Origin of the sequence: Sphingomonas cannabina (assembly GCF_021391395.1) — a bacterium.
GTDB lineage: Bacteria > Pseudomonadota > Alphaproteobacteria > Sphingomonadales > Sphingomonadaceae > Sphingomonas > Sphingomonas cannabina.
This window is the reverse complement of sequence record NZ_CP090059.1, coordinates 915001-1024699: the sequence shown is the minus strand read 5'-3', so window position 1 is coordinate 1024699 and position 109699 is coordinate 915001. Positions and strand designations below refer to the sequence as shown.

Here is a 109699-nt window from a genome sequence, read left to right as displayed (position 1 = left end):
ACCCGGGGGTCGACGCATTGCTGGTGATCCATTGCCCGACGGCGGTAGCGACCGGGACAGAGATCGCCGCGGCGCTGGCCACCGCGGTCAAGACCAGTAATCCCGCGCGCAAGCCGGTCATCGCCTGCTGGATGGGCAGCGCCAACGCCGACGCGTCGCGCGCGATCTTCGATGACGCCGGCATCCCGCTGTTCGACAACCTCGACGATGCGGTGCGCGGGTTCGGTTATCTGCGGCGCGCGCATCTCGGACAGGAGGCGCTGCTTAGGGCGCCGGCGCGCGTCAGCATCGCCGCGGCCGACAAGGCCTGCGCCACCGCCGCGATCGCCTCCGCCCGCCCGGAGGGGCGGACCATCCTCAACGCGACTGAGGCCAAGGTGCTGCTCGCCGCCTATGGCGTGCCGATCAATGCCATCCGCTTCGCCCAGACCCCCGATGCGGTGGCGGCCGCGGCGGCCGACCTCGCGCCGCCCTACGCCGTCAAGCTCGTGTCGCCGCAATTGCCCCACAAGTCGGACGTCGGCGGCGTCCGGCTCGACCTCGCCACCGGCGAGGACGCCGTCCAAGCAGCGCGGGAGATGGCGGCGCGGATCCGGCACAGCCACCCCGAGGCCTCGATCAGCGGCTTCGAGGTCGAGACGATGGTGCCGATCGGCGACGGCCAGGAGCTGCTGGCCGGGTTCGCCAATGATCCGACGTTCGGCCCCGTGCTTGCGTTCGGCGCCGGCGGCAAGGCGGTCGAGGTCGTCGCGGACCGCGCGCTCGGCCTGCCGCCGCTCGACGACCGGCTTGCGGAGGATATGATCGATGCGACCCGGATCGGCAGGCTGCTCAAGGGCTATCGCGACGTCCCGCCAGCCGACCGCGCGGCAATCGTCCGCGTGCTCAACGCGCTGTCGGCGATCGCGGTCGATTTCCCCGAGATCGCCGAGCTTGAGATCAACCCGCTGGTCGCCACGGCCGAGGGGGTGATCGCGCTCGACGCGCGTGGACGGCTGTTCGGCGATGATCGCCGGTCGCAGCTGGCGATCCGACCAGTGCCGGTTGAATGGACCGCGGACCTCACCACCAGCAGCGGTCTCGCGCTGCACGTGCGCCCCGTTGTTCCCGAGGACGAAGCGCTGCTTGCCGATCTCTTCGCGCATGTGAGCCGTGAGGACCTGCGGTTCCGCTTCCTCAGCGGGCGGGAGAGCGTCGGCCGCGACCAGCTCGTGCCGATGTGCCAGGTCGACTATGCCCGCACGATCAATTTCCTCGCCTTTGCCGGCAACCTCATCGTTGCCAGCGCCATGCTGGCGACCGATCCCGATCACCGCCGCGCCGAGCTCGCGCTTGCCGTGCGCGAAGACTGCAAGGGCAAGGGTGTGAGCTGGACGCTCGTCGAGCACGTCATGCGCTATGCCGCCGCCGAAGGCATCGAGACCGTCGAATCGCTCGAGAGCCGCGACAACCGCGCAGCCCTGGCGCTCGAGCGCGAAATGGGGTTCGAGACGGTTCCGACGGCCGATGATGCAAGCGAGGTCCTGGTCCGGCGGCGCGTGACCATGCACTGACCGACCCGCCTCAGATCCGGGTTTCCCCCATACCGGCAGCAAAGGCGATGCGAAGCGCCTCCGACAGGCTGCGTGCCTTGAGCTTGGTCATGATGTTGGCGCGATGCACTTCCACCGTCCTTGGCGAGATGCCGAGGTCATAGGCGATCGTCTTGTTGGGATAGCCCTGGGCGAGCCCCTCGAGCACCTCGCGCTCGCGCTCGCTGAGGGCCCCCAGCACCACCTCGGCCTCCGCCGCCCGGGCCATCACGTCCTTCTCGGAGGCGATCTGCGCGAGCGCACGCGTGATCGCGTCCTGCAAGGCGTCGGTGTCGAACGGCTTCTCGAGGAAATCGATCGCGCCGGCGCGCATCGCGGTCACCGCGTTCGCCACGTCGCCATGGCCGGTCAGCACGATGACGGGCATGGTGACACCCCGCTCGTTGAGTTGGCGCTGGACCTCAAGGCCGTCCATCTCCGGCATGCGGATGTCGAGCAGGATGCAACCCACCTCGACATGCCGGACCTCCTTGAGGAACGCGACGCCCGACGGCCAGGTGCGCACCGCATAGCCCGATGTCTTGAGGAAGAAGCTCGCCCCGCGGCGCACGCTCTCCTCGTCGTCGATGACGTGAACCAATGGCTTGTCGCTCATACCGGCGCCTCCATATCTGCGCGAACCAAGGTGAAATGAAATTGCGAGCCGCCGTCCGGGCCCGGCTCCATCCAGATGCGCCCGCCATGCGCCTCGACGATCGTCCGACAGATCGACAGGCCGAGCCCCATGCCGCTGCTTTTGGTACTGTTGAAGGCACGGAACAGGTTCTCGGCGATCTCGGGCGAAACCCCGGGCCCGGTGTCAGCCACCGTGACGCGGACAAACCCCGCCTCGTCGGGCGCGCTCGAGATGGTGAGCACGCGTTCGGGCGCGTCCGCCATCGCCTCGATGGCGTTGCGCATGAGGTTGATCAGCACTTGCTGCGTCTGGATGCGGTCGACGAGCACGCTGTCCACGCGCGGGTCGAGCTCGATATGCGCCTCGACACCTTTCTCGCGCGCACCGATCAGCGCGAGCTTGGCGGCGTCGTCGACCATCGCGGACAGCGAGCCGATCTCCTTCTCGATCTCGCCGCGCCCGACGAACTCGCGCAGACGGCGCACGATGCCGCCGGCGCGCAGTGCCTCCTCATAAGCGTCGTCAAGGCCCTCTTCGATCATCGCGCGATCGTCGGGATCGTCCTCACGCAGCAGGTTACGCACGCCGCGCACGAAGGTCACGACGGCGGTGATCGGCTGGTTGAGCTCGTGCGCGAGCGTCGAGGCCATGGTGCCCATCGCGCTCACCCGCGCGGCATGAACGAGCTCGGAGCGCAGCTGCTCGATGCGGGTCTCCGCCCGCTGCTTCTCGGTCAGGTCGCGGATGAAGCCGGTGAAGACTCGGGTGCCCTCGGTGACCGCCTCGCCGACCGAAAGCTCCATCGGGAAGGTCGAGCCGTCGCGCCGCTCGCCGATCACGGTCCGTCCCAGGCCGATGATCCGCCGCTCGCCGGTCGCGAGATAGCGCTGGATATAGCCGTCGTGCCGCTCGCGGTCCGGAGAGGGCATGAGGCAACTGACGTTCCGGCCGGCGACCTCGGCTTCGGCATAGCCGAACAGCTTCTCCGCGGCGGTGCTGAACGACAGGATCCTGCCCGTTTCGTTGATCACGATCATCGCATCGGGGACGGTCGCCAGGATGGAGCGGAACTGCGAGGCGCTTGCCTGGTTGCGGCGCTCGGCGGCGCGCTCCTCGGTGACGTCGCGAATGACCTTGCCGAAGCCGCGCAGCGCACCGGTGTCGTCGTAGAGCGCGGTGACCGTGACGTGCGCCAGGAACTCCGAGCCGTTCTTGCGCACCCGCCAGTCGTCTTCCTCGAACCGACCCTCGGCGCGGGCGCGATCGAGATCCCGTTGCGGCTTGCCGGCTGCCACCGCCGGCTCGGGATAGAAGATCGCGCAATGCCGCCCGAGCACTTCCTCCTCGGTCCACCCCTTGAGGCGCTCCGCCGCCTTGTTCCAGATCGTCACCCGCCCCTCAGGATCGAGCATGTAGATGCCATAGCTCGTCGCGCCGTCGATCAGGAGGTTGAGCGTATCGGCGAGGTCGTTCGCACGCGCCGCACGGCGCGCGGCAGTCTGCTCGCTCGATCGCCAGCGGCGGCGCAGAGCGGCGATATAGGCGGCGACACCGACGATCACCGCCCCCGCGAGCAGGAAAGCGGCAAGCTCGAAGGGGGCGATCGGCCCGTCCGCCCAGCCGAGCAGATGGACGAGCGCAACCGACAGCGCGGCAGCGATCAAGGCCGGCCACGGCCCGGCCAGGACTCCCGTCACCAGCACCGCAACCGTGAAGAACAGATAATGACCACGATCGTCGAGCCATTCGTGCGCCGCCCACCGCACCAGCGCCGCGACGGCAACCGAAGCGACCGCGGTACCGTAGGCAGACACGGCATCGCGTGCGAACGAGGTGCGGGCGTCGGTCAAGGGCCCCTCCCCGATCCGGCGCGCCCGCCGTGCGCGACCAGGCACGGCCGAGGCCCCCGCATCGGTCGTCGGATCATAGCATGGCGATGCAGCCTCAGGAACAGAGCAAACCCTAGCCTGCACATCGGTCGAAGTGGGCCCGCTCATGCGTCGGTTTGAGGCTCCGCGAGCGCATCGATCAGCGCATCGTCGCGGAACGGCTTCGCCAGCACCGCGGCGAAGCCGGCGGCCTTCGCCTGCAATTGCAACGCATGTGAATAGAAGGCGGTGATCAGCACGGCGACGCCGCGCCAGCCCGACGCCCTGAGCGCCCGCAACACGGCGATGCCGTCGGTGCTCGGCAGGGCGTAGTCGATCACGACATGGCTTGCGCCCGACAGGGCGGCATCCGCCAGCGCGGGCGCCGCTTCGGAGAAGGAGTAAACCTCATAGCCCTGGCCGCGCAGGAGCAGCTGCAAGGCACGGCGCACGGCGGCGTCATCCTCGATCAGCACGAGGTGACGGACTGGCGCATTCTCGGGAGTCATTCGGCCACGCCTTTTACAAGCCCGCCCGCGGAAGGCGGACAGGTCGGGGAAGGCCTATGCGATCGCCGGCCGCGCGGGCGATCCGTAATCTTCCGTATCACCCCGCGGGCAACATGAGCGAGACCGAACGCCATCGGCAGTACCCTCCCCGCCGTCGCCGACGGCGCCCACCTGTGACGGTGGCGCCACGCCGACGATCGGCTCTTCCTCGCGCCGGCACATCGTCGTGCCGGCGCGCTCGCACTCTTCCGCCTCAGTGCGCGATGAACAGCGGCACCGGACATTCCTTCAGCATGCGCTTGGTGACGCCGCCGAACGCAGCCTCGATGAAGCGACGATGCCCGAACCCGCCCATTACGAGATATGCCGCGCCGACCGCTTCGATCGTGTCGAGCAATACGGTGCTCGGGATGTCCTCGCGCGCGCTCTCGCGCCGGACGATCGGCTTGATGCCGTGCCGGGAGAGATACTCGGCCGCTTCGCTGGCAGGCAGCTTGATCGAGCCGTCGTCGACCTCGAGGATCGTCACCGTCCCCGCATGCTGCAACAGCGGCACCGCCGCGCGCAACGCCGCCTCCGCCTGCTCCGAACCGTCCCAGGCGACGAGCGCGTGGCCGAAGGCGTCGAATCCCTTCGCGTTCTCCGGGACCGCGACGATCGGCTTGCCGGTCTTGACCAGCAGGTCGCCGACGAGCTCGCGCATGTCCGGATAGGGAATGCTGTCGAGTTCGCGGTTGAGGACCACGAGGTCGGCGAGCGCGGTGCTGTCGCATACGCACGGCGTGAGGAAACCCTTCTCGTCGATCCAGTCATAGGGCACGCCCTCGACCCGGAGCCGGGCTTCCATGCGCGTGCGATTGACGCCCTCACGCTGCTCCTCGTCGGCCATCAGCAATGCGGTGCCGCCGCAATCGGCATAGTCGCCGACGAAGACCGGCGCGATCGCGATATCGATGCAGGTCAGGTGCCCGTCGAGCGCGCGGGTGAGATCCACCGCCGCCTGGAACCGCGCTTCCTGGCCGGCGTCGTCATGCATCAGGACAAGGACATTCTTCATGGTCGCCTCCTGCGAATTGCACGGGCGAGGCTATGGGCGGCGCGCAATGCGGCCCATGCGGAATGTTACGGATCGGCCACCGATGAAATCTGGTTCCCCGCACCCTAGATCGCATGGGCGCTCGCGAGAAAGGATTGCGTGATGGCCCAACCGATGAGGATCGACCTCGTTTCCGACGTCTCCTGTCCCTGGTGCATCATCGGCCTACGCGGGCTCGAGGAGGCGCTGGAGCGGACCGCCGGCCTCGTCGACGCCGAGATCACCTTCCAGCCATTCGAGCTTAATCCCGGCATGGCGCCGAACGGCGAGAACATCGTCGAGCATGTCGCCCGCAAATATGGTGCGACACGCGAGCAATCGGCCGCCAATCGCGAAACGATCCGGCAACGCGCTGCGGCGGTCGGGTTCCGCATGAACACCTCGGAGGACAGCCGCATCTACAACACCTTCGACGCGCACCGCCTGCTCCACTGGGCCGCATTCGAAGGGTACCAGGCCGCGCTCAAGCACGCGCTGCTCGAAGCCTATTTCACCGAGGGGCAGGACCCGTCCGATGTCGACGTGCTCGTCTCGGCCGCCGAGAAGGCTGGCCTCGACGGCGATGCGGCACGCGAGGTGCTGAGCTCAGGCCGCTATGCCGACGAGGTCCGGCATGCCGAGCAGCTCTGGCAGGCGCGCGGTGTCCGTGCCGTGCCGGCGGTGGTCATCGACGGGAAATATCTCATCTCGGGCGGCCAGCCTCCCGAGGCGTTCGAACAGGCACTGCGCCAGATCGCGGCTGAAGGCACGTAAGGCTCCTGACTGGAAACCGCGGACCTTTCGTTCTGCCCAAATGTTAGCAACCGGCCTGGCGGCTGCGGCCGGTGTCTAAGATGGAGCCCGCCACGATGGCGAAGGACAGCGCGAGCGCGCTGCCGATCCAGAGCGCGGCGGACTGGGCGCTCGCTGCGGCCGCCGCGCCGCAGACCGCGCCGGCGACGAACCCGCCCCAGAGGAGCAGGTAAGGCAGCCATGCCCACCTGTCGCCGCCCGAAACCGCGCTGGCGAGGCCCTGACCGAGCTTGACGATGCTGCCGGTCATGTAGGTCAGGCCGATGCGGACCTGCCCGTCCTGCTCGAAGATCGCGTTCTCGGCCCCCATCGCGAACGCCGTCAGCGCCAGTGCGGCGTGGAGATATCCGGCCCATGATGACACGGCCGCGCCGGCGATCAGCGCCGCGATCATGAGGAGCACGGCCGCCGCTCGCCGCTCCCCCGCCGCCCGCCCGTAAAGCGACCCCGCCGTCACGCCGAGAAGGAAGGCGAGGATCAGCCCTCCCGCCGCCAGCGCATCCGGCAGCGCCTCCGCGACGCCGACCGCCAGCCGCGTCGAGTTGCCGCTCATGAACGAGACGAAGAAGCCTTTCGACAGGATGAAGCCGCAGGCGTCGACATAGCCGGCGAGGCTGGCCAATCCTGCCGCAAACAGCCTCACCCGCCGGTCGTAACGATCCATCCTGCCATCCTATGAGTGGCTCGGGGATGTCCTGCAACATGGCGGCGCCGGCCGGCTTATCATCGTCGAGTCGCCCGCCTTCACGAGAGACGGGCGAGCGTCACCATCCGGACGAGCTCGGACAGCGTCTTGGCATGCATCTTCATCATCACATTGGCGCGGTAGACCTCGACCGTGCGCGCGCTGATGCCGAGATCGAAGGCGATCGCCTTGTTTGCCTCGCCCGCCACCAAGCCGTCCATCACCTCACGCTCGCGTGGGGACAGGCTGGCGATCCGTTCCAGCACCGCCTGGTGCTCCGCCTGCGCCTGGTCGTCGCCGGCCTGCCGAGCCAGCGCGTTGCGGATCGCCGCCAGCATCACCGCGTCATCGAACGGCTTCTCGATGAAATCGGCGACGCCGGCCTTCATCGCCTGGATCGCCAGCGGCACATCGGCATGACCGGTGATGACGATCACCGGAACGGCGGCGCCCCGGCGCCTGAGCTCCTCGACCAGCTCGACCCCGCTCCGGCCAGGCATGCGCACGTCGGTCACGACGCAGGCGCCGGCCAGCGGCGGCGACGCCGCCAGGAAGGCATCGGCGGACACGAACGAACGGACCCGGATCCTGGCGCAATCGAGCAGGAATTCCAGCGAGTGGCGCGCGCTATCATCGTCGTCGATCACATAGACGATCGCCTCACCCGCCATCGTACAGCTCCTCCTCGCCGACGCGCGGCAGCGTGAAACCGAACAATGCCCCGCCGCCCGCACGCGCGTTTGCCCAGATCCGCCCGCCATGCGCCTCGATGATCGTGCGCGAGATCGACAGACCGATGCCCATACCCGCGCGCTTGGTGGTGACGAAAGGCTGGAACAGCTGCTCGGCCACCTCTGGATCGATTCCCGGTCCGCTGTCGGCAACGGTCACCTGCGCCATCTCGTCGTCGACGAGTTCGGTGGTGATCGTCAGCTCGCGGCGCACTGACACCGATTCGGTCATCGCGTCGACGGCATTGCGCACGAGGTTCAGCACGACCTGCTGGACCTGAACCTTGTCGGCGAGCACCAGATCGATCTCAGGACTGAAGTCATATTGCACGCGGATACCATGTTCCTTGGCGCCGATCAGCGCCAGCGCGCTCGCCTCCTCGACCATCTTCGGCAGGCTTTCGACCGCACGCTCCGCCTCGCCGCGGCCGACGAAGTCGCGCAGGCGCCGGATGATGTCGCCGGCACGCAGCGCTTCGCAAGCCGCCCGCTCCACCGCGTCGGCCACCCGCTCCTGCGGCACCTCGGCGCGCTCGAGCAGCATGCGGGTGCCCTTGAGATAGTTGGCGATCGCCGAGAGCGGCTGGTTGAGTTCGTGCGCAAGCGCCGAGGCCATCTCGCCGAGCGCCGTCAGGCGCGACACATGGACAAGCTCGTTCTGTAGCTCCTGCAGTCGCGCTTCCGCCTGCTGGCGCTCGGTAAGGTCGCGGATGAAGCCGGTGAAGTACCGCTGCCCGTCGGCCCGCATCTCGCCTACGGCGAGCTCGATCGGGAAGGTCGAGCGGTCCCTGCGCTCCCCGACGACGACCCGGCCCTTGCCGATGATCCGTTTCTCGCCGGTCCGGTAGTAGCGCTCGAGATAACCATCATGCGCCGAGCGATAGGGATCGGGCATCAACATGCTGACATTGCGGTCGAGGACCTCGTTCGCCTGCCAGCCGAACATTCTCTCGGCGGCCGGGCTGAAGTCGCGGATCAAGCCCTGCTCGTCGATCACCACGATCGCATCCGGCACGGTATCGAGGATCGAGCGCAGGTGCGCTTCGCGGCGTGCGAGGCCGGCGGTGACGCGCTCGGCGCGGGCGCGGGCGCGCTGGAACCATTCGCCGCCGAGCGCGATCGCGCATCCGATCACCACGAAGGCCGCGGCCGCGATCAGGCTTCCCGCCTCGATCGGGCCGATCAAGCGGTCGCACCACAGACCGACCACCGCGCCGGCGATGCTCGCAGCAACGCCCATGCGCAAGCCGGACAGAGCGCTCGCCGCCACCACAGCCGGAACGAAGAAGATATAGGTCGCCCGCGGCCCGAGCTGCTCCGCGAAGCTGATCCGGACGCCGGCGCCGAGCGCGATCGCCGCGGCGGCGAGCGCCAGCGTCACGACCAGCGGCGGCGACGGCCAGACTGCCAACCGAAGGGGAAATCGGCGCGGGACCACATCCTCCCTATGCATCTGAACGTCATCCTCCCCACCTCCGGTAAGGCCCTTAGGGGCCGCACGGTAGGGTCAATATCCGAATGTCCGCATTGGCCTCGGGATCATAGAGGCCGGACACCGGCAAACGAGTGCCACGGAGACCAACCATGATCCCACCGTTCATCGATCTCGGCATCCATCACCAGCCCAAGGGCCTGTCGGACCGGATCGCCTTCGCCTTCACCAAGGTGCTGCGCTGGACCGCCGACACCTTCTTCGCCGAGCGTTACGGCCATCGCGCCGTCGTTCTGGAAACGGTTGCCGCCGTTCCGGGGATGGTCGGCGCGACGATCAACCACCTCGCCTGCCTGCGCCGCATGTGCGACGACAGGGGCTGGATCAAGACGCTCATGGACGAAGCCGAAAATGAGCGCATGCACCTGATGACCTTCATCGAGATCTCCAAGCCCACCTTCTTCGAGCGGGCCGTGATCATCGGCGTGCAGTGGGTATTCTATCTATTCTTCTTCGGCCTCTATCTCGTCAGTTCGAAGACAGCGCACCGGGTGGTCGGCTATTTCGAGGAGGAGGCGGTGATCAGCTACACCCATTATCTCGCCGAGATCGACGAAGGGCGCAGCGAGAACCTGCCGGCGCCCGAGATCGCCAAGCGCTACTGGAGCCTGCCCGAGGACGCGACGCTGCGCGACGTGGTGCTCGTGGTCCGCGCCGACGAAGCGCACCACCGCGACGTCAATCACGGTTTCGCCAACGAGCTTGCCGGGCTGCCGGTCGGCGCCGTCGCCGCCTCCCCGCCGCATGCGACGCTCGAGCCCAATTGGAAGCGGGCCGCCTGAACCGGGCGGTGGCGAGGACAGGACATGACGGCGGAGAATTCGATCCTGCTGTTCATCAGCGACGCCTCGGTCCTGGCCTCGCTCCAGTTCGCCCTCTCGCTCGAAGGGTTTCAGGTGGCGGACGGACTGGCGGCAGCCAATCCGTCCGCCACCTGCCTGGTGATCGACCAGGCCTGCCGCGGCGGCGGGCTGGATCTGCTCGCATCGCTTCGCGCCGGCGGCTGCAATGCACCGGCCCTGCTGCTCGCCACCAATCCGGGGGCCGCCCTGCGGCGGCGGGCCGGCGCCCTTGGCGCCACCATCATCGAGAAGCCCCTGCTCGGCGACGAGCTGACGCGCGCGCTGCGCCGCATCCTGCAAACCGAGGCTGCCTGAGATGCCCGCATCCATCACCGAAGACGATATCCATCGGCTTGTTCCGGCATTCTACGACCGCATCCGCAAGGATGCGATGCTCGGACCGATCTTCAACGGCGCGATCGAGGATTGGCCGCACCACATCGATAAGCTGCAGGCGTTCTGGTCCTCGGTCATGCTCACCAGCGGCCGCTACAAGGGCCAGCCGATGACCGCCCACGTCCGACACGAGCAGCATATGACGTCCGAGAATTTCGCGCGTTGGCTGGGACTCTGGCGCCAGACTGCCGCCGAACTGCTGACAGCCGAGGCCGCCGCCGCATTCCAGGACAAAGCCGATCGCATCGCCGAAAGCCTTCAGCTCGGCATGCAATTCTACCGCGACCGGCGTGCTGCATGCCGCGCAGCGGATCGCGCCTAGACCGCGGCGCCTGCCAAATGTCCGACCGCCGCGGTGATCGCCATCGCGAGCGCCCCCCAGAACGTCACCCGCAGCACCGAGCGAAGCGGCGGCGCGTCGCCGGCCTTGGCGCCGAGCGCGCCCAGCACCGCCAGGCAGACGAGCGATGCGCCGACCACCACCGGGATCACCAGCGCATGCGGCGCGAGCGCGACGGCGAGCAGCGGCGCGGCTGCGCCCGCGCTGAAGGTCGTTGCCGAGGTGAAGGCGGCCTGGAGCGGGCGGGCGGTCGATATGTCGGAAATGCCGAGCTCGTCCTGCGCATGCGCGGCGAGTGCATCCTTGGCCATCAGCTGGTCGGCGACCTGGTGCGCCAGCGCACGGTCCAGGCCGCGCGCCACATAGATCGCCGCAAGCTCCTCATGTTCGAACTCGGGCTGCTCGGCCAACTCGCGCCGCTCCTTGGCGAGATTGGCGCGCTCGTTGTCCGCTTGAGAGCTGACCGAGACATATTCGCCGGCGGCCATCGACATCGCCCCGGCGACCAGCGCCGCGACGCCGGCCAGCAGCACGCCGCCCTTGTCGGCGTCCGATGCCGCGACACCGACGATCAGGCTGCCCGTCGAGACGATCCCGTCGTTGGCGCCGAGCACGGCGGCGCGCAGCCAGCCGACCCGCGCGATCGTATGCCGTTCGACATGGGCCTTGAGCCTGGTCATCGATGCCCTCCTGCCCGCGGATTCGTCCCGCGGCTTTAGGTAATATCACCAACTGACGCGACCGCGTCGCCCGCTAGGCTACCCCGCAAATCCTCAGCGTCCCCGCGGAAAAGGCATGGATGGCCATGTATCGCAGCATTCTCGTTCCGGTCGACCTTGACCAGCCGAACTCCTGGGCCAAGGCGCTGTCCACTGCCGTAGCGCTATGCCGCTGCTTCGGCGCCAGCCTCACCCTCGCGGCCGTCGTCCCCGACACGCAGTTGACCCTCGATGCGCAATGGTCGGCGATCGCCTGCCGCGAGATCATCGCCACCGCCGAAGCGCGGCTCGCCGCCCTCGCGGCCTCGGTGACCGGCGCCGGGGAGGTCGCGCATCGCGTCGAGGCCGGCGCCGTCGCCGGCACGATCGTGGCGATCGCCGAGCGCGCCGGCACCGACCTGATCGTGCTGGCTTCGCATCGCCCGGCGATGACGGACGTCCTCCTCGGCAGCACCGCCGCGCGCGTGGTCCGCCATGCCCGCTGCTCGGTCATGGTGGTCCGCGCATGAGCGCCGCAGCCGTCCTCGATCGGGCGCGGCCTACCGCGGCACCGCCCGCAGGCTCCACCGCCCTGTGCCTCGGCCTCAGTCGCGCCGAGGCCGAGCACCGGCTCGCCTGCGAGGGACCGAACGAGCTCCCGCGCCAGGGCCGGCGCACGGTCCTGTCGATCCTGCTCGGCGTGCTGCGCGAGCCGATGCTGTTCCTGCTCGTCGCCGGCGGCCTCGTCTATCTGGCGTTGGGCGACCATCAGGAGGCCGTGATGCTGATCGCGTTCGCTGGCTTCTCGGTGGCCGTGACGGTCGTCCAGGAGGCCCGCAGCGAACGCGCGCTGGAGGCGCTGCGCGATCTCGCCAGCCCGCGCGCGCTCGTCGTCCGCGACGGCGAGCGGCAGCGCATTCCCGGCCGCGAGGTGGTGCGCGGCGATCTCGTCGTGCTCGCCGAGGGCGACCGCATTCCGGCCGACGGCTGGATCATCGAGAGCGACGGGCTCGCCGCCGACGAATCACTGCTGACTGGCGAATCCCTGGCCGTGGCCAAGGGCGAGGTAGCCACCCTCTCGGGCAAGCGTCCGCCGCGTCCAGGCGGCGATGGCCTCGCCTATGCCTTCTCGAGCACGCTCATCGTGCGCGGCAGCGGCCTATGCCTCGTCAACGCGACCGGCCCCCGGACCGAGGTCGGGCGCATCGGCCAGTCGCTATCGGCGATCGAGACCGGCGCGCCACGCCTCCATCGCGAGATCCACCTGCTGGTGCTCGCTTTCGGCGTCGGCGCGGTCGCGGTCTGCACGCTCACCGTGCTGCTGTTCGGGCTGCTACGCGGCGGATGGCTCGACGCCGCACTCGCCGGCATCGCGCTCGCCATGTCGATGCTGCCGGAGGAGTTCCCGGTCGTGCTCGCCGTATTCATGGCGATGGGCGCGATGCGCATGTCGCGCGTGCGCGTGCTCGCCCGCCGCGCCGCCGCGATCGAGACGTTGGGCTCGGCGACCGTGCTGTGCACCGACAAGACCGGCACGCTCACCGAGAATCGCATGCGCGTGGCCGAGCTCGCCTTGCCCGACGGCCGCACCTTCGCGTCGGACGGGGCAGCGGCAGCGCCGCCCCGCGACTTCTGGACCATCGCCGAGCTCGGCGTGCTCGCGAGCGAACCCGAGCCGTTCGACCCGATGGAAGCCGCGTTCCACGCACTCGACCGCGCCCATCGCGACGCCGACCTGCCGCGCCGTCGCGGTGACAGCTGGACCCGCCGGCACCACTATCCGCTCGATCCGGCGCTGCTCGCGGTCTCGCACGTCTGGAGCACCGGCAGCGCCGACGATGTGATCGCCGCCAAGGGCGCGCCCGAGGCCGTCGCCGAGCTTTGCCGCCTCGGCGGAAGCGAACGGGCCCGGATGCACGAAGCGGCCGGCGCAATGGCGACCAGGGGACTGCGCGTGCTGGCGGTGGCCGAGGCGCGCTGGCGCGGGGCGGAGCTGCCGCCGTCGCAGCGCGGCTTCGACTTCGCCTATCGCGGCCTCGTCGGACTTCACGATCCGCTGCGCGCCTCCGTTCCCGATGCGGTCCGCCAGTGCCGCAACGCCGGCATCCGCGTGGTGATGATCACCGGCGACTATCCCGATACCGCGCGCGCCATCGCGGACCAGGCGGGCATTGGCGCGGGCGAGGTGGTGACCGGCGCGGCGGTCGCGGCGATGGACGACGCCGAGCTTGCCCGCCGCATCGGCGGTATCGGCATCTTCGCACGCGTCATGCCCGAGCAGAAGCTGCGCATCGTCGAGGCGCTGAAGGCGGCCGGCGAGGTCGTCGGCATGACCGGCGACGGCGTCAACGACGCGCCCTCACTCAAGGCCGCCGACATCGGCATTGCCATGGGCGGGCGCGGCACCGACGTCGCACGCGAAGCCGCCTCGATCGTGCTGCTCGACGACGACTTCGGCTCGATCGCGACCGCTGTTCGCGTCGGCCGGCGCATCTACGACAATCTGCGCAAGGCGATGGGGTTCATCGTCGCGGTCCATATCCCGATCGCGGGGCTGGCATTGCTGCCGTTGCTCGCCGGTTTCCCGATCCTGCTCGCGCCCGTCCATATCGCCGTGCTCGAGATGATCATCGACCCGGTCTGCTCGCTCGCATTCGAGGCCGAGACCGAGGAGACCGACGTCATGCGCCGGCCGCCGCGGCCGCCGTCCGCCCGGTTGCTGTCGCTCGACCTTCTCGGCTGGTCGCTCGTCCAGGGCCTGGTGGCACTCACGGCGGTGGTCGGCCTGCTGCTCTGGGACCATGGCCATGGGGTTGACGAGGAGACGCTGCGCGCCGCCACCTTCATCGCACTGGTTGCCGCCGTCCTTGCGCTCGTGCTGGTCAACCGGTCCTTCTCGGCGTCGCTCGTGACCGCCCTCCGTCGGCCCAGCCTCGCCCTGGTGGTGGTCGCCGCGCTGGTCGTCTCGGTGCTGGCGCTCGCGCAGCTCGTGCCGGGCGTCGGCCAGCTGTTCGGCTTTGCGCCGCTCACGATGCGCGAAGCGCTCGTCGCTGTCGGAGTAGGTGTCGCCGTTCTGGTCCTGCTTGAGCTTATGAAGCTGGTCCGCGGCGCGCCGAGCCCGCGCGGTGCCGGCACGACCGCCGCATGAGCACACCGGTGGAGACCTCCCCGGCGCTCCTGGCCACGCCGGCGTGGGACGTCCTGCTGCCGCTCGGCTATGCGCTGGCGATCGGCCTGCTGATCGGCCTCGAGCGCGGCTGGAGCGACCGCGACGACCCGAGCGGCACCCGCGTCGCCGGAATCCGAACCTTCGCGGTGCTGGGTGTGCTGGGCGGCATCGCCGCCTTGCTGCCGGCGGCAGCGATGGCCGTGCTGATCGGCGCATGCGGCGCCGTCCTTGCCATCGGCTATGTCCGCCAGAGCGGCGTCGAGACCGGCCGAAGCGCGACCAGCGCGCTCGCCGGGCTGAGCGTGCTCGGGCTCGGCGCCTTGGCCGTAAGCGGCCGCCCGGTCGAGGCGCTCGCCTGCGCGGCCGCGCTGATGCTGCTGCTGTCGATGCGGCAGAACCTGCATCACCTGCTCAAGGATATGAGCGGCGAAGAGCTGCGCGCCGCCGCCCGCTTCGCCATCCTCGCGCTCGTCCTGCTGCCGCTGGCGCCGGACCGGCCCCTCGGTCCCTACGGCGCCTGGAACCCTCATCAGCTGCTGCTGGTCATCGTGCTGGTCTGCGGCCTGTCGTTCGTCGGCTATGTCGTGGCGCGCCGCGCCGAGGCGACTCGCGGCATGCTCCTGACCGCCGCGTGCGGCGCGATCGTGTCCTCGACCGCGGTGACCGCGACCTTCGCGCGCCGCCTGACCGGCGCCAACGGCGCCGACCGGGCGCTCAATGCCGGCATCGCGCTCGCCTCCGCGATCAGCATCGCCCGCGTGCTGCTGCTGGTCGCTCTCCTCGCGCCGCATGCCCTCGGGCGGTTGGCGATCGTCTTCGTGCCGCCCTTCCTGCTGCTCCTTGCCGCGACGGCGTGGCGGACGCGGGGGGCGTCCGACGACCAGCCGACGGCGGTTGCGCTCGACAACCCGCTCGAGCTCGCCGGCGCGATCGGCCTAGCCCTGCTCGTCGCGCTCACCGCGCTCGCGAGCCGCTGGGCGCTCGACCATTATGGTCATATGGGCAGCGCCGTCGTGCTCGGGCTGACCGGCCTCGCCGATGTCGATGCCGCGGTGATCGTCTTCGCGGGCCTGCCGATCGGACCCGCCTCCGCAAATCTCGCCAGCGCGCTGGCGCTGCCGGTCGCGCTCAACATGGCGGTGAAGGCGGGGATCACGCTTGCGTTCGCGCGCGGCCGCGGCGGCGCCGCAGCGGCGGCGCCCCTGGCCCTGGCCACGGGACTGATCGGGCTGGCGTTCGTGCTCGCCTAGCGCCGCGTATCCGGGATTCTCCGAAGCGAGCCCGACGCGGCGGGAGCCTATGCTCCCCGTCTTGCCTGAGGAGAGACATCATGGCCGATACAATGCGCGCGACGATCTTCATCGAGCCCGGCAGGATCGTGCTGGGCGAGAAGCTCATCCCCGAGGTCGGGCCGCTCGATGCGCTGGTCCGCATCACCACCACCACGATCTGCGGCACCGACATCCATATCCTCAAGGGCGAGTATCCGGTCGCCTCGGGGCTCACCATCGGCCATGAGCCGGTCGGCGTGATCGAGAAGCTCGGCTCGGCGGTGCGCGGCTACCACGAAGGCCAGCGCGTCATCGCCGGCGCGATCACGCCGTCGGGCTGGTCGAACGCCTCGCTGTGCGGCTGCGGCTCGCAGGATGGCCAGGACGGACCGCACGGGTTCAAGGCCATGGGCGGCTGGCGCTTCGGCAATACTATCGACGGCGCCCAGGCCGACTATCTGCTCGTGCCAGACGCGATGGCGAACCTGGCACCGATCCCCGACGGCCTCAGCGACGAGCAGGTGCTGATGTGCCCCGACATCATGTCGACGGGGTTCGGCGGCGCCGAGGCCGGCCGCATCCGCATCGGCGACACCGTCGCGGTGTTCGCGCAGGGACCGATCGGCCTGTGCGCCACCGCAGGCGCACGGCTGATGGGCGCCGCCGAGATCATCGCCGTCGAATCGGTGCCGGCGCGCGCTGCCATCTCGCGGCGGCTGGGCGCCGATCATGTGGTGGACTTCACCAAGGAGGATCCGGTGGGCGCCATCCATCGGATCACCAAGGGCCGCGGCGTCGACGTCGCGATCGAGGCGCTCGGCCGTCAGCAGACCTTCGAATGGGCGCTGCGCGCGCTCCGCCCGGGCGGCACGCTGTCGTCGCTCGGCGTCTATTCTGAGGATCTACGCATCCCGCTCGACGCCTTCGCCGCCGGGCTTGGCGACCACCGGATCGTCACCACGCTCTGCCCTGGCGGCAAGGAACGGATGCGCCGGCTGATGGCGATGGTCGAGAGCGGCCGGGTCGATACCGCGGCGCTGGTGACACATCGCTTCGGACTCGACGAGATCGAAACCGCCTACGACCTGTTCGGCCACCAGCGCGACGGCGTGCTGAAGGTCGCGATCACGCCGTGATGCAAAGTCGCGCCGCAGTCCGATGATCCGCTGCCGATGCGCCGACTCATCCCAGGCCGATCGCGGCCCACAGCTTGAACAGGATGCTGGCGATCAGCGCGACGGCTACCCCATCGGAATGGGATTCAGACCGGCTTCGCGTGACGTGTCGCGCATCACGCACTCGGCTTCGACGTCGAACCTCTCCTCCCCATCGGACGATCGGGAAAGACACGAAGGATTTCGGATCGGCAAGCCTCCCGACCGCCAAAGTCCGCCTCACCACACGGTATGCTTCACGCGGAGCGTCGACGTTCGAGCGTGATGCCGATCCGGTGCATCGTCACGCCCGCCGCTACCCGGCCAAGGCCTCGCCGACGGGCTCGCAGGAGCTCACCTCGAAGCACTGCGCCTCCCCACGGCGATCGGTGATGGTGACGAAATCCCCCGGCCGCAGCGGATGGGTCTCGAGGTGGAACAAGGTCTCGTCGTCGCCGTCGCCAGGCGCATAGGAGAACACCCATCGGCCATCCCTGCGGCCGAGATGACCAGCCTGCTCGGGCGCGTCTGGTCGCGACCGCAGCACCGTTGCCCGGCGGGGATCGGCGCGCGCGGCCGCGGGATCGATGAGCCCGCGCTCGTCGAGCGGAAGGCGGAGTAGATAGCAATGCTCGTGCGAACCGTCCGGATGCGCATCGGATCGCGCGAGATCGAGCCGGATCATGTACCAGGCCATGGATACACCTCTCAGTGGGAGAGCAGGACGGGTACGTAGGAGGCGTCGATCACGTCGCGCGTGACGCCGCCCAGCACCGCTTCGCGCATCCGCGAATGGGCGAAGCCGCCGATCGCGAGCAGATCGGCGCTCACCTGAGCCGTGAACGCCTGGAGGGTGGCAGCCTCGGAGCGGTCCGGTTCGTGCAGATCGTGGAGTTCCGGCGCGAGTCCGTGACGGATCAGATGACGGACCACCTCGGTGCCGGCGCGCTCGCCGTCTTGTTGCGACGTCGCGCCGATCGTGACGACATCGACCAGCGCGCCAGGCGAGACCATCGCCGCAAGGTCGTGCAGTGCTCGCGTGGCTTCTGCCGAGGGCTTCCAGCCAAGCACCGCATGACGGACCTGCATCAGCCTTCGCTCCGGCGGCAGGATCAGGATCGGCGTGCCGGTTGAGAGGATCAACGTTTCGAGTACCCGCCGGCGGAGCCAGTGCAGCTCCCAGGTGGCGGCGGTGCCGATCATGATCAGGTCGGCGATCTCCCCCATGTGGCGGACATCGCCGGCGAGCCAGGCGACGTCGTCGCGAAGGCTGAAGACGGAGACCGGGCATGTGGCGCGCGCGGCAAGTCTCTCGACTGCGGCGACATCGGCTTTCGCGTCTCGCTCCAGCACGGGATCAGGGACGTAGAGACCTCCCAGGGGAACCAGCGCCGGACTGATCACCGGCCCGGGCGTCAGCACGGCGATCTCCAGATGCGCACCATGCTGCTCCGCGAACGCGATCGCGGCATTGACGACCGGAGCGGCCTTTTCCGGATCTTCGACGACGGCGAGGATATCCTTGATCATGAGCTCTTCCCTTCGCGCCTGTTGGAGCATTCGCCCGCAAGCCGCGCAGTTCGGAATTTCCCTTAGGCCGGCGCAAGGGCATGGGGTCGGGTCAGACGAACAAGGCGTGTTCGCCCGTCCGTTCGATCGCTTCGGGGACCGGGAGATCGCAGTGATCGCGATCCACCGAGCATATCGCGCATGGCGGCCACCAGGCGTTCAGCGCAGCGTTCCACCATGCCGTGAACAGGATCATCGGAATATAGCCGGGCTGCAGCGCGAGCAGCGGCTCCAGCGGGCGGCGGGACAGTTCGGCAGGGGATTCGGTCATGGCATCGCTCCTCGGGGATTTTGCCCAAGGCTAGGCCGTGACGATAATGCGCTGCATCAGGAGAATCCCGGAGGGCCCTGCTGCGGGAGCTTCCCGATGACCCGCGACCGAGCGTTCCTCCCGGATTTCGACGCACTCCTCCACCTACGGAGCATCTCGACGTCGGCGCATCGCGCCGCGCCAGAACAGCCCGTCAGCGCGTCGACTGCGGACGAGGTCTGATCAAGCGGCTTCGCCGAGCCGCTCCGGCGCGATGGCGACCATGCTGTTGGCGCAAGCCTGGATGAGGTCACGCCGGTGGCTGACCAGCACCAATCCTTGGCCGGTCCGGTCAAGCCGTCGTGTCAAACGATCGGCGATGGAGGCTTCGGTTGCGACGTCCAGCCCCTCGGTCGGCTCATCGAGCAGCAGCCAGGGCGCGTCCACGAGATAGGCGCGTGCCAGCGCGAGCCTCCGGCGCTCACCGCCGGAGAGCCGGCTGCCGTTGTCTCCGATCCAGGTATCCAGCCCGTGCAGCAACGCCGCGATTCGGCCGTCGAGCGCAGCATCGTGAAGCGCCTGCCAGAGCCGCTCGTCGGTCGCATCGGGATCGGCCAGCAGCAGATTGTCGCGAACGGTTCCGGCAAGCAGCATCGCGTCCTGCGGCAACCAGGCGAAGGCACTGCGCAGCGTCTCGAGCGGAAGATAGGCGATGTCGATGCCATTCAGCTTCGCCCGCCCCGGAGGAGCGACACGGAGCCCCAGGAGCTGCTCGACCAGACTGGTCTTTCCGCTGCCGGAATTTCCGACGAGGGCGATCCGCTCGCCCGAAACCAACCGTGAGGACGCCGGGCGGAGGAATTGCAGCGAAGCTTCGCCGTCGAGGGCGAGGCGGACATCCTGTTGCTGGCATCCTTCGACCAATATCGCGGCCAGGCGATCTTCGGCCTGACGCACCGATCCGCGTTCCGCGAAACGGCGCAGCAGCGGCGCGGCGCCGTCGATCGCCATCGCCGCGGCCAGCGCGGCGAGTGCCGCCACCGGCGCGCCGGAGGGTGCGGCAAGCGACAGCGCCGTGCCGGCGGCAGTCGCGATCGCGCTCGCCTGCAGCAAGGTGAACCAGCCGGAGGCGCGCGCCTTGGCGACCTGCGCGTCCGCGAGCCTCCGGCTCGCTTCGGAGACGGTCGCGCTCGCCCAGCCTTCCAGGGTATAGCAGCGCAATTCCGGTGCGGCCTCCGCCAGCTCGCCGAGCAGGTGCTTCAGCTGGCCGTTGGCGTGCTGGACCTCGCGCCCCGGCGCCTCGATCCGCCGCGCCAGCCGGGCGCCGAGCATCAGCGTCGCGACAAGGCATAGCAAGGTGCCGAGTGCCGCGGCCCATCCGCCCATCAGGACGAGACCAATCCCCGTTATCGCCGCCGCGGTGGCTCCCGATACGGCCGAGCGGCGGACCATGTCCTGCTCCACCGCCGCGACGTCGTTGACAAGGCGCGCGCTCGCGTCGCCGGCCGAATAGGTGAGGGCATGGGCAACCGGTGCGGCGGTGATAGCGCGGAACAGGACCGGCCTGATCCTCGCGAGCGCGCGGAGCGATGCCGCATGGCCGGCCAGCGCCTCGCCATAGCGCGCGCCGGTGCGGACGATCGCGAGCAGGCGGATCGCGGCGCTCGGCAGCATGTAGTTGAATGCCTGTGCCGCGGCGAGCCCGGCAGCGCCCGCCAGCGCAGCGGCGGTGATGAACCAGCCGGAGAGCCCCAGCAGCACGACCGACGCTCCGCACACCAGCGCGGCAAGCGCGGCGGCATGCCGGAGATTCCTGCGTTCGCGCCACCGTTCGCGGGCAAGCAGTCGATCGAGCGGGCTCGTCATCACCTACTCTCCAAATCGATGATCCTGTCCGCGATCGCGGCCAGCCGGCGGCTGTGCGTCGCGAGGATAGTGGTGCGGCTCCTCGCCGCGGCGGCGATGACCGCGATCAATTCCTCCTCGCCGACAAGATCGAGATGGGCTGTCGGTTCGTCCAGAAGCAGGATCGGCGCGCGCTTGAGCAGGGCGCGCGCCAGACCGATCCGGCGCCGTTCGCCGCCGGAAAGTCCGCCGCCGCGGGCGTCGAGCACCGCATCGAGGCCGCCGGCGCGACGCGTCAGCATCCCGTCCAGCCCCGCGGCCGCTGCGGCATCGGCGATGTCGCCGGCGCTCGATCCCTGCGCCCCCAGCGCGATGTTGCGGGCGATCGTGCCCGGGAGGATGAGCGGCGACTGACCGGCCCAGGCGGTGCACGACGCCAAGCTGGCGCCGGGCGGGAGCGGCTCGCCGTTCACCAGGATCATCCCCTCGGTGAGCGGTGCAAGCCCGAGCAACAGGTGGAGCAGGCTGCTCTTCCCACTGCCTGACGGGCCGACCAGCGCGATCGCCTCGCCGGCACCGATCGCCAGGGAGAATCCGCGGATCGCCGCCTGACACTCCCCATCGTGGCGGATCGTCACGTCGCTGAAGGCAATCGATGGCGGGCCGTCGACGAGGATCGGCATTTCGGCACTTGGGGGCCCGGCGATCTCGACCTGCGCCAGACGCTCGGCCGCCGTCTCGGCTGCCTGGCGATCATGGTAGGTGGCGGCGAGCCGACGCATCGGCGCGTAGAACTCGGGCGCCAGCGCGAGGACGAAGAAGGCCTCGCCAAGCCCGAGCCGCTCGGGAACCGGAAAGGGCAGCAGGCCCAGTAGGTTGAACCCGGCATAGACCGCAACCAGCGCCACCGACAGCGCGGCAAAGAACTCCAGCGCGCCGGTCGACAGGAAGGCGATGCGAAGGACCCGCAACGTGCGCGTCGCGACTTCGCTCGCGGCGGCGCCCAGCCGCCGGCTCTCCGCCTCCTCTGCCCGAAAGGCGAGCACCAGCGGCAATGCCCGGATGCGATCGCCGAGCAGCCCCGACAGCCGCGACAGCGCATCGAACTGCCGGCGCGATTCATCGGCGGCCGCGCCGCCAGCCAGCGTGAGGGCTAGAATGAAGGGCAGCAGCGTGGACATCAGGATCGCCGCGGCAACGGGACTGACGAACGCGGTGGCGATCACGACGATCGCCGGCCCCAGAGCGGCGGCGTGGCGGGCAGGAAGGAAACGCGCGACATAGCCGTCGATCGCTTCCACCTCGTCGACGGCGGCATGAACCAGCTCGCCCGTGCTGCGATGGCCTCCAGGCGGCAGATGAAGGATCGCATCCACCATCCGCGAGCGCAGCCGCAGCTTGAGATCACGCGCATCGTCCGCGCCGGCATCGGCCGCGAGCATCGCGCAGGCCCCCCTGCCGACGCCGGCAACGATGGCGAGAAGCACGCCGGGCCAGGCTGAGCCTCCCTCAGCCAGAGCCGGGACCGCCATCGCCAGTCCGGCAGCGAAGCCGACCGCCGCGTAGACGTCCAGCACCAGCAGGATCGTCGAGCGGCCGGCCAATGTCCGGCCGGTGAGCTCCCGCAACCTGTGCCGGCGGACGCGCGCGCTGTTCGGCTCAAGTGCGATCGTCTGCATGAGCGATGCGTAGGTGGCGCGGGCCCGACGCTGAATACGGGGTTTCCCCAATACAGGACCTCGTCCGAGTTGCGTCTAAGGGCGCCGCCGCGGCGAGCTCGCGGCACAGGGAGGCTTGAACCGATGGACGTGCTGGACCCGAGCGTCGTCGATCTGTCGCGACTGCAGTTCGCGCTGACGGCGCTCTATCATTTCCTCTTCGTGCCGCTGACGCTGGGGCTCAGCTTCATGCTCGTCATCATGGAGGCGATCTATGTGATGACCGACCGGCCGATCTGGCGGCAGATCACGCGCTTCTGGGGCAAGATTTTCGGCATCAACTTCGTGCTGGGCGTCGCGACCGGCCTCACCATGGAGTTCCAGTTCGGCACCAACTGGTCCTATTTCTCGCATTATGTCGGCGACATCTTCGGCGCGCCGCTCGCGATCGAGGGCCTGATGGCCTTCTTCCTCGAGGCGACCTTCGTCGGCCTCATGTTCTTCGGCTGGGACCGGCTGTCGAAGGTCGCGCACCTCGCCGTCACCTTCCTGGTCGCGCTCGGCACCAACCTGTCGGCGCTGTGGATCCTGATCGCCAACGGCTGGATGCAGAACCCGGTCGGCGCCGCCTTCAATCCCGAGACGATGCGGATGGAGGTGACCGACTTCGGCGCGGTGATCTTCAATCCGGTCGCGCAGGCCAAGTTCGTCCACACCGTCAGCGCGGGCTACGTCACCGCCGCGGTCGTCGTGCTCGGCATCTCCTCGTTCTACCTGCTGCGCGGGCAATGGACCGCCTTTGCCCGCCGCTCCTTCGTCGTCGCCGCCGCGTTCGGGCTTGCCGCATCGCTGTCGGTCGTCGTGCTTGGCGACGAGAGCGGCTATGCGCTGACCGACAACCAGAAGATGAAGCTCGCCGCGATCGAGGCGGCTTGGCGCACCGAGCCAGCGCCAGCCGGGCTGACGCTGATCGGCATACCGGATTCGGTCGCGCAGACCACCCGTTATTCGGTGCAAATCCCGTGGGTGCTCGGCCTGATCGCCACGCGCAGCATCGACGGCGAGGTCACCGGCATGTCCGAGCTGGTGCTCCGCGCGCAGGAGCGCATCGCCTCCGGCGTTACCGCCTATCGTGCGGTCGAGCGGCTCAAGGTTGCGCCGCAGGATGTGGCCGCGCGGGCCGACTTCGAAGCGCACAAGCGCGACCTCGGCTATGCGCTGCTGCTCAAGCGCTACGTCGCCGATCCCGCCGCCGCCACGCCGGCGCTGATCGAGAAGGCGGCCTGGGACACCGTTCCCAGCGTGCCGCTGATGTTCTGGAGCTTCCGCACGATGGCGCTGATCGGGTTCCTGATGATCGCACTGTTCACGACCGCGTTCCTGCTTGCGAGCCTCAGGCGCCATCTCGAGGCGCGCTGGTTCCATCGGCTGGCGCTCTTCGCGATCCCGCTGCCCTGGGTCGCGATCGAGCTTGGCTGGATCGTCGCCGAGATGGGGCGCCAGCCCTGGGCGATCGAAGGCGTGCTGCCGACCTTCCTCGCCACCTCCACCCTCACGCCGGCCGCGCTGTGGACGACGATCGTCGGCTTCACGCTGCTCTACGGCACGCTGGCGGTGATCGAGGTACGGCTGATCCTCGCGACCATCCGCCATGGCCCCGTCGAGGACGAGCCGGATACGTTCCGCGCGCCCGCCGCCGTGCCGGTCGCCGCCGAATAGAAGGGAATCGGACGATGGAATTCCTCGACTACGAAGTCCTGCGCATCATCTGGTGGGCGCTGCTCGGCGTGCTGCTGATCGGCTTCGCGCTGACCGACGGCTACGACATGGGCATCGCCGCGCTGCTGCCCTTCGTCGCGCGCACCGACGCCGAGCGGCGCATGGTGATCAACTCGATCGCTCCGCACTGGGAGGGCCATCAGGTCTGGTTCATCCTCGGCGGGGGTGCGATCTTCGCCGCCTGGCCGTTCGTCTATGCGGTGAGCTTCTCCGGCTTCTACCTGGCGATGTTCCTGGTGCTGGCCGCGCTGATCCTGCGCCCGGTCGGGTTCAAGTACCGGTCGAAGAAGCCCGATCCCAAATGGCGCGCGCGCTGGGACTGGGCGCTGTTCGTCGGCGGCCTCGTCCCAGCGCTGGTGTTCGGCGTCGCGGTCGGCAACGTCCTCAAGGGCGTGCCCTTCCGCATCGATAGCGACCTGCGCGCCTGGTACGGGGGTTCGCTGCTCGACCTGTTCACGCCATTCCCACTCGTCTGCGGCCTGCTTTCGGTCGCGATGCTCGTGCTGCACGGGAGCGCCTGGCTCGCGATCAAGGTCGAGGAGGGGCCGGTCCATTATCGCGCCCGCGCTTTCGGCCTGGCGGCCGGGGTTGCGGTGATCCTGCTGTTTGCGCTCGGCTGGCAGCTGGTCGCGGGCATGGGCTACCGCACGGCGAACGCGGTCGACCCGAGCGGCTTCTCCAATCCGCTCCGCACGCTGACCCAGCCGGCCGCAGGGGCGTGGTTCGCCAACTACACGGCGCATCCCTGGACGATCGCCGCGCCGGTGCTCGGTTTCGGCGGCGCGGCGCTGGCGCTGTTCGGCATCCTCAGGCGATCGGAGGCCGCTGCGTTCGCCGGCTCCTCTGCGGCCGCGGCGGGCATCATCGCGACCGTCGGCCTGGCGATGTTCCCCTACATCCTGCCGTCGAGCATCGATCCACGCTCTAGCCTCACCGTCTGGAACGCCTCGTCGAGTGAGTCGACGCTGTTCCTGATGCTGATCGTAACGGCGATCTTCCTGCCGATCGTGCTCGCCTACACCGCCTGGGCATTCCGGGTGATGTGGGGGCGTGTCACTACCGAGCAGGTCGCCGCTTCCCCCGATTTCTACTGAGGAGTCGAACCATGTGGTATTTCAGCTGGGTCCTGGGCCTCGGCCTCGCGGTCGGCTTCGGCATCCTCAACGGCCTGTGGCACGAGTTCCACCTGCCGGTCGACGACGACGAGCAGCTCACCGTCGCCGCCGACGCATGACAGTTCGCCGATAGGTGTTCGGGCTCGCCTAATCGGCCACGCCGGCGGCAACCGACCTGGCTGACAGCGCAATGATCGAGGCGCGTCGCATCGACATCGCGGCGCTGGCGACGCCCCGCTTAGCCTTGCTCGAAGTCCGCGATCTGCTCGCCACTGGTGCAAAGGCGGATTGAAGGTCGCGCTCATGCCGTGATGCAGGTCGTACCGCGGCCGGGCGCGCCGCGCCGTCTCATCCCAGGCCGGTCGCGGCCCACAGCTTGAACAGGATGCCGAGAACGATGGCAGCCATCAGCACTATGGCGAGCAGCGCCATCAGGACGGGATCCAGACCGGCGTCGTGTGACTTGTCGCGCATCGTGCACCTCCGGTTCCTGCTCTGAACCGCTTCTCTCGGGCGGACGATCAGGAAAGATACGAAGGGCACGGCGCGCGATTCTTCGCCGCCAACGCCGCCGGCGCCGCATGATGGACAAGGCGATGGCCATGCGGTCATCGCTTCGCGATGGCGTTGCGGTTGCCTGACCCTGGTCGCGCGGTGGGCGGCGCTCCCTGCTAGGCCCGCTCCGGCGGGCCGCAACGCGGGGCGTGCGCCCCGCGTCCTCCTCTTCGTTCCGGCCCTATGGGTGCGGCCCGCCTCATGTGAGTGGGCCTCTTCGGTCGCGTCTCGCCGCCCACCCCGCTCCCAGGGGTCAGGTGCGCGAGATGGTGGAATCACGCGCGCACCTGACCCGCAGCGGTCGCCCTCGGGGAGCCCGGGCGGGAGGAGGTGAGACATGCGCGCCAAACCCGATCGTCGCAGCAGGCGCAAGCCGCCCCGTCGCGTGCGGGCATCCGGTACGGCCCGCCAGCCGGAGTCCCGCGCCAGCCTCTACTCGGAGGTCACCCGCCGCATCATCGCCGAGCTTGAGGCGGGGCGCCGACCCTGGGTGCAGCCTTGGGGTCGCACTCCCGGCGCCGGGCCGGCGGTCGGCCTGCCGCGTAACGCGCTCACCGGCCGCCCCTACTCGGGGATCAATATCCTGATCCTGTGGCGCGCGGTCATCGAGCGCGGCTTCCCCAGCCAGGGCTGGCTCACCTTCCGGCAAGCCTGCGAGGCCGGCGGCACGGTCCGCAAGGGCGAGCGCGGCACCACCGTCGTCTATGCCGACCGGTTCGTGCCGCAGGCGGAGCGGGCGCGCGTCGGCGGGCGAACGAGGGCGACGCGGCGCTGCCGTCATCGCAAGGGAGCGACGGCGACCATGCCAGGACCATCCCCTTCCTCAAGCGCTTCACCCTGTTCAACGTCGCGCAGTGCGAGGGGCTGCGCCCCGGCCTCGCCGCCGATCCGGCGCCGCTCCCCGAGCGGGAGATCATGCCGGTCGCCGAGGCGGTGATCGCGGCGAGCGAGGTCGATGTCCGCATCGGCGGCGACCGCGCCTTCTATGTGCCGGCCCACGATTATGTGCAGGTCCCGCCGCCGCGCGCCTTCTTCGAACCCGTCGACTACTATCGCACCTGCCTTCACGAGCTGACCCATAATCCGGATCGCGGCATTATGGGTCTTATGCCGATATCGGCATAAGACCCACGCGACCGGCCACCCCACCCGGTTCGGCCGCAACCAGACCGGCGCGTTCGGCAGCAAGGACTATGCGCGCGAGGAGCTGGTCGCCGAGATGGGCGCGGCCTTCCTCTGCGCGAGTCTCGGCGTCGTGCCGACCGTCCGCCACGCCGACTATCTCGCCGGCTGGCTCGACGTGCTGGGCGGCGACAATCGCGCGATCTTCCGCGCCGCCGCGCAAGCGAGCAAGACCGCCGACTGGCTGCTGGCCCGTCACCGCGCCTTGCTCGCGGCGTGGAACGGATGCGCCGGGGCGGCAACATGACCCCTATCGCTTTTCATCGAGCTTCCGCCGCCGAGGATCGGCGGCGGAAAAAAGCGAGCGGCCGTTCGCCGCTCATCGAACCGGTCCCGCCTCCAGGGGCTGCTGACGGAGGCGGGACCGGTGCCCCCTTCGAAGGAGCAAGTCCCATGAAACTCGAATTCATCCCGCTCGACAAGCCTTTCGTCGACAAGGCGAACATGCGCCACGCCAAGCGTCCGCCCGACGTGTCGGACCTCTCGACCGTGCGCCAGCGCGGCATCCGCCGACGACGGCCGGTTCGGCATCGTCGCCGGATGCCGCCGCTTCCACGCCGCGACGCTGGTCGCCGAGGAACGCAAGGCCGCCGGCGAGGCGGACCCCGACGTCACCCTGCCGTGCGGCATCCTCGACGAAGGCGATGATGCCGCCGCGATCGAGGCCTCGCTAATCGAGAATCTCGCCCGCCTCGACCCCGACGAGGACACTCAATGGGAGACCTTCACCCGGCGGGTGAAGGAAGGCCGCAGCGTCGAGGAAATCGGGCTAACCTTCGGCCTGCCCGACCTCACCGTCCGCCGCCTGCTCGCGCTCGGCAACCTGCTCCCGCGCATCCGCGCGATGTACGCGCGAGGAAATCGACCGGGTGACCGTCCGTCACTTGACCCTCGCCAGCAAGCGCCAGCAGCGTGCCTGGCTCGCGCTCGCCGACGACCCCGACGCCTATGTCCCGACCGGCCATCAGCTCAAGGCATGGCTGTTCGGCGGCCAGTCGATCAGCACCGCCCGCGCGCTGTTCGACATTGCGGCGAGCGGCCTCGCCATCGTCGCCGACCTGTTCGACGAGGAGGCCTATTTCGCCGACAGCGAGGCATTCTGGACCCACCAGAATGCCGCCGTCGAGGCGCGGCGCGCCGACTATCTCGCGGCGGGATGGGCCGACGCGGTGATCGTCCCGCCCGACCAGCATTTCCACAGCTGGGAATAATATGAAAAGGCGCCCAAGCAGAAGGGCGGCCGCGTCTACATTGACGTGCGCGCGAGCGTCGAGGTAGTCTTCCACGAGGGCTATCTCTCGCGCAAGGAGGCGCGCCGCGCGCTCGGCGGCGGGCAAGGTGCCGCGCCCGAGACGGTCGCCAAGCCGCCGCGGCCCGAGGTCAGCGGCGCGATGCAGGCCTATATCGACCTGCACCGCCATGCCGCTATGCGGCCGGCGCTGCTCGCCCATCCCACGATCGCGCTCCGGCTGATGGTCGCGCACGCCATCGCCGGCTCGCCGCTGTGGAGCGTCCGGCCCGAGCCGCAGGCCGCGCACGGCGAGGAAACCCGCGAGAGCGTCGAGACCGCCCGCGCCAAAACCGTGTTCGACGAGCGCCGCCGCGCGGTGCTCGGCCTGCTCGGTTTCCCGCCCGAGGACCCGACCGTGGTCGGCGGTGAGCCCGCAGCCTACGAGGGCGACGTGCTCGCCGCGATTTTCCGGCGCCTCCTCGCCCTTCCTGACGCGGCGGTGCTCGACGTGCTCGCCGTCGTCGTCGTCGAAACCCTCGCTGCCGGATCGCCGGTCATCGAGGCCGCCGGGCTCCACATCGGCCTCGACATGGCCGACTGGTGGCAGACGGACGGTGCGTTCTTCGATCTCGTCCGCGACCGCGAGGTGATGACGCGGACCGTGGCGGACATCGCGGGCGAAAGCGTCGCCGCCGCCAATGCCGGCGAAAAGCTCAAGACCCTGAAGCGGATCGCGGTCGACCATCTCGACGGCACCGGCGGACGGCCCAAGGTCGGGCGCTGGGTGCCCCGCTGGATGGCGTCGAGGAGGCCGCGTGGCGGAAGAAGTGCGAACGCCGTCGCCGAGGAAATCCATGGGGCAGGGAGTTTGAGCCACGTCCGATATTTCCGGAATGGGACTATATCTGCACCGGTCAACTCGGCTTCGAATGGAGGGCGTCTACATCGCTGGCGGTGGTGCTCCCCGAAAGACCTTCCGCGATGCCAAGATCCAGCGTCTCCAGAATCTAGCCAGCGACATTGCAGTCGCATTGGCGGTCCTTGCTACGGCGAAGCGGGAAGCGCGCGCGTCGCGAGGAAGACGAGCGCAAGCATCGAGAGGAGCGACTGGAGCGTGAGCGGCCCTTGCGGCTCAAGCATATCGCGGACCGCCGCAAAGAAGCGCTCGATGTGGTGTTGAACGATCTTGCGAATATCGAAGGACTGAAACGATTGATGGACGGCCTGACTGTACCGGCAGGGACCGAGCGATCGTCGCGCGTATCGGAGTTTCTGGAATGGTCTCAGAAGGAGTTGGCCGCTCGTGAGGCTGCATTTTCGAGCGAGGGCCTAGAGCGCCGGTTTGCGAACGACCGCGTCTTCGGAGACGAGGATGACCATTCGTTCAAGTCGCCGTTCTGGTATAGAAGCCGAATGGAGCGAGTTCGATTTCGAAGCGCGACCGGCTCCGGCGTGACCATGACCGTATGTTTCGCCACGTGATCGATCGGAATGATGTGGAGGCGGTCATTCCATCTGACCAAGTCCCAAAAAGATATGTCTTGGCGGGGTTCGCCGGCACCCTGCCGTGCAGGGTGCCGGTCTATTCCGGCTGAAGCCGGCTTCACGGGCGCGGTGCCGGGGAAACCCGCTTCCAGAGATCATCGAAGGCGATCGCATCGAAGAAGGCATGTGCCTCGACGATCTTCCCGTCGTGCATGCGCAGGATCCAGGCATAGCTGTTGACGTAGGGCTTGCCGTCGCGTGCCGTGCCCCTCGCATCGAAATGCACGATCACCGTGTCGCCTTCGGCATAATAGCGGTGGACGCTGGGAATCAGCCGATCACGCATGCGCGCGTTGAAGGGCCGGATCACCTCGGCGAGGAACGCCTCCTTGCTGGGATAGGTCTTTGCCGCCAGCGCGTTGCCGGTGATCGTCCAGCGCGCGTCGTCGGCAAGCAGGTCGTACGGGCTTCCGGTGCCGTCGGCCCAGGCCTCCATGCCTCTGGCGACCAGCGCCCGGTTGCGCTCGGTCTCGCTCGCCTGCTGGGCGTTGGCATGGCCCGGGGCAAGGACCAGCGTGCAGGCGGCGATGGTTGCCGCGAAAGCGGCGGCGGCGGTCTTGATCATCTTTGCCATTGTCAGGGTTCCTTTCACGCATCGGCCGCGAGGGCTGCGACGGCAGCCTGAGCTACCTGATAATCCTGAGCGACCGCGCCGCCCGACACGCCAACGGCGCCGATCAGCCGATCTTCGCCATTGCGGACGGGGATGCCGCCGGCGAACACGATCAGCCCGCCGTTAGTCTGGTCGAAGCCCGGCGAGGTGCCCCCTGGCTTGACGAATTCGTAGAGCGCCTCGGTGTTGAAGCCGAACAGCGCTGCGGTGCGCGCCTTGTTCTGCGCGATGTCGGCAGAACCGAGGAAGGCACCGTCCATCCGAACGAAGGCCTTCATGTTGGCGCCGTCGTCATAGACGGCGATGTTCATGGGGACGCCGATCGCCCGTGCTTCGCGGACGGCTGCGGCGATGGCGGTATCCGCCTGTGCCTGGGTGATGCTCATGATCGTTTTCCTTCTTGGGTGAGGACCCGGCCGCGGTGTCAGGAAGGAGCCGCGGCCGGGCGGGAGCCGGATCAGATCCGGTTCTCCCAGGCCTGGAGCTGGTGCTGCTTCAGCATGTCCTCGATCGTCAGGGGGACGACGTTGCGGAACTTGCCCTCGTCGGCGGGGACGATCTCGATCATGCGATCGATCATCTCCTGCGCGTCCATCTTGCCCTCCGGCGTGGCGAAGAAGTCGTCGAAGCCCTTGCGGAGATCGGCGCGCTTGGTGAAGTTTTTGCTGTCGTCGAGCCAGCGGAAGGCGTTGTCGGCCATCGTCTCGTTGTAGCCGGTATAGTAGGCGCCGGGGTTGATGGTCTGGACCTTGACCCCGTAAGCCGCGAGCTCCTGCTGCAGCGCCTCGGCGATCGATTCCAGGGCGTGCTTGGTCGAGACGTAAGTGCCCCAGTTGGCCGGGGTGAACAGGCCGCCCATCGAGGAGGTGAACACCACCTTCTTGCCCTGGCTCTTGCCTTCGCGGACCCACTTCTGGACCACGCGCTGGGTGAGATCGAGCGGCAGGAAGACGTTGATCTCGTAGTTGCGGCGGACGAGGTCGAGCGGGATCTCCCACACCGGACCGCTCTCGCCCTGGCCGGCGTTGTTCCACAGCACGTCGAAATCCCAGCCGACCGCCTGCTGGATGTCATAGGGATCGGTGAGGTCGAGGCGCTCGACGCGGATGCGGTCGGAGAGGCCGAGGGCCTCCACTTCCTCGCGCAGCGGCGTCACCTGCGGCGAGACCTGCACGGTGGCGATAACGTTGTGGCCGTTGCGGGCCATGCCGATCGCGGCACCCTTGCCGAAGCCCGAGCCCGCGCCGGTGATGAGAATGGTCTTGCTCATGATCCGTACTCCCTCTTGATGTCGGCGCCCGATTGCGTCCGATGAGCAGGGAGTAGCCGGGGGCAGCGCGCCTCACCGTCCGCCGTTTGCGACGACTGTCGCGATATTGCGGCGGCGGATGTCCCCGGCGCGATTTCGCGTTATGCACGGCCTCCATGGAGGCAAGCGCGACACCGAGGGCGGATGATGCGGTCGAGCGGATCGCGCGCATCCTCGACCGCCCGCCCGAAGTGGCCGGAGAGCCGCTGCAGGGCGAGACGCTGCTGACCAACCGCTGGGGCCACGGGGCGCTGCACGATACCCTCGCGGGAATGTCGACCCATGTAGTGATGACTTATTATGGGCTCGACCAGGACATTGTCTGGCGCACCGACGGCCGGCGCTTCGCCTCGCGCACCCGCAGCGGCACGATCACGCTGATCCCCGAGGGACACGATGGGCGCTGGGACATCGCCGGCCCAATCGAGGTGAGCCACGTCTATCTGCCCGACGCGCGGCTGCAGGCGGCCGCCGACCAGCTCGCGGGCGGCAGGCGGGTCGAGCTGCTCGGCCGGGTGGGGTTCGAGGATCCCTCGGCGGCGCGGATCATGGAGCTGCTGAGCCGCGAAGCCGGGGCGGGAGATCCGTCGTCGCGGCTGTTCGTCGAGCAGGCGATCGACCTCCTGTGCATTCAGTTGATCCGTGGGCACAGCTCTTTCGCCGCGCTCGAGGTGACGGCGCCGCGCGGCGGGCTGGCCGACTGGCAGGTCAAGAAGGTGACCGGCTACATGCGCGAGCACATGGACGAGGAGATCGGACTGGAGGAACTGGCGGCGTTGGTGAACCTCAGCCGGTTCCATTTCTGCACCGCGTTCCGCAAGGCGACCGGCCACACGCCGCATATGTGGCTGGTGATGCAGCGCATCGGCGAGGCGCGGCGGCTGCTCGCGGTGCCAGAGCTGCCGGTGACCGAGATCGCGCTGGCAGTAGGGTACCAGACGCCCTCGGCCTTTACGGCCGCGTTCCGCAAGCTGGTTGGGATGACGCCCAGCGAGTTCCGGCGGCGGCTGTGAAGCGGCGCCGGCCGCCACAAGGGCGACCGGCGATAGATCCTGGAGTCTGCCGAGCTTAGGTTGAACCTGTGCCTGCCTCCCTCGTCACTGCGAGGAGAGCCAACCAAAGCCGCGACCGACTCTAGGCGGCGAAGTCGGTCGAGATTGAGACTTCGCGCCATTCGGCAAGGATCGCCGCGTCGGAAGCGTGCTTGGCCTCGATCGCCGCGACTGTGTCGCTGCCGAGCGGCAGGCGGACGGGCGGGTTGGGCACGTCGGCGAAATCGACCAGCACGCGGGCCAGCTTGTCGGGATCGCCGGGCTGGCCGTGATTGAGGCTGGAGGCCACGCGGCGCACCGCGCCGACGGTGCCGTCGTAATCGGCTATGCCGGTGGTGCTGACCGAAAGCGACGAGGCGTCGAGGAAATCGGTGCGGAAATAGCCCGGCTCGACAGCCGTGACGTGGATGCCCAGCGGCGCGAGCTCGGCGCGGAGCGCTTCCGAGAGGCCCTCGACCGCGAATTTGGTGGAGGCATAGACGCCGAAGCCGGGGCCGGCGCGATAGCCGCCGATCGACGAGATGTTGAGGATCCGGCCCGAACGCTGCGCGCGCATCTGCGGCAGGACCGCGCGAGTGACGTTGAGCAAGCCGAACACGTTGGTGCGGTAGACGCGCTCGACCTCCGCGACGCTCGCCTCCTCGACCGCACCGAGCAGGCCGAAGCCGGCGTTGTTGAGCAGCACGTCGATCTGCCCGAAGCGCTCGACTGCCGCCGCGGCCGCCGCCTGCGCCTGAGCTTCGTCGGTGACGTCAAGCGGCAGGGCCAGCAGGTTCGGATGCTCGCCAATGGCTTCGGCGACCGCCTCGGCGCGGCGGGCTGTGGCGGCGACGTTATCGCCCCGTTCGAGGGCGAGGCGGGCGATCCTCAGGCCGAAGCCGCGTGAGGCGCCAGTGATGAACCAGCTCTTCATTTTCCAAGTCTCCATACCCAGCAGAATCGCTGCGGCATGGGAGCTACACCCCCGCTACCCCGAACGCCGTTCGCGGATTTCGCACGCTGTCGCGATCTTGCGGTTGGATGGCTCCGCCTCGTTCATAGCCCCGAACGAAGATCTTACGCTCAGGAAGGAGTTTGGCTGCTGCCTCGATCTCCGGCGCGGCAACCTTCTGCGGATTGACCAGCACGGCGCCATTGGTGCCACGCGTTCCCGGCTGCTCCGCCGCGAATCCATTGACGATCGCCCGGCCGAGGTCGGGATAGGTGAACAGGTGCGTGCCAGGCAGTTCGGGAAAGGCGACGCCTATCGGAAGTTGCCGCACGATGAACGTGAGCGATCCGTTCGGCGGGAGGTCCACCGCGCCGACCAGCTCGCGCATCTTTGTCGCCAGGCGTACGCGCTCCGCCGCCGCGTGCACCCCCGGCGCGTCGATACTGTAAAAGGCTTCGAGCAGCGCCTTGCCTTCGACCTCGTCGGTCTCGTCGAAGATATGGAGATCGGCGTTCAGCGCATAAGCGTAGTTTGCTGCGATGACCTCCGAAAGGGGCTCGTGCGCCTCGCAAATCACCAAGTGGCCAGACTTCGAAAGCACTGCATCGCGCGGCGCCTCCTTGTCCGCGAACTCGACGAGCTGGCCAGAGTATAGCGCCGTGAGCAGTCCGAGACCGACGCGATCCCGCCCCCAAACGAGTCGGGGACGCTCCGCGCGCTTGGGGTCCAGTGACAGGGCCGCTACGTCATCGAACCCGACCACCTTAGCGTGGTTCTGCGGCAGCTTGTCTGTCAGCGCATCCCAAGCCTCCGCCGAAAGGCCAGCGAGAAGCGTCGTCTTCGTGCCCGCATGGGCGAGCGCTGCTACACGGCGAACGACCTCCGACGCGTGGTCGGGACGCGTGAGCCGCGGCCCGTCGAGCACCGGCAGATAGGTATTGCGGCGTGCCAGCGCGCTGCTGAGCGCGGCCGCCAGTTCCGGATCGTCCGAGACGATCGCGTTGGTCGAAAGGGCAGGACATTTCACCGGCATCTGTCCCGTATCGGCGCTTCCGCCAGCTCGTCCAGCGGTTCGGGAAGGCTCGCTTGCGGCCGCCGCGACGGCGCACCCGCAGGTTCTCCTCGCGGTAGATGCGCCGCAGCTTCTTGTGATTGGGTGTCATGCCCTCCCGGGCCGGAAGATAGCCGAGGCGACGATAGCCGAACCGGCGGCGCTCCGCCGCCAGCTCGCGCAACCGCGCCCGCAAAGGCGCATCATCGCCCCTGGTCGGCTGATACCGGATCACCCTGCGGCTCACGCCGACCAGACTGCACGCCTGACGCTCGCTCAGCCCATGATGTTCACGAGCATGGGCGACGGCTTCCCGCTTCGCGCCGGGCGTCACCATTTTTTTGACGCCAGATCGTTGGCTGCGCCGCCCTCCGGGTCAGCACGACGTTGTCGAGCATCGCCTCAGCCAACAGCTTCTTCAGCCGGGCGTTCTCCTCCTCGAGCGCTCGAAGTCGACGCGCCGCCGAGACCTCCAGCCCGCCGTACTTCGACTTCCACTTGTAGAAGGTCGCCGAGCTGATCCCGTGGCGCCGGCATACATCCGCCGTCGCCATCCCGGCCTCCTGCTCCTTCAATATCGCGATGATCTGCTCTTCGCTGAACCTGCTGCGCTTCATTCCGACCGACTCCCTCGAGGCGGACTCTACCCAAAATCGGTCACATTCCAGGGGCGCACGTCATCCTCAATGAGGCAATCACGCAAATGCGCGACAGGCTTCTCGGACCAGCCATGGGGTACCGGCGCTCAAGCCTGAATCGAGCATACACTCTCGCGAAAACCTGCATTCATAGAGACATGAACCGGCACGCTCTCGCATGTTCTGCTCACTGAAACAGGTCCGGATCATCACGGAACCGCCAGCGGAAATCAGCGGCTGACCTTGCCTTGCCAGGAGGAAACGCCGTTGACGAGCTCGTCAGCGCGTAGCGTGACGGGCGCATATAATTCCCGGCCGCGAACATCGATCACATTGAAGCGCAGGGTCGGCGTCTTCGCGGTCATGTCGAAGTCGATGACGCCGGCATTGTTGATCCCGAGCAAGGGCGAGCGGATCATCCGATCCGGAAGCATATCCGCGATGCGCCGCTCAATTCCGTCGGGAGAATCCGCGATGATCTGGGCAAGGGCGGAGCTCACCAGATCATAGAAGTCGTATCCGCCCCGCTCGGACCAGGGAGCGCAGGCCACATAGGGGAAATGCGTGTCCCCCGACAGGAGCACGACCCCGCCGATCGCATTGTCGCGAATGAAGTCGAAGAGGCGCGTGCGCTCGTGCTGATATGCCGACCAACTGTCGCCGCCCGGCCCCTTGAAGCGCGACCAGCCGCTGCCACAGGCGAGTATCTTGAAGGGTGCCCGGCTCGCCAGCAGTCGCTGCTGCAGCCAAGCGAACTGAGCTTTGCCGAGAAATTCCTTCCCGGGCGTGTCCGCATCGGCATCCGGCGCGCGATGATAGCGATCGTCCAGGAAGATGAAGTCGACTCCGCCATAGGAATAATCGAAGAACACGCCGGGCGTACCCGGCAGGCCGGCCTCCGGATTGGCCCAGAATTGCCTGAAGATCTCCAGCGACTGGCGCCGGATGGGATTGGTGCGGTCGAAATTGTCGAGCCCATAGTCGTGATCGTCCCAGATCGCGAGCTGCGGGACGTTGCGCCCGATCGGCTGGAAGGACGGGACGAAGCGCTGCCGCTGATATTCGGAGACGAGCGTCGCAGGGCTCAGGGAGTCGCCATAGATGTTGTCGCCCAGCCAGAAGAAGAGGTCCGGGCGATACTGGGCCACCGCCCGCCAGATCGGCTGCTCGGGATCGCTCTGGATGCGCGCGCACGAGCCGAACGCGACACGGAAACGCGCCGCCGCCGCGGGCGCGGTGCGGACGCGCTGCGGCGGCGTGTCGCGCAGATATTTGTCCTGCTTGCCGCCGGCGAGGACGCGATAATGATAGGTCGTGTCCGGTTGCAGGCCCTCGATGCGGATGACGAGCGTATAATTGTCTTCGGCACGTGCGCGCTGCGGCGCCGTGCGCCGCCAGCTGCCGGCGACGGGATCGGTGGTATATTCGACGACCGCGTCGAAATAGTCGCCGCTCAGCTGCATCCAGATCGGCACGCTGTCCGGCGTGACGGCCCCGACCATCGGCCCGAGCATCACGCGCGGCGTCCCATCCGGATTGGGATCGCCCCAGGCCGGCAAGGGAGGAACGATTCCGACCGCGGCGGCAGCGGTGGCGGTGGCGAGAAAGGTGCGACGCGATTCTTTCATGGCAGGCAGCCCGCATGAGCGTGGAAGCCGCTGGAGCGGCCCTTCGCGATTGGGGAATCATGCGCGCCGGCGCGGATCGGCCGGCGCGCGGCGTGGATCACCAGCTTTTCGAGACGCTGAAGCGGAATTCCCGTCCGAACCGCTCGTAGCTGGAAACGAAGAACCTGTCGTGATTGCGGTAGCTGACCGAAGCCTGATCATTGAGGTTCGCGCCCGTCAGCGAGAATTTGAGGCCATTGTTGAAGGTATAGCTGACCTGCGCATCCACGGATTCACGCGGCGCGCGATAATTGTCGTTGTCCGGATTGGCGCCGAACGAGCTGCTCGTCGCATCGCCCTGATAGGAATAGGCCACACGAGCGGAAAATCCGTCCCGTTCATAATAGGCCTGCAAGTTATAGATTCTGTCGGCCTGATTGAAGAAAGGAACGTGATTGTCCGGACGCCCCGGGACGTTGATCTCGATGTCGGAGCTGATGAAGGCGGCGTTGGCGTAGATGCCAAAGCCATCGAAAGGCGCCGGAAGGAAATTCAGATCCTTCTGCACGCTGATCTCGACCCCCTGGATGTGCCCCGGGTTCGAGTTGGCTACCGTTTCCTCATAATAATGATCATAGGCCACGCCCTCGAAGCTGTAATTTTCGAACTGGTTCTCTATGCTGTAGATCGCATTCGTCACACGCTTGTAGAAGGCACCGATGGACATCGATCCGGAACGATCGGGAAAATAATAATCGAGCGAAGCATCGAAATTGGTGCTTTTGTACGGCTTCAGGTTTGGATTTCCGATCTCCACCGAGGCATCGAGGTCCACGCGGTCGTTGACCGAGTCATAGGACTCGCTCACGACGATTTGGGAGATGGGGGCGATGTCCGTGTAGTCGGGCCGGCCGATGTTGGTGGTCACCGATGCGCGGAACAGCCAGTCATTCGCCACGTCCCATCGCACCACAAGGGCGGGCAGCACGTTCGTATAGGTGTGGGAGCGGGAAATATCGATGATGTCGCTCGTCGCGAACGGTACTTCCCCCAGACGCGAACGCCCTTCCGGAATGGTCGGGTCGGTCATCACCGAGTTGACGAAGCCCATCGCCGAGATGTCGGATTCCGTCCGCTCCGCACGTACGCCAGCGATCACGCTAAATCGCGGCGTGATATGATATTCCCCCATCAGATAACCGGCATATATATCTTCATCGAGCCAATAATCATTCTCCATGGAATTGGCGCGCGAAGACACCGGATCATAATAGAAATTCCCGGGATTGGCGTTGAAATACGCCTCATATCCGGAGCGGCCGGGAGCAGTCATCCCGCCGAAGCCGGGAATGATCGAGAAAGGTTCGCCCCGACCGGTCGAAAACGGCTGCGATAGCCCCGGATAGCTTGACAGCAGATAGCTCGTTTCGAGCGGATAATAGCGATAATCGGTGTCATCCACCGACTTGTCCCGCAGAATCGCCTTGAAGCCGACGCGAAACTGGAGCGCATGTCCGGCGAGCTCGCCGTCCCAGGTCAGATCCAGATTGCCGGTGTAGGTCTTTTCGAGAACATTGGAGGTGACGCCGCGAAAGGCCGTGATGCGCTCGAATGCCGGGTCCATGAAGGTCAGCCCATTGGACAAGGCCGTGTTGAACCCGATCGGGCGGGCAAGTCCCTGGTCGTCGAGCGCGAAGGTGATCCCCGGATCCTGGCCGGCGCCCGCATCGGTGCTGGCGCCGGTCGACTGAAAATAGCGCTGATACGGGTTCAGCTCCTTGGCCGTCGTGTAATTGAGACCGGCGGCGACGGTCCACTCATCGCCGAAATGATGCTCGCCGCCCAGGACGAGCTGCTGCACCGGGCGCTCCTGGAGCTCGGAGCGCGTCTCCATCGATGCCGTATAGCGCTGGGAGTAGAACTCGTCGGTCGAATTGAAGCCGCGCGTTCCGGCCGTCGTCAGCGTGATCTGCGGGCGATCCCGATAATCGTTATACTGCGTGAAGAAGTAACGCAGCCACATCTTGGCATCGTTGTCCGGGCGATATTCGAAATTCGCTGAACCGCCGTAGCGCTCCTTCTTGCCGACGGATTCGGCGTAAACGACGCTTCCCGGAAAATAATAGTGACTAGGCAGACTGTCGTTCGTCCACAGCGAGGAGGCCGTATATTGCTGGGACATATATTGCTTGAACCAATATTCGCCGCTCAGAAAGATCGCGAACTCGTCATTGGCCCCGAATTGATCGCTGAAGGCCAGGTTGCCGGCGAAGATCCGGTTGTCCTTGCCGAAATCATTATAGCCGGCCTCCAGGCTGGCATTGAGATACATGCCTTTGTGGTCGTATCCGCTGGGCGTCACGATATTGACGGTGCCGCCGATGCCCTGGCCGTCCATGTCCGGCAGCGTCACCTTGTGGATCTCGACGCGGGACAAGGCGCTGGAGCTCAGCACGTCGAGCGGCGCCGCGCGGCCCGATTCCCCGTCCGTGTCCGAGACAGCGATGGTCTGGCCGTTCATCGTCACATTGTTGAGGATCGGATCGACGCCACGGATCGATACATAGCGGCCTTCGCCCTGATCGCGGATGAGATAGACCGACGGCAGGCGGCGCAGCGCCTCGGCGATATTGGTGTCGGGCAGCTTGCCCACATCGTCCGCCGACAGCACGTCGACATGATTGCTGGCCTTGTGCGCGACGTCACGCGCATTTGCGAGGCCCGCGCGAAAGCCCGTCACGACGATCTGATCGGCATCGCCGTCGCCGCCGTTCTGCTCCGGATCCGAACTCGCTTCGGTCCGGACCAGCATCAGCGAGCCGCGACCCGTCTCGGTCACGCGGAGGCTGGTCCCCGTGATCAGGCGCCGCGCGGCCTCGCCGGGAGTGAAGCGGCCGCGCAGAACCGAGCTTCTGCGCCCCGCGACGGCGTCGACGGGAAAGGCGATGGTGATGCCGGCCTGCTGACCAAGCTCATTGAGCGCCGCGCCCAGATCCTGGGCCGGAATGTTGAAGTCGAACACCCGCTGCTGTTGCTGCTCCCTGGGCGCCTGCTGCGCATGGGCAGGCTGCACGAGCAGTTCGAAGGACGCCAGAACGGTTGCGCTCAGAAGCGCGTGACGCAGCACGGACATCGGTTTTCCCCTAGATTGCGGATGCAGGCCCGCCGCGAATGCCGGGCCGTTCGACAGTCCGGATGCGCGGGTCGGGATAAACCGCTAAAGCCGGCGAAAATTTTTTCCGATCAGCTTCGCGTCAGCCGGATACGGTCGCTCTCGAAATGCGCCGAAACGCCGTAGATCGCGTTGAGCGCCTTGCAGAAATCGGCCGGGTCCGTAGCGGAGAAACGGCCGCCCAGCCGAAGCTGGCGGATCGATGGGTCCGCGATCTCAATCGGACGCGAGAGGTAGCGATTATATTCCGCGACGGCGTCCGCGAGGCTCTCGCCGTTGAAATGGAGCTGCCCCTGCTGCCAGGCCGAGACGGTGCCCGCCTCGATCCGCGAAATGGCCGAAAGCGACGGCGGTTCCCCGGCGACGACCTTGGCCTTGCGCAACGGAGGAACGCGGACGGCCGCGATCGCGTCCGGGGTCTTCAGCGACGCCTCTCCCTCCAGCACCGAGAGATCGACGCCCCGCGCGCTGGACCGCGCGTCCACGCGCCCGCCCGCTGCAAGCTCGATCTGGGATTGCCCGCAATGGAGACGACAGGGATCGCCGCCGGGTTCGCGCTCCAGCATCACTTCGCCGCGCAGCAGCTCGACGTCATAGGCGCCCCCCTGGCGACGCCATTTGACGCGGCTGTCGGTATTGAGCTCCAGCGCGATGCCCTTGGCGACCACGATGCGCCGCCGCTCGCCAACGGCGGTCTCGGCCTCGTGCGCGGCCGCCGCGAACGTCCAGCCAAGCCCGCCCAGCCCCGCCGCGAGAGCGCCCGCCGCACCAAGCGCCAACAGCTTTCTGCGGCTGGCGATGGTCTGGTCCGAAGCCGCCTGGGGCGCCGCGAACTTGTCGCTCAACCCGGCCTCCCGCAGGAAATCCAGGTCCCGGCCGATCTGCGACACGCGGATGAAGGCGAGCGCGTGCGCGGGATCGCCCGAGCGCCATTGCTCGAATGCCTGGCGATCGGCCGTGCCGCACTCGATCGCGGCCAGCCAGTCGGCTGCCTCGAGGTCGATCCGGCCTTGTCTGTCGTCCGCTCTGGTCATCACGCGGGTCCCATATATCGCTGAAGGATACGTGGCACAGCCAAAACCGCTATCGCGGCCATCTTGATGAAGCCAATTTCGTCTAGGCCTGCATTTCCGCGTCGGCGATTTCGTTCGACGCGGCGGCTTCCCGGGGCGGCATCGGGACTTGCGAAATTCGCCGCCAGTTCATCAGCTGCTGCATCCCCCGGGCGAGATGGGTCTCGACGGTGGAGACGCTGATGCCCAGCGCGAGCGCGATCTCCCGGGGCGTGCGCTCCTCGAACTTGCGCATCCGGATGACTCGCCGGCAGACGGGCGGCAGGCGCTCCACGTGCGCGAGCAGATCGATCAGCGCCTCGCGCGCGGCGACGGTCTCGAACACGCCGGGGGCTTCGTCGCGCACTTCGGCAAGGCTAGGCGCCGGAATATCGGTGATGGCGACCACCTGCTCGCGGCGCACGCGCTGGAGCACCAGATTGCGGATCATCGTCACGGTATAGGCGCGCGGATCGCGGAGCGCGGTCCAGTTGTCCATCTGAAGCAGCTTCAGATAGGCTTCCTGCACCAGATCGGCTGCTTCCTCACGGTTCCTGCACCAACGCCGCGCCTGCCGAAGATAATGGGCTTCATGAGACAGGACTTGCGTCGAGAACCAAATATCGATCGGACGAGACCAGCTCACGATGCTCCCCCCCATGGCCGGCCAGCGCCACTATCCAGATCGCTTGACGTTTTTGTGACGAGCCGCGGCCATGCGAGAGCCCCGCGCGGCCGATGCCGTTTTGTAGCAATTCCCGCCTAGGAGCCCCGTCGGCTGACCCGATTCCCGGGTGCCGGTCTCCATCGAGCCTTGCGCGCAAGCGCAGGACGCCGACGAAAGCATGCAAAGTGTCCGATGCGCATACAACGCTGCGGCTGGCCGTACCGGGGTTGGTGTCACAGGGAATCGGAGGCGTGGAATTCGCGTATCGCAGCTATCGGGAAGATGTGCGGCGCTATATCGCAGGCACCTTCGGCGCCGGCCCTCCGGATCCGGAAGATGCCGTCCAGGCGGCGTTCGAGCGTTTCGCCGCGCTTTCCGATCGGGCCCGGGTCGACAATCCCAAGGCGTTCCTGATCCGCAGCGCGCGCAACTATGTGATCGATCAGCGCCGGCGCCAGGCCGTCCGCATCAGCTATGTCCTCAGCGAAACCGCAGTGGCGACCGCCGTCGAGGATCGTGACGCCGAACGTGTGGTCTCCGCGAAAGAGCGGCTTGAAATCATTGAACGAACTATCCAAACCATGGACCCGCGGCGCCAACAGGTCGTGATCATGAACCGCATCCATGGAATCAGTTGCGCCGAGATCGCGCGCCAGCTCGATCGGTCCCCGACGCTGATCAAGGCGTTGCTCGCCGAGGCGCTTGTGCTGTGCGAGCGGGCCCTGCGCGAGGCGGATGGCGAGCGATGAGCGGTCATTCGCCGGAGGATACGCTGGACCGGATCGAGGACGAGGCAAGCGCGTGGGTGGTACGGCTCGGCGAGGGCGCCCTGTCTCCGGAGCAGGCGCGGGAGTTCGCGGCATGGTGCGCCGCCGATCCGGAGCATGACCGCCGCTTCCGCGCATTGCAGCGGACCTGGAGCGAGATTCCGGCGCTGACGCACCTTGCTGCGCTGGCGCTGCCGATCCCGGACAATGTCGCCGCGGCCGAGCCGCCACCGTCGACGCCTCGACGCCGCTGGATGGTGGGCGGCGGCGTCGCCGCGGCCGTCGCGGCAGCGGCGGCGGCCCTCGCCGTCCTCGTGCCAACCGGCCGGCCCGGGTCAGGACGCTACGCGACCGACCTGGCCCAGAGCCGCCGGATCACGCTCGCTGACGGATCGATCGTCACGCTGGGGGCACGGTCGGCGATCGCCGTCCAATTCGCCCGGCACGAACGGCGGATCGTGCTCAGCCGGGGCGAGGCGTTCTTCGAGGTCGTTCACGACCCGGATCGGCCGTTCCTGGTGGAGGCCGGATCGTCGCTGGTCCGCGATATCGGAACCAGGTTCGACGTGAAGCTGGGCGACGGCGCCATGCATGTCTCCGTGCAGGAAGGTCAGGTGCAGATCAGCGGCATCGCGGGGACGGCGCCGTCGGATGAAGGCACGGCCATGCTGCGCGCCGGACAGCGTGCCGAGATCGTCGCGGCGATGCCTTCCGCTTCCACGAGCGCGCCGTCCGACCATGCGCGGATCGTCGCCCTGCCCTCCCCGGCCGCGGGTGCCTGGCGTGAGGGGCGGCTCGTCTATGACAATGGCCGGCTGGCCGACCTGGTCGCCGACGTCAATCGCTACTATGCGCCCGGCGTCAGGCTGGCGACGCCGGACACCGGTGAATTGCGGATCACCGCCTCGTTCCGGACGAACGAGATTCCCGCCTTCATGAACGCGCTCAGCGCTACGCTTCCGGTCCGGGCCGAAGCCGGATCGAACGGCGCTTTCGAGATTTCGACGGCGCGGCGCTGACCCTGCGGAAAAATTTCGCGGCTCCTCCTGACGATCCTTTGCTGTGATGCGTCATTGGACTGAGGACGCCGAAGGTCGCGGAAACGGCGGCTGAAGGCCCCCTCTTCCGCGTGTCGATTTCGCGACCGCGGAAATCCTTGCGGATCGAGCGAAGGGGCGAAGAATGCGCGGCCGATATCTCGCGAACTCTGTTGTGATGACCGTCGCCGCGGCGGCCATGCCGCTGGCGGCCAACCCCGCCATGGCCAAGGCCCAGGCACAGCATTTCGACATTCCCGCCCAATCCTTGTCGTCGGCGCTGCTCGAATTCTCGCGCCAGTCGGACACGCTCGTCGTGGTGTCGCCCGATCTCACCGCCGGACGTCGGTCGCGGGCGGTGCGCGGCACGCTTCCGGCGAGCGAAGCGATCCGAATGCTGCTGATGGGAACGAGCCTGCGAGCGGTCGACAATCCGGGCGGCGGCTATCGCATCGACCGCAGCGCCGACGAGACCGCCCAGCGCTCCGACGACGATACACCCGCCGCTCCGGACGACGACATCGTCGTCACCGGGTCGCTGTCGGGCGTCGCCACCTCGATCGCGCGGCAGAAGGCGGCGAACACGGTCCAGAACGTGGTCTCCAGCAACGACTTCGCCAAGCTGCCCGACTTCAACGCGGCGGAATCGCTGCGCCGCCTGCCCGGCGTGTCGATGGTCGAGGATCATGGCGAGGGCCGCTTCATCTCCATCCGCGGCGCGCGGCCCAACTACAACGGCACGCTGTTCAACGGCTTCACCGTGCCGACCGCCGACAGCGAGTCGCACCGCGTCGACCTCCAGACCATCCCCAACGCGCTGATCGAGCGGATCGAGCTCAACAAGACGATGACCCCCGACCTGCCCGGCGAGGGCATCGGCGGATCGGTCAACATCGTCGCGCGCAACCCGGCCGACGTCGACAGGCTCACCGCCGGCGGATCGCTCTACGGCGGCTTCCAGCAATATCACGGCAAGGAGGTCCGCGCCGATGCCTTCATCGCCGACAAGTTCGGGCCCGACGGGTCGTTCGGCTTCTCGGTGACGGGCAGCTTCCGCCAGAACGAGCGCCGATCCTACATCAGCGAGCCCGAGGACTGGCAGAAGGTCCCGTCGAGCAGCGGCGGCGAGGCGTGGGCGCCGGCCGCGGTCACCCAGACCGCCGGCGACTTCAAGCAGCGCAACGTCGGCGTCGACGCGGCGTTCGGCGGCTCGTTCGACCATATGAAGTTCCAGATCCGCGGCTTCTACAGCCTGTCCAACCTGCCCGGCACCGAGAACCAGCTGTCCGAGAGCTTCGAGCCCGCCGAAACCAACGGCACGCCGACCAGGTTCGGCCCCGACGGCGGCCTCGTCGACGGCTCGATCAGCCGCGCCTTGTCGTACAAGGAATGGAACCTCGCACTGTACGGCGTGCAGACGACGATGGACGCCGATTTCGGCGACGGCTGGTCGCTCGACCTCGGCCATTCCTTCCAGCAGGCGCGCGAGCATTATCCGAACCGCCTCGACCTCCGCAGCACCTCGGCGGACTTCAGCGGCCTGCCGCTGCAGATCGCGCGCGACCGCGCCTCGCTCGGGCCGTTCGACGGCGCGCTGCCCGACGCGCTCCGGCCCGGCGCGGTCGGCGTCACCTTCTACCAGACGGGCGCGCGCTTCGACGATCAGAGCGAGCAGACGGTCTACGCCAACCTCCGCAAGCAGCTGAAGCTGGGAAACGGCGACGATCTTGAGTTCAAGGCCGGCACCTATCTGCGCTTCATCGACCAGGGCAGCGACAATGTCGCCACGCGCTGGTCGGTGCTGCCGGGGCAAAGCCTGAGCTTCGGCGACTTCATGTCGACCAGCCCGGCGATGGTGCGCGACGACATCTACTTCGGCTCGCTGTCCGACTTCGACAAGGCGCACGGGCTGCTCGACGCCAACCCGGGCAAGTTCGGCCCGGCGCAGGTGTTCTACACCCGCGGCGTCGACGTCGCGGCCGACTTCAAGGCCAACGTCACCATCCAGGCCTATTACGGCATGGCGACCTATCGCCATGGCCCGTTCACGATCATCGGCGGCGGTCGGTTCGAGACCGCGGACACCAGCTTCGAGCGGCTGGGCGAGACCGCCGGCACCGGCCTTCAGCGCTTCGAGGGCACGTCGTCGCATCTCCTGCCGTCGGTGCACCTGCGCTACGATATCACGCCCAATCTGGTCGCGCGCGCGAGCTGGTCGAACACCACCGCGCGGCCCGATCCCGAGAACGTCTACGCCAATGCCTCGCGCGACGACGAGGCGCGGACGATCTCCATCCCCAACCCGGGCCTGAAGCCGCTCGAATCGGAGAATTTCGATGCGTCGGTCGACTGGTATTTCGGGCCGCTCAACTATCTGACCATCGGTGCGTTCAAGAAGAATATCGACAATTATCCGCTGGTCACGCAGCAGCCGGTCACCATCGACGGCGTCATCTATCAGCAGTTCACCACCCAGACCGGCGCCAGCGGCAAGATCAAGGGGTTCGAGGCCGCCTATCGCCAGCAGTTCGACAAGCTGCCGGGATTGCTCTCGGGCCTGGGCGTCGAAATCAATTATGCGCACATCGAATCGACGCTGATCTATGCCCCGCGCCCCGATCGGCCGCCGCTGTCGGAGCAGCCGAAAGACATCCTCAACGCCGCGCTCGTCTATGCCAAGGGGCCGGCCTTCCTGCGGCTCAGCCTGGCCTATACCGGTGACAGCATCGACGATGGCGGCATGTCCGACGACGGCCCCGACTTCGACGAAGTCATCGCCGGCCGCACCACGCTCGATCTCAGCGCCAGCTACAATCTCAGCAAGCGGCTCCAGCTGTTCGCCGAATGGCGCAACATCACCAACAGCACCGCCATCACCTATGCCGGCGACCGCAGCCGCATTGTCAGCTGGGAATCGTTCGGCACCGCCGCCGGCCTCGGCCTGCGCCTGAAATACTGACGTCTCCGCCGCCCGCTACCCCGTCCGCGCCGCACCTGAGGAAATCCGCCATGTCCACTCCCAGCCTTACCCGCCGCCATGTACTGGGCGGACTTGCCGTGTCGTTCATGCCGCTGTCCTCGGCATGGGCGCGTGCCGGCGGACCGTCGATGACGTTCCTCGTCCTCGGCGACTGGGGCCGGTTCGGACGAGGCAACCAACGGGTAGTGGCCGATCGCATGGCCGAGACCGCGATGGAGATCGGTGCCGAATTCGTGCTGACGGTCGGCGATAATTTCTACGAGAACGGCGTGACCGGGGTCGACGATCCCCATTGGCAGGGGTCGTTCGAGGACATCTACCACGCCACCTCGCTCCAGGTGCCGTGGTACGCCTCGCTCGGCAACCACGACTATCGCGGCAACGAGCAGGCGCAGATCGACTATGGCGCGCGCAAGGGCCGCTGGACCATGCCGGGGCGCTGGTATTCGTTCCGCAAGCAGGCGCCCGACCGGACGACGGTGGAATTCTTCGTGATCGACACCACGCCCATGATCTCCGGCTATTATAACGATCGCAAGACCATGGTCTCCGGCCAGGATGTCGAGGCGCAGCTCCGCTGGCTCGACCACGCGCTGGCGGCGTCACGGGCCGACTGGAAGATCGCGATCGGCCACCATCCGGTCGTGCGCTACGGCGCTGCGGACAAGGCTGCCGGTCCCGACCTGATCGACCGCGTCAATCCCCTTCTGCAGCGCTATCAGGTGCCACTCTACCTGCACGGCCACAACCACAACCTGCAGCATGTGCAGCAAGGCCTGACCGACCATGTCTGCGCCGGCGCCGGCTCGCAGAACGACGACCCATGCAGCGACAATGGCGGCGATTTCTGCGCGCTGAAGCCTGGCTTCGTTGCCTGCGCGCTCAATCGCGAGGCCATCCGCATCGGCTATCGCGACGCCGACGGCACGGAATTGCACGTCGCCCGGATCTCGCGCACCGCCTGATCCCGACGACGATCCGTCGATTGCCTGTTCGTGGCGCATATCGCGAAACATTCTTCTGCCGCGGCAGGCAGGTCATGGGCGGCCCAAGGCTTCAATTCCGTCGAGATTGTCGCATGCCTAGGGAGCCAGACCGTGAGCGCAAGCGGAGAGGAAAGGGCTGACAGGGCGAGCAGGATGAGTGAACGCGGTGCCTCAGCTTGGCCTCACAGCTGCGGTGCTACAGCTTCCGACCAACATATGTCGTTCCGTAGCGGTGCCGGGAAAATCGCTTCACGCCAGAACCCGCCACTCACAAGTTTGACAGCTACCGGGGACCAAGGCGCCGGTGAGCCAGTGTGGGACGAAATCGGGCGCGGCTCCCTCCGCTCGCTCTGCTCGGCGCACTGTTCAATTTTCGCCGGCGTGATCGTTAGCGAGCTTCGTCGGCAGCCAGCTGCGCCATTTGCTCGTCGGTCAGCCTGTAGAGGTCGCTCACATCCAGTCTCCTCACGGAGCCTGAATCAGATCGCGCCTCTCATATCAATGGGTCCTGAGCCCATGCAGCGGTCACGCGGGCAGTCAGCGTCGTGATGTCATTCCAGTTGCAGCCGCCTGAAATCCGGCGACAGGTGGGCGACGAACGGTCCGCCGTCCCGGTTCCTGTAGGAGAGCAACCGGATTTGGAGCTCGCTACGTGTAACGCGAAACGGCAGGAGCATGTCCTCGCGTCCCCCATCATGGTCGAGTTCGATCGCTTCAGCGCAGCTGCCGATCAGATGAGAGGCGATGACCTGGGGGCGGGTCGAACTGACGTCGACGACCTTGAGATATTCTTCCACGCCGGCGCCACATTGACCGTTACCATCGCCCCCGGTCGTTCGGAGCGTCAGGGTCAGCAGAAGCTTCCCCTGCGCGATGTAAGGCTGCAGGCGGGCCGGAAGGAAGCGGATATCGCCTTCCGCGCCCACCAGAGCGGGGTCATATCCCGTCGGTATCCTGAGGATAGATGTCGCATGATCCTCGTGGCGGAGCTCGATGGTCCGGTCACGCCGGTCATAGACCAGCGTAAAGTCGCCGTGATTTCTGACCCGAATCTCGGAAACCATGTTGCCGTTTCGAAGCTCTCTCGGGGTGGTCGAGTCCGCCGCGAGATCGGATGACGCCGCCACGGAAGCGCAGCCTCCGGAAACACTACATAAGACGAGCGGCAGAAGGCCGATCCCGAAAGCGATAATGGGCCGGCCGGCCCTCATTGCCAGCGACTCATTGAGCTGGATCGGCCCATGTTCCTGGCTTGTCCTTCGTGTTCAGGGGTGATCGATCATGCCGGCAGCAACGGAGGCGTTCTCGACGAATCCGTCGCATATCTGACCGACAGTCATATGGGAACGGTCGGCGAGCTGTTCCAGCGACATATATTGCCCTGCGGCAAGGAGTTTGCCTTTCTTGCCGTCGCCCTCCGCTGCCCGAAGGATAGCATCGGGCGGCATTGCAGGACGATTCATCAAGATCTTGCGTGCGTTCTCAACATCTCCCGCCCTGGCGAAGCCCAACGCCTGGCAATGTTCCAGCAAACCCACGCGATTGGCAGCTTCCTGAGCATAGACATCTATGGGGCCGGTCGCTGCCAGGGATGTCGACAAACAGCAGGTCGCGACCAGAAGCGCACATGTCACGCCGGCACGACCCATGGGATTATTCACTCTTCTCGCTCATCGCCGCCGCCAGGGCGGAATGCCAGTCCTGTGTGGACAGAGGCCTTGCATAGCGGTCACGATCCGCCGCTTGCGCGCAGACCAGATCGACGATGCGCGCACCCGTTGGATCGCCATCGGCCTTGGCCCAGGGCTCGCTCACGCTGTGGGTTATGTCGAAGCCGGTGTCGGGGCCACTCTGCTTCGCCACCGACGTGATGCTTTCCGTGTGGTCGCGGCAGTTGATGCTCGTGCGGGCACGAACGTTGTTGCCCGGCATATCCTCGCCTTCGCGCATGTACATGTCGAAGGTCCTGACGTCGCCGTCCGTCACCATCGTTCCGACGTCGATGACGCCTGGCTTATCGCCGCCGCGGATCGCCCGAAAATCGCTTGGCCGTTGCGCAGAGGCGGAAGCGGCGCAGAGCCATGACGCCAGCAGGACAAGGTGACGATCGTACTTCATGGATTGAATCCCCGCTATGGTTCGAGGGTGAAGGTCGCGCCGGCGCACCCCGGCCCCGGCGACAGGCGCAAATGCGTCTTCTTCACGACCACCGTATCGATGCCCCTGTCACAGGCCGGGGACGCCGGCACCAGTGTCCGAACGAGCTGGCCATCGCTCTTGTCATGAACCTCGATCGCGCGGACGTCGCCGGTCGCGACCGATGGAATGACGAAATAATAGCGATCCGTGGATGCCGCCTGCAGGATGGGAACCGGTTCGGCGCCATAGCTGCTATAGGCAGTCCGTATGAGATGGATCGGCAGCATTCGGCCGGTCCGATAACTGGTCCAGCTCCCGTTGAACGCCACGGCGTCGAACGTGATCCTGAGGCGGGCGGCGGGAATGCCGTCGGCGTCCAGCTCGTCGATGCCGCCCTCCAGTGAATGCGTGGCGGCAGGCTTGAGCCGGATCGGCGTGCGGTAGCGGTCGTAGAAATAGACCCCGCGCACGATGGCATTCCCATCATCCAGAAACAGCGTCACGCGCTCGGTACCGATGGTTCCCGTATACGCCGCATAGGACGCTGCCGCCGGCGCCGCCCATCCAGACAACGCCCAGGCCAGCGCGATGTGATATCGAAGTCTCATCTGTCAGAACGGCCTTTCCTCGCTCTCCTCGAACTTGATCCTTTGGGGGTCACGAACCGATATCGGTCCAGAAGAGGACTCGAAATCACCGCTTAGTATGCTGAAATACATGTGTTTTCTCGTAGGCACCGGCATCGCACCATGATCGATACCATGAGCCATCAAATTCCGCAGTGGTTCGAGTCCCTCGGAACCCATTGCGCCGCTCTGTTGGAACGATTCGGAGAACGGACGCGCGACCGGATTTGGGCCGTCTCCTGACCGGCCACTCTTTGCGGGAGTGTTTGCACGGGCACTAGCCTTCACATGTACGGAACGCTCTGGCTTCTTCACCCACTCATGCAGCGTCTGCGGCACGCAACCGATCTTCTCCGAGATCGAAACCACCGCCGCCCAGCGAGACGGATGATCCCGCTCATGATCCAGCACCATCCGCACCGCACGCTCGCGGACCTCAGGTGAAAACTTGTTCGTCGTCTTGCTCATATCGGCTCCACTCTCTCAGGAGTTGGAGGCTCCGGCAAACCCGGGGGCGGTTCACTCGTGCCGTCCTCCGCCTGCTTCAGCACGAAGGCGATCTGCGCCTCCGAAAACTTCGACCTCTTCATCGTCCACTCCGCTTCTCTGGCCCTCCTCCATAACTGGAATTTTCCAGCTCAGAACGGTCCAAGAAACGGGCAGCAGGTCACGGCGGTTGTGCGCGCATCCGATTCCGCGGGAAAGCGGATGCGATCAATGCAATTCGGAATTAGTATTTGTAATATTATCTGAAGTTACAAATCAATCGTGATTAATAGCGCGCCAAGTGGTTACAACAATTTACGTGACTATAGACCGTGGCGCCATATTTTAAGTCAGAACCTGTCGGGTGAGCCGATAGAGGTATCCACATATTACTATGCTTCAGAGAATTGTTCCTTCCGCCGAGGGGCTGACCTCGGCGCCGTCGACGCTGGCCTCAACTGGACCGTCATCGCGCGATCGGGCGTCCGATCGCCAGAATGCCGGACGTCGACCATTCTATCTGCCGCTTCATGGCAAGTTCGCATTGGCGCTGTTCATCGCGGTTGCGTGGACAGCGCTCAGCATCTGGCTATCGCTGCGGTGGCTCGATGATCTGGCATCGGTGACCGGTTGGGTGTTCGCGCTGATTGCGATCGGCTTCATCGCCTACGTGCCGGGCTTCATGAACGCCTTCCTCATCGCGACGCTCCTGCTTGACCGCAAACCGCGGCTCAAGGCGATTACGCACTATCCTGGCGTGACAGTGCTGGTCGCCGCCTACAACGAGGCTGCGGGCATCCGCGATACCCTGACCAGTCTCGCGCGGCAGGATTATGCCGGGGCGTTCGAGGTTCTCGTCCTGAACGACGGCTCGACCGACGACACGGCTGCGATCGTGCGGCAGATGCTCAAAAACCTGCCGCTGCCGGCGAACGTCACGTTCAGGCTGCACGATTTCGGGATCAACCGGGGCAAGTCGGCCGTCCTCAATGACGGGCTGCGTCCCGCCTCGACCACCGCCGATACGGTGGTGCCTCGACCTCACCCTCGACGACGCCGCTCTCGACGAACACCTCGATCACTTCGGCATTGTCAGCGTCGACCAGCCACGGATCGACATCGGCGTCGCGATAATAGCGCTCGCGGACCGAGGGACGCCGCCAGAACTCGGCCGGCAGATCGGGTCGTGTCCGCCATTTCCCGAGCAGCGAGTCGAAGGTCGCGTCGGTCGCCGGGCTTAGCGGCCCGACCGTATCGATCGCGCCTGCGAGCGCCGACATCTTGAGCAGGGTCTGCTCGAACGCGGCATTGCGCGCGATCAGCTTGTCCAGATTCGGCGTGATGCTTCCGCGCAGCTCTTCCAGCCCGCGCAGGGCCACCGCGTTCCGCGCAATCGATTCGAACTCGATTCCGACCCGGTTCCGCGCTGCGTAGCGTTCCGCCAGCTGCGCAAGGGAGCCGGTATTGATCTGCTCCGCCCAACGCTGCGCGCGCAGCACATGCTCTGCGCCCGGGCGATCGTCGATCAGCGCCCAGCGGGGCAGCTCGATCCCCGACAGGGAACTGGCGAGCGCGCCGCGCGTCCTCGCGATTGCATCGGCTAGCCCGCTGATCTCGCGCAGGAGTTCTTCATAGGGCCGCGTCAGCTTTCCAATTCGGCCGAGGCCGCTGTCGGCGAGCGCGGTGCCCAACGGATCCATCTTTCGCATGAGATCGCGCAAGGCACCCGCCTCGACGTAACGAGCCATCACCCCGCCGCTCAACCCGCGCGCGATTTCATCGACGCGGGTACGCCGCGTGCAGCCTAGGCTGGATCGACATTTAGCTAGATTTGCTAATCTCGGTGTTGCGATACCGCCTTGCGGCCCATTTACGTCGCTTCACTGCTTTGGCTCAGCCTTTTCTGGAGGACGACCGCCGCAACTTCTTCTGGGCTTTCTCGGCAAAGAGCCCAATATAGGGCAGTCCGTTGAACAGCCCGGCGGGGTTCGGGATCTTCTGTGCCGGGTCCGCGTACACGAACATGGCGTTGGCCTGGGGAATGCCCCGCTCGGCGCATGCGGCGAGGATGGCCTGCGCGGCATCCTCCGACCGCAAGGCGCTCATCGCCACGATCTGCTCGACCGGGACCGGCGCTTCCAGCCAGATCACCAGCAGCAGATCCTCGTCGTACAGGAACTTCTCGCCAAGATCCTGGCAAAAGCCGCAGCCCGTTAGGTCATGGTCGGCGGCTTCGATGTCCTCGACATCGAGCTCCCAATAGTTCGCGGCATGGTCGAAATATGCCCCGAACCGTGCTTCATCCAGCGCGGTCGTGCCGATCCAGAAGTGCAGCGCCGAAAAGGGCGCGGGTTCGAGGAGCGACGGGCCATATTGCTCGACCCAGTTGAACAGCGTGCCCGGACGCAGACCGTGACGCTTCTCCAGCTCAGGGAAGCCGCCGGATGGCGTGCGGTTCAGCGCCTCGTCGACAAGCTGCCGCCGGAACGCCTCCGAATGATGGACCTTCTTGATCTGTCGACTCCTCGATCAGCGAGCAGGAGCGGCGAGGCTTAGCCAATCCGTCGCACGCGGCAATGGCATCAATCCGGACTTGCATCCGGCTGCGCGTCGGCGTCCTCAGCCGGACGGCGGATTCTCCGTGGCGGTGCGGAACAGGCGCACCAGCGTGCGGCGCAGCTTCTGCCGCTGCTCGAACTCGGCGCTCATGGCCGGGTCCGCCACGGCATCGCAGGTTTCGGGGAACGGGCTGCGCTCCAGCTCTTCCACGCAGCGGGTGGGCCAGCGCGCCGATGCCGCGACCGCGCGGCGATATGTATCGCGCGCTTTGGTGCACAGCGCGGGCATGTCGTCGGTGCAGCCCATCGCATAGGCCAGATATGCGATATAATCGCGCTGCCATGCCGCGTCCGAAAGCCCCATGTCGTCGGCGGAGGGGAGGCTTTCGGCCAGGATCTCGCAGCCGTTTCCATCGATGAACGGCTCGGCATTATGCAGGAAGCAGGAGCGCGACAGTGGCCGGAACGCCAGGTCGATCCGGGGTTTCGCCGTCAGGCCATTGCGATAGATGATGCCCAGATATTTGCAGGCATAGGGGCCTATCCCGGCATCGTCGGAATCGCAGACCCGAGCCATCCGATCCTTGGCGATGCCGTAGCTCCGATGGGCCGGATCGAGGAAATAGATCTTGCCGGCTTCGTAACAACCGCCCACCTGGAAACCGGCCGCGCAGGACCGCTCATAATTCGCCAGCGCCGCGGCGGCATCGTTCCGTTTCTCGGCCGCGACGCCGGCGCTCCAGCAGCTGTCGACGTTGCTGTCCTTGACGCAGGCCGGCGGGGACGGGTCCTTCATCACCTGCTGTGCCGGTTGGGAAAGGGATCCCGCTTGGGCGGCCCCGCCACCGGACACGATCGGCGAGGTCATCGCTATCACCAAGGCAAGCAGCAACGATTTCATTTTTTCTCCCTGATGATGGCACGGTCTGATCGTCCGCCGCCGGAGTCATGGCCTTGAGGTCTCCAGCGCTATCGCTCTTTGTATGGCTGGTTTCAGGAAATGAGCCAACGGGTGGAGAGGCGGCTGGCGCCCTTGGGCATAGAGATAGTGTCGGCAAACGCCCGATTGATAACAGGTCAGCAAAGACAAGGCCGGTACACTCTGATCAACAGGCGAGCTAGGGCCGCCTCATCGTCGGCACCCAGTGCCAAACTTGGCGTCCAATCTGCGACTCGATCATATCCAACAGCTCCCATAAAGAAGCATGCTGCCGAGGCACTCGGCAGAGTCAATGAGGATGAGGTGACCATGGGACCGATCGAGCAACTTCGAGATGCAATCGCTGCGAGCAAAGTTATGCTCGATCCGCAAATTGGCGACGGTTTTGTCTTTGGTACGGCGCGCCTTCCGGTGGCTGGCGCTCACGTCAATGTCAACGTGGATCCTGAATCGGAAGATGGGTCTGGAATAGATGCCGGAGAGCTCGTCGGTGCCATCGAACGGGTTCTTGAGATGAGCCCCCAAGTCTGGCGGCGGATTATCGATGACATTGCCGAGGAGATCGAGGGTGCCGTGGGTGGCGAAGAGGTGATTGAGGCCACGGATTTGCGTGACGATTTGGCCGTTCGCTCCGTGGTCGTTTTTGCGGATGCCACTCTCCTATCCTTTGCGGCCCCGATGCAGTTTCCTGACAGTTGTATCCGCGTGCAATTGGGTGAGGACTTCGAGGTGGAGGATGTCTCCATCGACCCGGAAGGCGAGGGTTGAGATCGCTGAATCCGCTCCGGGCATCCCTGGATTGCAAGCTTGAGTTCTACTTATGCTGCGCGGATCGAGGTGCTGACAGATGTTCACGCCGCGTTGACGCTGATCGTGTCTCAATTCAGCGAATTGTAGGGTGCGGGATAGGAATTAGGCTCAATGACTTCCACGTTCAGCGTGGTCTTCGTCCCAGTCCTCCAGCGCTCGGCAGGCAGGGACATAATCCCCAGTTTGCCGCGCCTGCTTTCGTAGGCGCGCAATCAAGACTCGTTGTTCGTCAACCGATGGCATTTCCCCGGGCGCCCATGCCTCACCGGCGGCAAGATCCCGTCTAACGCGGGCTTCGAACTCTGCCTGGCCGCAGCCGGAGGTGACTAGTATCGGCGCCAACGTAAGCAATGACCGATATGCAATATAGGTGAGCCCGATAAGCAGACCGGTGAATAGCCAAACTTTGAGTTTTCTGCCCGCCGTCATACTTCCAATCCCACGTCAGAAGCCTCCCAAAAGTTTGCGTGCTCAGGTCTATGATTCGGCTTCCTAGAGCGTTTCTAGGATGAGCGGAATCGCTTGGGGGATTCCCATTGGATTGATCGTGTGATTCATAGGGCGCCATCACGAAGGAGACGGCGATAGGTTGGCGATCGGGTCAAAGCTACTCGCAGGACTTGCGAGATCGGGTGCTCGGTGCGGTGGACGGCGGCATGGCTGCCCGCGAAGCGGCGACAATCTACAAGGTGAGCGTCACCTATATCTACAAAGCGTTGATCCGGCGCAGGCTGACGGGAGACGCAGGGATCAATCCGGGGCGCGGCCGCCCACCGCGAAAGCTCTCGAACGAGCAGGAGGTGGCACTGTGGGCGCACATCCGCTCGCGTCCCGGCATCACGCTGCCCAGGCGCAAGCCTGGCTACAGGCCGAGCATGGTATCGATCTGAGCACCGGCGCGGTTTGGAATACAGCTCAGCGACTGGGGTTGTCGTTCAAAAAAAGCCCTGCGCGCGGCCGAGCAGGATCGACCCGACATTGCCGCACGACGCAGATTGTGGAGGGCGGCACAGCCGTTCATCGACCCCAATAGCCTGGGTTGCCTCGATGAGACCGGGATGAGCACCAAGATGGCCCGGCGCTATGGATGGGCGCCCGTCGGCGAGCGCTGTCGCGACAGCGCGCCATTCGGTCACTGGAAGACGATGACCTTCGTCGCCGGCCTGCGCCTCACTGGCAGGACGGCGCCCTGGGTGCTTGATGGCCCGATGGATGGGGATGCTTTCCGCGCCTACGCCGAGCACGTCCTCGCGCCAACGCTCAGGCCTGGGGACGTCGTGGTGCTCGACAACCTGCCAGCTCACAAGGTCGCGGGTACCCAGCCAGCGCAGCAACGGCCATCCGAGCAGGACACCGGCGTAAGTACATCCCAGGATCAGAAGCGCCATATCCCGCAAGCGCCGCTTCACAGCCAAATCCCGACCCCGCCGTGGTGCGAGCAGGTGCCCCGGCGGCTATGGCTGAAGCTCCACGATCCATCACGGCATCGCGCGGTCGCACCCGGCGGGCGACGGTTCTCGAAGACGGGCCTGTGCACGACATGCCCGTCCGTGGAACGATAATAGGCACCGCCGAACAACGATCCGTCGAATACGCGCGATAGCGGCCGCCGGATCGTGCGCACGAGCGGGCGGTGCGGCTTGTCGACCCTCGCGTGCGGCGCAGCGCGACGGTGGCGCCGCGCATCAGTCGGCGCCGCGATCATGGCGGCGCAGGCGATGCACAGCGCGAGGCGCGCGATCACTGCGGCGTCGTCACCGCGGCTGGAGTCGTGACGGGCGCCGCGGGCGATGCCGCCATGTTCTTGCGGACGAACACCGACTGGTTGATCTTCTCGAACGCGTCCGAATAGACGGCCGGATCGTAGATCGGCTCCTCGTCCTGCGCGCCCGAGCCGTAGAGGGTCGACCTGACCTTCGCCATCACGAAGCTCAGGCGCACGTTGGTGACACCGGGCGCCCGCTCCTCGATGAACGCCGAGACAACCGGCGATTTCTTCGACTTTCCGAAGCCGCTCCACAAGCTGTAGGTCAGCTTCGATTTGGTCGAAGAGACGCCGGTGATGAGGCCCGTGTCCTTGTCGGCTGCCTGGATGCGATAGCCCGCATCCTGCAGTACGGTCATTACTGCGCCGAACACTAGCGCCTTGTCGCCTTCGATGTCGCGCGACTGCATCTGCTGGATCTCGAGCGCGCTGCGCTCCACCTTCTTTGCCGCCTCGGCGACACCGCCGGCGCAGGCGAGAGCCACCGCTCCCGCGAACAACATCCCCCTCATCATTTCCCCCCTTCAGAATGAGCTGCTGCGGCTCTGGAAATCGCTCACGACTTTGTCGGGACCGAACTTGATGATCAGCGTCATCGTGCGCTGGGTCTGCTCGCTCCGCGACTTGCGCGACCCGAAGCCAAGCCCGCCTCCGCCGCCGACACCCCCGCCACCCCCGCCGAGCAGCATCCCGATCGAGAAACCCGACGACTTGTCGTAGGTCACAGTGGCGTGACGATCATAGACCCACATCTCGCGGCCGTTGCCGTCGATGGTCGTAATATTGGGCGCGCCGAACGTCTCCAGCACTTCCGCCTGAGTGGTCGTCCCGACCTTGACGGTCATCTGCACCATGCCGTGCGTCAGCGCGTCGTTCTTCTCGGTCCGTTGCGCCATGGCCGGCGCGGCGCATGCCGCAACGGCGAGCGCGATCGCGATCGTCTTCACAAGAGCCCCCTTCGACTCGGCCGCCCCCGCAGCCGATCATAGTTTCAGATGAAACCTAACCGCGGTCAGCCGTCAAGTGGCGCGACCGTATCGGGGCCGAAAGCGGTCTGACGGGTTTTGGCTGCAATCTTGGAATAGCCGCCGTTCGTGCAAAAGTCAGCGTCATACATTCGGCGCGAACTTCAGCGGAGCTGAAGTCAAATTCCGCTGCCGCCTGAAGCCGCCGATAGCGATGCGGTGCAGATAGAGCCGAAGAGAGAATAGGCTTTCCCGGTGTACGCACAGCGGCCGATCAATCCTCGGCCGAAATGCGAGCGCCGGCTTCCTGAGCCGACCGGATGTACCATGCGTCGGCCGCTCCTCGACCCTGGGCGCGGAACCGTCGATTATACTCGGCAAGGAGGCTACCCATCTGGGTGCCTATCCTGCTGGCGGATCGCATATACCATTGCTTCGCTTTCGTCTCGCCGTCTTCACGCCAATGGCGCTGGAGGCCGGGACGAAGCGCCTCCAGTGCCGCCACTTGTACGCGATCTGCGATATCGTTCCTGCTCGAAGCTCGCCCGGAACGGTTGGACGAGCCGGATGACCGCGCCGGGCCGGTATTGATCGTGACTCGATTGATTTCTGCGTTCAGGAAAATATTGGCTTGGTTGTTGACCATTCCCGGGTCGTAAAATTGTGCATGACTTGGAGACGCCGCCGTCGCGAAAAATGCAGCTACCGTAACGAGATAGAGTTTCATCATCATAGCTTCTCCTGCTGCTGCTGACATCTTCGGCAACGACGAGTGAAATCAAAATTGCGGCCATGAAATTCTGCCGTTAGCGGCTTGCCCCATTCCTCACATATTGCTGTCCGGCCAGGCGAGCCTGATCGAGGAACCATTGGTCGGCGTTCCAAGTGCCATTCGTTCGCAACCGGCGTTGATATTCCGGCGCCATCGCGCCCATCTGCCTTCCCAGTTCTCTTGCTGCGATGTTGAGCCATCGTGCCGCGGCAGGTTTGCCATAGGCCGTCGTGCGCCGCTGGAACTCAGGGGCGATCGCGGCGATCGCAGCGTCGTACGTCCGATCGATAATAGACCGTGTGGATGTCGGCGTAGCGGTCGACCGCCTGTTCGGCTGCCCGTTCTGTTGTCTCGCTCGATCCGCACGAGCGCGCTCGCGATTGAGGCTGTCATTCTGGATCGATGACATGACCAGCGCATTGCCGGCATTCCAGTCCATGACATATTGCGCCTGTGCCGGAACGAATGCGAAGACAGCAGGCGCAAGCATTATAGCATTCACAATTAGATGGCGTTTCATAGCCTTGCTCCTCCTACCCCGACGTTTCCGTGGCTGAGAATGTGAAATCAAAAATTAGTGCAAACTGAACATTCCCCCGAAAAAGCACCGATCTTTACCGCCTCGGAACGCATCCGATGAGACGCTATCGTACTGATTGAAGTCGGGTCGATATCGATGCCATTGCATTTGATAGGCATCTGATCCTTATTGCTGTAGCATCAACCAAGCCATTGAGTGCTGCCGCCCCTCGCAGGCGCGTTGCGTCTCTAGCTTATGCCTCGACGTTCCGCGGCAAAAGCTGTTCTGTGCTCCCGGTGCAATCAACGCAATCGTGCAGGCCGACACTGGGCAAATGGAGCCGCCGTCCCAGCGGAGGCGCAGGTCAGAACCAAAGGATCAGGGCTGTTCTCACTTGGCCAAATCCGCGAAGCCATGGCTGACGAGCCAGTCTTGAACCGCTTTGCGGGCCGCTTTCGCTTCCCAGCTCATGACGCTTTCCTTGGGACGTATCGCAAAATATGCGGCGAACGTCTGACCGGACCTGTTGCGCATGGCAGGGTCGGCTCCAGCCTTCAGCAGAGCCAGTATATTCTCATAGTCGTTGATCTGCGCAGCAACATGAAGGGGGGTGTCGCCCTGGCGATCGGCAAGATTCGGGTTGGCCCGATGGGCCAGGAGAAGAGCGACGGCCTCGCGATTGCCGCTCATCAGCGCTTCAGCGAGCACGGGCGCCTCGGTTCGTCCGCTCGTGATGTCCGGGCTTGCGCCATTGTCCAGCAAGATTTTGAGATAGGCCTTGCGTCTTGTCATTGCGGCCATATGCAAGGCGGTCTGCCCTTCCAGCCCCTGCTGCGAGGGGTCGGCGCCCAATTCGAGCAGCAGTTTGAGCATTTGCGGTTCATCCTTGAGCATTGCCCACTGAAGCAAAGTGACGTTGTGCTGACCTTTATCGGCAAGGTTCGCTCCCTGCCTAACCAGTATGCGCACTTGCTCTGACTGCCCTGCGGCGATGGCTCGCGCCAATGCCGCCGTCGTGGGGTTGGCAAAAATCTGAACCGAATCCGTTTCTGATCGCGCGCCACCAGGATGGCATCCGGCGGCACCCATGACCAAGAGCAGAAGGGCCACGGCCGTGGACAGGATCATTCCTGATTGCAAGGAATCAGACCTCATGCTTTCAGCGTAGCCGGGTGGCTACGGTGCGGTCTATGCTGACAGATTGTGCACACTATGGCGCCTGAACCGCATTGGACAACCACCCTCAAGAAGGAGCATAGGGTCAAGGCACGGTCGCCCGTTATCATAGGGGATTCGGCATTTCAGCTTTTTCATTACGACAAGAGCGGCTTCTACGAGAGCAGCCTGCTTGCCCTCGACCTTGAGACCGGTGCTGAGCGGTGGCGGGCCACTATAGCCCATGTCGTCAATAAACCGATCGTCGGTCCTGACGGCACCGTTTATCTCAGCAGTTTCAAGGGGGCGGTCTATGCGCTTGGCGCCGATGGCCGTACGCGGTGGAAGACAAAACTTGGCAACCACAATATTGGCATGGCGGTTGTTCCGGTCGTCCGACCTAGCCGCCGCAAGCTCCATATCGATATGATCGCCAAGCTCGCCTTTGCAGCGGCCATGCTCCTGGCTCTGTCGAACGTCGCCGCCAGCGCCGCCGGAAAGGACTGGCTCGTCGAATCCAGAAGCGGCGACCTTGTCGTGAAGAGCATGGATGGTACGTCGCTTGCCTTTTCAGCTAAGGCCTATGCTCAAGCGCTCGTTCCTCGGGGCTACCGACCGGTTGAAGGCGAAAACGACGCCTGCGCAGTCGAAATCAGCTTGAGACCGCTTTCGCTGCTTGGCGACGCGTTGAGCTTTTCGCTTACCTATCGCCGCCTTCCCGGCAGTTGCGAATCGCCTTTGCGCAACGGAGGCTATCACGTAATCCGCGCCGTGCAGCTGGATACCGGGCGTCCCGCGCGGATCGAAGAAGTCATATCCCCAAAATTACTTTTCGAGGAGCTGCGGGCGAGGCGCGAAATCGCCGATTTGCTTGGAGCAAAGGCGTCGTCGGTCGCATCGCTCGCGGAACTCCTTGGGCGTCTCGACGCAGCCACCGCCACGCGATGTGATCGGCGCCTGACAGCCGAATCGTCCTCGGCATTCTATGTTGGCGGGATGGATGGAGATTTCGCGCAACTCCGCATCGCCTTTGACCAGGCATGCGGCCAGCTCGCCGATGATCCGGTTATCGATGTCATCCCGCTGACACTGCCCAGAAGCGCTTTCGAGAGTGGGACGATAGTGCGATTGCTCGATGCTCCTGAAGCGCATTTCCGGTTCGTAAGCACGTAGTGAATAGGGTGAACACATGGAATATGAGGCTTCTGCCCGAGATGGTCAGCCTATATTAATGACAGCGCTGGATTCCGACGGTTGATCTGAACGTTGAACAATGAGAAGATTTCTGTAGAGTGAGGGATGACATGCGCGTTCGATTGCTGGCGACATCCATGGCCATTGCCGTAACTCTTTCTAGCTCTGCAAGTGCGCAGATATTTGATACGGACTTTGGCGCGATGATTCTGAACCAGAACATTGGCGCCATTAACACTTACAGTACGCAAATAGACCGTATCAATAGCGAGCGTGATGCCGATTCGCGGCGGAACGGACGCCAGCAATCGACGCAGTCTCCTAATGCCCCCATTCCCGCAGCGACGATGGAGCAACTCAAGAGCGCCGTCATCGACGTTCTGGATCCGGAATATGGCGCCGTTTGGCAGCCTATGGACCGACGCATTCACAGAATTGGGTAAGCACTACTTTGAAGAGTGTCGGCGGACAGGTTGGGTCACTGACACCGGAATATCATCGCCGCGTGCGTTCCAGCGGACAAAGGGCGGCCGATAGCTGGCTCGTGTTCCGGACACGTCAGATTGCCAGCGGCTATGTAAATGCTGGGACGAATGTTGGAAGAACAACGTCCGGTGCGATACCCGCGTCGACGATGAACAGGGCGGGAACTGCGGCGTCACAAGCCATTCCCGATTCCGTCCTCAATCGCACGTAGGCCAATGCCTTCGCGTATCTGCAGGGTGAGTATAATCGCCGCGTTTCATCCTATGGCAGGGCGAATGCGGACCGGTGGATGAATGCGGCAGCGTGAGGTGGGACGGCAGACGGGAGCGCTCGGATCTGAATATCTCGAGCGCGTCAGGCGCGAGGGTGGCGCCAAAGCGGCCGATTGGTATGAGGCGAAGGCACGCGAAATCAGTCGCCGCTATGTTGAGAGCGGTCAGCAATGATCAATGTTAGATCCACTTCCGGATCTGCTTCTACCAGGCCCTTGGAAGCTCTCCTTTGGCCTGAAGAACGATATCGCCGCTGTCGTCTGTTGAGGCCGCACCGGATTTAAGCTTTTGCAGGAGATCCAGACTGAAAGCGTCTTCGCCAATTTCCGCCACGAGTCGCATGATTACGGCCTGCGCCTCTTCCTGGTTTGCGCGCACCTCATCGGGGGTGTGTCCGCTCCAATAGTAGCCCTTGTCATTATATCCGGCAACGCCATCGAGATGGTTGATTAGGCGAGTACGCGCATCGTCTGATACCATCGTCACTCCTCCAATTCAGCTAACCCGACTACCGGCGGGTTCGTCGGCAAGGTCGATCCATACTTAAGGCCGTTGCAGGCCAGGACATTCTCAACGTCGCCAAGATCCGACTCTCCATGATGGCGGGAGCCAGCATTCGGGCGCGGACTCATTGCGCTCGGCAGCAGATGCGCGCGCAGATGAGTTGGGTGACGATCCGCTCTCTGGCTCCGTTCCGGCAGCCTCTAGCGGCGTAGCCTGAACGAATGGCGGCTTTCAAGATCGGCTCAATCGCGCCCAAACGGCGACAGAAGGGCGCAAAGCGGACGCCTCGAAATGCCGTTGCAGCCAAGTCATCGACCCGAGATTGGCTGAGATCTTACCGTCGATGTGGGAGTCGCCACCTCCGCTCCCGGCCTGCGCGCCTTTTAGGAGAACGCATGGACGGACCATTGGCAAGGTGCACAACATGACCCATTCGCTGCTTGGGAAGCCGAGAGGCAGGAAATGTTATCCTTGCCTAAGGCATCCGACGTTGTGTATTATTGCGCTAATACACTACTAACTTATTCTAAGCGACGCAGATCGCGTGGCGGTGAATGGGGTGACGTCATGCAGCAAAATACTCACCGATCCGAACTTAGCCGTCGCCACTTCTTCGGGCTGATGCCGGTCGGCGTGGGACTCGCGCTGTTGCCGGAGCTGGCTCGAGCCATCGCGGTCGATCCGGTACAGTCGCTGGTCGATGACTTTGTAAAGAGCGGCAAGTCGGCCGCAGTTTCGGTTGCGGTGATTCGCGGCGGGTGGACGACTTTTCACAGCGCGGGCGTCGCGAACCGTGCGACCAACAAGCCAGCGAGTGAGCATGTGGTGTACGAGATCGGCTCGATTTCCAAGACCTTCACCGGTCTGATCCTCGCTCGTGCCATCATCGAGGGTCATGCCAAGCTCGACGACGACGTTCGAAAATACCTCCCTACGGGTTATGACAATCTGGTACGAAATGATCGCCCCGTACGCTTGATCGATCTGGTCACCACCACCTCCGGGCTGCCCGACAATATTCCCGACTGGATGGAACGATTTGGCAAGCTATCGCCTGCTGAAGCCCCGTTCGCCATTACGAAGATGCTTGCTGGCCAGGGCCCGCAGCAGTTCCTTGCGGATCTCAAGGGTGCGCGGCTGGTCGATACGCCAGGTCACCTACCGCGACATAGTAATGTCGCCTCGCAGCTCCAGGGGGTCATTGTTGAGCGCATCTACCGGGCGTCTTACGATGCGCTCCTCGCCCGCTTTATCGAGAAACCCTTCGGCATGCGCGCTGGCGGAGGCGCGGTGCCATCTACGCTGTTGGCAATTGGCTACGGGGACGACGGCGCCGAGAAACCTCCCTTGGACATACCAGTCATCCGCGCCGCAGGCGGGCTGCGCTATTCGGCGGCGGACATGGCGCGGTATATCTCCGAGCAAGTCGTCGCGTCCAATCCCGTTATCGCCTTTACCCATCAGCCTCTGTTCGGTTCGCCTGAGACAAATCAAGTCGGATTCCATTGGGTTATCGGGAAGACCGCTGAGAGCGAACCTTATCTGCGCCACTCCGGTGGATCGTTCGGCTGTTCGAGTTATTGTGCATTCTATCCCGAGAGACGCTGCGGATTGGTCGTGCTCGCCAACCGCGGTGGCGCCGAAAGCCGCACTCAGGGCCTTGGCGACGCGATCCATGCGGCGCTGTTTGGGCAACCCAAGGGGCTGATGGCGCTGGAGGCTGCGCTGGAGAGCAGCGGCTATGCCGATGTCGCCGGCACTATTGCCGAGGTGAAGACGCGCTTCCCTGAGTTGCACCTCAACGAGGACTTCATGAACGCATGGGGCTATCGCCTCCTGCGCAACTCGCGCGAGCGCGCCGCCTTAGGCGTCTTCACTTGGAATGCGGCGATGTATAGCGAAAGTTGGAACACGCACGACAGTCTTGCCGAAGCGCTGGCGGGTGTCGGAGACAAAGCCGGTGCAATCGTGGAGTATCGGCGCTCACTCGAACTCAATCCCGGCAATGACAGTGCCAGAGCGGCTTTGGCAGAGTTGCAGAAGCAGCCTTGATGCGGGCAACGTCTACCGAGCAATACGGATCGCACCCAGCAATCGTGAAGTTCGTCAATAAGCTGGCAGGCATTTCGCCTGCAACTGACGATAGTTGGCGATCTTGCAAGAACGACTGCTTCTGGGGCCGGTCGAAGCACGACCGAACGACCGTAATTAGGGTGCACAGCGGTCATAACCGTGATCGCCAAAACAGCGCTCGATCTCGATTTTGCCCAATCAGCGGCGACGCGTTCCGCACCAATCCGGCTTGGGGCTATGGTTTCGCCACCATCGCGCGATACCGCTGCGAACTAGCTCGTCGCCAAGGTCGCGGCCGTTCCAACTGACTCGCGCGACCGTACGCCGATAGCTCCGCCCGACCCGCTCAATCTGCACCGTCTGCCCGGTCAGCAGTTTGCGGACCGTTGCCGTCGCGGTGAGCCCTGCGGCAATCTCGCGCGCGCATTTCGCCTGGCCTTGCTGGGTCTCCGGCGCATCGATTCCGGCGATGCGGATGCGCTCGCCGCTCGTCAGCCGAAAGGTATCGCCGTCGATCACATAAGCGATCCGTCCTCGATCCGGCGCTGCACCGGTCAGCAGCAGCGCGGCCAATCCCGCGGCGCGACGCAGACCCCGTCCGTCCCCTCTCGCCGCCTTGCCCATGCCGTGCGCCGTGGCTCGCGTGCGCCCTTGATGCCATGCCATGGATCGTCCGCTATCGGCTCGGTCGCACATGCACAATCGCGGCGCGATGCGGCTCGCGCGCTGGTAATGGCCGAGACGATCAGGCGCGCGGGTGGTTCCTCCGCACGAGCAGGGTTCCACTCTCCTTCGCTGCCTCGACCCGCCGTTCCCGGCGCCTTGGCTCGACCTGGAACGGTCGCCGGCCCCGCAAAACCATCGCGAACGGCTTATTTCCCCGCCGGCTTCGCCAGCTCCTCGCGGCCGCTTCGCTCCAAATAAGCCCGCCGCTCCGGTCCTCCGCTCGCGCTGCGGCCCTTACGGGTTCGCATGTCCGGCTCGCGCCGTTCCTTCGGTCCGCCCATCGCCCGGAACGGTCCGGGCGAGCAACCAAGGAGACGAACAATGCCCGCTATCGGTTATGTCACCCGCGACGGCGACGGCTTCAAGGGCCAGATCAAGACGCTGTCGATCCGCACCGAGATCGAGATCGTGCCCAACCGCGCGAAGAGCGCGGACACTCAGCCTGACTATCGCGTCTCGGCTGGCGGGGTCGAGGTCGGCGCCGGCTGGATCCGGCGCGGCGAGATGTCGGGCCGGGACTATGTGTCGCTGAGCCTCGCCGCGCCCGAGTTCGGGCCGCGCCGGCTCTACGCCAACCTCGGCCGCGCCGCCGGCCAAGACGATGAGGACGCCTTCGCGATCATCTGGAACCCGGCCGACTGAGCGGCCAAGCGCTTCCGCGCTGTCGGCGCGGGAGCGCACCTTCGTGGGAATGGGGGTCGAAAACGCCTGCGCGCGAATTCGACCCTGCCCGGACGGGCGCACTTCAGCGAGCTTGGGCCAATCGCGGCGACATGTTCGCAGCCCGATACCGCCGGAGCCAAACCCATGGACGACGATGCCGACGCGCGCGCCAAGTCCGCGCGCCAGACCTGCCCGTTCCTTACCGCCAAGCAGACCGCGTTCCACCTCGGCATCGCGCCCTCGACGCTCAAGGCGATGCGCTTGGCCGGCAAGGGTCCGCGGTGCCGGATGCACGGCCGCACCTGGCGCTATCACATCGACGATATCGAAGCCTGGTCGGCAGCGAGCGCCAGGGGTGGCAATCATGGTTGAGACCCGCGACCTCCCGCTGTTCGCGTTCGGCGAGGCGCTCCGCCGGGCGCGGCGGCGCCGCCGGGCGCTGCTGCGCCGAAGCGCATTCGGCACGCTCGGTTTCGCTGCGCTCGCACTCACCATCGCGTTCCCGCCGCGCCCGCGTCTCGTCTGGAACGCCAGCGCAAGCGTCCCGCTTGGTCTGTACGGCGTCGGTCTGCGCGCGCCGATCGCGCGCGGCGATCTCGTGCTCGCCTGGCTGCCTGAGCCGGCCCGCACGCTTGCCGCCAAGCGGCGCTACCTCCCGAGGAACGTGCCGGCGATCAAGCGCGTCGCCGCGACCGCCGGCGCGCGCGTGTGCGGGCATAGGGGTCTCGTCACCATCGACGGCCAGGTCGCCGCGCACCGCCTCGCCGCCGACCGTTTCGGCCGGCCGTTGCCGCGCTGGCAAGGCTGCCGGACGCTCGGTCCCGGCGAGCTTCTCCTGCTCAATGCCCGGAGCCCCGACTCGTTCGACGGGCGCTATTTCGGGGTGAGCCGGACCGGCGATGTGATCGGCACGGTCCGTTCGCTCTGGACTTACACACAGCAGAAGGCCGCCGATGCCTAGCGCGCTCGCCGCCCTGCTGCTCGCCGCGCTCGGCGCACCCGACGCGCCCCATGCCGGGCCGCAACCGGTCGCGTCACTCGTCGATCCGGTGATGCGCTGGCGATCCTACATGCGCGAGGCGTCGCAGCGCTTCGGCATCCCGCTCGAATGGATCGAACGCGTCATGCGCGCCGAGAGTGGCGGCCGCACACACCTCGACGGACGGCCGATCACCAGCCACGCCGGCGCGATGGGGCTCATGCAGATCATGCCGGCGACCTGGACCGAACTGCGCGCCGAACTCGGCCTCGGCGACGATCCTCATGATCCCCGCGACAATATCCTCGCCGGCACCTGCTACCTGCGGCGCATGTACGACCGGTTCGGCTATCCTGGGCTGTTCGGCGCCTATAATGCCGGGCCGGCACGCTATGCCGCCTGGCTTGCGGGTGCGCGCCGGCTTCCCGCCGAGACCCGCGCGTATCTCGCCGAGGTCGGCGGCGGCTCGACATCGTCGCCGACGGTCGAAGCCCACGCCGATCAGGCGACGTTGTTCGCTATCCAGGCCAGCGTGCCACCATCGGTCGCGCCGACGTCCCGGCCCTCGCGCTCACGCCTGTTCGCCGTCCTATCGAGGGAGGCGGCGCCCGTCCTCGATCGCGATTGAGCAGGCGACTGCCGAGCGAGGTTGCAGGTCGCGACCGGGCAGCTTCTCCGTTGCCCGATCGCTTGCGCCTCTACCAGCCGAAGGTCATTCCCATCCGGCCGCCGGTGGAGCCCTTCACGCTCGACCGGGCGATGCCGCCGCTCACCCAGACATGGTCGGTGACGCGGGCAATCGCGGCACCGGAGAAGCCCTGCTCTCCGCGATAGGTGGCGAGATTGAAGGACAGGGCGAGGCGGCTGTCGGGCGGCATCACGGTTCCGCCGCGGCGATGCCGCCCTCGGCCTGGCGCAGGCCGCGCCCGACCGTGCTCTCCAGCGTGCTAACCCGCCGCCAAGCCCTTCGAGCTCGGCGACATCGATAGTCGATGTGGCGAGATTGCCGGCGAGGTCCGAGGTCACGAGCCGCACCGCACCGCTCTGCGCCGCGCGGCTCGCATCCGAGGCGACGCCCGCCAGCTTGTGGCGCGGGTCGACTGCTGGCCGACCTTTTGGCGCAGCACCGGACCTCGACGAACAAGATGTTCGCTAAGCTATTGTTTTTCGCCGGCCACTTCCCACCTCATGCGCATCGTTCAACAACGGAAAGGAGGTGGTCAGATGTCTCATTGTCATATGCCGATCGCGGCAGTTCGGATGAGCAAGACCGCCACCGCGGGGGTCCGGCACGCCTGATCCGGCCGCGTTCGGCTGACAATGGAAAGGCAGCTCCGTAAGGGGCGGCCTTTCGCATTCCAGGGCAATGGATTTCGGCCCATGGCGGCGCAGCCCCTTTGTTCGGCGAACGGCGTGACGCGGAGCCGCGGCTGCTTTTCAAGCGCGAGCGACGACGCCAGCTAGCCTGCGAACAGCAGCGACATTATGCCGCACCAGATCCCATAGGCGAGCGAGCTGCCGACCAGCACGGCTAGGATCAGATATTCGACATCCGCAACAGTCGGGCGGCGCTTCATCCGCGATGCTCCCGATGAACTCCCGCCATCGTCGCCTGGCGCTTGCCGCACCGGGTGCAGCGCAGGCGCTTTGCCGCCTGATCGAGCGGCAAAACCGGCGGGAACATTTCGACGATCACTTTTGGCGAGATGACGACCGTTCGGCCGCATGCGCAACGGATTTCCGCATGCTGCCTCTTGCTCTGAAACTCGTACACGACCCGCACACGGTGATCGGCCATCGACGAACGAAAGCAGAACAAATCCATGTAGGAAAGGGGATTTCGCGTCTAGCCAGGCGCTTGGGTGACGCCGGACACGCCCACATTGGATTGCGGGAACCCAGTCCGCCGCCTAGCGAGCTCCGATGCTGATCCGAAAAGCTGCAGCTGCCGACATCGATGATTGGGCCGCGCTGCGCGCCGAGCTTTGGCCTGAAGCGAGCGCAGACGAGCATCGGCAAGAGCTCGCTGAGACCTCCTTTGACGATGACGACCGCGCCGTCTGCTTCCTCGCCGTCGACGCGGCCGGCGCCATCCTGGCGTTCGCCGAAGCCTCGCTGCGAACCGACTATGTCAACGGCTGCGAGACCTCGCCGGTGGCGTTCCTCGAAGGCATTTACGTCCGGCCCCGGCATCGGCGAACGGGCCTCGGGCAAGCGCTCAGCGCCGCGGTCGAGCAGTGGGCGCGTGCCACCGGCTGCACCGAGCTCGCCTCGGATGCGCTGCTCGAGAATACGGCCAGCCACCGTTTCCATGGCGCGATCGGCTTCGAGGAAACCGAGCGGGTCGTCTATTTCCGCAAGCAGCTCGGCAGCTGATCCGGGCTGCCTCGCGCCGGGGCAAGGTCATCCCTCGCGTTCGTGCGAGACAGCCTTGCCGCGCTCCGACAGGCTACGGAATGTGACCGACCAGCGCGTCACGTCCATCGGCGCGATGCTGTGCTCCCAGCCGTGGCGGACCTCGCCGGCGAGATGATAGATCGAGCGCGGCGCAAGGTTCTGTGCCGCCCGCGCGAAGCCGCCGTCCGGCTTGCGACGCCTCAGGCGCAGCACCGCCTCGGCGCCGAGCGACAGGCCGACGACATGCTCGAACACCGGCCGATCGCGGTGCCAGCCGATGCCGGCGCCAGGGTCGTAGCGGATCAGCAACGCCTGGACGAGCGCGTCGGGATCGAGCCCGGCGAACGCCGCCGCCCGCGTGCGGATCGGCAGCAGGAATTCCGGGATCGGCGTCGTCGGCGCAAATGTGGCTTTGTCGAAATCATACTGCCAGCCGAACGAGGCGGTCAGCCGTTTGCCGGTCCAGCCCTGGAAACGGAACGGCGACAGCGCCGCGCCGTCGATTCCCGCGATCAGAGCGCGCTCGTCCTCGGCCGTAAGGAAGTCCTCGGCATAGGCAAGGCCCGGAACGGCAGGAAGGTCAAAGAGGTCGGCCATGGAACGCGTGTGCGCCCGCGCGGATTTGAGCGGGCACGGCTCCGATATGAGGATCGCGACCTACAATGTGAACGGCATCAACGGGCGCCTGCCCGTGCTGCTGCACTGGCTGGAGCGATCCGCACCCGACATCGCCTGCCTCCAGGAGCTCAAGGCGCCGGATGAGCGCTTTCCTGCAAAAGCGCTCGCCGACCTCGGCTACGAGGCGATCTGGCACGGGCAGAAGAGCTGGAACGGCGTCGCGATCCTGAGCCGGATCGGCCCGCCGGTCGAGACCCGCCGCGGCCTGCCCGGCGATCCCGACGACAGTCACAGCCGCTATATCGAGGCAGCGGTCGGCGGCGTCCTGATCGGCAACCTCTACCTGCCCAACGGCAATCCGCGCGCCGGCCCCAAGTTCGACTACAAACTCACCTGGTTCGAGCGGCTGATCGGCCATGCCGCCGCGCTGACCGGAGCCGACATGCCGGTGGCCCTCGTCGGCGACTTCAACGTGATGCCGACCGAGCTCGACGTCTACAAGCCGGAGCGCTGGCTCGACGACGCGCTGTTCGCGCCGGAGGTGCGCGCCGCCTACCACCGCCTGCTCGACCAAGGCTGGACCGACGCGCTGCGCAGCCTCAACCCGGACACGCGCATCTATACTTTCTGGCATTATTTCCGGAATGCCTTTGCCCGCGACGCCGGTCTCAGGATCGATCACATCCTGCTGAATCCGACGCTCGCCAAACGGCTGAACGCCGCCGGCGTCGAGCGCGAGGTGCGCAGCTGGGAGAAGTCCAGCGACCATGCCCCGGTCTGGATCGAGTTGTCCGCGGACAAGCCAGCGAGACGCCGCAAACAGGAGTAAAGGCTCGTCTCGGCAAGGCCCAGCATGACGGCCGCCGGACCGGCTCTCAAGGCCGGCGGCCCCTCCAATTTTGCCGCCAAATGAGCGCGCTTCGCGCGCAGTTTTTGTTCGTTCGCACGCGACAAAATCGGTTCCTCCGCCGCCGCTGGCGCGGCGCTCCGGCTGCGCCTGCGCGGCCCTGACAGCCGCCCCACCGCCCGTCTTCGACGGTCTGTCCTCAATCGAGAGGACGTTCGGTTCGGAGGTTCGTCATGACCATGATTTCGATCATCAGAACGGCGTCTCGCGACGCTTATCCGGCGCTTCTCGCGGGGCTCCAGCACGAATTCGGACGCGACGGCGCGGTCGAGATCGCGACGCGGTTTCTCGAAGCGGAAGCGGCGGATTGCCACTGGGAAAGCCGCACGATGGAACGCCATCTCGGCGCCTACGAAAGCCTCGATGACGATGGCGGGGAGCTGGAACGGGTCGCGATCGCCGGCACGCTCAGGGACACCTGGTTCGTGGCCATATGCATCGTCGATGGCGACGGCGTGGTGCACGATATCCGCGATCTCAGGCTCCTGGAAAGCGAAGGGCAAGCGCGCGCGGCATTCGAGCACCTGCGCTGACGGGAGATCGCCCGTCCCAGCGGGAGCGGCGTCAGACTGGCGTCGCTCCCGCGCTCTTTTGGCCCTTGGCGCGGAGAACGCCGGATCGCCCGGGGCGCGCCTACAGCAGGTCGAGCCGCACGGCGACCTCATCGCCAGCCTGCAGGCCCTCGGCGCGGCAGATCGCCTTCTTGACCGGCAGGAACCAGCCGCCTTCCTTCGGCGGAAACACCGACGTCGACCAGCGGCTGTCGCCGATCTCGACATCGACCCTGACCGAGCCGAACCCGCGCCGCCGCCCGCGCTCGAGCCGTCGCATCAGCTCGTGCGCGCTGATCGCCTCGGCAGCCTCGCCGGTGATCCGGACATAGCCGATGTCGCCGTATTTTTCGGTGCGCCATACCAGCAGCGGCGCAATGAAGGTGACGGTGTCGCCGCTCAAGCCCACCAACTCCTCGACAAGCCCATGCAGGGACGGACGCTGCCCTACCCGGCCGACTGCTGCAACGGGCCGGAGACACCACCCCGTCTGCTCCGAGCGTGACGAGCTGCGTTCCCAAGGCATCTCGGCCCAGGAGGCCGCCGAAGGCAAGATAAAGCGCCGGCACCGTCGGTGCCGCAAGCGATTGTCTGCACATCCTTTTCCAGCGATTGCACCGGCACTGCCGCTCGCGCACCGGTGCCACCTGCTGAAGAATTAGCGGATTTCTGCGGCTTTCGGCGGCACCGGTTTTCAGCGCCGGCCAAGCGCGCCATGTTCTTCCCCGGGGCGCGCGGACCGGATCAGGCCATGGCCACAGACGACATGTTCGAGCCCAAGCTCGGCCGCATCGGCGATCGCGGCGGCAAACGCGCCCGCAGCTATCTCTCGCGCGTGCTTGCCGCCGCCAATCTCGCCCGCGGCGGGAGCGGCGGTCGGCGCGGCGCCTTCGCCGGCGCCCGGATCGGACGCGGCGCGGGCGTCGGCCGGCTGCTCGCCCAGCGCGACCGCTATGCTGCCTATCGGCAGCGCCGCGTCATCGTCAAAACGCGGATCGCTAAACTCGCCGGCAAGGGAATGGACGGTGCCCGCGCCCACCTCAGATACATCCAGCGCGACGGCGTCACCCGCGACGGCCGGCCGGGCGAGCTCTATGGTCCGGACGCCGACAAGGTCGACGGCAAGCGCTGGCTCGACGGCCACGCCGGCGATCGCCATCAGTTCCGCTTCATCGTCTCGCCCGAGGACGGCGACCAATATGCCGACCTCAAGGACTTGACCCGCCGGCTTATGGCGCGCGTCGAGCAGGACCTCGACACCAGGCTCGATTGGGTGGCGGTCGATCACTTCAACACCGGCCATCCGCATACCCATGTCATCGTGCGCGGCAAGGACATATCCGGGCGCGATCTCGTCATCGCGCCCGACTATCTGACCCGCGGCATCCGCGAGCGCGCGGCCGAGCTCGTCGATCTCGATCTTGGACCTCGCAACGACCGCAACATCGAGGCGCGGGTCCGCGCCGAGATCGATCAGGAGCGGCTGACCAGCATCGATCGCCAGCTCTTTCGCGAGATGGACGACGAGCGCACCGTCGCGGCGCTGGGACGCGATCCCTTCCAGCACAGCCTGCGCACCGGCCGCCTCCAAACACTCGCGCGGCTCGGCCTTGCCGAACGTTTGAACGACGGCCGCTGGCAGCTGGCGGAGGGTATCGAAGACACGCTGCGCCGGATGGGCGAGCGCGGCGACATCATCCGCACCATGCAGCGCGCGTTCACGGCGCGCGGCATCGCGCCTGCCGCGGCCGATCTCGCCATCTATGAGCCTATGGCGCCGGACGCGCGACCAATCACCGGACGCGTCCTCGAACGCGGTCTCTCCGACGAGCATCGCGACCGCCATTATCTGCTGGTCGAAGCGACCGACGGCCGCACCCATTATGTCGATATCGGCAAGGGCGAGACGCTGGCGCCGCTGCCGGCCGGCGCGATCGTCCGGATCACGCCCGCGCCGCCGGCGGTCCGCGCGGTCGACCGCACGATCGCCGCGGTCGCCGCGGCCAATGGCGGGCGCTACGACGTCGACGCGCATCTGCGCCACGATCCCGGCGCGACGGAGGCGTTCGCCCAAACCCATGTCCGCCGGCTCGAAGCGATGCGACGGAAAGGCGGCGCCGTCGAACGCGCAGCAGATGGCAGCTGGATCATCGCGCCCGACCATCTCGACCGTGCCCAGGCCTATGAGGCGACCCGCGCCAGAGAGGCTCCGGTGCGGGTCGAGACGCTCTCGGCTCAACCGCTCGACAGGCTGATCGATGCCGAGGCGGCGACCTGGCTCGACCGCGAGCTCGTCGCAGCCGTACTCGAGCCGCTGCGCGATGCCGGGTTCGGGCAGGCGGTGCGCGATGCGCAGCGGCAGCGCCGGCAATGGCTGGTCGCCCAGGAGCTCGCCGAGGAAACGCTGGGCAGGACGACCTACCGCCCCGGGCTGCTCGCCACCCTCCAGCGCCGCGAGCTACTGCGCGCCGCTGCGCGGCTCTCGGACGAGCTCGGCAGGCCGTTCGTGGAAACACCGGCCGGCGCGCGGGTCGAGGGCATCTACCGGCGGGCGGTCGATCTCGCCGGCGGCCGGTTCGCGCTGATCGAGAAATCCCGCGAGTTCACGCTGGTGCCGTGGCGGCCTGTGCTCGACCGCCATGTCGGCAAGGCGGTGTCGGGACTGATGCGGAGTGACGGCATCAGCTGGTCGATCGGACGCGGCAGGAACGGACCGTCCATCAGCTGACTGCATCACCGATGGTGGCGTTGCCTATCATCGCGCGAGCGGACCGCCGCCGGTCACACCTGGCACGCAGCTGGTGGAGGGCAGCATGCGCACAGTCTGTCGCGGGATACCGGGTCCGCCGAGCCCGAAGCCATGGCCACGCGTCACCACGGGTTGATTGACGTGCGCGTTCGCCTGTCGCTGGCGACGGCTTGGGCATTATGGCTGACGGCTGTTTTGCCGTGTTCCGCCCGGCTTCAGCCGGCAACGGCCTGACGCAACGTCTCGACCGGCAGGAACAGCGTTCTGGTCCCGGCGGGAAACACCTGAAAACCATATCGGGCATAGAAACCCACTGCTTCGTCATCGAGCGCATGGACGATCAGTGCCCGCAAGCCGGCGACCAGCGACGCGTCCAGGGTGCGTTGCATCGCCTCCCGGAGCAGTCCCGCGCCGATGCCCTTGCCGCCGTGGTTCCGGTGGACAGCCAGACGCCCCAGAACCATCACCGGAACCGGATTGGGCAGGCCTTGCCGGATCTTTTTCGGCACCTCCTCCCGTGTGACGCTGCCGTAGGCGAGCGTATAGTAGGCGACCACGTTACCGGCGTCCTCGCCGGCTTGCGCCGTGACGACATAGGTGCGCGACGCCTTGCCTTCGTTCTCGAGCGCGTGCGCTCTCAACCAATCGTCCAGCGGCGACTTGCCGCAGGCGAATCCGTCCAGCCGGTGATCAGCGGTGATGGGCGTCGGCGCGGCATAGGGGCGCCGGGACATGCCGAGCGGCTCGACTACTCCCAAGGCGACTTGCTCGCCACCAGCGTGCGCAGCGCCTCGACCGGTGCCGGCGGCTTCTCCAGGATGTCCGCAAAGGCTTCGCTCGCTGCGGCATCGAGGTGGAACACCCGCTGATCGAGCAGCACATCGATGGCGCGCTGCCGGGCGCTCTCGAGCACGAACTCGGTACGCGACTTGTCGATCGTCGCCGCGGCGCGATCGATCAGCTCACGAGTCTGCACGGGCAGGCGCATCGTGATCGTCGTATCGGCCTTCGGCCGCTCCAGTACGTCCGCCATGTTCAACCCTCCGTACGCAAACTCATGAGGAGCTGGATATGGAGATTGTATTGACAATGTCAATACACCTGCCCCTCCTGTTTGCTTCGGTCGGTCTAGACGACTGCTTGCAGACGTTGGTGCTCTACAAGCGGGCAGATGCATGATGGCAACGTCGCTGTCCTGCTGCTCCGGTACGCTAAAGCAGGCTCGGCTGCGCCTCCCGTCCATACAGCAGATGCAACCGCGCATTCTGCGCCGCTTCGACCGCCCGGCGGTAATGAATCGTTCCGTATTTCTCGGCTTCGTCGAAACCGACCGGCGCAAGTTCCTCGGTCGGAAAACAGGCATCGTAGATCGCGCGCGCGGCGGCGCGCAGGCAGGCATCGTGCTGCATGACGGCTCCAGGACTGATCGAATCACCACGAGGGCGCTGGAGCGGAATTTAGAACATTATAGGAACATTGGGCAAGCCCCGCTCAATGACGAGGCGAAGCTTCCTCGGCTGTCAGCCCTTCGATTTCCGCGGATCCTTAGCCCGTGGATAGGTCCGCTCCTGCTGGATGCGTCCTTTCTCGTCATGGATTTTCACGGAGCCGCCCTGCGTTCCCAACGCGCTTTTCAGCACGCCCCCTTTCAGCGCGTCACTCTTCCGGCCAAAGGTGCGGACCGCGCGATCGCTGCCAGCTTGTTCGAGGCGCCATGCATCCCCCTTCTTCGTCAGGTGGAAACTGCGCAGCTTGTCGTCAGCCATCGACCTCTCCTTTCGCCCGGGGCTCCGCCGGCGCTTTGGTGATGTATAGTTTATTATTGGATTAGTTGCATTTGGATCGATCGCCGCCAAATGTTCGTACTCGGTTGCCCCCCGTCCTTGACGCCGATAGCTTCGTCGCCGAAGCCGTGACGCTATGGATCCGCGCGTCGCCGAACTGCATTGCATAATGCCGATCGCGAACCTCCCGTCGGTGTTGGCGCATGGCATCCTATCTTATGAAAGAGCCGCCCAGCTTCAGCATGCGTCGGTCGCCATGCAGCCTGTGCAGGACCGGCGCGATCAGCGGCGCGTGCCCCAAGGCCTGCGACTCCACCAATATGCCAACCTATACTTCCACGCCCGCAACCCGATGCTTTACAAACGTTTAGGCGAAGCCGGATCGTTGTGCGTGCTCCGCGTGTCGCTCGACGTTCTGGCGATGCCGGGCGCCGTCATCACCGACAGCAATGCCGCCAGTGACTATGCCCGTTTCCTGCATCCCTCCAATGGGCGCTGATCAATTTCGACGACGTGCTTGCCGAGAGTTGGACCCACCCCGACGATCCAAGACGATATTTTCAGCACAAGTCCCGCAAATGCGCGGAAGTGCTGGTGCCGCACCGCGTTCCCCAGGAATTGCTGACCGGCGCCTACGTGATCGATGCCGTCGCCCACGACCGGCTGACGGCTCAGGCACCGCATATGACAGCCACCATTGATCCCGTTCTGTTCTTTCGGCCAAATCCGTGGTAACGAATCCTATGTTCAAAGCCCTGATCGGAGACCTGTTCGCCAGCCAGGCGCAGACGCTGGTCAATACCGTCAATTGCGTCGGCGTGATGGGCAAGGGCGTGGCGCTGGAGTTCAAGAAGCGCTTTCCTCGCATGGCGCGGGACTATGCGGATCGTTGCGCACGCGGCGAGGTGCGCCTGGGTGAGCCCTATCTCTATACCGATGAAACGGGTGCGCGGATCGTCAACTTCCCAACCAAGGGTCATTGGCGCTCGTCCTCGCGGTTGGCGGATATCGATCGCGGACTCGACTACCTCGCCGCCCATGCCGCCGAATGGGGAATCACCAGCCTGGCCTTGCCGCCGCTCGGCTGCGGTAACGGTGGCTTGGCCTGGTCGGAGGTGGGGCCGCTGATCCACGCCAAGCTCCACGAGCTGCCGATCGACGTCGAGGTCTATGCGCCGTACGGCACGCCCAAGAGCGAGCTGACGGCCGAGTTCCTCGCTGCGCCGTCGCAGCTCAGCCTGACAGGTCGGGGAATCAGGGCCGAGAAGCCTAACCCGAGTTGGATCGCCCTGGTTGAAGTGCTGCGCGAGCTTCAGGCGCAGCCCTATGCGAACCCGGTGGGGCGGACGATTTTTCAGAAGATCGCCTATGTCCTCACCGAAATGAGAGTGCCGACCGGCTTTGAGTTCGGCAAGGGAAGCTATGGCCCGTTCTCGGGGGACATGAAGGCCGCACTTCACGATTTCGCCAACCGCAATTGGCTTCAGGAAGCGCAGCTCGGCAAGATGATCGCCTTCCGGGTCAGCCCCCAATATGAAAAGGACCGGCGCAAGCTGGGCCCGGAGATCGAGCTCCACCGCAAGAAGATCGACAAGACGGCCGACCTGTTCAGCCGCATCAAAAGCACCGAACAGGCCGAGGAAGTCGCAACCATCATCTATGCCTGCCGGTGGATCAAGGCGCGCAGACCGGGCTCGACCGTCAGCGAACAGAACATATTGGACTATGTGCTGGACTGGAAACCGTCTTGGCGGTCCGAAGAAAAGCGCGAAGCCGTGGCCGGAGCCATCCGCAACTTGGTGCTGCTGAATTGGGTCAAGGCCGAGATCAGCGAAGCCATGATCGAAGCGGCATAACAGGGCAGTGAACTAACCGGATTCGGAGATACCGGTGCGCTGGCGTGACCGGAACTGGGCCGATAGCAGACCGGCAGCTATCGGATCGCCTAGTCACGAAAGCAGGCATCGCTGCGGTTGGTCGAGGATGCAGCTGGTAATTCACCGTATGTGGATCGGGTGTTTGTAGCCGTGCCCGCGAGTGGGCATCGGCATCAGATCGCACTTCGACGCTGGACGATTGTCTTGCTCAGTATTCGTCGATTGATTTTCTGCTTCCACGCTATCTGCGCGGACGAGAGGTTACGCTTGAGCGCCGTCTGTTTCAGGAACCGATATTCCTTCTCGCCAAACAGATAGCCCATTCGATAGGCGTGTTCGATGAGGTCATTGTTCGCGTTGGCGGAAATGTCCTTTGCGATGCGCTTCAGGCCTTCGAAGAGATTGCCGGTGTCGATCTGGATGAAGCGGTTGATGCAGACGTTCCCAACATAGGTCGAATTGCCATTCAACCTGTTCCGAATATAGCAATGTTCCTTGATATCTTGACCGCACGGGCAGTGATCGAATTCTTCGCTGATCTCGACGCCAACAAGATCCCATTCTCGACGTGCGATATCGAATGTCGAAGCTTCCGACAGCGGCAGAATGTGCGCTTTTAGCCGCTCGAAATTGTGGGTTTCCATCACCCCCTCCTGCCTCTCGAAAACGTTCGTTAGCCTCCGAACAAATCTTTCAGCCAGCGCCAGAAACGCGCCAGGAGTCCGTTCGGATACTGCTTGGCGTAGTAGCTTTCTCGACGCATCTGCTCGCGCCGCCTGCCAGCGGCAATCTGCTCCGCGGACCACTGCGTCGACCACTCGACCTGGCCGCCCCTGATCCAATAATGCGATTGGCATGGCCGCTGCCAATTTCCGATCGAGGGAGATAGGGTCGGACCGGTGGCATCCTCCCAGAACGACCATTCAGTTGGCCCAAGGGGGGTTCTGACCTTCGATCCGCAACCACACGCGCACAGGTGCGCAGCGGTTTCAAACTCTTCCGACACGTAGAGGATGCCCGGCTCGATCTGAGCTGGCATTGTGCGCACACGCGCAAGCCTAAACGTCGTCAAAGCTGGACTCTCCGGTGATGCGAAGGTCGCCAACGCCGAACAACAAATGCTTGAGCGCCTCTTCTTCGCGATAAAAGCCCCGAAGCTGCTTATACCTGATGAGTGCCAGACACGCATTGAGCGCGTTGAGTTCTCCAATCTGGATGTTGGCACGATAGAGATTGTCAGGCACGTCTGACAGTTCGGCGAGCTGACGCTCGCACATCTGCGCGGCGTCTTCCGCCGAGTAATAGGTCACCCGGAGCATGCCGTTGAGCGGCCCGTCCTTCCGTTTGAGGCCCATGCCGACATCGATGAACGGAATGCCGAGTGAGACCAGCAGCTCAAAAATCGCAGCGCGCGCCGATCCCTTGTCCACGCACACGAATGCGAAAGTCACACCGGCGAACGCATCTGCGGAGCCCTCGTCGATATAAGTCGCCTCAAGTCGCAAGCCGTGCCGGAAATTCTCGTAGCGCCCCTCATAGACTTCGACCTTCTTCAGGCCGAGTTCGGTTCCGTCGAGCCGCCCAGGCGAGCGAAACGCATTGTGGACATGAAAGCCGTCACCGTCGAAGCCGCGTATCTCGGGCACCGGTGTCTTGACCAGCAGGTCGAGCAGATAGGCTCCCGTCCCCCCAAGCCCGATGACGGCCACCACCTCCTCGGCAAAACCTTCATTGAGATCTCCGATCTGAGCGCGCGAGGTGAGCGTGTCTTGGAACTTGAAGATCGTGTCCGGCGCAATCTCCTCCCTGCATCTGAAGGTGTATGGGTTTGCGTCGAACTTTGCCATCGCCGGGCCGGCGATGACCGAGACGTAGCTTTCTATCTTCTCGAAAAAGTCCTCAAATTTTCCCGTCGCCTTCGGCTTGTTCGAGAAAGAGCGTTGCACAACCACATCGGCGCAAGCTGCGGTCAACTGGATCGTCGTTGCGCCACCGCCCAGGTTGCGAATCGGTGTGCCGTCCAGCTGATGCGGATGCGTGCCGGCAAAATAGACTTGGTGGTCATCCTGCTGAACCCGTTCGTGATCGACGAAGACGAGCTTAGCGACTATTGCGCCCCACTGTAGATCGCCTTCCCGGTCCAGATACGGGATGTCGCGAACGATCAGGCAATTGCTGTCGAACGCGACCGCGTAGCCGCGCTCGACCAAGCGCCCGAGATCCGGATTATGACTGACCAGTTTCCGAAACATTGAACTTCATCCCGTTCTTCACCTTGATCGAGGCGCCCGGCACCAGCGTGCCCTCGGGCTTGTTGCCGTGGCCGCGTTTGTAGGTGACCGAATATGTGATCTCGGGATGCTGCGCGTAGTCCGGCACCTCCAGGGTCACGACCTCGGCGTAGCTGATCTCATCCTTCGGCCACTCATGCTCCGTGCCTTCGACGACGATCGTTACGGTCTTCTTGGGCTTGTCGTTCGCCAACTTGGCCTCCTACTTTTTGCGGTTGGGGCGCTGCGTCAGCGCCGAGGCGGCTGCAGTCTTCGCTGCCTTGCTCGACTTGGGGTCGCGCAACACCTTCGAAGCGGCAGTAGCCGCCCGCTTGCTCGTCACTTCAGGCTTCTTCGTCATGTTCCCGTCCTCACGCTGCTTGACGACCCCACCGAGTCGTCATATAAAAACCTACGTTTTCGTAGATAGATACGATCAAAAAAATGCCCCGAGGGGGCCAATCGATCTACCTACGATATCGTAGCTATACAGGAATGGATAACGTAGAGTCAATGACGACCGAAGGTAGCGACGATTTTGGCGACCGGCTGGTCCAGGCGCGCGAGAAGCGCGGCCTTAGCCAAGCCGAACTCGCCAAATTGGCGGGATTGCAGGCCGCCGCGATCGGACATTTCGAGCGGGACCGGCGAAAGCCATCATTCGCGAATGTCCGGGCCCTCGCCAAGGCGTTGAGCGTGTCCTCCGATTTCTTGCTTGGTCGCTCGCCGACGATGGAAGGCGCCACCACCGCTTTTCGCGGCGAGGAGCAGCTCTCGCATCATGACCGGGAACACATCCAGATGATGATCGACCTCATGACCAAGAAGCGGGAGGCTGGCGAAGAATGAGCAAGGCCCGGCTCTCCTGGGCTCGCCAATGCGGGGAGCGAAAGGCCAAGGAGCACGGGTTCGACACCTTTCCGATCGATCCATTCGTGATCGCTTCGGCTGAAGACATTTTGGTCGTGCCAAAGCGACCTGATCAAGTTGGCGTCAGTGGGGGCATTATCTTTGGAGACGAAGTCGGGATCTTTTACTCGACCGACATCAAAAGCGACGGATTTCAGCGGTTCACCATAGGCCACGAGCTGGGGCATTATTTCCTGGATGGGCACCCGGAAGAAATCCTCAAAGTTGCTCCGGCACATATCTCGCGAGCGGGCTTTACCGAGGGGAATTCCGCGATCGAGCTTGAGGCCGACCATTTCGCCTCCGGCCTGTTGTTGCCGACCCGGCTGGTCCAGGCTGAGCTGGACCGAGAACAGATCGGTCTCGAGGGCATCGAAGCGCTTGCCGAGATATCGAAATGCTCCCTCACCGCGTCGGCGATCCGCGCGGCAGAGTGCAGTCCCTACCCAATGGCAATTGTGATGAGCAGGAGTGATGAAGTGCGCTACGCCTTCCTTTCGGAAGGTTTCAAAAAGCTCGGCCGCCTGAACTTCCTGCGCAGGGGCTGCGCCCTTCCACAAACGCTGACGCGGCGCTTCAACGCCGACAGGGTCAACGTTGAGGCAGCGAGACGCGCCTGTGAGCTGACGACCCTCAACGATTGGTTCGGGAGTTCATCCCAGATCGAGCTCGACGAACAGGTAATCGGGCTCGGAGAATATGGTTTCACGCTAACGGTACTGACGAGCGAGAATCTTCCGCCCGATCCGGATGAGGAAGAGGATGAGGAAGCGAAGCTGATCGAGAGCTATCGCCCCAAATTTGCCTATGGCAGATGAGCCTGCGTCTATGTGGGCTGATGAGCCGAGTGCAGACTTGCCGCTCGCAGGATCGAAAATGTTAATAGCAGAGGTTCGGCCGGGCGCGTTTGCGTGTCTACCGCATGGAAGGCCTTAATGCGAAGGGATGTCGATCATCTGCCGGCGGTACAGCAGGGCGAGCTGGAGCGGATCCAGCGCGTGCTAATGGAGGAGTTCGCCGAGGCAATATCCAGAGCGACGACGCCCAGCCGCAGGAACGGCAAAATACTAAAGATCATCCTGTTCGGCTCCTATGCGCGGGGCGACTGGGTCGATGAAGCTGAGAACGGCTATCAGTCTGACTTCGACCTGCTCGTGGTGGTCAGCCACGACGACCTCACCGACATCGCCCATTACTGGTATGTTGCCGAGGACCGGATTCTGCGCGACGCCGAGATCCGGCGGCCGGTTAACATCATCGTCCATTCGCTCGACGAGGTGAATCAGTCGCTCAAACGTGGCGAGTATTTCTGGGTCGATATCGCCCGGGAAGGGATCGTCCTTTACGAGCTGCCGTGTCACCCGTTGGCGAGGCCGATGCCACTCACCTCGGCGGACGCCTATCAGATGGCAAAGACCTATTTCGAAGAGTGGCTCAAGAAGATCGACAGTGGGATCAAACTATCGCGGTTTGCCATTGGGGAAAGCGAATACAAAGATGCGGCCTTCCTGCTGCACCAGACAACCGAGCGCGCCTACATCTGTTTCCTGCTCGTGCGGACGCTCTATTTCCCGCGCTCGCATAACATCAAATTCCTGCGCTCCCTCGCCGAGGATAACGAGCCGCGGCTGATCGAGGCGTGGCCGCGCGAGCGCCGGATCGACCGCCGGCGCTTCCAGTTGCTCAAACGCGCCTACGTCGAGGCGCGCTATTCGACGGCCTATGAGATCGACGTCGAGGAGCTGAACGCGATCCTCGGATGTGTGCGTACGCTCCGCGATTTGGTTGAGCAGGTCTCACGCGAGCGGCTCAAGGAATTGCGGATCGCTGCCGGACTTTGACCACCGCGCGTGCCTGGTCGATCGCCAAAGCTAGCCCTTCCCGGCCCATCAAGGCCCATCAGCGCCATTCAGTTTTCGCACCGCTAGGCAGAGTCTGAGCCCGCTCGGATCGACCGCATGTCGACCGGCGGGAGCCTCGACGTGACGCCCACCAAATTGCTCATCGGACAGATCCTGGTTGTCTTCGCGATCGTGCTGCTGGGGATGTGGGCCGGCACGCAGTGGGCGGCCGCGATGCTTGCCTACCAGCCCGAGCTCGGTCCGCCGTGGTTCCGTATCGCGAATCTGCCGATCTACCAGCCCTGGGCGCTATTCCCCTGGTGGTACCATTTCGATGCCTATGCGCCGCACGTGTTCGACCGCGCTGGCACGTTGGCAGGCGCGAGCGGGTTCGTCGGCTGTGGCGCTGCGATCGCCGGCTCCCTGTGGCGGGCACGTCAGTCGCGCTTCGTCACCACGTACGGGTCCGCCCGCTGGGCCACCGATCGCGAGGTCGAACGCGCCGGACTGCTGCACGATGCAGGCATAATGCTCGGGCGGTTCGGTCCGCGCTATCTCCGGCATGACGGCCCCGAGCATGTCATGGCGTTCGCGCCGACCCGCTCAGGCAAGGGCGTCGGCCTGGTGGTGCCGACGCTGCTCAGCTGGACCGGCTCGGCCGTCATCCACGACATCAAGGGCGAGAACTGGCAGCTGACCGCCGGCTGGCGGTCGCGCTTCTCGCATTGCCTGTTGTTCAATCCCACCGATCCGCGCTCGGCGCGCTACAATCCCCTGCTCGAGGTCCGCCGCGGCACCGACGAGGTCCGCGACGTCCAGAATATCGCCGACATCCTCGTCGATCCCGAAGGCGCGCTCGAGCGGCGCAATCACTGGGAGAAGACCAGCCACTCGCTGCTGGTCGGCGCGATCCTCCACATCCTCTACGCCGAGGAGGATAAGACCCTCGCCCGCGTCGCAACCTTCCTCTCCGATCCGCAGCGCCCGTTCGTCTCGACGCTCAAGCGGATGATGGAGACCAACCATCTCGGCACCGACGCACATCCGCGCGTCCATCCGGTGGTGGCCTCCGCCGCGCGCGAGCTCCTCAACAAGAGCGAGAACGAGCGCTCGGGCGTGCTGTCGACGGCGATGTCGTTCCTCGGCCTGTACCGCGATCCCACCGTCGCCGAGGTCACCGCGCGCTGCGACTGGCGGATTGCCGACCTGGTGGACGCCGAGCGGCCGCTCTCGCTCTATCTCGTCATTCCGCCATCGGACATCAGCCGGACCAAGCCGCTCGTCCGCCTGGTGCTCAACCAGATCGGCCGGCGGCTGACGGAGCGTCTTGACCAGTCCGGACCGGGCCGGCGGCACAAGCTTCTCATGATGCTCGACGAGTTCCCGGCGCTGGGACGCCTCGACTTCTTCGAGACCAGCCTCGCCTTTATGGCCGGTTACGGCATCCGCGCCTTCCTGATCGCGCAGTCGCTCAACCAGATCGAGAAGGCCTACGGCGAGCACAATTCGATCCTCGACAACTGCCATGTCCGTGTCGCTTTCGCGACCAACGACGAGCGCACCGCCAGGCGCATCTCCGACGCGCTCGGCACCGCGACCGAGCAGCGTGCGATGCGCAACTATGCCGGGCACCGCCTCGCGCCATGGCTCGCCCATGTCATGGTCAGCCGCCAGGAGACCGCGCGCGCTCTGCTGACCCCCGGCGAGATCATGCAGCTCCCGCCGACCGACGAGCTGGTGCTCGTCTCCGGCATGGCGCCGATCCGTGCCAGGAAGCTGCGCTACTTCGCCGATCGCAACTTCACGCGGCGCGTGACGGCGCCGCCCATGCTGGCGGATGGCGACTATGCCGACCGTCCCGACGCGCGTCTCAACGATTGGGGCGATCTCGTCCGCGGCACCGACGCCCGTCTCGGCGAGTCCGATGATGCCGAGGGTGCAGCCGAGGACGGCGGACTCGAGCAGCAGCGTCATCCCGGCCTGCCCGAGCCAGTGGCGCAGCCTGCCGAGCCGGCGCCCAATCCCGGGGCTGCCGTCGCCGATGACGACGACATCGCCGCCGACAGCCACGCGATGGACCAGGCGCGCGGCTTCAGCGCCGTCGCCCGCGGATACGCCCTCAATCAGGGCAGCGATCGCGACCTCGTGCCGGGGCTCTAAGTCATGAAGGTCCGCCAGAACCTCTATATCGACCGCGAGCTCGCCGACGCGCTGGAGGCGCTCGCGGCCGGCACCGCCGGGAACAAGTCGCGGCTGGTCAATGCCGCGCTCGCCGATTGGCTGGCACGGCGGGCTACCCGAGAGATCGACGACCTCCTGAAGCTGCGCCTCGACCGCATCACCCGCGAGATCGAGCATGCACGGCGCGATATCGAGGTGCTGCTCGAGAGCCTCTCGCTGTTCGTCCGCTACCAGCTGATGGTGACGGCGCCGCTGCCCGACGCCGATGCCGCAGCCGCTGCGGTCGGTCGCGACCGCTTCGAGCGATTCGTAGCCCAGGTCGGCCGCCAGCTCGCCGCCGGCAAGCGCACGATCGGCCATGTCCCGGGCGTTGGAGGCGCGGCATGAGCGCCATCGGCTCCATCGCCGAAAACCGGCGCCGCGCCATGCTGCGCACCGCCATGGGTGAGACCATTTCGGCAGCGCTCGCCGACAGCCAGGTCCTCGAGATCATGGTCAATCCCGACGGCGCGCTCCGCCTCGATCGGCTCGGCGAGGGCATTACCGATACGCTGGTCCGGTTCGATCCCGCGCAAGTCGAGCGGATCATCCGCCTCGTGGCGTCGCACGCCCGCGGCGAGGTCCACGCCGACCGGCCGATCGTCTCCGCCGAGCTGCCGCCGCATGGGCAAGGCGCCGGAGAGCGCTTCGAAGGCCTGCTGCCGCCGGTCGCGCTCGGTCCCTGCTTCTCCATCCGCAAACCGGCGACCCGCCTCTATACGCTGATGGACTATGTGAGTGACGGCATCATGTCGGCCGAGGCGGCGCGCCTGCTGTCGCTCGCCGTCGTCGCGCGCAGCAACATCCTCGTCGCCGGCGGCACCAGCTCGGGCAAGACCACCCTCGCCAACGCGCTGCTCGCCGAGATGGCGCACCTCCACCAGCGCGTGATCCTGATCGAGGACACCCGCGAGCTCCAATCGCCCGCCGCCGATACCGTTGCACTGCGCACCCGGCCGGGCGCCGTCACCATGGCCGACCTCGTCCGCTCGACCCTGCGCCTCAGGCCTGACCGCATCATCGTCGGCGAGGTCCGCGGCCCCGAGGCGCTCGACATGCTCAAGGCCTGGAACACCGGCCATCCCGGCGGCATCGCCACCGTCCACGCCAACAGCGCGCCCGCCGCGCTCAATCGCATCGAGCAACTCATCCAGGAGGCGGTGGTCACCGTACCGCGCCGCCTGATCGCCGAGGCGATCGAAATCGTCGTGTTCATCGCCGGACGTGGGACCGGTCGACGGGTCGAGGCGGTCATGCACGTCGCCGGGCTCGATCCCGACGGCGGCTACCGCCTCGTCGACCTCCTCCCGGATCCGCCCCTCCCGCCCTCAGGAGATTGCGCATGACCTCGCCCACTCCCTCCCGTCTCGCCCGTATCCAGCCGCGCCTGCACGATGCTCTGTTCGCGCTGTTCGCGGCGAACCTCATCGCCCGGCCCGATCCGCCGGCCACCGGCAGCATCGCGCTCGACCTGCTGCTCGGCCCCGCGACCAAGCTGGCGGCCGCGTTGGTCCTGCTCGCCTTCCTGCTGGCGTTCCTGCGCAAGCATCCCGTGGTCCCTGGCACGCGGGTCAGCTTCGCCCACCCGGCTCCCATCGGTATCCTAGCGCTGCTGACGGTCGGCAACGCCTGCACCGCATTCGCTGCGGGCTCCGGCATGCCGTGGGAGCAGCCGCTGCAGCAGGTGCTCGAGTCGGTCCAGGGCCCCGTCGCCAAAATCGTGGCGGTGATCATCATTATCACCACCGGGCTCACCCTCGCGTTCGGCGAGACTGCGGGCGGGTTCCGCCGCCTCATCCAGATCGTGTTCGGCCTGTCGATCGCGTTCGCGGCCTCGTCCTTCTTCCTATCCTTCTTCAGCTTCGGCGGCGGGGCCCTGATCGCATGAGTGCCGGCGGCCACATCGAAGGGTTCGAGGTGCCGATCCACATGAGCCTCGGATCGCCGATCCTGCTCGGCGGCGCGCCGCGCGGGCTGGCGATCGTCAACGGAACGGTGGCGGCGGCGCTGGGGCTCGGCCTCCAGCAGTGGCTCGCCGGCCTCGCGCTCTGGGCGATCGGCCACAGCCTCGCCGTGTTCGCCGCGCGCAGCGACCCCGATTTCGCGCCGATCCTGCTACGCCACCTGCGCCAGAAGGGCCATTGGGCATGCTAGCGCTGCACGAATACCGCCAGCGCGCCGATCGCCTCACCGACCATCTGCCTTGGGCGGCGCTGGTCGCACCCGGCATCGTTCTCAACAAGGACGGCAGCTTCCAGCGCACGCTCGCCTTCCGCGGGCCGGACCTCGAAAGCGCGACCGACGTCGAGCTGGTGTCTGCCGCAGCGCGCGCCAACAACGCGCTGAAGCGCTTCGGCTCGGGCTGGGCGCTGTTCTTCGAGGCCGAGCGCCGCGAGGCGCTCGGCTATCCCGACAGCCGCTTTCCCGACGCGGCCTCATGGCTGGTCGATCAGGAGCGCCGCGCCGCCTTCGAGGCGGAGGGGCGGCATTTCGAGAGCCGCTATTATCTGACCCTCCTGTGGCTGCCCGGACCCGATGCCTCCGACGCCACCGGCCGGCTCCTCGTTGACCGGCCCGCCGGCAATCCCGATCGCGACTGGCGCGCCGCGCTCCACCAGTTCGTCGCCGAGACCGACCGCCTGCTCGACCTGTTCGGCGCCTTCATACCCGAGGTTCGCGCGCTCGACGACGCCGAGACGCTCGCCTATCTCCACCGCGCCGTCTCGACGCGCGACCATCCGATTCGAGTGCCCGAGACGCCGATGTATCTCGACGGCGTACTCGCCGACACGCCACTCACGGGCGGGCTCGAGCCGAGGCTCGGGGAGAGCCACCTGCGCACGCTCACCGTGCTCGGCTTCCCCACGATGAGCCGGCCCGGCATCCTCGACGCGCTCAACGCCGCCGACTTCGCCTACCGCTGGACCACCCGCTTCATCGCGCTCGATAAGACCGACGCCACCAAGGTGCTGACGCGCATCCGGCGGCAATGGTTCAACAAGCGCAAGTCGGTGGCCGCGCTGCTGCGCGAGGTGCTCTACAACCAGCCGACGCAGCTCCTCGACAGCGATGCCGACAACAAGGTGGCGGATGCCGACCTCGCGCTGCAGGCGCTCGGCGGCGACCATGTCGCGTTCGGCTATCTCACCACCACCATCACCGTCGCCGACGAGGATCGTACCCGGGCCGAGGAGAAGGTCCGTGCGGTCGAGCGCATCGTCAACGGGCTCGGCTTCACGGTGAAGCGCGAAGGCATGAACGCCGTCGAGGCCTGGCTCTCCTCCCTCCCCGGCCACGCCTACGCCAATGTCCGCCAGCCGATCGTCCACACGCTCAATCTCGCGCACCTCGTACCGCTGTCGGCGATCTGGGCAGGCCCATCAGCCAACCCGCATCTCGGCGGGCCGCCGCTCCTCCACGCCCGGACATCGGGATCGACGCCGTTCCGCCTCTCCACCCACGTAGGCGACGTCGGCCACATGCTCGTCGTCGGCCCGACCGGCGCCGGTAAGTCGGTGCTGCTCGCGCTGATCGCGCTCCAGTTCCGCCGTTACCCCGGCAACCAGCTCTACATCTTCGATATGGGCCGCTCGGCGCGTGCCGCGACGCTGGCGTGCGGCGGCGCGCACCACGGTCTCGGGCTCGGCGGCGATGCCGGCGCCACGCTCGCGTTCCAGCCGCTGCGCCATATCGACCAGCCCGATGAGCGCGCTTGGGCGGCGGAATGGATCGGCTCGTTGCTCGCGCACGAGACGGTGGCGGTCACTCCCGACGTCAAGGATACGGTCTGGACTGCGCTAGGCAGCCTGGCCACGGCGCCGGCCGAGGAGCGCACGCTGACCGGGCTCGCGCTGCTGCTCCAGTCGGCGGCGCTGCGTGCCGCGCTCGCACCCTATACGCTCGACGGCCCGTTCGGCCGGCTGCTCGACGCCGCCGAGGACGACCTCCGGATGGCCGACATCCAGTGCTTCGAGACCGAGGCGCTGATGGGAAGCGGCAGCGCGGTCGCGCCGGTGCTGACCTATCTGTTCCACCGATTGGAGGAGCGCTTCACCGGCAGGCCGACCCTGCTCATCCTCGACGAAGCCTGGAAGTTCCTCGACCATCCGCTGTTCGCCGCCCGGATCCGGGAATGGCTGAAGACGCTCCGCAAGAAGAACGTTGCGGTCCTGTTCGCGAGTCAGAGCCTCGCCGACATCGCCGACAGCGGCATCGCCCCCGCGATCATCGAGAGCTGCCCGCAGCGCATCCTGCTGCCCAACGACCGCGCCGGCGAGCCCCAGAGCCGCGCGGCCTATGCGCGGTTCGGGCTGAACGAGCGGCAGATCGAGCTCATCAGCCGCGCGACGCCCAAACGGCATTATTATCTGCAGTCGGCGCGCGGCAACCGCCTGTTCGAGCTCGGCCTGGGGCCGATCGCGCTCAGCCTTTGCGGATCGGCCGATCCCGCCACCCAGGCGCGAATCGACGCACTGCTGGCGGACGCCAGCCCGGCCGATTTCGCTGCGCGCTTCCTACGCGAGCGCGGCCTCGACTGGGCCGCCGACCTCATCGCCCAATTCCCGGGACCTTCGATCCCACCCGACCAGGAGATGACGCCATGACACGCCTGCCCGCACGCCGCACGCCCCTCGCGGCCGCTGCCGCCGGACTGCTCGGCCTCGGTGCGAGTGCATCGCTGGCGATAGCGCTCACCGCCGCACCGGCTTCGTCGCAGATCACTGTGTTCGATCCCACCAACTACAGCCAGACCGTCCTCACCGCCGCACGGACGCTGCAGCAGATCAACAATCAGATCCGGTCGCTGCAGAACGAGGCGATGATGCTGCTCAACCAGGCGCGGAACCTCAGCCGCATCGACTTCCCCGAGCTCCAGCAGATCACGCGCGCCATCCAGCAGATCGATCAGTTGATGGGCGAGGCGCAGGGTCTGCGCTTCCGCGTCGCCGGGCTCGACCAGCAGTTCGGCCGGATGTTCCCGCAGCGGTTCGGCGAGGCGCTCTCGACCGACGCCCAGGTGATCGCCGCGCGCGACCGGCTCGACGCCACGATGGCGGCATATCGGCAGACTATGACGATGCAGGCGCAGGTGGTCGAGAACGTCGCCGGCGATGCCCAGGCGCTCGGCGCGATCGTCGCGAAGAGCCAAGGCGCCGAGGGCGCGCTGCAGGCCGCGCAGGCGACCAATCAGCTCCTCGCGCTCTCGGCCAAGCAGCAGTTCCAGATCCAGACCCTGATGGCCGCACAGTACCGCGCCGAGGCGCTGGAGGCCGCGCGGCGCGCGCAGGCGCAATCCGATGCGCGCGCCGCAACCAGACGGTTCCTCGGCAGCGGCACCGCCTACACGCCCCGATAGCGGGCGGGCCTAGGCGGCGGCGGTATCGCCTCCCGCCGCCGTCGCCGCGGGGCGTGGGTGAGCTCCCGGGCTCACGTCCCGCGGCATCCCTTCAGGGTCAGCCGAAAGCCGCCGCCGTGAACGACCTCAACGTCATCGACCGCTTCATGGACGTGTTCGTCCGCTACATCGACAGCGGGTTCGGCCTGCTTGGGCCGGACGTCGCGTTCCTCACAACGACGTTGATCGGCATCGATATCGCGCTCGCCGGCCTGTTCTGGGCGATGGGCGGCGAGCAGGACGTCATCGGCCGTTTCCTGCGGAAGATCCTGTTCATCGGCGCGTTCGCGCTGATCCTCAATCGGTTCTCGAGCCTCGCCGACATCATCTTCCGCTCGTTCGCACAAGCCGGCCTCACCGCCGGCGGCGGCACCCTCTCGGCCGGCGACCTCATGAAACCCGGCCGGCTCGCCGGAACCGGCTTCTCGGCCGCTTGGCCGCTCCTCGAGCAAGTCTCGAAGCTGCTCGGCTTCACCACCTTCTTCGACAATTTCCTGACGATCATGGTGCTGCTGTTCGCCTGGGGCCTGGTGATCCTCGCCTTCTTCATCCTCGCCGTGCAGCTGTTCGTCACTGTCATCGAGTTCAAGCTGACCAGCCTCGCCGGCTTCATCCTAGTGCCGTTCGCCCTGTGGAACCGCACCAGCTTCCTTGCCGAACGCGTGCTCGGCCATGTCGTTACCTCCGGCATCAAGGTGATGGTGCTGGCAGTGATCGTCGGTATCGGTTCCAGCTTCTTCGCCGAGTTCACCGCCGCGCTGCAGGACCAGGAGCCCGACATCGGCCAGGCGATGAGCCTGGTGCTGGCAAGCCTCACGCTGTTCGGCCTCGGCATCTTCGGCCCCGGCGTCGCCTCGGGGCTGGTAACCGGCGCACCGCAGCTCGGCGCCGGCGCGGCGCTCGGGACCACGATCGGCGCCGCCGGTGCGGTCGCATTGACTGGCGGCGGGGCTATCGGCGCGGCCCGCCTCGCCGGCGGCGCGGCCCTAGGTGCGATCCGCGCCGGCACCACGATGGGCGCAGCGGCGAAGACCGCCTACGCGCTCGGCCGGGAGACCTCGGCTGAGGCCAGCGTCGGCGCAGGGCTCGGCGGCGTCGCGCACGCTGCCGGCGGCATCGCCCGCCAACGAGCCGGCGCCGCCCTTGGGCTCGCCGATGCCGCGACCAAGGGGCGCGACGCTGCCTGGTCGGCGCTCGCTGATACGGCTGCTTCCGCGTCCGCCGCCGCGTCCGACGAGACCGCGCCGGCCTGGACCCGCTCGCTCCGCCGCCATGAGGACGCCCGTCACCGCCGCCATGTCGCGCTCCAGGCGCTGAAGGAGGGCGACCGCGGCGGCGGCTCCGCTGCGCCCAACATCAAAGAGAAGGAGGACTGAACCATGCGCTTCAAGCGAAGCGTCCAACGCTACGGGCGAACGCCCGAGCCTGAGACGCCCTATCAACGCGCCGGACAGCTCTGGGACGAGCGGATCGGGTCCGCCCGCGTGCAAGCGCGCAACTGGCGACTGATGGCGTTCGGCGGGCTCGCGCTCACATCGGCGATGTCCGCAGCGCTCGTCTGGCAGTCGCTCCAGAGCCGTGTCGTGCCGTACGTCGTCGAGGTCGATCGCCTGGGCGAAGCCCGTGCCGTGACCGAAGCCGAACGAGACTATCGACCGAGCGATGCCCAGATCGCCTGGCATCTCGCCCGGTTCATCGAACAGGTCCGGTCGATCTCGACCGATCCCGTGCTGATGCGGCGGGAATGGCTCGCCGCCTACGACTTCGTAACCAGGCGAGGCGGACAGTTTCTCGGTGACTACGCGCGCTCCGCCAACCCCTTCGGTGCCATCGGCGAGAAGACGGTATCGGTGCAGGTGACGAGCGTCGTCCGCGCGTCGGAGCGCTCGTTCCAAGTCAAATGGACCGAGACTGCCTTTGAGCGGGGAGTGCAGACCGGCAGCTCGAAGTGGACCGCCATCCTTACCGTCGTGCGCCGCCCACCCTCGTCGGCGGACGCGGTGCGCCACAATCCGCTCGGCCTCTACATCGACGCGATCGATTGGAGCCGCGAGCTCGAGCCGCCGGCCTCGCCAGGCGACGCCGCCGTGGAGGGCGGTGCCGACAGCGCCGGCGGCACCGCACCGGCCGATCGCGACCCTGCTCCAGCTTCCATGCGACTGATCCCGGAGAACCAGCCATGAAACTGTCGTTCCTCGCCATATCCGCCATCGCGCCGGCACTTGCCTCGGCAGACGCCGTCGCCGGGCCGCGCAACCCCGGCACGCCCGCGCCGATGCAACGCCGTGCCGCAGCGCCGGACGCAATCGGCGCGGCAAGCAGCGCTGCCACCGTCCAACCGCGTCGCAGCGATTTCATCAATGCGATGGCGGTCCTGCCGTATGCCGAAGGCGCGATCTACCGGGTCGACACCGCTCCGGAACGGGTCACCGATATCGAGCTCCAACCGGGAGAATCGCTCGTGGCGGTCGCGAGCGGCGACACCGTGCGCTGGGTGATCGGCGATACCAGCAGCGGCACCGGCGCCGACAAGCGGGTGCACGTCCTGATGAAGCCCTTCTCGGCAGGGCTTTCCACCAATCTGGTGATCACCACCGACCGCCGGACCTATCATGTCGCGCTTTCCAGCACCGCCGGCCCGGCCATGGCCGCGCTCGCCTGGTCCTATCCCCAGGGCGAGCTGCTTGCGGTCAAGCGGACCGAAGCCGCAGCGGCCGCGGCCGCGCCAGTCGCTTCCGGACTCGACGTCGAGCGCCTCAACTTCGGCTATGCGATCTCGGGAGACCGGCCGGCATGGCGCCCCCTGCGCGCGTTCGACGATGGACGACAGACGTTCATCGAGTTCCCGCCGTCGCTGGCACGAGGCGAGGCGCCGCCGCTATTCCTGGTCGACGCCCAAGGACAGGCGCAGCTGGTCAACTATCGCCTGCGGGGGCGGTACTACGTCGTGGACCGGCTGTTCGGCGCGGCCGAGCTGCGGCTGGGCCTGAAGAGGCAGGACATCGTGCGGATCACCCGGACTGGCGGCGAGGCCGCCGACAAGCGGAACGCGGCGTCATGAGCGAGGAAGCCACTGCTCCTGCTGCCGTGGCGGGTACGTCCAAGGTCGACCCGGAGGCCATGGCGCTGAGGGCGCGGCCTGCGCCGGCGATCCGCTTCAAGCGCAGCCTGATCGTCGTGCTAGCGGGCGCCGTGCTGATCGCCTTGACGACGACGACCTGGCTGGCGCTCAAGCCGCGCAGCCTCCTTCTGACGCCGCAGGCCGACGATTCGAGCGAGCCTGCCAAGCCGCCGACCGACACGCTGAGTGCGCTCCCGCGCAGCTACGGCGACCTGCCGAAGCTCGGCCCGCCGCTTCCGGGAGACCTCGGGAGGCCAATTCTCGAGCATCAACGGGCACTCGGGTCGGAAGGTGTCGCCACGACCCCGCCGACGCAGGCCGACGCGGCCGCGACCGAGCGCGAGCGGCTCGCGGGGCAGCGGCGCGCGGCACGCGAGTCCGGCCTGCTGGTGCAGGGCGGGGACCGGGAGGCACCCGCCAACCCGGTTGCCGGCGCGTCTGATGTGCAGGCGGAGGACAAGGGCCAGCTCACGCTCAATCCCGACCGCGATCCCAATGCTCAGCAGCGCAAGGCGGACTTCGTTGCCGCCAGAGACCCTGGCGGCGACATCAACCCGCACGGCGTTCGAGCGGCTCCCTCACCTTACCTGCTCTCCGCCGGCAGCGTGATCGCAGCCAGTCTCATCACCGGCCTGCGATCGGATCTGCCGGGCCTGGTCATCGCGCAGGTGACCGAACCCGTGTTCGATAGCCCGACGGGCCGGATCCTCCTCATTCCGCAAGGCGCGCGGCTGATCGGCGCCTACGACAGCGTCGTCGCCTTCGGCCAGCGGCGTGCCCTTGTCGTCTGGCAGCGGATCGTCTTCCCCGACGGACGATCGCTCAGGATCGACAATGTGTCCGCCACCGACCCGGCCGGATATGCCGGGCTCGAGGACAAGGTCGACTTCCATACCTGGTCCCTCCTCAAGGGGGTCGCCCTATCGACCCTGCTGGGAATCGGCTCCAACCTCACCTTCACCGGCGAAAGCGATCTCGTGCAGGCGATCCGGGAGTCGACCCAAGCCAATGTCGCGCGGGCCGGCGATCAGCTCACGTCCCGCAACCTTCAGATCCAGCCGACGATCACCATCCGGCCCGGCGCACCAGTGCGCCTTGTCGTGCACCGCGATCTGGTTTTCGCTCCTGCCGAATAGGTGCCCCATGTCCGATCTCAAGCTTCCCAAGCTTCCCGACCGCACACCGATGAAGCTGACGATCAGCATTACGCCCGATCTCAACCAGGCGCTCGCCGACTATGCCGACGCATATCGCCAGACCTACGGACAGAGCGAGGCGGTCGTCGACCTGATCCCCTATATGCTGCGTGCCTTCCTGGAGAGCGACCGGGCGTTCGCCAAGACGCGCCAGAGCGGACGAGGGCCAACAGCATGAGGCACCCGCACTATCTTCACCATCCGCTGTCGGCGCCGTTCTGCGCCGGGGGATCAGGCGATCCTCAAGATCGCCTTACGCCGGCTTCCACTGGTATCTCCATCATGGACGTCGCGGTGAAAACCGATGGCGACTATGCCGACGGCTCGGCCGACATGATCGTGAAGGATATCAAGGTCTACCCGAACTGACGCGTGACAGAGTCGCTGTGATCACGCCGCTCCCCCTTCCGACGCCGAGAGGGCGGCAACCGTCCGAGATGTGCCAGCCAATCGATGGTTTTCCGGACAGGCGAGTCTGCCGCGGTGCGCGACGAATGCCTCGGATCCTGGCGACTATAGCGCTGGCGGCGCCGGTGCGGTGAACGCGCCGAGATCGGCAATCCCAAGTGCGTGTTCGATGTCGACCACCTTGTCGAGTGCCATGTCGAAGCCGTCCCCGCCGAAGCGTTGGTGCTCAATCTCCTCGAACTGCTCTCCGAGTTCGTCGTAGCTTTTCTGTCCGAGCGATGCCTTGAAGGCAGGAAAGATCACCGTGTCCTCATGCGCAGCATGGGCCTCGTACATCCGCGAGAATGCCGTCATAGCATTTGCTAGGACTTCGCCCTGCCCCGTTGCGATCTTGCCCCCTTTGGTGCGGTCAAGGATATAATCGGTGATTGCACGACCGCGCTGGTGCTGCGTCATCAGCATATCGATCAGACCAGCACCTTCACCGCCAGCTTTCCGGACCAGTGGAAAGACATGCTGCTCCTCGAGCAGTTGCTCGTGATAATGTTCGCCGAATTCACGAAACAGGGCGGCGGCGCTGGCGATCGCGCCCGCATCGATTGGGCCAGAACCGGCGGCGAGCCTTGGCGCGATCTCGCGATAAACGATGAGGATTCGGCGCAGCACGCCATGCTCACGCATCAGATCCTCGTTGGCGGCGACTTCGCCACTGCGATCCTTCTCGTGTTCCTCGCTCTTTTGAACAAGGGGGGAGCATCCCGGGAGGAGGAGCACGGAAGCGGTGACGCCTGTACCAGCCATCAAGCCGAGGGCGGTGCGACGATCCTGCTTAACTGTGTCGAGCGGTTCTCTCATCCGACGGCCTCGCCGGGACAATGACCGAAACCCAACAAGCCGCGTCTGGATCGGTTCCAGTCTGAAAGAGTGAAGTCAGACGAGGGCTAGAGAGGCACGGTAGGGCCGCAGATCGGCGCGGACACCATCACCTGCCGCCCGGAAGACGCGCCGCGATAGGAAACCGATCGACTTTCCCTCGGACGAGTCGAACCCGATCCTTCAGCGACATCAGGCATATGCGTGCCAGCGCACCGATTTCCTTGCGTGGCCGCCTGACGCATCGGCACTGCGTATCTTCCCCAATATCGGCCAGCCTCCGCCTTGCACATTCTCACCCTATGACACACCAAGCTCTTCTGGAACCGTCTGTGCGGGCGGACGATCTCATCGCCTGGTTCGACACCATCGGGCGCGACGATGTTCCGCGCGTCGGCGGCAAGAACGCATCGCTCGGCGAGATGATCAACGCGCTCGGTGCCCACGGAGTACGGGTCCCCGGCGGCTTTGCGACGACGGCGCACGCTTACCGGTCCCTGGTCACCGAATGCGGCATCGGCGATCCACTGGCCGAGGCGATTCGGGCGTTCCGCTCAGGCGACCGGTCGCTCGAGGAGACGGGCGAGGCAATCCGGCGGCTATTCCTCGACGCGACGCTTCCCCCGGCACTGGCGGAGTCGGTGGTCGCCGCCTATCGCGCGCTTTCACGGCGGGCCGGCAAGCGCGAGGCGGCGGTTGCCGTCCGCTCGAGCGCGACCGCCGAGGACCTGCCCGACGCGAGCTTCGCAGGCCAGCAGGAGACATTCCTCAACATAGTCGGCGAGCGCGCCCTGCTCGACGCGTGCCGCCGCTGCTTCGCTTCGCTGTTCACTGACCGCGCCATCGCCTATCGCGAAGCCAAGGGCTTCGACCATCTCCAGGTCGCGCTCTCGATCGGCATCCAACTGATGGTCCGCTCCGATCTGGCCGGCTCGGGCGTGATGTTCTCGCTCGACCCCGAAAGCGGCTTTCCGCGCGTCGCCGTAATCAGCGCGGCCTGGGGGCTCGGCGAGCCGGTGGTTCAGGGCACGGTCGATCCCGACAACTACATGGTATTCAAGCCGCTGCTGTGCGACGGGCGCCTGCGGCCGATCCTCGAGAAGCGCGTCGGCGAGAAGGCGTGCAAGCTGGTCTACGCCTCGGGCGGTAGCGCACGCACTGCGCTGGTCGACACCAGCCGCGACGAGCGAAGCCGCTTCGTCCTCGACGACGAGGAGATCCTGCAGTTGGCGCGCTGGGCGGCGGTCATAGAGGACCATTACGGCGTGCCGATGGACATGGAATGGGCCAAGGACGGCGAGACCGGCCAACTCTTCCTGGTCCAGGCGCGCCCCGAGACCGTGCATGCGAACGCAGCGCCCGCTACGCTGAAGGCATGGCGGCTCGACACGACAGCCGCCGCGATCGTCACCGGCTCGGCGGTCGGCGAGGCGATCGCAAGCGGCCCGGCGCGGATCGTGCGGAGCGCTGCCGATCTTCCCGATTTCCCGAAAGGCGCCATCCTGGTGGCGGAGACTACCGATCCCGATTGGGGACCGGTGATGCGTAAGGCAGCCGGCATCGTCACCGACCATGGCGGGCCGACCAGTCACGCCGCGATCGTCGCGCGCGAGCTCGGCGTGCCGGCGGTGGTCGGCACGGGCGACGCCACGCGGCAGATCGCCGATGGGACGCAGGTAACGATCTCGTGCGCCGAAGGAGACCGGGGGCACGTCTATTCCGGCGCGCTGCCGTTCCACAGCGATGAGGTCGATCTCGGCTCGCTTCCGAAGACCCGCACCGAGCTGATGGTGAACCTTGCCAGTCCCGCTGCCGCATTCCGCTGGTGGCGCTTGCCCGCCAAGGGCGTGGGGCTTGCGCGCATGGAGTTCATCGTCAGCAACCTCATCCGCATCCATCCGATGGCGCTGGTCCACCCCGAGCAGGTCACCGACCTGAACGCACGGCGAATCATCGATGACTGCACCAGCGGCTATTCCGACAAGCGCGACTATTTCATTGACGTGCTGGCGCAGGGCATCGCCCGGATCGCGGCGGCCTATCATCCCCAGCCGGTGATCGTGCGGCTGAGCGACTTCAAGAGCAACGAATATGCCCATCTGATCGGCGGCGCCGATTTCGAACCGTACGAGGCCAATCCCATGCTCGGCTTCCGCGGCGCCTCGCGCTACTATCACGAACGCTATCGCGAAGGCTTCGCGCTCGAATGCCGGGCATTGCGGCGCGTGCGCGAGACGATCGGTCTCGACAACGTGATCGTAATGGTGCCGTTTTGTCGCACCATCGCGGAAGCAGATCTCGTCCTCGCCGAGATGTCCCGTCACGGCCTCGCACGCGGCGACCACGGCCTCCAGATCTATATGATGTGCGAAATTCCCTCGAATGTCGTGCTAGCCGAGGAGTTCGCCGCCCGGTTCGACGGCTTCTCGATCGGATCGAACGATCTCACCCAGCTCCTCCTCGGTATCGACCGCGATTCGGAACTGCTCGCGCCGAGCTTCGATGCGCGCGATCCGGCGGTTACCCGGACCATCGCCGACTTTATCCGGCGCGCGCACGCCTGCGGGGCCAAGGTCGGCATCTGCGGACAAGCGCCGAGCGACCATCCGGATTTCGCCCGCTTCCTCGTCGAGCACGGGATCGATTCGATCTCGCTCAATCCCGACAGCTTCGTTTCGACGCTTCGTCGTCTCGCGGAGGCGGAAGCGAGCGTGGCCGAGGCCGCCGAATGAACACGATCGCAACGATCACGCTGAACCCGGCGCTCGACGTCGCGACGAGCACGCCGAAGCTCGTACCGGCGCATAAGCTGCGCTGTACGCCGCCACTGCACCACCCCGGCGGTGGCGGGATCAACGTTGCCCGCGTCATTCACGCGCTGGGCGGCGCCGTAACCGCTCTGTTCCCTGCCGGCGGCCCGGCCGGGCGGATGATCTGCCGTTTGCTTGAAGCCGAGGCGGTTGCCTTCGCCGAGACTCAGATCGCTGGCGACACGCGCGAGAGCTTCGCTGTCACGGAGGACAGCACGGGCGCGCAATATCGTTTCGTCCTGCCCGGCCCGACGCTCACTCCCGCAGAGCAGGGGTGGCTGCTTGGCACGCTGTTCGATCTGCCGGTGGCGCCCGACCATCTCGTCGTCAGCGGAAGCCTCCCGCCCGGCATCGGCTCACAATTCCTGAGTGATCTGCGCGGTGTCGCGGAGAGGCTCGGCGCCCAGATCGTTCTCGACACCTCAGCAGCCGGCCTCAAGCTTGCCGGGGGATTGGACGCACTGCTGGTAAAACCCAGCCGGCGCGAACTCGAAGGGTTTGCGGGGAACGATCTGCCCGACGATGATCGGCTTGCTTCCGCTGCGCGCGCGCTCATCCGGGAAAAAGTCGCCCGAACCGTGCTGGTCTCGCTTGGATCGGAAGGAGCGCTGCTGGTGACGAGTGACCGCGCAAGCCGGTTCGCGCCGGTGGCGGTACCGGTAGTGAGCTCGATCGGCGCGGGGGATTCGATGGTGGGGGCGCTCACGCTCGCACTTTGCGAGGGCCGTTCGATCGAAGAAGCAGTGCAGCGCGGAATCGCGGCTGGCGCGGCTGCGTTGCTGGCACCGGGCACGCAGCTTGCGCGACCAGCCGATGTCGAGCGGCTGTTTGCGGAAATGCGCGCCGGGGTATGCTGAACGGGCGGGTGAACGGCATGACAGATCGGGCACGACTGCAGACCGAGATCGCGAGAGGCGACGACATGCTCGCCTACATGATACGCGATGCATTCGCCGACGATCGGCAGGTCGATCCCGATTCTCTTGGTGTGGCCGTGCGCTCCGGCGTCGTCACGCTCTCGGGATGGTCTCCCAACCTGGCAATGCGCGAGGCGGCGGTCGCGGCGGCAGGGCGCATCCGGGCCGTCCGGTGCGTGGTGGACGAGATCAGGATTTTCGGGAGCGCTGCCGACAAGGGCCGGGATGAACGAATAGCCGATCGGGTCCGGAAGATGTTCGCGCTTGATGCGGCCATCCCGACGGACGCCTTCGAGGTTTCCGTCGTCCATGGCTGTGTGGCGTTGAGCGGAATTGCCGAACGCGCGTACCAACGGCATGCAGCGCGCCGGGCTGCCGCGCGCGTCGGCGGCGTCGTGGCGATAGCCAACCGGATTGACGTCGCGCCACAGACCGCACCCGCAGCGATCTTGCCTTCCCTAACTGGCACACCTCACAATTCCTCACTCCGTTCGTGAAAGCCGGCATCGGCTTCCACTTTTCAAAACGCGGCTTGTGATAAGTGAGTTCTACGCTTCCTCCCTATCGATTCCTGATCCCACGTACGACTTTTCACGAATCCGTGCCGCGCTCGCTGATTGCGTTGGGATTCAAGGCACGATCATCACTGCGCATGGTGCAAGCGACACGAGCTTCTGGGAAACGCTGCCGAGCAGAAGCGCGGTGAGCCGGCCGCGACCGCGTCGCCCGAGCACGAGGAGGTCCACCTCGCCAGTGCGTGCGTAATCGAGGATCACCTCGGCCGGATCCCCCCAAACGGTGACGGTCTGGACCTCTGCGGCACCGGATGACTTCGCCTCGGCCTTTGCGGCCGCAAGCAGTTCCTCGGCGAGCGTATCGACGGCCGCGCCCCCATCACCCTCGGCATACATGAGTTGGCGAAGTTCGTGAGGCGAAAGCTCATGCCCAACCGTCAGGATGGTCATATCGGCTTCTGTGGCCCCGGCGATCTCGGCGGCCAATCTCACCGCCCGGCCAGCGGGATCCGAGCCATCGGTTGCCACCAAAATATGGGTCGGTCTGGCCATCGGCGTCATCCCTGCGCAGGTCGTCGGCAGCTAAACCCTCCCGGGCGCCCTTGGCGATGCGGGAATCTACGATGATGTGGTCGTCAGGCCGCGCGATGACCGGAGACCCGACCGGCAGAGGCCACGCTTGTCCGAGCTGGTGATCAACCAACTCGCCACCGCTGACACGTTGCGTGCGGCACCCAGATACCGAACGCGGGCCGACAACAGGAGTAGCCGTCGCTCCCCGCCTTTCGGCCACCGTCCGGAATCAACCGGATATCCGATGGTACCCGCCGGGAGAATCATCACGCGTCCCGCACTTGGTCGGGGCGATTCTTGGGACGAGGAGCAATATGATGAAGACCGACAGCCAACTGCAGCGCGACGTGCTCGACGAACTGGCCTTCGAGCCGATGGTCGAGCACGGCCAGATCGGCGTGATGGCAAAGGACGGTGTCGTCACCCTCACCGGCCATGTGCCCAATTATGCTCAGAAGATGGCCGCCGAACGAGCGGCGGCGCGAGTGAACGGTGTCAAGGCAATCGCCGAGGAGATCAAGGTGCGCTTTCCGAGTGATCCCAAGACTTCCGACACGGAGATTGCCGAGAGAATCCTCCAGCTATTCCGCTGGGATGTCACCGTCCCCGACGAACGCATCCAGGTTCGTGTCGAGAACGGCTGGGTGACGCTCAGTGGTGACGTCGAGTGGAATTATCAGAAGAAAGCCGCTCAGACCGCTGCCGGCCGTATTACCGGAGTCAAGGGCGTCAACAACCGTGTCGAGATCAAGGGCGAACCGTCACCTGCCGACGTCCGCGAGCGGATCATGACAGCGATCAAACGCCAGAGCGCGCTCGATGCAAATGCGATCAGCGTCTCCGTGGCCGGTCATACAGTAAAATTGAGCGGCGAGGTCCACGGCTGGAATGAACGTCGGGTCGCCGAGCAGGCCGCCTGGTCGGTTCCGGGGGTCAATAGGGTGGAGGACGAGATCGCTTTCGCCTGAAACGACTTCGGCGCGGAGCGGCCGCCCGTGCCGCCCCGCGCTATTTCGCAGATCCCTGCCGGAAATGCGCATGGCATCGGCAGCAAGATTTCAGCAACCCGTCCATCCGCCGCCGACAGCGGGCGCCTCACCAGTCGCGAAGCTTGCGACATCTCCGCCGAGATTTCTCGCGGTCCCAACCCCCTCTCGTAAACGGCGGAGAAGGCGTGCACCGCACCTCGGACAATCCCTTAATGCGGGCCGGGGACCACGACGGATAGGCTCGCCTCCATCCCGCAATGGAGGAGGCAAGCATGCGAGCAACTGCGGACGAGTGCCTGGTTGATTCCCCGGGAACGCGGAAACTGGTTCCGTCCCGGCCACGGCCGAAGCGGATCGCGCTGCTCGGCAATTCGCTGCCGCGCCTATGCGGCCTCGCGACCTTCACCAGCCATGTCCATGACGCCATCACGATGCGCTTCCCGGACATCCGCGTCGACCATTATGCCATGGCCGATCCCGGCCAGAGCTACCGTTTCCCGCCAAACGTCGTCCGCACGGTCGATCAGGAGGACATCGGCAGTTATCGCGCCGCTGCGGCCGCGATCACCAGGAGCGGAGCCGACCTGCTGTGGGTGCAGCACGAGTTCGGTATCTTCGGCGGCCCGGCCGGCATCTATCTGCTCGAACTGCTCAATCGCCTCGCCCTCCCGGTGGTGGTGACGCTCCACACCGTGCTCGAGGACCCCAATGCGGACCAGTTCGCGGTGATGGAGCGCCTTCTCAAGCATGCGCAGTTGCTGATCGTAATGGCGCAGCGTGCCCGCACGATCCTCGAGGAGCGCTATGGAGTCGCCTCCGAACGGATTGCCGTCATTCCGCATGGGGTGCCGGATCGACCTTATGTCACCCCTGCGCTCGCGCGCGCCCGTCTGGGGCTCGAAGACCGCAAGACCGTTCTGACCTTCGGCCTTCTGTCGCCCGGAAAGGGTATTGAGACGATGATTCGGGCGATGCCCGTCATCCTCGCGCGATGCCCCGATACGCTCTATTCGATCGTCGGGGCGACGCATCCGCACCTCGTCGCGCACGAAGGGGAGGCGTATCGCGCGCGTCTGCAGTCGCTTGCCCACGAGCTCGGCGTCGGCGGGCATATACGCTGGGAGGCGCGGTTCCTCGATGAAGAGGCGCTGATCGATCGCATCGCCGCGGCCGATGTCTACGTCACGCCGTACGGAAACCCGGCGCAGATCACCTCGGGAACGCTCGCCTACGCCTTCGGGCTTGGCAAGCCGATCGTCTCCACCCCCTACGTCCATGCCGTCGAGCTCCTCGCCGACGGCCGCGGCCGTTTGGTCGATTTCGGCGACGTCGCCGGCTTTGCCCGTACGGTCGGCGCGTTGCTCGCGAATGATGCAGGCCGCGCTCGTATGGCCGCTCGCGCTTACGAGCATGGACGTTCGATGACCTGGGCTCGCATGGTCGAACGCGCGGTCGACGCTTTCGCCGATATGCTCGCCGAAGAGGCCGAAACCACGCAAGGCATCGAAGAGCGGGTGCCGGCGGTGCTTGCCGCCTAGGCCGATGCATGCCGGCCGCAAAAGACCTGAACAGGCGCAGTCGGCATGATCCGGTCTATCGCGTCGAGGGCCTGACCAAGGTCTATGGCGAAGGCGACAACGCCGTGCAGGCACTGCGCGGCGTCGACTTCACCGTCGATCCGGGCACGATGGTCGTGCTGCTTGGGCCGTCAGGATCAGGCAAGTCGACCCTGCTCAACATCCTCGGTGGACTGGATCACGCGAGCGCGGGCCATGCCTGGTTCCACGACCGCGACCTCACCGAGCTCGACGATGATGCGCTCACCGAATATCGCCGCCGCAGCGTCGGCTTCGTCTTCCAGTTCTACAATCTGGTGGCCTCGCTGACGGCGCGCGAGAACGTCGCGCTGATCACCGAAATCTCGAACGATCCGATGGATCCGGCCGAGGCACTGGCGCTGGTCGGGCTCGACGCCAGGCTCGACCATTTCCCCGCCGAGCTGTCGGGCGGCGAACAGCAGCGCGTCGCCATCGCTCGCGCCATCGCCAAGCGTCCCGAGGTGCTGCTGTGCGACGAACCCACCGGGGCGCTCGACAGCCAGACCGGCACGCGCGTGCTGGCGGCGCTCGACCAGATCAACCGTGAGCTCGGCACCACCACCTTCATCATCACCCACAACGCCGTGATCGCCGACATCGCCGACCAGGTATTCCTGTTCGGCGACGGCCGCATCACCGGGATGCGCCACAATACGACCCGCATTTCCCCGTTGGAGCTGAGCTGGTGATGCGCCTGGGCTCGACCCTCGACATCAAGCTGCTGCGCGACCTCTGGCGGTTGCGCGGCCAGGCAGTAGCGATTGCGCTGGTGATCGCGGCCGGGGTCGGCACGGTCGTCATGGCGGTCGGGCTGATCGGTTCGCTCGAGACGAGCCGTTCGGCCTATTATGATCGGTACCGCTTCGCCGATGTGTTCGCGCCGCTCGTGCGCGCGCCCGAGCCCATGATCGCCAGAGTCCGCGCGCTGCCCGACGTTGCCGCCGCCGACAGCCGGGTGAGCACGCGCGCGACTCTCGACGTTGCCCAAGTTGCCGAGCCCGTGTCGGCGCGCGTCCATTCGCTTCCCGAGGCGAGAGGCGATGCGCTCAACCAGCTAGTGCTCCGCTCCGGCCGCTTCCCCGATCCGCGCCACCCCGAGGAGGTAGTCGCCAATGAAGCGTTCGTGCAAGCGGCCGGCCTGTCGGCCGGCGATCGCATCACCGCCGTGCTCTACGGCAAGCAGGTCGCGCTTCGCCTCGTCGGGACCGTGCTGTCTCCCGAATATGTCTATGCGATCGGCGGCGGGCAGGTGTTTCCCGACAATCGTCGCTTCGCTATCCTGTGGATGGGCCGCGAGCCGCTCGCCGCGGCGCTCGATCTCAACCAAGCGTTCAACGATGTGCTCGTTCGGCTGTCGCCCGGCGCGAAGCCGGAGGAGGTCGAACGGCACCTCGATCTGCTGCTCGCGCCCTATGGCGGCATCGGCGCCTACGATCGCGAGCAGCAGATTTCCGACCGTTTCATTGCGAGCGAGATCGACCAGCTGAAGACAATGGCCGGGGTGCTGCCGCCGGTGTTCCTGCTGGTGGCCGCGTTCCTGCTCAACATCGTGCTCGCCCGGCTGGTCGAGACCGAGCGCGAGATCATCGGGCTTTTGAAGGCGTTCGGCTTTCCGGGGCGAGCGATCCTGCTCCACTACGTCGAGCTCGCGCTGCTGCTGTCGCTCGGCGGCCTTGCGCTCGGAATCGGCCTCGGTACCTGGCTGGGACGGGCGCTCGCCGGCCTCTACCAGCGTTTCTATTCCTTCCCTTTCCTCGCTTTCGACGCCGACGCCGATGTCTATTGGATCGCCGCCGCCGCAACACTGGTGCCGGTGGCGCTGGGCGCCGCAACCGCGGTATGGCGCGCAGCGCGACTCACGCCGGCGGAAGCGATGCGGCCGCCGGCGCCGTCCGACTATTCGGGGCGGGTCGGCCGCTGGATTGCCGGCATCGGTCCTGACGAGCCGACGCGCATCGTCTTGCGCGGATTGCTCCGCCGCCCGGTTCGCAGCCTGCTCTCGGTGATCGGGCTCGGCGCCGCCTTGTCGCTCTACATCGTCTCACAGGCGAGCCCGGGCAGCATCGAGCGGATGATCGAGATCGGTTTCGGCAGCGCTGACCGCTCCGACCTGCTGGTGCTGTTCGCCGAGCGCCGCGACGAGCGCGCCCTTCATGAGCTGCAGCGCATCCCGGGCGTGCTTGGCGTCCAGCCGCTGCGGGCGACCGATGCCCGGCTCGTCGCCGGGCCGCGCAAGACGCGCGAGGGGATCAGTGGGGTCGATGCCGGCGGCGAGCTCAATCGCGTCGTCGATGTCGAAGGCAAGGTCCTCGATCCGCCGCCGCGAGGCGTGATGCTGACCGGGCAGATGGCGAGCGAGCTCGGAGTAGGTCGAGGAGATGCGATCGAAGCACGTGTCACCGAGGGCGAGCGGCCGGTGCTGCGCCTGGTCGTCACGGATGTGCTCGATGCCCCGTTCGGAAGCTCTGCCACCATCGATCGCGCGCTGCTCAACCGGCTGATGCGCGAAGGAAACACGCTGTCGGGCGCCTATCTCAAGGTCGATACGGCTGCGCTGCCGCGCATCTATTCGCGGCTCAAGGACAGCCCGATGGTGGCAGGCATCACCGTCAAGGCGGCGGCGCTCCATTCGATCCGAGCGACGGTCCAGGAGAACTTCAACACCATGACCATCTTCTACACCGGGCTGTCGGTGCTGGTGGTGATGGGTGTCGCCTACAACAGCGCCCGAATCAGTCTGTCCGAACGCGCGCGTGATCTGGCGTCGCTCCGAGTGCTCGGCTTCCGCCGCGGCGAGGTCGCTTTCGTGCTGCTCGGCGAGCAGGCGCTGCTCGTGATCCTGTCGCTACCGATCGGCATCCTCGGCGGCATGGCACTGTGGCGGTTCCTGGTGACGCAGTTCAGCAGCGACCTCTTCACCATTCCCTATTTCATCGATCCGCGCGTGTTCGGCCAAGGCGCGCTCGTCATCGCTGCCGCCGCCGGCATCACTGCGCTCATCATCCGCCGCCGGGTCGACCGGCTCGATCTCGTCCGCGCGCTCAAGACGAGGGAGTGACGATGGCCCGCAAACTATTGACCGGCCCCCGCATGATCGGCGCGTTGATCGTGCTCGTCCTCGCTGCCGCCACGTTCGTCGCGACGCGAACCCCGTCGGCCGAGGTCGAAGTCGGCGAGGTGACCCGCGGCCCTATGGCGACTACAGTCGACGATCTCGCCGAGACGCGCGTGCGAAATCTGTTTATGGTGTCCGCGCCGATCACCGGCGAACTGGTGCGCGTGCCGTTGAAGCCAGGAGCGCGGGTCGTTGCCGGAACGACGCTGCTCGCCCGCATCCGTCCGGCCGAACCAGGTGCACTCGATGCGCGAACGCTCGCGCAGGCGACGGCCAATGTCCGGGCACTCGAATCGCAGGCCGACGCGGCACGCGCTGAAGTGGAGGCGGCGCTTGCGCAGCTTGATCTGGCGGAGCGCCAGCGTACGCGCGTGTCGACGCTTCGCGGAAAGGGCTTTGTTGCTCAGGCAGCGCTCGACGAAGCGAGCATGGAACGTGATCGTGCCCGCGCCGCTGCGCGGGCCGCGCGCGACGGCGAACGAGCGGCACGCCGCAGCGCCGATGCGGCACGCGCCGCGCTGATCGCACCAGGCGCAGGGATGCGCGGGCGCGGCGTCGTCGATGTGCGTGCGCCAATATCGGGCTATGTGCTGAGCGTGCCGCAGGAGAGCACGCGCGTCGTCGCTGCTGGCACCCCCTTGGTCGCCATCGGCGATCCCGACCAGCTTGAGTTGGTCACGGACCTGCTTTCGGCCGATGCCGTCCAGGTGAGCCCAGGCGCCGAAGTGTCGATCGAAGATTGGGGCGGCGATCATCCGCTCAAGGGGCGCGTACGGCTGATCGAACCCTATGGCTTTCTCAAGGTCTCGGCGCTCGGCGTCGAGGAGCAGCGCGTCAACGTCGTAATCGATTTCACCGAGCCGCGCCGGGCTTGGGCACGACTCGGCCATGGGTTCCGGGCCACGATACGCATCCGGACCTGGTCGGTGGGGGAGACGGTGCGCGTGCCGATCAGTGCCCTGTTCCGAAGCGGAAATGCCTGGCAGGTGTTCCGCGTGAGCACGGAGGGTCGCGCCGAGACGGTGAACGTTCGGATTGGCCGGATGAGCGAGGATTGGGGACAGGTGCTCGCGGGGCTCGTCCCAGGCGACCAGATCATTCTGCACCCGGGCGACAAGGTCGAATCGGGGACGAAGGTACGTACAGCGCAATAGGTTAGATCTATTTGGGCCCGTGCGCCTGCCCCGCCCCCTGCATGCCTAGAAGCGTTCGCGCGTCGATGACTTCGTCGCCTGGGCTGTTCGTGAACGCGACGGTATAGCTGACCTCGATATGAGGCCTGGGTTCATCTCCTGATGGCCAGAGTGGATCGCTCTCGCAGTGATCCCAACCCCTGCCGATGCAGTAGAAACGCCAGAAGCGGCGCCAGTCGCGATAGCTGCCGCGATAAGTCACCCTCCCGCCTTTCGTGGTTGGCAGCACATAGACATCGTGGACGACAGCACGGTCAGCGACGACGAAGCCATAGAAGCCTTTTGCGAGCGCCAGCTCGGCTGCCCGTCGCAACGCAAGCCGGTCAACAACTGCAAGGTGGGTCCGCGGCGGTGCCGTATAGGTCACACGGTAACGATCGTCCCCGATTCTCTGCTCGGCATAGCCGCCCCCTGCGGTCTCGCGCTGATAGCGTAGGGTGGTCGACGAGCACCCCATGAGCAGGAGCGCTGCGATGGCAGGAGTCAGGAATTCTGAGCGCATCGTCTGAACCAGCACGGAGTAGCGACCTCAGCATATCTGGGCCTCCATCGCGGATGCATTGGGAATACTCCTGAAGGCCAATTAGGGTGCCGAGGCCGGCGAACGCCCGTCCAGCACTCGAAAGACGGTCCGACGGGGGCTTCGAGCAACGACGACGCTGACCGTTTCCGGCCTATCAGGGCCGATCAGCCCCATTCGGTTTTCGAAGATTCAGGCCGAATCTGAGTTAGTCCGGGTCGACCCTAGGTCGATCGGTAGGAACCCCGAACGTGACGCCCACGCAATTGCCCGTCGAACAGATTCTGATCGTCTTCGCGGTCGCGACCGCTTTTACCAAAGGGGCCGACGGGAGGCGGACGTTGACCAACGCTGCCAAATCGGCCGCGCTCCTTGCTGCCGGAATCCGCGATGGCGATTCGATGGAAGGGCGATTCCGGTGCGAGGTTGTCTTCGAATGACATCCACGAGCCCTCCAGAATTGCTCGAACTGGCGCGTGCTCTTGCGCGCGATGCGGCACGGGAGGAAATTGCGCGTCGAAAACAGCTGGAGAGGTCGGACCATGACGCGAGTCGTGATCTACGCGCGCTATTCCACCGACAAACAATCTGAACGGTCTGCGGAAGACCAGGCACGCCTCTGTCTCGAGCGCGCAAAGCGGGAAGGTTGGGAGGTCGTCGAAGTCTACTCCGATCTCGCACTTTCGGGCGCCAGTAGGAACCGGCCTGGGCTGAATGCCCTCCTCGCCCGTGTCGCCGATGTCGATATCGTCCTTTCCGAGTCGATCGACCGAGTCAGTCGAGACCAGGAGGACATCGCGGCAATTTACAAGGCTATCCGACATGAAGGGGCGCGCTGGGTCACGTTGTCGGAAGGGAACATTGACGAACTACATGTC

General features: G+C 65.9%; 118 protein-coding genes and 5 pseudogenes (2 of these 123 running past the window's edge). 67 read left to right on the top strand and 56 right to left on the bottom strand.

Translation table 11 applies throughout. The annotated features are described in order from the left end of the window. Positions 1 to 1553, top strand: the 3' portion of a protein-coding gene (locus LZK98_RS05100; protein WP_233785318.1) for a bifunctional acetate--CoA ligase family protein/GNAT family N-acetyltransferase. 1102 nt of this gene lie to the left of the window's left edge; 1553 of the gene's 2655 nt are visible here — the last part of the coding sequence; its start codon lies beyond the left edge, outside the window; the stop codon is at positions 1551 to 1553. Positions 1554 to 1563: 10 nt separating this feature from the next. Here LZK98_RS05100 and fixJ (LZK98_RS05095) read toward each other — a convergent pair whose 3' ends face one another. The 4 genes from fixJ (LZK98_RS05095) to LZK98_RS05080 all read right to left on the bottom strand — a co-directional run bounded on the left by fixJ (LZK98_RS05095) (position 1564) and on the right by LZK98_RS05080 (position 5642). Continuing rightward, complete coding sequence (fixJ, locus tag LZK98_RS05095; RefSeq protein WP_233785317.1) at positions 1564 to 2187, bottom strand: response regulator FixJ; 624 nt, start codon at positions 2185 to 2187, stop codon at positions 1564 to 1566. Continuing rightward, a complete protein-coding gene (locus LZK98_RS05090) occupies positions 2184 to 4058 on the bottom strand; it encodes a PAS domain S-box protein (protein WP_233785316.1) in 1875 nt (624 codons plus the stop codon). The genes fixJ (LZK98_RS05095) and LZK98_RS05090 overlap by 4 nt, the downstream gene beginning before the upstream one ends. 143 nt (positions 4059 to 4201) lie before the next feature. Next, on the bottom strand, positions 4202 to 4585 hold the full coding sequence (locus tag LZK98_RS05085; RefSeq protein WP_233785315.1) for a response regulator: 384 nt from the start codon (positions 4583 to 4585) through the stop codon (positions 4202 to 4204). 253 nt (positions 4586 to 4838) lie between these two features. Next, positions 4839 to 5642, bottom strand: a complete 804-nt coding sequence (locus LZK98_RS05080) for a universal stress protein (protein WP_233785314.1) — start codon at positions 5640 to 5642, stop codon at positions 4839 to 4841. Positions 5643 to 5783: 141 nt separating this feature from the next. Here LZK98_RS05080 and LZK98_RS05075 point away from each other — a divergent pair, with 141 nt between their 5' ends. After that, positions 5784 to 6434, top strand: a complete 651-nt coding sequence (locus LZK98_RS05075; protein WP_233785313.1) for a DsbA family oxidoreductase — start codon at positions 5784 to 5786, stop codon at positions 6432 to 6434. A 43-nt stretch (positions 6435 to 6477) separates the two neighbouring features. On the opposite strand, the gene LZK98_RS05070 is transcribed toward LZK98_RS05075, so the two are convergent. From LZK98_RS05070 to LZK98_RS05060, 3 genes are all read right to left on the bottom strand, one after another. Continuing rightward, positions 6478 to 7137 carry a YoaK family protein gene (locus tag LZK98_RS05070; protein ID WP_233785312.1) on the bottom strand — a complete coding sequence of 220 codons (660 nt, stop codon included), beginning with the start codon at positions 7135 to 7137 and terminating at the stop codon, positions 6478 to 6480. Between the two features lie 80 nt (positions 7138 to 7217). Continuing rightward, positions 7218 to 7829: a response regulator FixJ gene (gene fixJ, locus LZK98_RS05065; RefSeq protein WP_233785311.1), complete on the bottom strand. Its 612-nt coding sequence runs from the start codon at positions 7827 to 7829 to the stop codon at positions 7218 to 7220. Further along, a complete protein-coding gene (locus tag LZK98_RS05060) occupies positions 7819 to 9300 on the bottom strand; it encodes a PAS domain S-box protein (RefSeq protein WP_233785310.1) in 1482 nt (493 codons plus the stop codon). Before LZK98_RS05060 ends, fixJ (LZK98_RS05065) begins: the two co-directional genes overlap by 11 nt. A 173-nt stretch (positions 9301 to 9473) precedes the next feature. Between LZK98_RS05060 and LZK98_RS05055 the strand changes: the two genes are divergently transcribed. From LZK98_RS05055 to LZK98_RS05045, 3 genes are read left to right on the top strand one after another with little or no spacing between them, the layout of a single operon-like run. Continuing rightward, positions 9474 to 10163, top strand: coding sequence for an alternative oxidase (locus tag LZK98_RS05055; protein ID WP_233785309.1), 690 nt, complete (start codon positions 9474 to 9476; stop codon positions 10161 to 10163). A 24-nt stretch (positions 10164 to 10187) separates the two neighbouring features. Further along, a complete protein-coding gene (locus LZK98_RS05050) occupies positions 10188 to 10538 on the top strand; it encodes a response regulator transcription factor (protein ID WP_233785308.1) in 351 nt (116 codons plus the stop codon). Between the two features lies 1 nt (position 10539). Continuing rightward, a complete protein-coding gene (locus tag LZK98_RS05045) occupies positions 10540 to 10941 on the top strand; it encodes a group III truncated hemoglobin (protein WP_233785307.1) in 402 nt (133 codons plus the stop codon). Here the strand turns inward: LZK98_RS05045 and LZK98_RS05040 are convergent. Continuing rightward, a complete protein-coding gene (locus tag LZK98_RS05040) occupies positions 10938 to 11639 on the bottom strand; it encodes a VIT1/CCC1 transporter family protein (RefSeq protein WP_233785306.1) in 702 nt (233 codons plus the stop codon). The two genes, LZK98_RS05045 and LZK98_RS05040, sit on opposite strands and share 4 nt — an antisense overlap. 119 nt (positions 11640 to 11758) lie before the next feature. Here LZK98_RS05040 and LZK98_RS05035 point away from each other — a divergent pair, with 119 nt between their 5' ends. From LZK98_RS05035 to LZK98_RS05020, 4 genes are all read left to right on the top strand, one after another. Next, positions 11759 to 12187, top strand: a complete 429-nt coding sequence (locus LZK98_RS05035; protein WP_233785305.1) for a universal stress protein — start codon at positions 11759 to 11761, stop codon at positions 12185 to 12187. Further along, on the top strand, positions 12184 to 14805 hold the full coding sequence (locus LZK98_RS05030; protein WP_233785304.1) for a cation-translocating P-type ATPase: 2622 nt from the start codon (positions 12184 to 12186) through the stop codon (positions 14803 to 14805). The genes LZK98_RS05035 and LZK98_RS05030 overlap by 4 nt, the downstream gene beginning before the upstream one ends. Continuing rightward, entirely contained in the window at positions 14802 to 16076 is a 1275-nt protein-coding gene (locus LZK98_RS05025) for an MgtC/SapB family protein (protein ID WP_233785303.1), read from the top strand. Before LZK98_RS05030 ends, LZK98_RS05025 begins: the two co-directional genes overlap by 4 nt. An 80-nt stretch (positions 16077 to 16156) precedes the next feature. Beyond that, positions 16157 to 17233, top strand: coding sequence for an NAD(P)-dependent alcohol dehydrogenase (locus tag LZK98_RS05020; RefSeq protein WP_233785302.1), 1077 nt, complete (start codon positions 16157 to 16159; stop codon positions 17231 to 17233). A 334-nt stretch (positions 17234 to 17567) separates the two neighbouring features. Here the strand turns inward: LZK98_RS05020 and LZK98_RS05015 are convergent, their stop codons facing one another. The 5 genes from LZK98_RS05015 to cydD form a co-directional block, all read right to left on the bottom strand. Next, complete coding sequence (locus LZK98_RS05015) at positions 17568 to 17948, bottom strand: hypothetical protein (RefSeq protein WP_233785301.1); 381 nt, start codon at positions 17946 to 17948, stop codon at positions 17568 to 17570. An 11-nt stretch (positions 17949 to 17959) separates the two neighbouring features. After that, positions 17960 to 18781 carry a universal stress protein gene (locus LZK98_RS05010; RefSeq protein WP_233785300.1) on the bottom strand — a complete coding sequence of 274 codons (822 nt, stop codon included), beginning with the start codon at positions 18779 to 18781 and terminating at the stop codon, positions 17960 to 17962. Positions 18782 to 18872: 91 nt separating this feature from the next. Beyond that, the gene (locus LZK98_RS05005) at positions 18873 to 19091 is read right to left on the bottom strand and encodes a hypothetical protein (protein WP_233785299.1); all 219 of its coding nucleotides are present in this window, start codon (positions 19089 to 19091) and stop codon (positions 18873 to 18875) included. A gap of 222 nt (positions 19092 to 19313) precedes the next feature. Beyond that, positions 19314 to 20936, bottom strand: coding sequence for an amino acid ABC transporter ATP-binding/permease protein (locus LZK98_RS05000; RefSeq protein ID WP_233785298.1), 1623 nt, complete (start codon positions 20934 to 20936; stop codon positions 19314 to 19316). Then, positions 20936 to 22594, bottom strand: a complete 1659-nt coding sequence (gene cydD / locus LZK98_RS04995) for a thiol reductant ABC exporter subunit CydD (protein WP_233785297.1) — start codon at positions 22592 to 22594, stop codon at positions 20936 to 20938. Before cydD ends, LZK98_RS05000 begins: the two co-directional genes overlap by 1 nt. A gap of 132 nt (positions 22595 to 22726) precedes the next feature. On the opposite strand from cydD, the gene LZK98_RS04990 reads away from it, so the two are divergent. The 3 genes from LZK98_RS04990 to cydX are packed head-to-tail and all read left to right on the top strand — an operon-like array spanning position 22727 to position 25586. Beyond that, on the top strand, positions 22727 to 24292 hold the full coding sequence (locus LZK98_RS04990; RefSeq protein WP_233786510.1) for a cytochrome ubiquinol oxidase subunit I: 1566 nt from the start codon (positions 22727 to 22729) through the stop codon (positions 24290 to 24292). 14 nt (positions 24293 to 24306) lie between these two features. Continuing rightward, positions 24307 to 25446, top strand: coding sequence for a cytochrome d ubiquinol oxidase subunit II (gene cydB, locus LZK98_RS04985; protein ID WP_233785296.1), 1140 nt, complete (start codon positions 24307 to 24309; stop codon positions 25444 to 25446). 11 nt (positions 25447 to 25457) lie between these two features. Next, positions 25458 to 25586, top strand: a complete 129-nt coding sequence (gene cydX / locus LZK98_RS04980; protein ID WP_233785295.1) for a cytochrome bd-I oxidase subunit CydX — start codon at positions 25458 to 25460, stop codon at positions 25584 to 25586. 229 nt (positions 25587 to 25815) lie between these two features. Here the strand turns inward: cydX and LZK98_RS20520 are convergent, their stop codons facing one another. Continuing rightward, positions 25816 to 25941, bottom strand: a complete 126-nt coding sequence (locus LZK98_RS20520; protein ID WP_264757868.1) for a hypothetical protein — start codon at positions 25939 to 25941, stop codon at positions 25816 to 25818. Between the two features lie 418 nt (positions 25942 to 26359). Here LZK98_RS20520 and LZK98_RS04975 point away from each other — a divergent pair. The 5 genes and pseudogenes from LZK98_RS04975 (at position 26360) to LZK98_RS04965 (ending at position 29917) form a co-directional block, all read left to right on the top strand. Next, positions 26360 to 27451 (top strand): annotated as a pseudogene (locus LZK98_RS04975) (ArdC family protein). Between the two features lie 146 nt (positions 27452 to 27597). Next, positions 27598 to 27852, top strand: a complete 255-nt coding sequence (locus LZK98_RS20610) for a hypothetical protein (RefSeq protein WP_319937535.1) — start codon at positions 27598 to 27600, stop codon at positions 27850 to 27852. Positions 27853 to 28073: 221 nt separating this feature from the next. Further along, positions 28074 to 28415, top strand: a complete 342-nt coding sequence (locus tag LZK98_RS20605) for a hypothetical protein (protein WP_319937534.1) — start codon at positions 28074 to 28076, stop codon at positions 28413 to 28415. Between the two features lie 45 nt (positions 28416 to 28460). Beyond that, positions 28461 to 29615 carry a hypothetical protein gene (locus LZK98_RS20600; protein ID WP_319937533.1) on the top strand — a complete coding sequence of 385 codons (1155 nt, stop codon included), beginning with the start codon at positions 28461 to 28463 and terminating at the stop codon, positions 29613 to 29615. Further along, entirely contained in the window at positions 29561 to 29917 is a 357-nt protein-coding gene (locus LZK98_RS04965; RefSeq protein ID WP_233785294.1) for a hypothetical protein, read from the top strand. Before LZK98_RS20600 ends, LZK98_RS04965 begins: the two co-directional genes overlap by 55 nt. 121 nt (positions 29918 to 30038) lie before the next feature. On the opposite strand, the gene LZK98_RS04960 is transcribed toward LZK98_RS04965, so the two are convergent. The 3 genes from LZK98_RS04960 to LZK98_RS04950 all read right to left on the bottom strand — a co-directional run bounded on the left by LZK98_RS04960 (position 30039) and on the right by LZK98_RS04950 (position 31863). After that, positions 30039 to 30554 carry a nuclear transport factor 2 family protein gene (locus LZK98_RS04960; RefSeq protein ID WP_233785293.1) on the bottom strand — a complete coding sequence of 172 codons (516 nt, stop codon included), beginning with the start codon at positions 30552 to 30554 and terminating at the stop codon, positions 30039 to 30041. A 14-nt stretch (positions 30555 to 30568) separates the two neighbouring features. Continuing rightward, complete coding sequence (locus LZK98_RS04955) at positions 30569 to 30979, bottom strand: GlcG/HbpS family heme-binding protein (RefSeq protein ID WP_233785292.1); 411 nt, start codon at positions 30977 to 30979, stop codon at positions 30569 to 30571. Between the two features lie 71 nt (positions 30980 to 31050). Continuing rightward, positions 31051 to 31863, bottom strand: a complete 813-nt coding sequence (locus LZK98_RS04950) for an SDR family oxidoreductase (RefSeq protein ID WP_233785291.1) — start codon at positions 31861 to 31863, stop codon at positions 31051 to 31053. 155 nt (positions 31864 to 32018) lie between these two features. Between LZK98_RS04950 and LZK98_RS04945 the strand changes: the two genes are divergently transcribed. Continuing rightward, positions 32019 to 32915: an AraC family transcriptional regulator gene (locus LZK98_RS04945; protein WP_233785290.1), complete on the top strand. Its 897-nt coding sequence runs from the start codon at positions 32019 to 32021 to the stop codon at positions 32913 to 32915. 121 nt (positions 32916 to 33036) lie between these two features. Here LZK98_RS04945 and LZK98_RS04940 read toward each other — a convergent pair whose 3' ends face one another. The 7 genes and pseudogenes from LZK98_RS04940 to LZK98_RS04910 form a co-directional block, all read right to left on the bottom strand. Beyond that, the gene (locus tag LZK98_RS04940) at positions 33037 to 33867 is read right to left on the bottom strand and encodes an oxidoreductase (RefSeq protein ID WP_233785289.1); all 831 of its coding nucleotides are present in this window, start codon (positions 33865 to 33867) and stop codon (positions 33037 to 33039) included. A 43-nt stretch (positions 33868 to 33910) separates the two neighbouring features. Then, on the bottom strand, positions 33911 to 34918 hold the full coding sequence (locus LZK98_RS04935) for a hypothetical protein (protein WP_233786679.1): 1008 nt from the start codon (positions 34916 to 34918) through the stop codon (positions 33911 to 33913). Positions 34919 to 34952: 34 nt separating this feature from the next. Next, positions 34953 to 35553, bottom strand: a pseudogene (locus tag LZK98_RS04930) (transposase); the annotation flags it as partial. A gap of 251 nt (positions 35554 to 35804) precedes the next feature. Then, positions 35805 to 37202 carry an alkaline phosphatase D family protein gene (locus tag LZK98_RS04925; protein WP_233785288.1) on the bottom strand — a complete coding sequence of 466 codons (1398 nt, stop codon included), beginning with the start codon at positions 37200 to 37202 and terminating at the stop codon, positions 35805 to 35807. 97 nt (positions 37203 to 37299) lie between these two features. Next, positions 37300 to 40314, bottom strand: coding sequence for a TonB-dependent receptor (locus tag LZK98_RS04920; protein ID WP_233785287.1), 3015 nt, complete (start codon positions 40312 to 40314; stop codon positions 37300 to 37302). 110 nt (positions 40315 to 40424) lie between these two features. Continuing rightward, on the bottom strand, positions 40425 to 41387 hold the full coding sequence (locus tag LZK98_RS04915; protein WP_233785286.1) for a FecR family protein: 963 nt from the start codon (positions 41385 to 41387) through the stop codon (positions 40425 to 40427). Positions 41388 to 41469: 82 nt separating this feature from the next. Then, entirely contained in the window at positions 41470 to 42051 is a 582-nt protein-coding gene (locus tag LZK98_RS04910; RefSeq protein WP_233785285.1) for an RNA polymerase sigma factor, read from the bottom strand. A 272-nt stretch (positions 42052 to 42323) separates the two neighbouring features. Here LZK98_RS04910 and LZK98_RS04905 point away from each other — a divergent pair, with 272 nt between their 5' ends. The 4 genes from LZK98_RS04905 (at position 42324) to LZK98_RS04890 (ending at position 47821) form a co-directional block, all read left to right on the top strand. Beyond that, a complete protein-coding gene (locus LZK98_RS04905; RefSeq protein WP_233785284.1) occupies positions 42324 to 42821 on the top strand; it encodes an RNA polymerase sigma factor in 498 nt (165 codons plus the stop codon). After that, the gene (locus tag LZK98_RS04900) at positions 42818 to 43858 is read left to right on the top strand and encodes a FecR family protein (RefSeq protein ID WP_233785283.1); all 1041 of its coding nucleotides are present in this window, start codon (positions 42818 to 42820) and stop codon (positions 43856 to 43858) included. The genes LZK98_RS04905 and LZK98_RS04900 overlap by 4 nt, the downstream gene beginning before the upstream one ends. A gap of 196 nt (positions 43859 to 44054) precedes the next feature. After that, entirely contained in the window at positions 44055 to 46835 is a 2781-nt protein-coding gene (locus LZK98_RS04895) for a TonB-dependent receptor (RefSeq protein ID WP_233785282.1), read from the top strand. Positions 46836 to 46885: 50 nt separating this feature from the next. Beyond that, entirely contained in the window at positions 46886 to 47821 is a 936-nt protein-coding gene (locus LZK98_RS04890; RefSeq protein ID WP_233785281.1) for a purple acid phosphatase family protein, read from the top strand. 572 nt (positions 47822 to 48393) lie between these two features. Here the strand turns inward: LZK98_RS04890 and LZK98_RS04885 are convergent. The 5 genes and pseudogenes from LZK98_RS04885 to LZK98_RS04865 form a co-directional block, all read right to left on the bottom strand. Continuing rightward, a complete protein-coding gene (locus LZK98_RS04885; protein WP_233785280.1) occupies positions 48394 to 49053 on the bottom strand; it encodes a hypothetical protein in 660 nt (219 codons plus the stop codon). 54 nt (positions 49054 to 49107) lie between these two features. Next, positions 49108 to 49491, bottom strand: a complete 384-nt coding sequence (locus tag LZK98_RS04880) for a hypothetical protein (RefSeq protein ID WP_233785279.1) — start codon at positions 49489 to 49491, stop codon at positions 49108 to 49110. Between the two features lie 4 nt (positions 49492 to 49495). Continuing rightward, positions 49496 to 49960 carry a hypothetical protein gene (locus LZK98_RS04875; RefSeq protein ID WP_233785278.1) on the bottom strand — a complete coding sequence of 155 codons (465 nt, stop codon included), beginning with the start codon at positions 49958 to 49960 and terminating at the stop codon, positions 49496 to 49498. Positions 49961 to 49974: 14 nt separating this feature from the next. Beyond that, a complete protein-coding gene (locus tag LZK98_RS04870; RefSeq protein ID WP_233785277.1) occupies positions 49975 to 50589 on the bottom strand; it encodes a hypothetical protein in 615 nt (204 codons plus the stop codon). 318 nt (positions 50590 to 50907) lie between these two features. After that, a pseudogene (locus LZK98_RS04865) lies at positions 50908 to 51075 on the bottom strand (transposase); the annotation flags it as partial. A 412-nt stretch (positions 51076 to 51487) separates the two neighbouring features. On the opposite strand from LZK98_RS04865, the pseudogene LZK98_RS20670 reads away from it, so the two are divergent. Further along, positions 51488 to 52045 (top strand): annotated as a pseudogene (locus LZK98_RS20670) (glycosyltransferase); the annotation flags it as partial. 34 nt (positions 52046 to 52079) lie between these two features. On the opposite strand, the gene LZK98_RS04855 reads toward LZK98_RS20670, so the two are convergent. After that, complete coding sequence (locus tag LZK98_RS04855; protein ID WP_233785275.1) at positions 52080 to 52856, bottom strand: hypothetical protein; 777 nt, start codon at positions 52854 to 52856, stop codon at positions 52080 to 52082. Between the two features lie 130 nt (positions 52857 to 52986). Further along, positions 52987 to 53400: an immunity 22 family protein gene (locus LZK98_RS04850; RefSeq protein WP_233786509.1), complete on the bottom strand. Its 414-nt coding sequence runs from the start codon at positions 53398 to 53400 to the stop codon at positions 52987 to 52989. Between LZK98_RS04850 and LZK98_RS04845 the strand changes: the two genes are divergently transcribed. Further along, the gene (locus LZK98_RS04845) at positions 53314 to 53649 is read left to right on the top strand and encodes a hypothetical protein (RefSeq protein ID WP_233785274.1); all 336 of its coding nucleotides are present in this window, start codon (positions 53314 to 53316) and stop codon (positions 53647 to 53649) included. The two genes, LZK98_RS04850 and LZK98_RS04845, sit on opposite strands and share 87 nt — an antisense overlap. A gap of 63 nt (positions 53650 to 53712) precedes the next feature. Here the strand turns inward: LZK98_RS04845 and LZK98_RS04840 are convergent, their stop codons facing one another. Further along, positions 53713 to 54552: a hypothetical protein gene (locus LZK98_RS04840; protein WP_233785273.1), complete on the bottom strand. Its 840-nt coding sequence runs from the start codon at positions 54550 to 54552 to the stop codon at positions 53713 to 53715. A 348-nt stretch (positions 54553 to 54900) separates the two neighbouring features. On the opposite strand from LZK98_RS04840, the gene LZK98_RS04835 reads away from it, so the two are divergent. The 3 genes and pseudogenes from LZK98_RS04835 to LZK98_RS20665 all read left to right on the top strand — a co-directional run. Further along, positions 54901 to 55359 (top strand): hypothetical protein, encoded by a 459-nt coding sequence (locus LZK98_RS04835; protein WP_233785272.1) that lies wholly within the window; start codon positions 54901 to 54903, stop codon positions 55357 to 55359. Between the two features lie 698 nt (positions 55360 to 56057). After that, on the top strand, positions 56058 to 56291 hold the full coding sequence (locus tag LZK98_RS04830) for a hypothetical protein (protein ID WP_233785271.1): 234 nt from the start codon (positions 56058 to 56060) through the stop codon (positions 56289 to 56291). Between the two features lie 168 nt (positions 56292 to 56459). Further along, positions 56460 to 56666 (top strand): annotated as a pseudogene (locus tag LZK98_RS20665) (IS630 family transposase); the annotation flags it as partial. A 140-nt stretch (positions 56667 to 56806) separates the two neighbouring features. On the opposite strand, the gene LZK98_RS04820 reads toward LZK98_RS20665, so the two are convergent. The 6 genes from LZK98_RS04820 to LZK98_RS04795 all read right to left on the bottom strand — a co-directional run bounded on the left by LZK98_RS04820 (position 56807) and on the right by LZK98_RS04795 (position 60578). Beyond that, positions 56807 to 57145, bottom strand: a complete 339-nt coding sequence (locus LZK98_RS04820) for a DUF3761 domain-containing protein (RefSeq protein WP_233785269.1) — start codon at positions 57143 to 57145, stop codon at positions 56807 to 56809. After that, positions 57142 to 57678, bottom strand: coding sequence for a hypothetical protein (locus tag LZK98_RS04815; protein WP_233785268.1), 537 nt, complete (start codon positions 57676 to 57678; stop codon positions 57142 to 57144). The genes LZK98_RS04820 and LZK98_RS04815 overlap by 4 nt, the downstream gene beginning before the upstream one ends. 12 nt (positions 57679 to 57690) lie before the next feature. Further along, a complete protein-coding gene (locus tag LZK98_RS04810; RefSeq protein WP_233783799.1) occupies positions 57691 to 58113 on the bottom strand; it encodes a hypothetical protein in 423 nt (140 codons plus the stop codon). Between the two features lie 292 nt (positions 58114 to 58405). Next, on the bottom strand, positions 58406 to 58861 hold the full coding sequence (locus tag LZK98_RS04805) for a hypothetical protein (RefSeq protein WP_233785267.1): 456 nt from the start codon (positions 58859 to 58861) through the stop codon (positions 58406 to 58408). 76 nt (positions 58862 to 58937) lie between these two features. After that, positions 58938 to 59423, bottom strand: a complete 486-nt coding sequence (locus LZK98_RS04800) for a hypothetical protein (protein WP_233785266.1) — start codon at positions 59421 to 59423, stop codon at positions 58938 to 58940. 390 nt (positions 59424 to 59813) lie between these two features. Next, the gene (locus tag LZK98_RS04795; RefSeq protein ID WP_233785265.1) at positions 59814 to 60578 is read right to left on the bottom strand and encodes an ankyrin repeat domain-containing protein; all 765 of its coding nucleotides are present in this window, start codon (positions 60576 to 60578) and stop codon (positions 59814 to 59816) included. A 57-nt stretch (positions 60579 to 60635) separates the two neighbouring features. On the opposite strand from LZK98_RS04795, the gene LZK98_RS04790 reads away from it, so the two are divergent. Together LZK98_RS04790 and LZK98_RS04785 are read left to right on the top strand one after the other, a co-directional pair. Then, positions 60636 to 61751: an outer membrane protein assembly factor BamB family protein gene (locus LZK98_RS04790; RefSeq protein WP_233785264.1), complete on the top strand. Its 1116-nt coding sequence runs from the start codon at positions 60636 to 60638 to the stop codon at positions 61749 to 61751. A 158-nt stretch (positions 61752 to 61909) separates the two neighbouring features. Continuing rightward, on the top strand, positions 61910 to 62215 hold the full coding sequence (locus LZK98_RS04785) for a hypothetical protein (RefSeq protein ID WP_233785263.1): 306 nt from the start codon (positions 61910 to 61912) through the stop codon (positions 62213 to 62215). Positions 62216 to 62734: 519 nt separating this feature from the next. Here the strand turns inward: LZK98_RS04785 and LZK98_RS04780 are convergent. Then, on the bottom strand, positions 62735 to 63010 hold the full coding sequence (locus LZK98_RS04780) for a hypothetical protein (protein WP_233785262.1): 276 nt from the start codon (positions 63008 to 63010) through the stop codon (positions 62735 to 62737). A gap of 591 nt (positions 63011 to 63601) precedes the next feature. On the opposite strand from LZK98_RS04780, the gene LZK98_RS04775 reads away from it, so the two are divergent. After that, positions 63602 to 65086 carry a serine hydrolase gene (locus LZK98_RS04775; RefSeq protein WP_233785261.1) on the top strand — a complete coding sequence of 495 codons (1485 nt, stop codon included), beginning with the start codon at positions 63602 to 63604 and terminating at the stop codon, positions 65084 to 65086. Between the two features lie 219 nt (positions 65087 to 65305). Here LZK98_RS04775 and LZK98_RS04770 read toward each other — a convergent pair whose 3' ends face one another. After that, entirely contained in the window at positions 65306 to 65731 is a 426-nt protein-coding gene (locus LZK98_RS04770) for a thermonuclease family protein (protein WP_233785260.1), read from the bottom strand. A 423-nt stretch (positions 65732 to 66154) separates the two neighbouring features. On the opposite strand from LZK98_RS04770, the gene LZK98_RS04765 reads away from it, so the two are divergent. The 4 genes from LZK98_RS04765 to LZK98_RS04750 all read left to right on the top strand — a co-directional run bounded on the left by LZK98_RS04765 (position 66155) and on the right by LZK98_RS04750 (position 68103). Further along, positions 66155 to 66475 carry a DUF736 domain-containing protein gene (locus tag LZK98_RS04765; protein ID WP_233785259.1) on the top strand — a complete coding sequence of 107 codons (321 nt, stop codon included), beginning with the start codon at positions 66155 to 66157 and terminating at the stop codon, positions 66473 to 66475. A gap of 165 nt (positions 66476 to 66640) precedes the next feature. Further along, on the top strand, positions 66641 to 66868 hold the full coding sequence (locus tag LZK98_RS04760) for a helix-turn-helix transcriptional regulator (protein ID WP_233785258.1): 228 nt from the start codon (positions 66641 to 66643) through the stop codon (positions 66866 to 66868). Continuing rightward, positions 66861 to 67457, top strand: a complete 597-nt coding sequence (locus LZK98_RS04755; protein ID WP_233785257.1) for a S26 family signal peptidase — start codon at positions 66861 to 66863, stop codon at positions 67455 to 67457. Before LZK98_RS04760 ends, LZK98_RS04755 begins: the two co-directional genes overlap by 8 nt. Beyond that, complete coding sequence (locus LZK98_RS04750) at positions 67450 to 68103, top strand: lytic transglycosylase domain-containing protein (protein WP_233785256.1); 654 nt, start codon at positions 67450 to 67452, stop codon at positions 68101 to 68103. Before LZK98_RS04755 ends, LZK98_RS04750 begins: the two co-directional genes overlap by 8 nt. A 70-nt stretch (positions 68104 to 68173) precedes the next feature. On the opposite strand, the gene LZK98_RS04745 is transcribed toward LZK98_RS04750, so the two are convergent. Then, entirely contained in the window at positions 68174 to 68353 is a 180-nt protein-coding gene (locus LZK98_RS04745; RefSeq protein ID WP_233785255.1) for a YadA-like family protein, read from the bottom strand. Between the two features lie 695 nt (positions 68354 to 69048). Then, the gene (locus tag LZK98_RS04740) at positions 69049 to 69273 is read right to left on the bottom strand and encodes a hypothetical protein (protein ID WP_233785254.1); all 225 of its coding nucleotides are present in this window, start codon (positions 69271 to 69273) and stop codon (positions 69049 to 69051) included. Between the two features lie 125 nt (positions 69274 to 69398). On the opposite strand from LZK98_RS04740, the gene aac(6') reads away from it, so the two are divergent. Then, a complete protein-coding gene (aac(6'), locus tag LZK98_RS04735; protein WP_233785253.1) occupies positions 69399 to 69851 on the top strand; it encodes an aminoglycoside 6'-N-acetyltransferase in 453 nt (150 codons plus the stop codon). Between the two features lie 27 nt (positions 69852 to 69878). Here aac(6') and LZK98_RS04730 read toward each other — a convergent pair whose 3' ends face one another. Further along, entirely contained in the window at positions 69879 to 70469 is a 591-nt protein-coding gene (locus tag LZK98_RS04730) for an alpha-ketoglutarate-dependent dioxygenase AlkB (protein ID WP_233785252.1), read from the bottom strand. A gap of 46 nt (positions 70470 to 70515) precedes the next feature. Here LZK98_RS04730 and xth point away from each other — a divergent pair, with 46 nt between their 5' ends. Together xth and LZK98_RS04720 are read left to right on the top strand one after the other, a co-directional pair. Continuing rightward, the gene (gene xth / locus LZK98_RS04725; protein WP_233785251.1) at positions 70516 to 71319 is read left to right on the top strand and encodes an exodeoxyribonuclease III; all 804 of its coding nucleotides are present in this window, start codon (positions 70516 to 70518) and stop codon (positions 71317 to 71319) included. Positions 71320 to 71570: 251 nt separating this feature from the next. Continuing rightward, the gene (locus LZK98_RS04720) at positions 71571 to 71930 is read left to right on the top strand and encodes a hypothetical protein (protein WP_233785250.1); all 360 of its coding nucleotides are present in this window, start codon (positions 71571 to 71573) and stop codon (positions 71928 to 71930) included. A 100-nt stretch (positions 71931 to 72030) separates the two neighbouring features. On the opposite strand, the gene LZK98_RS04715 is transcribed toward LZK98_RS04720, so the two are convergent. Further along, positions 72031 to 72351 (bottom strand): DUF1905 domain-containing protein, encoded by a 321-nt coding sequence (locus LZK98_RS04715; protein ID WP_233785249.1) that lies wholly within the window; start codon positions 72349 to 72351, stop codon positions 72031 to 72033. A 348-nt stretch (positions 72352 to 72699) separates the two neighbouring features. Between LZK98_RS04715 and rlxS the strand changes: the two genes are divergently transcribed. Further along, positions 72700 to 74676 (top strand): relaxase/mobilization nuclease RlxS, encoded by a 1977-nt coding sequence (gene rlxS, locus LZK98_RS04710; RefSeq protein WP_233785248.1) that lies wholly within the window; start codon positions 72700 to 72702, stop codon positions 74674 to 74676. Between the two features lie 236 nt (positions 74677 to 74912). Here the strand turns inward: rlxS and LZK98_RS04705 are convergent, their stop codons facing one another. The 4 genes from LZK98_RS04705 to LZK98_RS04690 form a co-directional block, all read right to left on the bottom strand. Continuing rightward, the gene (locus LZK98_RS04705) at positions 74913 to 75431 is read right to left on the bottom strand and encodes a GNAT family N-acetyltransferase (protein WP_233785247.1); all 519 of its coding nucleotides are present in this window, start codon (positions 75429 to 75431) and stop codon (positions 74913 to 74915) included. Positions 75432 to 75445: 14 nt separating this feature from the next. Then, the gene (locus tag LZK98_RS04700) at positions 75446 to 75730 is read right to left on the bottom strand and encodes a type II toxin-antitoxin system TacA family antitoxin (protein WP_233785246.1); all 285 of its coding nucleotides are present in this window, start codon (positions 75728 to 75730) and stop codon (positions 75446 to 75448) included. Positions 75731 to 75908: 178 nt separating this feature from the next. Then, complete coding sequence (locus tag LZK98_RS04695) at positions 75909 to 76106, bottom strand: hypothetical protein (RefSeq protein WP_233785245.1); 198 nt, start codon at positions 76104 to 76106, stop codon at positions 75909 to 75911. 111 nt (positions 76107 to 76217) lie between these two features. Further along, the gene (locus LZK98_RS04690) at positions 76218 to 76463 is read right to left on the bottom strand and encodes a DUF2188 domain-containing protein (RefSeq protein WP_233785244.1); all 246 of its coding nucleotides are present in this window, start codon (positions 76461 to 76463) and stop codon (positions 76218 to 76220) included. Positions 76464 to 76617: 154 nt separating this feature from the next. Between LZK98_RS04690 and LZK98_RS04685 the strand changes: the two genes are divergently transcribed. The 3 genes from LZK98_RS04685 to darG are packed head-to-tail and all read left to right on the top strand — an operon-like array spanning position 76618 to position 78337. Next, positions 76618 to 76980: a DarT ssDNA thymidine ADP-ribosyltransferase family protein gene (locus LZK98_RS04685; RefSeq protein ID WP_233785243.1), complete on the top strand. Its 363-nt coding sequence runs from the start codon at positions 76618 to 76620 to the stop codon at positions 76978 to 76980. Between the two features lie 14 nt (positions 76981 to 76994). Continuing rightward, positions 76995 to 77216, top strand: coding sequence for a DarT ssDNA thymidine ADP-ribosyltransferase family protein (locus LZK98_RS20660; RefSeq protein WP_406693861.1), 222 nt, complete (start codon positions 76995 to 76997; stop codon positions 77214 to 77216). 8 nt (positions 77217 to 77224) lie between these two features. Next, on the top strand, positions 77225 to 78337 hold the full coding sequence (gene darG / locus LZK98_RS04680; protein WP_233785242.1) for a type II toxin-antitoxin system antitoxin DNA ADP-ribosyl glycohydrolase DarG: 1113 nt from the start codon (positions 77225 to 77227) through the stop codon (positions 78335 to 78337). A 194-nt stretch (positions 78338 to 78531) separates the two neighbouring features. Here darG and LZK98_RS20655 read toward each other — a convergent pair whose 3' ends face one another. The 5 genes from LZK98_RS20655 to LZK98_RS04660 are packed head-to-tail and all read right to left on the bottom strand — an operon-like array spanning position 78532 to position 80989. Beyond that, the gene (locus LZK98_RS20655; RefSeq protein ID WP_406693859.1) at positions 78532 to 79002 is read right to left on the bottom strand and encodes a hypothetical protein; all 471 of its coding nucleotides are present in this window, start codon (positions 79000 to 79002) and stop codon (positions 78532 to 78534) included. Positions 79003 to 79031: 29 nt separating this feature from the next. After that, positions 79032 to 79397 carry a DUF6527 family protein gene (locus LZK98_RS20650; RefSeq protein WP_406693857.1) on the bottom strand — a complete coding sequence of 122 codons (366 nt, stop codon included), beginning with the start codon at positions 79395 to 79397 and terminating at the stop codon, positions 79032 to 79034. 19 nt (positions 79398 to 79416) lie between these two features. Then, the gene (locus LZK98_RS04670; RefSeq protein WP_233785240.1) at positions 79417 to 80610 is read right to left on the bottom strand and encodes a ThiF family adenylyltransferase; all 1194 of its coding nucleotides are present in this window, start codon (positions 80608 to 80610) and stop codon (positions 79417 to 79419) included. Further along, positions 80585 to 80842 (bottom strand): multiubiquitin domain-containing protein, encoded by a 258-nt coding sequence (locus LZK98_RS04665; protein ID WP_233785239.1) that lies wholly within the window; start codon positions 80840 to 80842, stop codon positions 80585 to 80587. Before LZK98_RS04665 ends, LZK98_RS04670 begins: the two co-directional genes overlap by 26 nt. Before the next feature lie 9 nt (positions 80843 to 80851). Beyond that, positions 80852 to 80989, bottom strand: a complete 138-nt coding sequence (locus tag LZK98_RS04660; protein ID WP_233785238.1) for a hypothetical protein — start codon at positions 80987 to 80989, stop codon at positions 80852 to 80854. A 152-nt stretch (positions 80990 to 81141) separates the two neighbouring features. Between LZK98_RS04660 and LZK98_RS04655 the strand changes: the two genes are divergently transcribed. From LZK98_RS04655 to LZK98_RS04580, 16 genes are all read left to right on the top strand, one after another. Then, positions 81142 to 81477 carry a helix-turn-helix domain-containing protein gene (locus LZK98_RS04655; protein ID WP_233785237.1) on the top strand — a complete coding sequence of 112 codons (336 nt, stop codon included), beginning with the start codon at positions 81142 to 81144 and terminating at the stop codon, positions 81475 to 81477. Beyond that, positions 81474 to 82355, top strand: coding sequence for an ImmA/IrrE family metallo-endopeptidase (locus LZK98_RS04650; protein ID WP_233785236.1), 882 nt, complete (start codon positions 81474 to 81476; stop codon positions 82353 to 82355). Before LZK98_RS04655 ends, LZK98_RS04650 begins: the two co-directional genes overlap by 4 nt. A 117-nt stretch (positions 82356 to 82472) precedes the next feature. Beyond that, positions 82473 to 83378 (top strand): HEPN domain-containing protein, encoded by a 906-nt coding sequence (locus tag LZK98_RS04645; protein ID WP_233785235.1) that lies wholly within the window; start codon positions 82473 to 82475, stop codon positions 83376 to 83378. Positions 83379 to 83519: 141 nt separating this feature from the next. Then, a complete protein-coding gene (locus LZK98_RS04640; protein ID WP_233786508.1) occupies positions 83520 to 85538 on the top strand; it encodes a conjugal transfer protein TraG in 2019 nt (672 codons plus the stop codon). Positions 85539 to 85541: 3 nt separating this feature from the next. Beyond that, positions 85542 to 85946, top strand: coding sequence for a CopG family transcriptional regulator (locus LZK98_RS04635; protein ID WP_233785234.1), 405 nt, complete (start codon positions 85542 to 85544; stop codon positions 85944 to 85946). Next, the gene (trbB, locus tag LZK98_RS04630; RefSeq protein ID WP_233785233.1) at positions 85943 to 86944 is read left to right on the top strand and encodes a P-type conjugative transfer ATPase TrbB; all 1002 of its coding nucleotides are present in this window, start codon (positions 85943 to 85945) and stop codon (positions 86942 to 86944) included. The genes LZK98_RS04635 and trbB overlap by 4 nt, the downstream gene beginning before the upstream one ends. 311 nt (positions 86945 to 87255) lie before the next feature. Next, a complete protein-coding gene (locus LZK98_RS04625) occupies positions 87256 to 87486 on the top strand; it encodes a TrbC/VirB2 family protein (RefSeq protein ID WP_233786507.1) in 231 nt (76 codons plus the stop codon). Further along, positions 87483 to 87752: a VirB3 family type IV secretion system protein gene (locus LZK98_RS04620; RefSeq protein WP_233785232.1), complete on the top strand. Its 270-nt coding sequence runs from the start codon at positions 87483 to 87485 to the stop codon at positions 87750 to 87752. The genes LZK98_RS04625 and LZK98_RS04620 overlap by 4 nt, the downstream gene beginning before the upstream one ends. Continuing rightward, positions 87746 to 90202, top strand: coding sequence for a conjugal transfer protein TrbE (gene trbE, locus LZK98_RS04615; RefSeq protein ID WP_233785231.1), 2457 nt, complete (start codon positions 87746 to 87748; stop codon positions 90200 to 90202). Before LZK98_RS04620 ends, trbE begins: the two co-directional genes overlap by 7 nt. Then, positions 90199 to 90954, top strand: a complete 756-nt coding sequence (gene trbJ, locus LZK98_RS04610) for a P-type conjugative transfer protein TrbJ (RefSeq protein WP_233785230.1) — start codon at positions 90199 to 90201, stop codon at positions 90952 to 90954. Before trbE ends, trbJ begins: the two co-directional genes overlap by 4 nt. A 116-nt stretch (positions 90955 to 91070) precedes the next feature. Next, positions 91071 to 92369, top strand: coding sequence for a P-type conjugative transfer protein TrbL (trbL, locus tag LZK98_RS04605; protein ID WP_233785229.1), 1299 nt, complete (start codon positions 91071 to 91073; stop codon positions 92367 to 92369). A gap of 3 nt (positions 92370 to 92372) precedes the next feature. Continuing rightward, the gene (gene trbF / locus LZK98_RS04600) at positions 92373 to 93176 is read left to right on the top strand and encodes a conjugal transfer protein TrbF (RefSeq protein ID WP_233785228.1); all 804 of its coding nucleotides are present in this window, start codon (positions 92373 to 92375) and stop codon (positions 93174 to 93176) included. Beyond that, complete coding sequence (trbG, locus tag LZK98_RS04595) at positions 93173 to 94054, top strand: P-type conjugative transfer protein TrbG (RefSeq protein WP_406693851.1); 882 nt, start codon at positions 93173 to 93175, stop codon at positions 94052 to 94054. Before trbF ends, trbG begins: the two co-directional genes overlap by 4 nt. Next, positions 94051 to 95250: a TrbI/VirB10 family protein gene (locus LZK98_RS04590; protein ID WP_233785227.1), complete on the top strand. Its 1200-nt coding sequence runs from the start codon at positions 94051 to 94053 to the stop codon at positions 95248 to 95250. The genes trbG and LZK98_RS04590 overlap by 4 nt, the downstream gene beginning before the upstream one ends. Before the next feature lie 7 nt (positions 95251 to 95257). Then, complete coding sequence (locus LZK98_RS04585) at positions 95258 to 95488, top strand: DUF2274 domain-containing protein (protein WP_233785226.1); 231 nt, start codon at positions 95258 to 95260, stop codon at positions 95486 to 95488. After that, a complete protein-coding gene (locus LZK98_RS04580) occupies positions 95485 to 95679 on the top strand; it encodes a hypothetical protein (protein WP_233785225.1) in 195 nt (64 codons plus the stop codon). The genes LZK98_RS04585 and LZK98_RS04580 overlap by 4 nt, the downstream gene beginning before the upstream one ends. Positions 95680 to 95823: 144 nt before the next feature. On the opposite strand, the gene LZK98_RS04575 is transcribed toward LZK98_RS04580, so the two are convergent. Then, positions 95824 to 96573 (bottom strand): hemerythrin domain-containing protein, encoded by a 750-nt coding sequence (locus tag LZK98_RS04575; protein ID WP_233785224.1) that lies wholly within the window; start codon positions 96571 to 96573, stop codon positions 95824 to 95826. Positions 96574 to 96923: 350 nt separating this feature from the next. Between LZK98_RS04575 and ppsA the strand changes: the two genes are divergently transcribed. From ppsA to LZK98_RS04560, 3 genes are read left to right on the top strand one after another with little or no spacing between them, the layout of a single operon-like run. Further along, on the top strand, positions 96924 to 99323 hold the full coding sequence (gene ppsA / locus LZK98_RS04570) for a phosphoenolpyruvate synthase (RefSeq protein WP_233785223.1): 2400 nt from the start codon (positions 96924 to 96926) through the stop codon (positions 99321 to 99323). Next, on the top strand, positions 99320 to 100258 hold the full coding sequence (locus LZK98_RS04565) for a 1-phosphofructokinase family hexose kinase (RefSeq protein WP_233785222.1): 939 nt from the start codon (positions 99320 to 99322) through the stop codon (positions 100256 to 100258). Before ppsA ends, LZK98_RS04565 begins: the two co-directional genes overlap by 4 nt. Next, complete coding sequence (locus tag LZK98_RS04560) at positions 100252 to 100815, top strand: BON domain-containing protein (RefSeq protein WP_233785221.1); 564 nt, start codon at positions 100252 to 100254, stop codon at positions 100813 to 100815. The genes LZK98_RS04565 and LZK98_RS04560 overlap by 7 nt, the downstream gene beginning before the upstream one ends. Positions 100816 to 100947: 132 nt before the next feature. On the opposite strand, the gene LZK98_RS04555 is transcribed toward LZK98_RS04560, so the two are convergent. Then, entirely contained in the window at positions 100948 to 101385 is a 438-nt protein-coding gene (locus tag LZK98_RS04555; RefSeq protein WP_233785220.1) for a universal stress protein, read from the bottom strand. A 338-nt stretch (positions 101386 to 101723) separates the two neighbouring features. Here LZK98_RS04555 and LZK98_RS04550 point away from each other — a divergent pair, with 338 nt between their 5' ends. From LZK98_RS04550 to LZK98_RS04530, 5 genes are all read left to right on the top strand, one after another. After that, on the top strand, positions 101724 to 102374 hold the full coding sequence (locus LZK98_RS04550; RefSeq protein WP_233785219.1) for a BON domain-containing protein: 651 nt from the start codon (positions 101724 to 101726) through the stop codon (positions 102372 to 102374). Positions 102375 to 102862: 488 nt separating this feature from the next. Beyond that, positions 102863 to 103933 carry a glycosyltransferase gene (locus LZK98_RS04545; protein WP_233785218.1) on the top strand — a complete coding sequence of 357 codons (1071 nt, stop codon included), beginning with the start codon at positions 102863 to 102865 and terminating at the stop codon, positions 103931 to 103933. A gap of 8 nt (positions 103934 to 103941) precedes the next feature. Continuing rightward, on the top strand, positions 103942 to 104682 hold the full coding sequence (locus tag LZK98_RS04540) for an ABC transporter ATP-binding protein (protein WP_233785217.1): 741 nt from the start codon (positions 103942 to 103944) through the stop codon (positions 104680 to 104682). Continuing rightward, positions 104682 to 107051 (top strand): ABC transporter permease, encoded by a 2370-nt coding sequence (locus LZK98_RS04535; protein ID WP_233786505.1) that lies wholly within the window; start codon positions 104682 to 104684, stop codon positions 107049 to 107051. The genes LZK98_RS04540 and LZK98_RS04535 overlap by 1 nt, the downstream gene beginning before the upstream one ends. 2 nt (positions 107052 to 107053) lie before the next feature. After that, entirely contained in the window at positions 107054 to 108262 is a 1209-nt protein-coding gene (locus LZK98_RS04530; RefSeq protein WP_233785216.1) for an efflux RND transporter periplasmic adaptor subunit, read from the top strand. A 7-nt stretch (positions 108263 to 108269) separates the two neighbouring features. Here the strand turns inward: LZK98_RS04530 and LZK98_RS04525 are convergent, their stop codons facing one another. Continuing rightward, entirely contained in the window at positions 108270 to 108818 is a 549-nt protein-coding gene (locus LZK98_RS04525; RefSeq protein WP_233785215.1) for a CC0125/CC1285 family lipoprotein, read from the bottom strand. 254 nt (positions 108819 to 109072) lie between these two features. Here LZK98_RS04525 and LZK98_RS04520 point away from each other — a divergent pair, with 254 nt between their 5' ends. Continuing rightward, positions 109073 to 109261 (top strand): hypothetical protein, encoded by a 189-nt coding sequence (locus LZK98_RS04520; protein ID WP_233785214.1) that lies wholly within the window; start codon positions 109073 to 109075, stop codon positions 109259 to 109261. A gap of 51 nt (positions 109262 to 109312) precedes the next feature. Further along, on the top strand, positions 109313 to 109699 hold the 5' portion of the coding sequence (locus tag LZK98_RS20645; protein ID WP_406694169.1) for a recombinase family protein. Its footprint extends 1299 nt past the window's final position; only the first 387 of its 1686 coding nucleotides appear in the window; its start codon is at positions 109313 to 109315; the stop codon falls past the right edge of the window.

Coding starts and splice junctions, on each gene's coding strand:
- LZK98_RS20655 (WP_406693859.1), bottom strand. CDS start 79,002: ATGGAAACCCACAATTTCGAGCGGCTAAAAGCGCACATTCTGCCGCTG.
- LZK98_RS20520 (WP_264757868.1), bottom strand. CDS start 25,941: ATGCGCGACAAGTCACACGACGCCGGTCTGGATCCCGTCCTGATGGCG.
- LZK98_RS04580 (WP_233785225.1), top strand. CDS start 95,485: ATGAGGCACCCGCACTATCTTCACCATCCGCTGTCGGCGCCGTTCTGC.
- LZK98_RS04845 (WP_233785274.1), top strand. CDS start 53,314: ATGGTCGGCGGCTTCGATGTCCTCGACATCGAGCTCCCAATAGTTCGC.
- LZK98_RS04880 (WP_233785279.1), bottom strand. CDS start 49,491: ATGGGTCGTGCCGGCGTGACATGTGCGCTTCTGGTCGCGACCTGCTGT.
- LZK98_RS04590 (WP_233785227.1), top strand. CDS start 94,051: ATGAGCGAGGAAGCCACTGCTCCTGCTGCCGTGGCGGGTACGTCCAAG.
- LZK98_RS05050 (WP_233785308.1), top strand. CDS start 10,188: ATGACGGCGGAGAATTCGATCCTGCTGTTCATCAGCGACGCCTCGGTC.
- LZK98_RS04815 (WP_233785268.1), bottom strand. CDS start 57,678: ATGAGGGGGATGTTGTTCGCGGGAGCGGTGGCTCTCGCCTGCGCCGGC.
- LZK98_RS04925 (WP_233785288.1), bottom strand. CDS start 37,202: ATGAAAGAATCGCGTCGCACCTTTCTCGCCACCGCCACCGCTGCCGCC.
- LZK98_RS05040 (WP_233785306.1), bottom strand. CDS start 11,639: ATGACCAGGCTCAAGGCCCATGTCGAACGGCATACGATCGCGCGGGTC.
- LZK98_RS04785 (WP_233785263.1), top strand. CDS start 61,910: ATGGCCATTGCCGTAACTCTTTCTAGCTCTGCAAGTGCGCAGATATTT.
- LZK98_RS04770 (WP_233785260.1), bottom strand. CDS start 65,731: ATGGGCAAGGCGGCGAGAGGGGACGGACGGGGTCTGCGTCGCGCCGCG.
- LZK98_RS04900 (WP_233785283.1), top strand. CDS start 42,818: ATGAGCGGTCATTCGCCGGAGGATACGCTGGACCGGATCGAGGACGAG.
- LZK98_RS04705 (WP_233785247.1), bottom strand. CDS start 75,431: ATGTCCCGGCGCCCCTATGCCGCGCCGACGCCCATCACCGCTGATCAC.
- LZK98_RS04885 (WP_233785280.1), bottom strand. CDS start 49,053: ATGAGGGCCGGCCGGCCCATTATCGCTTTCGGGATCGGCCTTCTGCCG.
- trbJ (WP_233785230.1), top strand. CDS start 90,199: ATGACACGCCTGCCCGCACGCCGCACGCCCCTCGCGGCCGCTGCCGCC.
- LZK98_RS05055 (WP_233785309.1), top strand. CDS start 9,474: ATGATCCCACCGTTCATCGATCTCGGCATCCATCACCAGCCCAAGGGC.
- LZK98_RS04765 (WP_233785259.1), top strand. CDS start 66,155: ATGCCCGCTATCGGTTATGTCACCCGCGACGGCGACGGCTTCAAGGGC.
- trbG (WP_406693851.1), top strand. CDS start 93,173: ATGAAACTGTCGTTCCTCGCCATATCCGCCATCGCGCCGGCACTTGCC.
- LZK98_RS04565 (WP_233785222.1), top strand. CDS start 99,320: ATGAACACGATCGCAACGATCACGCTGAACCCGGCGCTCGACGTCGCG.
- LZK98_RS04830 (WP_233785271.1), top strand. CDS start 56,058: ATGGCTGCCCGCGAAGCGGCGACAATCTACAAGGTGAGCGTCACCTAT.
- LZK98_RS04620 (WP_233785232.1), top strand. CDS start 87,483: ATGAGTGCCGGCGGCCACATCGAAGGGTTCGAGGTGCCGATCCACATG.
- LZK98_RS04795 (WP_233785265.1), bottom strand. CDS start 60,578: ATGAGGTCTGATTCCTTGCAATCAGGAATGATCCTGTCCACGGCCGTG.
- LZK98_RS04755 (WP_233785257.1), top strand. CDS start 66,861: ATGGTTGAGACCCGCGACCTCCCGCTGTTCGCGTTCGGCGAGGCGCTC.
- LZK98_RS05005 (WP_233785299.1), bottom strand. CDS start 19,091: ATGACCGAATCCCCTGCCGAACTGTCCCGCCGCCCGCTGGAGCCGCTG.
- LZK98_RS04945 (WP_233785290.1), top strand. CDS start 32,019: ATGGAGGCAAGCGCGACACCGAGGGCGGATGATGCGGTCGAGCGGATC.
- LZK98_RS05015 (WP_233785301.1), bottom strand. CDS start 17,948: ATGGCCTGGTACATGATCCGGCTCGATCTCGCGCGATCCGATGCGCAT.
- cydX (WP_233785295.1), top strand. CDS start 25,458: ATGTGGTATTTCAGCTGGGTCCTGGGCCTCGGCCTCGCGGTCGGCTTC.
- LZK98_RS04555 (WP_233785220.1), bottom strand. CDS start 101,385: ATGGCCAGACCGACCCATATTTTGGTGGCAACCGATGGCTCGGATCCC.
- LZK98_RS04955 (WP_233785292.1), bottom strand. CDS start 30,979: ATGAGCATCACCCAGGCACAGGCGGATACCGCCATCGCCGCAGCCGTC.
- LZK98_RS04835 (WP_233785272.1), top strand. CDS start 54,901: ATGGGACCGATCGAGCAACTTCGAGATGCAATCGCTGCGAGCAAAGTT.
- LZK98_RS04655 (WP_233785237.1), top strand. CDS start 81,142: ATGACGACCGAAGGTAGCGACGATTTTGGCGACCGGCTGGTCCAGGCG.
- LZK98_RS04560 (WP_233785221.1), top strand. CDS start 100,252: ATGCTGAACGGGCGGGTGAACGGCATGACAGATCGGGCACGACTGCAG.
- LZK98_RS05030 (WP_233785304.1), top strand. CDS start 12,184: ATGAGCGCCGCAGCCGTCCTCGATCGGGCGCGGCCTACCGCGGCACCG.
- LZK98_RS04840 (WP_233785273.1), bottom strand. CDS start 54,552: ATGAAATCGTTGCTGCTTGCCTTGGTGATAGCGATGACCTCGCCGATC.
- LZK98_RS04780 (WP_233785262.1), bottom strand. CDS start 63,010: ATGGTATCAGACGATGCGCGTACTCGCCTAATCAACCATCTCGATGGC.
- LZK98_RS04775 (WP_233785261.1), top strand. CDS start 63,602: ATGCAGCAAAATACTCACCGATCCGAACTTAGCCGTCGCCACTTCTTC.
- LZK98_RS20650 (WP_406693857.1), bottom strand. CDS start 79,397: ATGCCAGCTCAGATCGAGCCGGGCATCCTCTACGTGTCGGAAGAGTTT.
- LZK98_RS05075 (WP_233785313.1), top strand. CDS start 5,784: ATGGCCCAACCGATGAGGATCGACCTCGTTTCCGACGTCTCCTGTCCC.
- fixJ (WP_233785317.1), bottom strand. CDS start 2,187: ATGAGCGACAAGCCATTGGTTCACGTCATCGACGACGAGGAGAGCGTG.
- LZK98_RS04540 (WP_233785217.1), top strand. CDS start 103,942: ATGCCGGCCGCAAAAGACCTGAACAGGCGCAGTCGGCATGATCCGGTC.
- LZK98_RS04870 (WP_233785277.1), bottom strand. CDS start 50,589: ATGAGACTTCGATATCACATCGCGCTGGCCTGGGCGTTGTCTGGATGG.
- trbE (WP_233785231.1), top strand. CDS start 87,746: ATGCTAGCGCTGCACGAATACCGCCAGCGCGCCGATCGCCTCACCGAC.
- LZK98_RS04790 (WP_233785264.1), top strand. CDS start 60,636: ATGGCGCCTGAACCGCATTGGACAACCACCCTCAAGAAGGAGCATAGG.
- LZK98_RS20610 (WP_319937535.1), top strand. CDS start 27,598: ATGAAACTCGAATTCATCCCGCTCGACAAGCCTTTCGTCGACAAGGCG.
- LZK98_RS05020 (WP_233785302.1), top strand. CDS start 16,157: ATGGCCGATACAATGCGCGCGACGATCTTCATCGAGCCCGGCAGGATC.
- LZK98_RS04720 (WP_233785250.1), top strand. CDS start 71,571: ATGACCATGATTTCGATCATCAGAACGGCGTCTCGCGACGCTTATCCG.
- LZK98_RS04935 (WP_233786679.1), bottom strand. CDS start 34,918: ATGCCGGTGAAATGTCCTGCCCTTTCGACCAACGCGATCGTCTCGGAC.
- LZK98_RS04685 (WP_233785243.1), top strand. CDS start 76,618: ATGGATCCGCGCGTCGCCGAACTGCATTGCATAATGCCGATCGCGAAC.
- cydB (WP_233785296.1), top strand. CDS start 24,307: ATGGAATTCCTCGACTACGAAGTCCTGCGCATCATCTGGTGGGCGCTG.
- LZK98_RS04745 (WP_233785255.1), bottom strand. CDS start 68,353: ATGCCGCCCGACAGCCGCCTCGCCCTGTCCTTCAATCTCGCCACCTAT.
- LZK98_RS04700 (WP_233785246.1), bottom strand. CDS start 75,730: ATGGCGGACGTACTGGAGCGGCCGAAGGCCGATACGACGATCACGATG.
- LZK98_RS04960 (WP_233785293.1), bottom strand. CDS start 30,554: ATGGCAAAGATGATCAAGACCGCCGCCGCCGCTTTCGCGGCAACCATC.
- LZK98_RS05080 (WP_233785314.1), bottom strand. CDS start 5,642: ATGAAGAATGTCCTTGTCCTGATGCATGACGACGCCGGCCAGGAAGCG.
- LZK98_RS04535 (WP_233786505.1), top strand. CDS start 104,682: ATGCGCCTGGGCTCGACCCTCGACATCAAGCTGCTGCGCGACCTCTGG.
- LZK98_RS04550 (WP_233785219.1), top strand. CDS start 101,724: ATGAAGACCGACAGCCAACTGCAGCGCGACGTGCTCGACGAACTGGCC.
- xth (WP_233785251.1), top strand. CDS start 70,516: ATGAGGATCGCGACCTACAATGTGAACGGCATCAACGGGCGCCTGCCC.
- LZK98_RS04695 (WP_233785245.1), bottom strand. CDS start 76,106: ATGCAGCACGATGCCTGCCTGCGCGCCGCCGCGCGCGCGATCTACGAT.
- LZK98_RS05070 (WP_233785312.1), bottom strand. CDS start 7,137: ATGGATCGTTACGACCGGCGGGTGAGGCTGTTTGCGGCAGGATTGGCC.
- LZK98_RS04920 (WP_233785287.1), bottom strand. CDS start 40,314: ATGTCCGTGCTGCGTCACGCGCTTCTGAGCGCAACCGTTCTGGCGTCC.
- LZK98_RS04530 (WP_233785216.1), top strand. CDS start 107,054: ATGGCCCGCAAACTATTGACCGGCCCCCGCATGATCGGCGCGTTGATC.
- cydD (WP_233785297.1), bottom strand. CDS start 22,594: ATGCAGACGATCGCACTTGAGCCGAACAGCGCGCGCGTCCGCCGGCAC.
- LZK98_RS04915 (WP_233785286.1), bottom strand. CDS start 41,387: ATGACCAGAGCGGACGACAGACAAGGCCGGATCGACCTCGAGGCAGCC.
- LZK98_RS04690 (WP_233785244.1), bottom strand. CDS start 76,463: ATGGCTGACGACAAGCTGCGCAGTTTCCACCTGACGAAGAAGGGGGAT.
- LZK98_RS04805 (WP_233785267.1), bottom strand. CDS start 58,861: ATGATGAAACTCTATCTCGTTACGGTAGCTGCATTTTTCGCGACGGCG.
- LZK98_RS05010 (WP_233785300.1), bottom strand. CDS start 18,781: ATGATCAAGGATATCCTCGCCGTCGTCGAAGATCCGGAAAAGGCCGCT.
- LZK98_RS04730 (WP_233785252.1), bottom strand. CDS start 70,469: ATGGCCGACCTCTTTGACCTTCCTGCCGTTCCGGGCCTTGCCTATGCC.
- LZK98_RS05025 (WP_233785303.1), top strand. CDS start 14,802: ATGAGCACACCGGTGGAGACCTCCCCGGCGCTCCTGGCCACGCCGGCG.
- LZK98_RS04895 (WP_233785282.1), top strand. CDS start 44,055: ATGACCGTCGCCGCGGCGGCCATGCCGCTGGCGGCCAACCCCGCCATG.
- LZK98_RS04645 (WP_233785235.1), top strand. CDS start 82,473: ATGCGAAGGGATGTCGATCATCTGCCGGCGGTACAGCAGGGCGAGCTG.
- LZK98_RS05000 (WP_233785298.1), bottom strand. CDS start 20,936: ATGACGAGCCCGCTCGATCGACTGCTTGCCCGCGAACGGTGGCGCGAA.
- LZK98_RS04740 (WP_233785254.1), bottom strand. CDS start 69,273: ATGGCCGATCACCGTGTGCGGGTCGTGTACGAGTTTCAGAGCAAGAGG.
- LZK98_RS04800 (WP_233785266.1), bottom strand. CDS start 59,423: ATGAAACGCCATCTAATTGTGAATGCTATAATGCTTGCGCCTGCTGTC.
- LZK98_RS04760 (WP_233785258.1), top strand. CDS start 66,641: ATGGACGACGATGCCGACGCGCGCGCCAAGTCCGCGCGCCAGACCTGC.
- LZK98_RS04650 (WP_233785236.1), top strand. CDS start 81,474: ATGAGCAAGGCCCGGCTCTCCTGGGCTCGCCAATGCGGGGAGCGAAAG.
- LZK98_RS04875 (WP_233785278.1), bottom strand. CDS start 49,960: ATGAAGTACGATCGTCACCTTGTCCTGCTGGCGTCATGGCTCTGCGCC.
- LZK98_RS04585 (WP_233785226.1), top strand. CDS start 95,258: ATGTCCGATCTCAAGCTTCCCAAGCTTCCCGACCGCACACCGATGAAG.
- LZK98_RS04625 (WP_233786507.1), top strand. CDS start 87,256: ATGCCGTGGGAGCAGCCGCTGCAGCAGGTGCTCGAGTCGGTCCAGGGC.
- rlxS (WP_233785248.1), top strand. CDS start 72,700: ATGGCCACAGACGACATGTTCGAGCCCAAGCTCGGCCGCATCGGCGAT.
- trbB (WP_233785233.1), top strand. CDS start 85,943: ATGAGCGCCATCGGCTCCATCGCCGAAAACCGGCGCCGCGCCATGCTG.
- LZK98_RS04575 (WP_233785224.1), bottom strand. CDS start 96,573: ATGAGAGAACCGCTCGACACAGTTAAGCAGGATCGTCGCACCGCCCTC.
- trbF (WP_233785228.1), top strand. CDS start 92,373: ATGCGCTTCAAGCGAAGCGTCCAACGCTACGGGCGAACGCCCGAGCCT.
- darG (WP_233785242.1), top strand. CDS start 77,225: ATGTTCAAAGCCCTGATCGGAGACCTGTTCGCCAGCCAGGCGCAGACG.
- LZK98_RS05085 (WP_233785315.1), bottom strand. CDS start 4,585: ATGACTCCCGAGAATGCGCCAGTCCGTCACCTCGTGCTGATCGAGGAT.
- LZK98_RS04950 (WP_233785291.1), bottom strand. CDS start 31,863: ATGAGCAAGACCATTCTCATCACCGGCGCGGGCTCGGGCTTCGGCAAG.
- LZK98_RS04635 (WP_233785234.1), top strand. CDS start 85,542: ATGAAGGTCCGCCAGAACCTCTATATCGACCGCGAGCTCGCCGACGCG.
- LZK98_RS04940 (WP_233785289.1), bottom strand. CDS start 33,867: ATGAAGAGCTGGTTCATCACTGGCGCCTCACGCGGCTTCGGCCTGAGG.
- fixJ (WP_233785311.1), bottom strand. CDS start 7,829: ATGGCGGGTGAGGCGATCGTCTATGTGATCGACGACGATGATAGCGCG.
- LZK98_RS04750 (WP_233785256.1), top strand. CDS start 67,450: ATGCCTAGCGCGCTCGCCGCCCTGCTGCTCGCCGCGCTCGGCGCACCC.
- LZK98_RS04890 (WP_233785281.1), top strand. CDS start 46,886: ATGTCCACTCCCAGCCTTACCCGCCGCCATGTACTGGGCGGACTTGCC.
- LZK98_RS04660 (WP_233785238.1), bottom strand. CDS start 80,989: ATGACGAAGAAGCCTGAAGTGACGAGCAAGCGGGCGGCTACTGCCGCT.
- LZK98_RS04670 (WP_233785240.1), bottom strand. CDS start 80,610: ATGTTTCGGAAACTGGTCAGTCATAATCCGGATCTCGGGCGCTTGGTC.
- LZK98_RS05035 (WP_233785305.1), top strand. CDS start 11,759: ATGGCCATGTATCGCAGCATTCTCGTTCCGGTCGACCTTGACCAGCCG.
- LZK98_RS04545 (WP_233785218.1), top strand. CDS start 102,863: ATGGCCGATCCCGGCCAGAGCTACCGTTTCCCGCCAAACGTCGTCCGC.
- LZK98_RS05045 (WP_233785307.1), top strand. CDS start 10,540: ATGCCCGCATCCATCACCGAAGACGATATCCATCGGCTTGTTCCGGCA.